Origin of the sequence: Chitinophaga skermanii, assembly GCF_003259335.1 — a bacterium.
GTDB classification, from domain to species: domain Bacteria; phylum Bacteroidota; class Bacteroidia; order Chitinophagales; family Chitinophagaceae; genus Chitinophaga; species Chitinophaga skermanii.
Genome location: NZ_QLLL01000004.1, coordinates 246375 through 361717, shown reverse-complemented (window position 1 = coordinate 361717; position 115343 = coordinate 246375). Strand labels below are relative to the sequence as shown.

95 protein-coding genes and 2 tRNA genes (2 of these 97 cut by a window edge) are annotated in these 115343 nt (G+C 42.4%); 53 read left to right on the top strand and 44 right to left on the bottom strand.

Translation table 11 applies throughout. The annotated features are described in order from the left end of the window. From LX64_RS12175 to LX64_RS12135, 9 genes are all read right to left on the bottom strand, one after another. Positions 1-467: the 5' portion of an MFS transporter gene (locus tag LX64_RS12175; RefSeq protein ID WP_111597925.1), read on the bottom strand. The gene continues 862 nt to the left of window position 1, outside the view; 467 of the gene's 1329 nt are visible here — the first part of the coding sequence; its start codon is at positions 465-467; its stop codon lies off the left edge, out of view. Positions 468-488: 21 nt separating this feature from the next. Then, the gene (gene uxaC, locus LX64_RS12170; protein WP_111598151.1) at positions 489-1895 is read right to left on the bottom strand and encodes a glucuronate isomerase; all 1407 of its coding nucleotides are present in this window, start codon (positions 1893-1895) and stop codon (positions 489-491) included. A 67-nt stretch (positions 1896-1962) separates the two neighbouring features. After that, positions 1963-3480 (bottom strand): tagaturonate reductase, encoded by a 1518-nt coding sequence (locus LX64_RS12165; protein ID WP_111597924.1) that lies wholly within the window; start codon positions 3478-3480, stop codon positions 1963-1965. A 25-nt stretch (positions 3481-3505) separates the two neighbouring features. Next, entirely contained in the window at positions 3506-4540 is a 1035-nt protein-coding gene (locus LX64_RS12160; protein ID WP_211324799.1) for a pectinesterase family protein, read from the bottom strand. Further along, positions 4537-6441, bottom strand: coding sequence for a glycoside hydrolase family 88 protein (locus LX64_RS12155; RefSeq protein ID WP_111597923.1), 1905 nt, complete (start codon positions 6439-6441; stop codon positions 4537-4539). The genes LX64_RS12160 and LX64_RS12155 overlap by 4 nt, the downstream gene beginning before the upstream one ends. A 3-nt stretch (positions 6442-6444) precedes the next feature. Then, the gene (locus tag LX64_RS12150) at positions 6445-8088 is read right to left on the bottom strand and encodes a glycoside hydrolase family 28 protein (RefSeq protein WP_211324798.1); all 1644 of its coding nucleotides are present in this window, start codon (positions 8086-8088) and stop codon (positions 6445-6447) included. Positions 8089-8184: 96 nt separating this feature from the next. Further along, the gene (locus tag LX64_RS12145; protein WP_111597921.1) at positions 8185-9525 is read right to left on the bottom strand and encodes a pectate lyase; all 1341 of its coding nucleotides are present in this window, start codon (positions 9523-9525) and stop codon (positions 8185-8187) included. 25 nt (positions 9526-9550) lie between these two features. Next, positions 9551-11326, bottom strand: coding sequence for a RagB/SusD family nutrient uptake outer membrane protein (locus LX64_RS12140; RefSeq protein ID WP_211324797.1), 1776 nt, complete (start codon positions 11324-11326; stop codon positions 9551-9553). Positions 11327-11347: 21 nt separating this feature from the next. Next, positions 11348-14581 (bottom strand): SusC/RagA family TonB-linked outer membrane protein, encoded by a 3234-nt coding sequence (locus LX64_RS12135; RefSeq protein ID WP_111597920.1) that lies wholly within the window; start codon positions 14579-14581, stop codon positions 11348-11350. A gap of 347 nt (positions 14582-14928) precedes the next feature. On the opposite strand from LX64_RS12135, the gene LX64_RS12130 reads away from it, so the two are divergent. Beyond that, positions 14929-15963 (top strand): LacI family DNA-binding transcriptional regulator, encoded by a 1035-nt coding sequence (locus LX64_RS12130; RefSeq protein ID WP_111597919.1) that lies wholly within the window; start codon positions 14929-14931, stop codon positions 15961-15963. Positions 15964-15969: 6 nt separating this feature from the next. On the opposite strand, the gene LX64_RS12125 is transcribed toward LX64_RS12130, so the two are convergent. Next, positions 15970-16374 carry a DUF2255 family protein gene (locus LX64_RS12125; protein ID WP_158538604.1) on the bottom strand — a complete coding sequence of 135 codons (405 nt, stop codon included), beginning with the start codon at positions 16372-16374 and terminating at the stop codon, positions 15970-15972. Between the two features lie 370 nt (positions 16375-16744). Here LX64_RS12125 and LX64_RS12120 point away from each other — a divergent pair, with 370 nt between their 5' ends. Continuing rightward, complete coding sequence (locus LX64_RS12120) at positions 16745-17167, top strand: hypothetical protein (RefSeq protein WP_148707291.1); 423 nt, start codon at positions 16745-16747, stop codon at positions 17165-17167. A gap of 1208 nt (positions 17168-18375) precedes the next feature. Next, on the top strand, positions 18376-18813 hold the full coding sequence (locus tag LX64_RS12115) for a MarR family winged helix-turn-helix transcriptional regulator (RefSeq protein ID WP_111597916.1): 438 nt from the start codon (positions 18376-18378) through the stop codon (positions 18811-18813). A gap of 218 nt (positions 18814-19031) precedes the next feature. On the opposite strand, the gene LX64_RS12110 is transcribed toward LX64_RS12115, so the two are convergent. The 4 genes from LX64_RS12110 to LX64_RS12095 form a co-directional block, all read right to left on the bottom strand. Further along, positions 19032-19883, bottom strand: a complete 852-nt coding sequence (locus LX64_RS12110) for an AraC family transcriptional regulator (RefSeq protein ID WP_245952638.1) — start codon at positions 19881-19883, stop codon at positions 19032-19034. Between the two features lie 101 nt (positions 19884-19984). Continuing rightward, positions 19985-21214 carry a proline dehydrogenase family protein gene (locus LX64_RS12105; protein WP_111597914.1) on the bottom strand — a complete coding sequence of 410 codons (1230 nt, stop codon included), beginning with the start codon at positions 21212-21214 and terminating at the stop codon, positions 19985-19987. Between the two features lie 304 nt (positions 21215-21518). Further along, complete coding sequence (locus LX64_RS12100; RefSeq protein WP_111597913.1) at positions 21519-23204, bottom strand: M64 family metallopeptidase; 1686 nt, start codon at positions 23202-23204, stop codon at positions 21519-21521. Then, positions 23191-23709, bottom strand: coding sequence for a hypothetical protein (locus LX64_RS12095; protein ID WP_148707290.1), 519 nt, complete (start codon positions 23707-23709; stop codon positions 23191-23193). The genes LX64_RS12100 and LX64_RS12095 overlap by 14 nt, the downstream gene beginning before the upstream one ends. A gap of 379 nt (positions 23710-24088) precedes the next feature. On the opposite strand from LX64_RS12095, the gene LX64_RS12090 reads away from it, so the two are divergent. The 3 genes from LX64_RS12090 to LX64_RS12080 all read left to right on the top strand — a co-directional run bounded on the left by LX64_RS12090 (position 24089) and on the right by LX64_RS12080 (position 26051). Beyond that, the gene (locus tag LX64_RS12090; protein WP_111597911.1) at positions 24089-24523 is read left to right on the top strand and encodes a MarR family winged helix-turn-helix transcriptional regulator; all 435 of its coding nucleotides are present in this window, start codon (positions 24089-24091) and stop codon (positions 24521-24523) included. Positions 24524-24533: 10 nt separating this feature from the next. Further along, entirely contained in the window at positions 24534-24959 is a 426-nt protein-coding gene (locus LX64_RS12085) for an organic hydroperoxide resistance protein (RefSeq protein WP_211324796.1), read from the top strand. A gap of 93 nt (positions 24960-25052) precedes the next feature. After that, positions 25053-26051, top strand: coding sequence for an NADP-dependent oxidoreductase (locus LX64_RS12080; RefSeq protein ID WP_111597910.1), 999 nt, complete (start codon positions 25053-25055; stop codon positions 26049-26051). A 247-nt stretch (positions 26052-26298) separates the two neighbouring features. On the opposite strand, the gene LX64_RS12075 is transcribed toward LX64_RS12080, so the two are convergent. The 6 genes from LX64_RS12075 to LX64_RS12050 are packed head-to-tail and all read right to left on the bottom strand — an operon-like array spanning position 26299 to position 28938. Further along, positions 26299-26676, bottom strand: coding sequence for a VOC family protein (locus LX64_RS12075; protein ID WP_111597909.1), 378 nt, complete (start codon positions 26674-26676; stop codon positions 26299-26301). A 35-nt stretch (positions 26677-26711) separates the two neighbouring features. Continuing rightward, positions 26712-27581 (bottom strand): pirin family protein, encoded by an 870-nt coding sequence (locus tag LX64_RS12070; RefSeq protein ID WP_111597908.1) that lies wholly within the window; start codon positions 27579-27581, stop codon positions 26712-26714. 20 nt (positions 27582-27601) lie between these two features. Then, entirely contained in the window at positions 27602-27841 is a 240-nt protein-coding gene (locus tag LX64_RS12065) for a (4Fe-4S)-binding protein (RefSeq protein WP_111597907.1), read from the bottom strand. Next, the gene (locus LX64_RS12060) at positions 27831-28229 is read right to left on the bottom strand and encodes an OsmC family protein (protein WP_111597906.1); all 399 of its coding nucleotides are present in this window, start codon (positions 28227-28229) and stop codon (positions 27831-27833) included. The genes LX64_RS12065 and LX64_RS12060 overlap by 11 nt, the downstream gene beginning before the upstream one ends. Beyond that, positions 28226-28594 (bottom strand): hypothetical protein, encoded by a 369-nt coding sequence (locus LX64_RS12055; RefSeq protein ID WP_111597905.1) that lies wholly within the window; start codon positions 28592-28594, stop codon positions 28226-28228. The genes LX64_RS12060 and LX64_RS12055 overlap by 4 nt, the downstream gene beginning before the upstream one ends. Positions 28595-28638: 44 nt before the next feature. Continuing rightward, positions 28639-28938 carry a GNAT family N-acetyltransferase gene (locus tag LX64_RS12050; RefSeq protein ID WP_111597904.1) on the bottom strand — a complete coding sequence of 100 codons (300 nt, stop codon included), beginning with the start codon at positions 28936-28938 and terminating at the stop codon, positions 28639-28641. A gap of 290 nt (positions 28939-29228) precedes the next feature. Here LX64_RS12050 and bioA point away from each other — a divergent pair, with 290 nt between their 5' ends. The 4 genes from bioA (at position 29229) to LX64_RS12025 (ending at position 32849) form a co-directional block, all read left to right on the top strand. Further along, positions 29229-30521 carry an adenosylmethionine--8-amino-7-oxononanoate transaminase gene (gene bioA, locus LX64_RS12040; RefSeq protein ID WP_111597902.1) on the top strand — a complete coding sequence of 431 codons (1293 nt, stop codon included), beginning with the start codon at positions 29229-29231 and terminating at the stop codon, positions 30519-30521. Between the two features lie 69 nt (positions 30522-30590). Continuing rightward, a complete protein-coding gene (locus LX64_RS12035; RefSeq protein ID WP_111597901.1) occupies positions 30591-31679 on the top strand; it encodes an ABC transporter permease in 1089 nt (362 codons plus the stop codon). A 79-nt stretch (positions 31680-31758) separates the two neighbouring features. Beyond that, positions 31759-32289: an SRPBCC family protein gene (locus tag LX64_RS12030; protein WP_111597900.1), complete on the top strand. Its 531-nt coding sequence runs from the start codon at positions 31759-31761 to the stop codon at positions 32287-32289. A gap of 2 nt (positions 32290-32291) precedes the next feature. Beyond that, the gene (locus LX64_RS12025) at positions 32292-32849 is read left to right on the top strand and encodes an SRPBCC family protein (RefSeq protein WP_111597899.1); all 558 of its coding nucleotides are present in this window, start codon (positions 32292-32294) and stop codon (positions 32847-32849) included. A gap of 107 nt (positions 32850-32956) precedes the next feature. On the opposite strand, the gene LX64_RS12020 is transcribed toward LX64_RS12025, so the two are convergent. Beyond that, positions 32957-33931, bottom strand: coding sequence for a hypothetical protein (locus LX64_RS12020; RefSeq protein ID WP_211324795.1), 975 nt, complete (start codon positions 33929-33931; stop codon positions 32957-32959). Between the two features lie 284 nt (positions 33932-34215). Between LX64_RS12020 and LX64_RS12015 the strand changes: the two genes are divergently transcribed. Beyond that, on the top strand, positions 34216-34572 hold the full coding sequence (locus LX64_RS12015) for a hypothetical protein (protein WP_111597898.1): 357 nt from the start codon (positions 34216-34218) through the stop codon (positions 34570-34572). Between the two features lie 95 nt (positions 34573-34667). Here the strand turns inward: LX64_RS12015 and LX64_RS12010 are convergent, their stop codons facing one another. Together LX64_RS12010 and sppA are read right to left on the bottom strand one after the other, a co-directional pair. Then, entirely contained in the window at positions 34668-35426 is a 759-nt protein-coding gene (locus tag LX64_RS12010) for a hypothetical protein (RefSeq protein ID WP_111597897.1), read from the bottom strand. A 239-nt stretch (positions 35427-35665) separates the two neighbouring features. Further along, positions 35666-37423, bottom strand: coding sequence for a signal peptide peptidase SppA (sppA, locus tag LX64_RS12005; RefSeq protein WP_111597896.1), 1758 nt, complete (start codon positions 37421-37423; stop codon positions 35666-35668). Between the two features lie 142 nt (positions 37424-37565). Here sppA and folK point away from each other — a divergent pair, with 142 nt between their 5' ends. From folK to LX64_RS11990, 3 genes are all read left to right on the top strand, one after another. Next, positions 37566-38057, top strand: coding sequence for a 2-amino-4-hydroxy-6-hydroxymethyldihydropteridine diphosphokinase (gene folK / locus LX64_RS12000; protein ID WP_111597895.1), 492 nt, complete (start codon positions 37566-37568; stop codon positions 38055-38057). Between the two features lie 21 nt (positions 38058-38078). Then, positions 38079-38711 (top strand): deoxynucleoside kinase, encoded by a 633-nt coding sequence (locus tag LX64_RS11995; protein ID WP_111597894.1) that lies wholly within the window; start codon positions 38079-38081, stop codon positions 38709-38711. 113 nt (positions 38712-38824) lie between these two features. Then, positions 38825-39217: a VOC family protein gene (locus LX64_RS11990; RefSeq protein WP_111597893.1), complete on the top strand. Its 393-nt coding sequence runs from the start codon at positions 38825-38827 to the stop codon at positions 39215-39217. 66 nt (positions 39218-39283) lie between these two features. Here the strand turns inward: LX64_RS11990 and LX64_RS11985 are convergent, their stop codons facing one another. Continuing rightward, positions 39284-41782, bottom strand: coding sequence for an MG2 domain-containing protein (locus tag LX64_RS11985; RefSeq protein WP_111597892.1), 2499 nt, complete (start codon positions 41780-41782; stop codon positions 39284-39286). A 228-nt stretch (positions 41783-42010) separates the two neighbouring features. Here LX64_RS11985 and LX64_RS11980 point away from each other — a divergent pair, with 228 nt between their 5' ends. Continuing rightward, entirely contained in the window at positions 42011-43270 is a 1260-nt protein-coding gene (locus LX64_RS11980) for a BaiN/RdsA family NAD(P)/FAD-dependent oxidoreductase (protein WP_111597891.1), read from the top strand. Positions 43271-43356: 86 nt separating this feature from the next. Beyond that, positions 43357-43890 carry a 5' nucleotidase, NT5C type gene (locus LX64_RS11975; RefSeq protein WP_111597890.1) on the top strand — a complete coding sequence of 178 codons (534 nt, stop codon included), beginning with the start codon at positions 43357-43359 and terminating at the stop codon, positions 43888-43890. Between the two features lie 126 nt (positions 43891-44016). Here the strand turns inward: LX64_RS11975 and LX64_RS11970 are convergent, their stop codons facing one another. Further along, the gene (locus tag LX64_RS11970; protein WP_111597889.1) at positions 44017-45597 is read right to left on the bottom strand and encodes an RICIN domain-containing protein; all 1581 of its coding nucleotides are present in this window, start codon (positions 45595-45597) and stop codon (positions 44017-44019) included. A 415-nt stretch (positions 45598-46012) separates the two neighbouring features. Continuing rightward, positions 46013-47212 carry a hypothetical protein gene (locus LX64_RS11965; protein ID WP_111597888.1) on the bottom strand — a complete coding sequence of 400 codons (1200 nt, stop codon included), beginning with the start codon at positions 47210-47212 and terminating at the stop codon, positions 46013-46015. Positions 47213-47607: 395 nt separating this feature from the next. Here LX64_RS11965 and LX64_RS11960 point away from each other — a divergent pair. The 6 genes from LX64_RS11960 (at position 47608) to LX64_RS11935 (ending at position 54609) form a co-directional block, all read left to right on the top strand. After that, positions 47608-47681 (top strand) — tRNA-His (locus LX64_RS11960). 58 nt (positions 47682-47739) lie between these two features. After that, positions 47740-48207, top strand: a complete 468-nt coding sequence (locus LX64_RS11955; RefSeq protein ID WP_111597887.1) for a hypothetical protein — start codon at positions 47740-47742, stop codon at positions 48205-48207. 206 nt (positions 48208-48413) lie between these two features. Continuing rightward, positions 48414-48487 (top strand) — tRNA-His (locus LX64_RS11950). Positions 48488-48669: 182 nt separating this feature from the next. Further along, positions 48670-49224, top strand: coding sequence for a DUF445 domain-containing protein (locus tag LX64_RS11945; RefSeq protein WP_111597886.1), 555 nt, complete (start codon positions 48670-48672; stop codon positions 49222-49224). Positions 49225-49407: 183 nt separating this feature from the next. After that, positions 49408-51960: an outer membrane beta-barrel family protein gene (locus tag LX64_RS11940; protein ID WP_111597885.1), complete on the top strand. Its 2553-nt coding sequence runs from the start codon at positions 49408-49410 to the stop codon at positions 51958-51960. A 180-nt stretch (positions 51961-52140) separates the two neighbouring features. Continuing rightward, on the top strand, positions 52141-54609 hold the full coding sequence (locus tag LX64_RS11935) for a TonB-dependent receptor domain-containing protein (protein ID WP_111597884.1): 2469 nt from the start codon (positions 52141-52143) through the stop codon (positions 54607-54609). 1350 nt (positions 54610-55959) lie between these two features. On the opposite strand, the gene LX64_RS11930 is transcribed toward LX64_RS11935, so the two are convergent. After that, a complete protein-coding gene (locus tag LX64_RS11930; protein ID WP_111597883.1) occupies positions 55960-56616 on the bottom strand; it encodes a protein-L-isoaspartate(D-aspartate) O-methyltransferase in 657 nt (218 codons plus the stop codon). Positions 56617-56814: 198 nt separating this feature from the next. Continuing rightward, positions 56815-57027, bottom strand: a complete 213-nt coding sequence (locus tag LX64_RS11925) for a hypothetical protein (protein ID WP_111597882.1) — start codon at positions 57025-57027, stop codon at positions 56815-56817. A 371-nt stretch (positions 57028-57398) separates the two neighbouring features. Here LX64_RS11925 and LX64_RS11920 point away from each other — a divergent pair, with 371 nt between their 5' ends. Together LX64_RS11920 and LX64_RS11915 are read left to right on the top strand one after the other, a co-directional pair. Beyond that, the gene (locus tag LX64_RS11920) at positions 57399-59120 is read left to right on the top strand and encodes a phospho-sugar mutase (protein WP_111597881.1); all 1722 of its coding nucleotides are present in this window, start codon (positions 57399-57401) and stop codon (positions 59118-59120) included. 78 nt (positions 59121-59198) lie between these two features. Beyond that, a complete protein-coding gene (locus tag LX64_RS11915) occupies positions 59199-60140 on the top strand; it encodes a DUF2279 domain-containing protein (RefSeq protein WP_111597880.1) in 942 nt (313 codons plus the stop codon). Positions 60141-60454: 314 nt separating this feature from the next. Here LX64_RS11915 and LX64_RS11910 read toward each other — a convergent pair whose 3' ends face one another. Then, the gene (locus LX64_RS11910; protein ID WP_148707289.1) at positions 60455-60832 is read right to left on the bottom strand and encodes a hypothetical protein; all 378 of its coding nucleotides are present in this window, start codon (positions 60830-60832) and stop codon (positions 60455-60457) included. Between the two features lie 60 nt (positions 60833-60892). Then, positions 60893-61390, bottom strand: coding sequence for a phosphoribosyltransferase family protein (locus tag LX64_RS11905; RefSeq protein WP_111597878.1), 498 nt, complete (start codon positions 61388-61390; stop codon positions 60893-60895). Positions 61391-61501: 111 nt separating this feature from the next. Between LX64_RS11905 and LX64_RS11900 the strand changes: the two genes are divergently transcribed. From LX64_RS11900 to LX64_RS11890, 3 genes are all read left to right on the top strand, one after another. Next, on the top strand, positions 61502-62815 hold the full coding sequence (locus tag LX64_RS11900; protein WP_245952636.1) for a (Fe-S)-binding protein: 1314 nt from the start codon (positions 61502-61504) through the stop codon (positions 62813-62815). 63 nt (positions 62816-62878) lie between these two features. Beyond that, positions 62879-63658: a (Fe-S)-binding protein gene (locus LX64_RS11895; RefSeq protein WP_111597876.1), complete on the top strand. Its 780-nt coding sequence runs from the start codon at positions 62879-62881 to the stop codon at positions 63656-63658. A 23-nt stretch (positions 63659-63681) separates the two neighbouring features. Continuing rightward, positions 63682-64194, top strand: a complete 513-nt coding sequence (locus LX64_RS11890) for a hypothetical protein (RefSeq protein ID WP_111597875.1) — start codon at positions 63682-63684, stop codon at positions 64192-64194. Positions 64195-64535: 341 nt separating this feature from the next. Here the strand turns inward: LX64_RS11890 and LX64_RS11885 are convergent, their stop codons facing one another. Then, complete coding sequence (locus LX64_RS11885; RefSeq protein WP_111597874.1) at positions 64536-66968, bottom strand: TonB-dependent receptor domain-containing protein; 2433 nt, start codon at positions 66966-66968, stop codon at positions 64536-64538. 214 nt (positions 66969-67182) lie between these two features. Between LX64_RS11885 and miaB the strand changes: the two genes are divergently transcribed. From miaB to LX64_RS11845, 8 genes are all read left to right on the top strand, one after another. Continuing rightward, a complete protein-coding gene (gene miaB / locus LX64_RS11880; protein WP_111597873.1) occupies positions 67183-68604 on the top strand; it encodes a tRNA (N6-isopentenyl adenosine(37)-C2)-methylthiotransferase MiaB in 1422 nt (473 codons plus the stop codon). 84 nt (positions 68605-68688) lie between these two features. Then, the gene (locus LX64_RS11875) at positions 68689-69927 is read left to right on the top strand and encodes a sigma-54 interaction domain-containing protein (RefSeq protein WP_111598146.1); all 1239 of its coding nucleotides are present in this window, start codon (positions 68689-68691) and stop codon (positions 69925-69927) included. A gap of 79 nt (positions 69928-70006) precedes the next feature. Then, positions 70007-70522 (top strand): LptE family protein, encoded by a 516-nt coding sequence (locus LX64_RS11870; protein ID WP_158538603.1) that lies wholly within the window; start codon positions 70007-70009, stop codon positions 70520-70522. A 23-nt stretch (positions 70523-70545) separates the two neighbouring features. Then, complete coding sequence (locus LX64_RS11865; protein WP_111597871.1) at positions 70546-72192, top strand: hypothetical protein; 1647 nt, start codon at positions 70546-70548, stop codon at positions 72190-72192. 13 nt (positions 72193-72205) lie between these two features. Continuing rightward, a complete protein-coding gene (secG, locus tag LX64_RS11860; RefSeq protein WP_111597870.1) occupies positions 72206-72571 on the top strand; it encodes a preprotein translocase subunit SecG in 366 nt (121 codons plus the stop codon). Positions 72572-72728: 157 nt separating this feature from the next. Continuing rightward, positions 72729-73781 carry an endolytic transglycosylase MltG gene (mltG, locus tag LX64_RS11855; RefSeq protein WP_111597869.1) on the top strand — a complete coding sequence of 351 codons (1053 nt, stop codon included), beginning with the start codon at positions 72729-72731 and terminating at the stop codon, positions 73779-73781. A 115-nt stretch (positions 73782-73896) separates the two neighbouring features. Continuing rightward, positions 73897-74871: a YihY/virulence factor BrkB family protein gene (locus LX64_RS11850; RefSeq protein ID WP_111597868.1), complete on the top strand. Its 975-nt coding sequence runs from the start codon at positions 73897-73899 to the stop codon at positions 74869-74871. Between the two features lie 137 nt (positions 74872-75008). Next, a complete protein-coding gene (locus tag LX64_RS11845; protein WP_245952634.1) occupies positions 75009-75620 on the top strand; it encodes a thioredoxin family protein in 612 nt (203 codons plus the stop codon). Between the two features lie 103 nt (positions 75621-75723). Here LX64_RS11845 and LX64_RS11840 read toward each other — a convergent pair whose 3' ends face one another. Then, the gene (locus LX64_RS11840) at positions 75724-78216 is read right to left on the bottom strand and encodes a M14 metallopeptidase family protein (RefSeq protein WP_111598144.1); all 2493 of its coding nucleotides are present in this window, start codon (positions 78214-78216) and stop codon (positions 75724-75726) included. Positions 78217-78416: 200 nt separating this feature from the next. Between LX64_RS11840 and ggt the strand changes: the two genes are divergently transcribed. From ggt to LX64_RS11810, 6 genes are all read left to right on the top strand, one after another. After that, complete coding sequence (gene ggt, locus LX64_RS11835; RefSeq protein WP_111597867.1) at positions 78417-80117, top strand: gamma-glutamyltransferase; 1701 nt, start codon at positions 78417-78419, stop codon at positions 80115-80117. A gap of 36 nt (positions 80118-80153) precedes the next feature. Beyond that, positions 80154-80684 carry a DUF1572 family protein gene (locus tag LX64_RS11830; protein WP_111597866.1) on the top strand — a complete coding sequence of 177 codons (531 nt, stop codon included), beginning with the start codon at positions 80154-80156 and terminating at the stop codon, positions 80682-80684. After that, the gene (locus LX64_RS11825) at positions 80681-81103 is read left to right on the top strand and encodes a hypothetical protein (RefSeq protein ID WP_111597865.1); all 423 of its coding nucleotides are present in this window, start codon (positions 80681-80683) and stop codon (positions 81101-81103) included. Before LX64_RS11830 ends, LX64_RS11825 begins: the two co-directional genes overlap by 4 nt. Next, positions 81103-82170 carry an aminotransferase class I/II-fold pyridoxal phosphate-dependent enzyme gene (locus tag LX64_RS11820; protein ID WP_111597864.1) on the top strand — a complete coding sequence of 356 codons (1068 nt, stop codon included), beginning with the start codon at positions 81103-81105 and terminating at the stop codon, positions 82168-82170. The genes LX64_RS11825 and LX64_RS11820 overlap by 1 nt, the downstream gene beginning before the upstream one ends. A 2-nt stretch (positions 82171-82172) precedes the next feature. Continuing rightward, on the top strand, positions 82173-83021 hold the full coding sequence (locus LX64_RS11815) for a TraB/GumN family protein (RefSeq protein WP_111597863.1): 849 nt from the start codon (positions 82173-82175) through the stop codon (positions 83019-83021). A gap of 287 nt (positions 83022-83308) precedes the next feature. Then, positions 83309-88177, top strand: coding sequence for a translocation/assembly module TamB domain-containing protein (locus LX64_RS11810; RefSeq protein WP_111597862.1), 4869 nt, complete (start codon positions 83309-83311; stop codon positions 88175-88177). Between the two features lie 132 nt (positions 88178-88309). On the opposite strand, the gene LX64_RS11805 is transcribed toward LX64_RS11810, so the two are convergent. Next, positions 88310-89080: a helix-turn-helix domain-containing protein gene (locus LX64_RS11805; RefSeq protein WP_148707288.1), complete on the bottom strand. Its 771-nt coding sequence runs from the start codon at positions 89078-89080 to the stop codon at positions 88310-88312. Positions 89081-89243: 163 nt separating this feature from the next. Here LX64_RS11805 and LX64_RS11800 point away from each other — a divergent pair, with 163 nt between their 5' ends. Further along, positions 89244-90017 (top strand): alpha/beta hydrolase, encoded by a 774-nt coding sequence (locus LX64_RS11800; protein WP_111597860.1) that lies wholly within the window; start codon positions 89244-89246, stop codon positions 90015-90017. Between the two features lie 5 nt (positions 90018-90022). Here the strand turns inward: LX64_RS11800 and LX64_RS11795 are convergent, their stop codons facing one another. Both LX64_RS11795 and LX64_RS11790 read right to left on the bottom strand, forming a co-directional pair. Then, positions 90023-90601 carry a hypothetical protein gene (locus tag LX64_RS11795; RefSeq protein WP_111597859.1) on the bottom strand — a complete coding sequence of 193 codons (579 nt, stop codon included), beginning with the start codon at positions 90599-90601 and terminating at the stop codon, positions 90023-90025. A 145-nt stretch (positions 90602-90746) separates the two neighbouring features. After that, complete coding sequence (locus LX64_RS11790) at positions 90747-93977, bottom strand: TonB-dependent receptor (protein ID WP_111597858.1); 3231 nt, start codon at positions 93975-93977, stop codon at positions 90747-90749. A 395-nt stretch (positions 93978-94372) separates the two neighbouring features. Here LX64_RS11790 and LX64_RS11785 point away from each other — a divergent pair, with 395 nt between their 5' ends. The 8 genes from LX64_RS11785 to LX64_RS11750 all read left to right on the top strand — a co-directional run bounded on the left by LX64_RS11785 (position 94373) and on the right by LX64_RS11750 (position 102078). Further along, positions 94373-95575: a bifunctional 3,4-dihydroxy-2-butanone-4-phosphate synthase/GTP cyclohydrolase II gene (locus LX64_RS11785; RefSeq protein ID WP_111597857.1), complete on the top strand. Its 1203-nt coding sequence runs from the start codon at positions 94373-94375 to the stop codon at positions 95573-95575. A gap of 262 nt (positions 95576-95837) precedes the next feature. Further along, on the top strand, positions 95838-96263 hold the full coding sequence (locus tag LX64_RS11780) for a YciI family protein (RefSeq protein WP_111597856.1): 426 nt from the start codon (positions 95838-95840) through the stop codon (positions 96261-96263). Positions 96264-96650: 387 nt separating this feature from the next. Beyond that, the gene (locus tag LX64_RS11775) at positions 96651-97361 is read left to right on the top strand and encodes an alpha/beta hydrolase-fold protein (RefSeq protein WP_111597855.1); all 711 of its coding nucleotides are present in this window, start codon (positions 96651-96653) and stop codon (positions 97359-97361) included. A gap of 27 nt (positions 97362-97388) precedes the next feature. Further along, a complete protein-coding gene (locus LX64_RS11770; protein ID WP_111597854.1) occupies positions 97389-98348 on the top strand; it encodes an ATP-grasp domain-containing protein in 960 nt (319 codons plus the stop codon). A gap of 54 nt (positions 98349-98402) precedes the next feature. Next, a complete protein-coding gene (locus LX64_RS11765) occupies positions 98403-99506 on the top strand; it encodes a carboxylate-amine ligase (RefSeq protein ID WP_111597853.1) in 1104 nt (367 codons plus the stop codon). A gap of 81 nt (positions 99507-99587) precedes the next feature. Then, positions 99588-100424 carry a type 1 glutamine amidotransferase gene (locus LX64_RS11760; protein ID WP_111597852.1) on the top strand — a complete coding sequence of 279 codons (837 nt, stop codon included), beginning with the start codon at positions 99588-99590 and terminating at the stop codon, positions 100422-100424. A 52-nt stretch (positions 100425-100476) separates the two neighbouring features. Further along, a complete protein-coding gene (locus LX64_RS11755; protein ID WP_111597851.1) occupies positions 100477-101685 on the top strand; it encodes a hypothetical protein in 1209 nt (402 codons plus the stop codon). 6 nt (positions 101686-101691) lie between these two features. Next, positions 101692-102078 (top strand): RidA family protein, encoded by a 387-nt coding sequence (locus tag LX64_RS11750; protein ID WP_111597850.1) that lies wholly within the window; start codon positions 101692-101694, stop codon positions 102076-102078. Positions 102079-102153: 75 nt separating this feature from the next. Here LX64_RS11750 and LX64_RS11745 read toward each other — a convergent pair whose 3' ends face one another. The 6 genes from LX64_RS11745 to LX64_RS11720 form a co-directional block, all read right to left on the bottom strand. After that, complete coding sequence (locus LX64_RS11745) at positions 102154-102462, bottom strand: rhodanese-like domain-containing protein (RefSeq protein WP_111597849.1); 309 nt, start codon at positions 102460-102462, stop codon at positions 102154-102156. Between the two features lie 47 nt (positions 102463-102509). Continuing rightward, the gene (locus LX64_RS11740) at positions 102510-103304 is read right to left on the bottom strand and encodes a PASTA domain-containing protein (RefSeq protein ID WP_111597848.1); all 795 of its coding nucleotides are present in this window, start codon (positions 103302-103304) and stop codon (positions 102510-102512) included. Positions 103305-103359: 55 nt separating this feature from the next. Then, positions 103360-104352, bottom strand: a complete 993-nt coding sequence (locus LX64_RS11735; protein ID WP_111597847.1) for a D-alanine--D-alanine ligase — start codon at positions 104350-104352, stop codon at positions 103360-103362. A gap of 357 nt (positions 104353-104709) precedes the next feature. After that, positions 104710-105141 (bottom strand): Cif family virulence factor, encoded by a 432-nt coding sequence (locus tag LX64_RS11730; RefSeq protein ID WP_111597846.1) that lies wholly within the window; start codon positions 105139-105141, stop codon positions 104710-104712. A gap of 96 nt (positions 105142-105237) precedes the next feature. Continuing rightward, the gene (locus LX64_RS11725) at positions 105238-105585 is read right to left on the bottom strand and encodes a 4Fe-4S dicluster domain-containing protein (protein ID WP_111597845.1); all 348 of its coding nucleotides are present in this window, start codon (positions 105583-105585) and stop codon (positions 105238-105240) included. A 188-nt stretch (positions 105586-105773) separates the two neighbouring features. Then, complete coding sequence (locus LX64_RS11720) at positions 105774-106121, bottom strand: 4Fe-4S dicluster domain-containing protein (RefSeq protein ID WP_111597844.1); 348 nt, start codon at positions 106119-106121, stop codon at positions 105774-105776. A gap of 211 nt (positions 106122-106332) precedes the next feature. Here LX64_RS11720 and LX64_RS11715 point away from each other — a divergent pair, with 211 nt between their 5' ends. Beyond that, positions 106333-107373 carry an acyl-CoA reductase gene (locus LX64_RS11715; protein WP_111597843.1) on the top strand — a complete coding sequence of 347 codons (1041 nt, stop codon included), beginning with the start codon at positions 106333-106335 and terminating at the stop codon, positions 107371-107373. A 226-nt stretch (positions 107374-107599) separates the two neighbouring features. Beyond that, on the top strand, positions 107600-109144 hold the full coding sequence (locus LX64_RS11710; protein WP_111597842.1) for a trypsin-like peptidase domain-containing protein: 1545 nt from the start codon (positions 107600-107602) through the stop codon (positions 109142-109144). 187 nt (positions 109145-109331) lie between these two features. Here LX64_RS11710 and LX64_RS11705 read toward each other — a convergent pair whose 3' ends face one another. The 3 genes from LX64_RS11705 to proS all read right to left on the bottom strand — a co-directional run bounded on the left by LX64_RS11705 (position 109332) and on the right by proS (position 114672). Next, positions 109332-110093 carry a LytR/AlgR family response regulator transcription factor gene (locus LX64_RS11705; protein ID WP_111597841.1) on the bottom strand — a complete coding sequence of 254 codons (762 nt, stop codon included), beginning with the start codon at positions 110091-110093 and terminating at the stop codon, positions 109332-109334. Then, on the bottom strand, positions 110090-113032 hold the full coding sequence (locus LX64_RS11700) for a sensor histidine kinase (protein WP_111597840.1): 2943 nt from the start codon (positions 113030-113032) through the stop codon (positions 110090-110092). Before LX64_RS11700 ends, LX64_RS11705 begins: the two co-directional genes overlap by 4 nt. A 164-nt stretch (positions 113033-113196) precedes the next feature. Next, entirely contained in the window at positions 113197-114672 is a 1476-nt protein-coding gene (gene proS, locus LX64_RS11695; protein ID WP_111597839.1) for a proline--tRNA ligase, read from the bottom strand. A gap of 320 nt (positions 114673-114992) precedes the next feature. On the opposite strand from proS, the gene LX64_RS11690 reads away from it, so the two are divergent. Further along, positions 114993-115343, top strand: partial view of a hypothetical protein gene (locus tag LX64_RS11690; protein ID WP_111597838.1) — the 5' end (the start) only. The gene runs 675 nt beyond the window's last position; 351 of the gene's 1026 nt are visible here — the first part of the coding sequence; the start codon lies at positions 114993-114995; its stop codon lies beyond the right edge, outside the window.

Below are 115343 nucleotides of genomic sequence, written 5' to 3'. Positions count from 1 at the left end.
TTGAATATACCTGTTGCCAAGGCACGCTCGCGTTTAGGGAACCATTCCGCTACCGATTTAATCGCTGCCGGGAAGTTACCCGCTTCGCCCAAACCCAATGCACTACGCGCTATACCAAAGCCAAAGGTCGATTTTGCGGCAGCATGAAATATGGCTGCTATACTCCAAATCGTTACGCTGAGAATATACCCCACTTTCGTACCTATCTTCTCTATATATTTTCCAAACACTAAGAAGCCCGCTGCATAAGCCAATTGGAATGCCATGATGATTTTACTGTAATCCATCTCCGTCCAACCAAACTCTTTGGTTAACTCTGGCTTTAAGAACCCAATAATTTGTCGATCCAAGTAGTTGATGGTGGTCGCAAAGAACAACAAGGCCACCACGGTATAACGGTATTTGCCAATCGCCTGGTGTACAGGTGGCACTTCTTTCGGTGGAAGGGTGTCGACTGTTTTATTCATAACATGGAATTTTTAAGATGGCTACTTCGGCCAGTTGAAATATTGGTTGGCATTATTATAGCAAATGTCTTGTATCACTTGTCCTACCCATTTCTCGTCGTTGGGCAACTCGCCATTCTCTATTTCTTCGCCGAATAGGTTACATAAAAGGCGGCGGAAATATTCGTGGCGTGGGTACGATAAAAAGCTGCGGGAATCGGTGAGCATGCCAACGGAACGACTTAATAATCCCATGTTCGACAGGGCATTAATTTGTTTCGTCATGCCATCTTTCTGATCTAAGAACCACCAAGCGGCACCGTATTGTATTTTCCCTGCACTGCTACCATCATTGAAATTCCCGATCATGGTAGCCATTAACTCGTTGTCGGCAGGATTCAAGTTATACAAAATAGTTTTAGCTAGTTTATTATTCCTATCTAACTTATCTAAAAACTTGGCAAGTGCCGCTGCTTGGGTGAAATCGCCGATAGAATCCCAGCCGGTATCGGCACCTAGTTGTTGCATCATGCGCGAATTGTTATTGCGCAATGCCCCGAGGTGAAATTGTTGTACCCAGCCTTTTTCCCAGTTCCATTCCGCAAACTGGTACAACATGGCGGATTGGAATTTCAGTTGCTCGTTTACATCCAGTGTTTTGAAGGCACGTAACTTTTGGAAGATTGTTGCTATTTCTTGTTCCGTATAATCGGCCGCGTAAATTTGTTCAAGACCATGGTCGGATACAGAGCAGTTTTGTGCGGCGAAATAATCGTGTCGTTGCTTCAGCGCGTCGAGATAGGTTTGGAAGGAAGTGATATGTATGCCCGAAGCTGCTTCCAACTTCGTTACATAATCATTAAATACGTTCACATTTGCCACGTTCATGGCTTTATCGGGCCTGAAAGCGGGCAATACTTTTATCTCGAAACCGGATGCCTTTATTTGTTGATGTTCTTGCAAGGTATCTACCGGGTCGTCTGTTGTACACACAATCTTCACGTTCATTTTGCGTAGTAGGTTGCGTACACTGTAATCGCCGGTTTGTAATAAGTTCGTACAATGATCGTAGATGTTGCGGGCGGAAGATGCGTGTAAAATGTCTTCTACGCCAAAGTAACGTTGCAATTCCAAGTGTGTCCAATGATACAGTGGGTTGCGTAATGTATACGGTACTGTTTCCGCCCATTTCTCGAACTTCGCAAAATCGGGTTGTGCACCGGTGCAAAAGCTTTCATCTACGCCGTTTGTACGCATTGCTCTCCACTTGTAATGATCGCCGTATAACCATACCTGCGTAAGGTTCTCGAAACGCACATCGTTCGCGATTTGTGCCGGTGGCAAATGACAGTGATAATCGATAATAGGCATTTGCTTCGCATAATCGTGGTACAAGATCTGCGCAGTGCGATTGTGTAAAAGGAAGTGCTCGTCTAAAAACTTTTTCATGATCTGATATATGGTTAAGGCGATAACAGGAACGCATACACGCAACTGCTACCCCTACTAAAACAATTTAAACTTTATGGGCATGCCCTAATTGCTCGATGGCATGTACAACCCCATCTTGCAGAATCACCAATACATGCTGTAATACTGCTTCGCTGAATCCTGGGAGTACACTTAAGTCTTCATCCCACAACGCCGTGTTCGACAATACTTCATGAACAAGCGCGGCTGGTGTAAAGCCTTGCCATGCGCGGTAGAAGTAATCGGCAGCATCGTCGTTAATGGTGTAATCGTACCCGTTGTAATGGCCTGTAAACTGTTCTGCCGATTTCTTTGTAGGCTGCATGAATACTAAGTACGCCGCGAAGCCAAGTGCCATGGTTTGCGGCGGGCATTCAAATTGTTCATAGTGTTTCAACAGAATAGGTACGCAACGCATGCGTAATTTGGAAGTGTATTGCATACTGATGTTTAACCAGTAATGCTCGATATGCGGGTTGCGGAAACGGTCGAGTACTTTCTCACCGAATACATGCGCGGTAGCTAATGTAATATCGTGGGGAATACTGGGTGCGATTTCTTCCATCATGAGATGATGAATAAACCCAGCCACAGCAGGGTTTTCCATGGCCGACTTAACAGTTTGTTCGCCTGCTAAAAAAGCCAATGCGCAACTGAGTGTATGTGTACCGTTCAGTAAGCGAAGCTTTAATTCGCGGTGTTGCTGAATATTAGGGGTTACAATAACGCCCTCATCTACTGTGGCAAATGATAATATCTTCGCGATGTGTTCATCTCCTTCAATAGCCCATAAGCGGTAGTGTTCCGTCATGGTGATAAGACTATCTTTATATCCCCAATCTGTTTGCATAGCAGCTGCTTGTTCGCTCGATGGACGCCCCGGTACAATACGATCTACCAAGCTATTGCAGAAATGATTGTGTTGTTCTAACCATTCGATAAAGTCGGCCTGTAACCCGTTTAAATGTGCTAGCTCGAGTACAATCGATTCTAATATTTTTCCATTACCCGGCAACAACTCTGTAGGTACAATGACCATACCGCTGGCAGGGCTGCCGTTAAAGGCTTTGAAACGTTCATACAGAAATGCCAATAACTTACCGGGGAACGATACAGGTGGGTGCCTCCGGATATCGTCGTTCACCAGTTGAATGCCTACTTCCGTGGTATTCGAAATAATGATTTGCAATTGTTGATTATGCGCGCATTCGAGCACAGAAGGCCAATCTTGTTGCGCTTCAATTACCCGGCTTACGGATGCGTTGATGATATTTTCGTGTACAGGCCGGCCGTCTTCAATACCTCGTACACATAAGGTGTATAGGCCGTCTTGGTTTTCGAAGGCCGTGGCATCATTGCCTTGCGTGGTGCTTTTCACCATAACAATACGCCCATTAAACACACCTTGCTTGTTAGCTTTGTCGATAAAATACCCTGGTAAAGCACGCAAAAGCACACCTGTACCAAATTGCAATACTTTTTCTGGCAACTCCAATAAATCCTCCGCAGGCGCCGACATTTGCGCCGATTGGATGTTCTTCAATGTATAACGTGACAAAATCATACCCTTATGCCAATTTTAAACAGTCTTAAAGTTTTATGTTACCCGGTTTCCACTGCTGTTGAAATACCCAGTTGATATCGATACGATCCGCTTGGGGTGTACCTTTTGCAGTATTCAAATTATTTTTATGCCATGCATAATCGCCACCTGTACGATGACAATCATAGTAATAAATCCTTCTTCCCCACTGCAACACATTCGAAGTAGGCACGAGGTAAATATCCTCATCGGCCATGTTTTCATCGAACGTGCAATACAGTAAATAGAACTGTGCATCGCGGTGATAACGTCCCAACTTGAACTGGTTGTACCCTTTGAAGGTGCAATGCTTCAATACCGTTTTCGCATCTTCAAACCCGCTTCCATCGTGCCAAATAGCCGCTGTTCCACTGGTAGCTACAAACGTGCAACCTTCTGCCATAGCTATACCACGTGGGCAATAAAAATCTACCCCGCCTTCCATTACACAATCTTTGAAATAAAACATGCCGGTAACAGTTTGCCAAGGACTTACCGTATCGCCGCCATAGGCAATAAAGTGGCAACGGTAAGCTTGTAACCGCGTACCGTTCATGGTGCGCAAAGCCATTTGGTGACTGCCTTTTGTGATTTTCTTCTTAGGTGAGATAGAATCCTTTGGGCAATCGAGTACAACATCGTTGGGATAATCTTTGCCGTAGGTGTTACGAATGGTGAGGTTGATAAGTGTAATATCATTCCCATCAATATTCATCGTAGCTACACCCCAATCATCATTATGCAAGCAGCGCCAATAATCGCGGGCTATTGCTTGGGTGATGATTGTTTTATCCATGCTTTCTCCTTGTAGAATAATGTTGTGCTTCTCTATGTATACTTTCTCCGTATAAATGCCATTCTTAATAAGAATCGTTCTGGGGGTACCCGACGAATCGCTCAAACTGTTAATAGCAGCTTGAATGGAGGTGAAGTGTCCCTTTCCATCTTTCGATACTACAATAGGCCGCGTGGCCATAGCCAGGGCTGAATTAGCAACCAGCAAACAAAGCATGATATGTAATTGATAGATCAATAATTTCATTTCCCCTTCGTTTGTGCGATCAACCATTGTACGAAATCTTCGGCCGGCTTGTAATTATTCAACTCCTGTGGCAGTTTTCGTCCGTCTACATACTCGTTGTATAACCATGGGTCGCCTACGGCTACTACGGTGCCTTTGCCATACTTTGCCATAGCCATCATGGTGATACCATCTTTTACCAATAAAGGCGTAGCGCCTTGGGTAGTAGTAATGCTGGCTACTTCTTTCATATACAAAGTAGTTTGTTGCTGAAAGATGGCATGTTGTGCAGGCACTGAAATAGCGCCCATTTCGAATTGCTTACCTGTAACCCGGTTGTGCGAGTCTTCGTTGAAATGCAGGCCAAACCTTTCCGCAAGTGCATTGAAATGTTTGAACTCCATGTTACCGACATCATTACCAAGCAGTACCAGTACGCCTCCGGCTTTCACCCACTTGGCAATAACATCGGCTTCTACGGTATTTATCAATTCGGGGGAATTGGACTCTTTTGCATTGTCGGGGTCCACGATGATGTAGATATCACTATGTTGCAAATTCTTACTGGTAGGCTTTGTTTTGAGTGTTTGGATACGCGCGCCATACCGTTGGAAGATATCGCCTAATTGGCTAAACCCGCCGTTTGATTGTTGCTCCCAAGTGTAGTGGATTTGTTGGCCACTGGCGCTGTCTATTTCGTGGTTATAGAAATAATCGAGTGTAACAGTGGGTGTTGGCTTATTTTGGGTATGAAGCCAGTTGATTTCATTTGCAGCTTGGATGAAAGCGCCCATACCTTTTGCATCGTTCACTACCACTTTTTCACCCATATAATAATCGTAACTACCATCGCGGTAAGGTGTTCCACCTAAACCCGATACGGCAACTGTTCCGTGCCAGTCGTAATACCCTTCCCCGTTCTTCTGCACAAAATTCTTCACCAGCTCCACGTAGGCCTTCTCCCCTATGGCGCGGTATTTCACAGGCAACACACCTAAGCGGGTACCTTTCAAAAAGGTATAAATGAACATGGCACTAGCAGAAGATTCAAAGTAATTGCGGGCTTCACCGGGTTTATCCAAGATATTGTACCACAATAAGGAAGTAGCATGTTGATGTTTCGCAATAGTAGTAGCATACCTGTTGAGGATGGCAACCAAAGCAGGGCGTTTCGGGTGGTTGGCAGGGAAGTTTTCTAATACATCTACCAAAGCCATACCGTACCAACCCATTGCGCGCGCCCATACATGAGGACTTTTCCCTGTTTGGGGGTTCGACCATTTCTGTTCACGAGATTCATCGTACCCGTGGTACATGAGTCCTGTTTTTTGATCGATCGAGAAACGTTCCATCAGTTCGAACTGGCGAGCAATATCGTTATAGCAACTATCGGGTCCGAAATACTTGGTGTAAGCAGTATAAAAAGGCTCGCCCATGTACAGACCATCGAGCCACATTTGGTAAGGGTAAATCTTTTTGTGCCAGAAGCCGCCTGCTTTTGTGCGGGGCTGTTCTTGCAATTGTTGCCGTAATTGCTGTGCTGCCAATAAGTATTTCTTCTTGCCTGTTACTTCATACAAAGTAAGCAAAAGGCCACCGGGCATGGTATTATCAATATTGTAATCCTTCAGTTTGTAAGTACGGATATTCCCTTTTTCGTCGATGAAGAAATCCATACTCTTTTGTATATACGCGAAGTACTTGCCATCGCCTGTTTGCCGCCATACTCCCTCGATGCCACGAAGCATCACGGTTTGTTCATATGTCCATTTAGCAGGCTTACCAGGCGATGAAACAAGCGAATCCGGCCATATATGCATAGCAGTTTCAGCCATGGCTTTGCCATAGTTTACCTCTTGTGCAAATGTGGGCGTAATACCGAGGATAGTTCCACACAGTAATAATGTCTGTAAAGCGCGCATAAGTTATTGTTGCGTGAAGCTAGCTGTTGTAGCACCTTCTTCGAAAATGACTACTTGTTGTGCTTTGCTAGCATCCGTTTTTACTAATTGAATTCCTTTTGTTAATGCTCCCGATACTTTTACCAATGCCGGTACATTTGCCGGGTATTGTAAGCGTTCAATTTTCACGTTCTTACTGTCTACAATATGACTAACCGGGTTGCCTGCGGGAATAATGAGATTAATATTTGATATATCAATATTCTCCGCCGCTGTAATGTCGATACCTGCGTTAGCTTTGATAATAGTGTTTTTAATACGAATATCTTTGATACTCATTTCCGGTAAGCCGCGTACAAAAATTGCTTTTGCGGCACCGTCGCACACCACGTTTTGAATATCGAAGTGTTGGAATTGAGGAGTGGCTTCTGTTACTGGGTAAGTTACAACAGTAGGTTTCTCACGCTTTTCACCTGTAAGCGGAATAGGATCTACAGCAGCGTAGTACATATCGAACAAGATCGCTTCCCCTACAATATCTTTCATGTTTACATTATTCACGTAAATATGCTCCACAATACCACCACGACCCCGGGTTGTTTTGAAACGTAAACCAATGTCGGTACCAATGAAAGTGCAATTGTTCACGTAAATATGCTTTGCCCCACCGCTCATTTCACTGCCTACTACGAAGCCGCCATGTGCATGGTACACGGTGCAATTGTTGATATAGATGTATTGTGAAGGCATGCCCCTTTTACGACCGGCTTCATCGCGGCCCGATTTAATACAGATGCCATCGTCGCCCACATCAAACGTGCTATTATCGAGCTGTACACGCGAGCAGGATTCGAGGTCGATCCCATCCCCGTTCTGCGCGTACCACGGGTTTTTAACGTAAATATTCCGAATAGTTACATCTTCGCACATCAAAGGGTGCAAGCACCAAGCAGGTGAATTTTGGAACGTAATGCCTTCTAATAAAATGCGTTTACAACCTGTGAACACAAGTAAATTTGGACGCAGGAAATCTTTAACACTGTTGTAGTACTCGGCATTACGATCGGGTTGAATGAACCCCGGGTTTTTCTCTTGTGCACCTTTGCGTGATTTACCGGTTGGGTACCATGTTTTTTCATCAATCGATAACACACCACCACCGGCAACCAAGCGTTTCCATTGAGAAGAGGTTAGTTTATCCTTCTTCACCATGCGCCAAGCATCACCATTACCGTCAATAATACCGTAGCCTGTAATTGCGATATTCGTGGCATTATCGGCTGATATAGGCGATTGATTACGCATTTGTTCTACACCTTCCCAGTTAGCTTTTATTAAAGGGTATTGATCGAAATCGGCTGTAAACTGTAACAAGGCATTTCTTTGCAAATGCAAATTCACATTCGACTGTAACACTATAGGGCCTGTTGCCCATAAACCTTCAGGAATAACCACTACACCACCGCCGCGTTTAGAGCAGGCAGCAATGGCCGCATTAATTGCTTTTGTATTCAATTCTACGCCACCAGCTACAGCACCGTAGTTGGTAATGCGTAGGGTATCTTTTCTAAAAGAAGTGCTCGCCACTTTGGGCAATTGTTGGGCGTTTGCTGCCATGCTACCCAGCAAGCAAGCCACTAATAATCTGTATCGAATAAGTCCTTTCATAAGCGTGCGCATCAACAATTGTAATGAGTTATTTTATCTATTCAAATCGATTCGTTTACTTTTTTTACGCAATCGTTGCCGAAAACGTTTGCAAGGCTATGCTTGCTGTAGTAAACTTTCTACATATATTTCAATATTCGTGTACTGCGGGTGTAAATGGTGCCCGGCAGCGTCGTTGGGATTGTGTTTATCTAGGTGATGAGCATCTTCCCAATCATCGGGCATACCATCGTTGTCGCTATCTTTCAAAGGCGGTAAACTTTTCAATAAAGGCCAACCTCCTGCTTCTGTTTGCGAATCGATGATCCCGTTTTGTTCTTTACCCAGTTTCGGGTTGTTGTTACGTACTTCCTGCACAATCCTGGTATCGATTACATCACGTTTGTAACTGGCGCCTACCAGTTGCAATACTTGTTCGTACGCATCAGTTGCACTTTCGGCAGGAATGCTCGTAATAGGGAAAGGTAAAGTTGCTTTCGCAGCCTCTTTATCGGCGCAATGCACACCACCTGCCCAGTTGTTGTTGGTAATAGCCGGGAAACCGTCGACATAATTCCCTACAATAAAGAATTTGCCATACGGCGTATCGGCAGGGTTTACAATACGGTTGGCTACGCTTTTGCGTGTAGCGGGGCCCGCTTTGTAGTAGTTATTCACGATGTTACAATTTCCTCCTTCTCCTCCATAAGCACTATTGAAGCCCCAATTGTACAACACGTTATTGCGAAAATCTACCAACTCTTTGATCGTATCGTGTGTATACCGGGCACCACAAAAGCGCGGGTTTCTACTGGTATTATGGGCCAATAAATTGTGGTGGAAGCTCACGCTTTGTCCTCCCCAAATACCACCATACCCATGTTCACCTTTATGATGTACAGAATGCCGTAAGCTTTCGGCAATAATGCACCATTGGAGCGTAAAATGCTTGTTATCATAAAAGGAAGCACATTCATCCGTAGCCCAAGTCATGGAACAATGATCGATAATAATATTCTCGCGGCGAATGGCATTAATAGCATCATCTTCTTGTTTTGTTTCATCGCCTAAGCGGAAACGCAAGTAGCGGAGTATTACATTATTGGATTGGATCGACACCGTGTAATCCCTAATGCAAATACCATCGCCGGGAGCAGATTGCCCAGCGATGGTAAGGTTGCCTGAAGTGATTTTTAATGGTGACTTGAGTTGAATCGTTCCTGATACCGCGAATACTACGATTCTTGGGTATTTCTCCATCACGGCAGCACGTAAACTTCCTGCACCGCTGTCGTTGAGGTTTGTTACAACGATTACTTTTCCATGCCTGCCGCCTGTGGTATATTTCCCTGCACCTTCAGCCGTTGGAAAAGCCAAGGCGGGTGTTACCGTTTGTTGAACTTGTTGGGCACCGGCACAACTATAGCACGCGAGTAATATCAAAACGTATTTCTTCATCAATCCCTCCACTAGTTTAATATCCTTAGTTATGACCGTAATCTTGCGTCAATATTTTATTGGCGTCTAATACCGATTGTGGTATTGGTAACAATTCGCTCTTATTCGGCGTAAATGATTCAGCAAAATAAGTGACGAGCGTGGTGTTAATCGCCGTACCTATCCATGCTACACTCGTATAACCAGAAGGTGCAGATGTACTAGGTTTGTAATATGAATTCGACCAAATTAGTTCTGTGCTATTATTCTTGAAATACATATTCGCTGGGTAAGTATTCCATGGTGCTTTCTTAGCAGCCATATCAGCTAATGTTTGTTTCGTTTCATTCAACTTCGTAGCCAGTAAATTCCAGCGAATCAAATCATATTTACGGTGTCCTTCCCCACCCAATTCCAAACTTCTTTCTTTCACCACGAAAGCAAAGAAATCTTGGTAAGCAGTAGGTACAGTAACGGGGTCGGTATTGTTACCAAAAGCACGCTTACGTACTTCTTTCACAGCCGCAATGGCATTCGCAGTAGGACCACTATTAAGTTCGTTTTCTGCTTCAGCATACATTAACAACACATCTGAGAACCGAATAAGCGGCCAGTTCAAACCGAAGTATTGTGCTACAGATGAAATGCTTACTGGGTTCGACATCCAATCGCGGCGGAACTTACCATCCACCATTTGTTGTAATGGGCGTGCCTTGAAAGTACCGTTCGTATTAAATTCATACGGTGCACACATTACATCTCTACGTGTATCTAACGAATCGAAGCTGTAGAAGTAAGTTGGCAATACCGTTAAAGCTGCATTACCCGTGCTACCCCAACGAGGGCCGTTGTAATAACCTAGCTTGCTATCACCTGCCGCGCTAGAACCACCGGCCATACCAACTTCCCAAATAATTTCACCATACGTATCTACACGTCGTGCACACACGAAATCTTTGAAAACTGATTGATAGCTTGGGTTCAAATTATGGTCACCACGGCGATTCATAATGATTTCGCATTCGTCGCGGGCAATTTTGTAGTACGTTAAGTAATCTGCTTTGCGTTCCATTTGACGAGATTTACGCAAGGCATATCCACCACGATACAAAGCAATTCTCGCACGTAAGGCGCGTGCTGCACCTTGGGTAATACGTTCATCTTTTGTAGATGTTTGCGTACGCCATGGTAATAAATCGGCCGCAACAGCTAAATCAGCAATCAAGCGGTTATAGATGGTATCGCGGTCGGTTTTGTTTTTATATAAATCTGTTTCTAAGAAAGCAGGTTCGAAATGAGCCGGTAAATCGCCCCAGTTGCGCAATAGTTCTAAGTAATATTGCGCTCTTAGCGTTAAGGCTTCCCCGTGTAAACGACGCAATTCTTTCTTGTCGTTTTCTGTACCATTCGTGTATAAATTCATCTTCGGGATGTAATAGATACACATGTTGGCTCTTTCGATACCGTTGTACAATTGTGCAAACGGTGCTGCTAATTGCGTGTTATTAGCATTGGCGCGGTAGTGCGCAATATCCCTACGTTCGTTATCGGGGTACGGCGTACCACCTTGTCCCATCATTTCGTCGTTATCGTACGGGTAATACATACTTACACGAATACCATAGGCTTGGTCGCCCGTTAGATCGGCATAAGCACCTAATACAGCTTTTGTAGCATTGGGTACGTTATCGAATACGAAACTGGGATCGAAGGAAGAAACAGGTGTTACTTCCAAGTATTTATTACAAGAAGAGGTAAGCATTAAGTAACCCGCTAAACAAAGGGCCACCGGCTTGTATATTTTTCGCATGAAATTTTTCATAACTGTTCGTTCGTTTAGCGATTAAAGAGATAAGTTAACACCGAGTAAGAATGTACGGCTGCGCGGATAAGCACTATAATCAACACCTTGCGTAACCGGGTTGCTTCTACGGGCATTCACTTCTGGATCGTAGCCACTATAACCGGTAATTACACCTAGGTTATTCGCCGTGAAGTAGAAGCGTGCTGTTTGAATACGCAATACATTCAGGAGGTGTTTGGGTAATGTATAACCCAACGTCACGTTGTTCACACGGATGAATGAACCATCTTCAATCGCCCAAGAATGTGCTACGAACGAGTTACCGCTGGTACTTGCACTCCAAATAGTAGCGTTCTTATTAATTTCTGCTAAGCGCGCAGGATCTTTTACAACGTTACCGTTTTCGTCGATGTTCTTCCAACGACCATTCATAATCGCTAACATATTGGCATTCGGTGTATAGCCGTTCGTGAATTCCAATTTGTTGGCATTGTACACATCGTTGCCACCTTGGAAGTTTAAGAACACACTTAAATCGAAGTTTTTGTATGTGAATTGTTGGTTCAAACCACCAAAGTATTTCGGGGTAGTATTACCTATAATGGTACGGTCTTTATCATTTACAATTCCGTCGCCATCCAAGTCTTTGAATTTCACCACGCCTGGGTATGGTGTTACTGAAGTAACGGAGCTGTTGTCTGGAACACCTTTCTTCAAGGTGTATTTTTCAGTAGCTGGGTCGTAATCGAAATCATCGAGAGTATACCAGCCGTCTGTTCGTTGTCCCCATATAGTACCTACCGGTTGACCAACTTGTACTAGGAAGTCGGCAGGACTGTTATTCAATGCCCAGCCCGAATTTTCTAAGTAGAATGTTTGGCGGTTACCGAGGCTTTCTACGCGGTTTTTATTGAAAGAGATGTTGAAGTTTACATTCCAAGAGAAATCTTTCTTTGCAATAGGTACGGCGTTGATTTGGAGTTCCACTCCGCGGTTAGAAGTCTTACCTACATTTTGCATTTGTTTTGTGTATCCTACCGGCGAAGGAATAGGCACAGACACTAACAAGTTATCGGTTTCATTTTTATAGTAATCGGCGCTTACTTGTAAGCGGTTGTTGAGGATACTTACATCAAACCCGATATTGCGAGAAAGTGTAGATTCCCACACGAGATCTTTATTTGCTAAGCCCGTAGTTTGATAAGCAGGAATGATTTGTTCGTTCAAACTATACTGCGCTAAAGCATTGTATTGCATGAGATACATAAAATCGCTGATCCTGTTGTTACCCGCTTTACCGAAGCTACCCCGAATCTTCAAGTCGTTAATACGTGTAGATAATGGTTTGAAGAACTCTTCATTCGATACCCTCCAAGCTAACGACCCTGATGGGAAGTAGCCCCAACGTAAGCCATCGGCAAACTTAGAAGAACCATCGGAACGCATGGTAAAGCTTAACAAGTAACGGTCGGCATAACTGTAGTTCAACCGTCCGAAGAAAGAAGCCAATTTCGCTTGTACTTCACTTGTAACGGGGCGAGGTTGCGTAACACCAACAGGCGGTGTACCTAATCCCATATTGGCGAGTGCATATTCAGCATTTACACCTAATGGGAAATAGCGCGTTTCGATGATATTGGTAACGATTTTGGTTTGATAGATTTCTTGACCGAGTAATACGCTCCAACTGTTCTTATCATTGAAACCACCTTTGTACTTCGCGTTACTGAACGTGAGTACGTTAGATAAGTTAATGGTAGAACGCTTTTGGTTTTGGATAGAAGCCAGTGGCATAGAGGCACTGTTTTGCTTCGAGTTGTTGGTAATGGTATCGTCGAAAGATCGGAGTTCGGTGGTGAAATAGTCGTACCCAAACGTGCTACGGAACGAAGCGAACTTGGCGAGTTGCAGGTCGGCATAGCCGCTGATGTTGATGAGATTTTGGATATTACGACGATATTCTGCGGCATTCAGCAAAATGGGATTGATGAGTGCCAAGCTGTTGGAGTTGGTTTCTAAAGCGTATTCAGCATCGTAATCTGTTAAGCCTTCGCCCACACCTAGTACCGGTTTGTACTTAATACTATGACGTAAGCGGTTGGTAGCACTAGAACCATCGGCAGAAGTACCTGCACCACTTACCTTGGTATTATTGTAACGCGTGTTGAAACCAATCTTGAGGGCTTTGCTAAAATTATGATCGAACTTGAAGGATACTAACTTACGATCCATATCGGACCCTTGCATAATACCATCTTCTTTATTCGATGTTAAACTTAGGTTGTACGTAGTATTGCTGCTACCGCCGCTTAAGCTGATATTATGTGTTTGCATGGCCGCTGTTCTTCCGAACATTTCATCTTGCCAATCAACAAATGGCACATCCTTGTATACGCTAAGGGTATCCCAAGTGGAGCCATAATGCCCTGCGAAGGCGGTAGAATCGGTGCTGTTACCCCTGCTTCTTTCGTATTGATATGTAATAAAGTCGTAGGGACGCATAACCGCTAATTTATTGGCGAGTTTACGAACGCCGTAGAAGCCGCTGTATGAAAGTGTTGGCTTTTTACCGGCGGTACCGCTTTTTGTAGTGATAATTACAACACCATTTGCACCACGCGCACCATAGATCGCTGTTGTAGAAGCATCCTTTAATACGTCGATCGATGCAATATCTTGGGGAGAGATAGCGGATAAACCGTTTTCCACTTGGATACCGTCGATAATGTATAAAGGAGCATTATCTTGCGTAATAGAACCACCCCCGCGAACGCGGATCGTTACATCGGCATTAGGCGAACCTTCGTTCCCGGTGATTTGTACACCGGCGAGGCGACCTGTAAGTGCTTGCGCAGCGGAGTTAATGGGAATATCTTTTAATTGTTTGGCATTTACCGAGGAAACGGAACCGGTAAGATCTTTACGTTTCATGGTTTGATAACCTACTACCACCACATCGTTGAGGGAAGAGATATCATCTTCGAGCACAACATCAACTTTGTTGTTGGTACCGAGTTTCACCTCTTGATTTCTGAACCCCATAAAGCGGAACACCAAAGTTGGGTTGCTAACATTGGCGGGGATGCTGATGGAGTAAACGCCCGACTCATTTGATACGGCAAATGTTTGCGTTCCTTTCACGAGAACGGAAACGCCGATGAGGGATTCGTTTGAGGATTTCGCCGTAATTTTCCCGCTAACAACACGGTTTTGCGCCCGAGCAGCAAAGCTCAGTAGCAGGGTAAATACGAGCGTGGAATAAAATAGTTTCATACGTGGTTTGAATTATAACAATGTATAGTTTGGTTGATATCAGTTTTCGTTTTGTCGTTGCTTCTTACTTATAGAAAATCTTGATCACATTTTTGTATCACGCTGGAATTTGTTTTGATGTATTACATCACGCTATCTTTTAACAAGTCTACACACTTCATTTTATAAATAAAAAGAAAGGAAAGGATTTATTTGCGCAATCGTTCCCGACATCGTTACCATAGCGCCGGGCTTCATTTTTGCCAGGTAGGAACGGGCGTTATTGGTGGAAGATGATGCATTCATGTGATGCTTTGTAAGAAGGAATTATATATCTTGTACACCAAGTTCCACTGATATTACTTGTTATGAAATTTGAAGTTGTTACCATTAAAGATATCGCCAAAGCGCTTAACCTATCCACCAGTACAGTTTCGCGGGCATTAAGAGGGAGTTATGAAATATCACCTGAAACAAAGAAACTTGTATTGGAGTATGCCGAGCGTATGAACTACCGCCCGAATCCTATTGCGCTAAGTTTGAAGGAACAGCGCAGTAGAGCCATCGGTGTTGTAGTATCTGAAATTGCCAATAACTTCTTCTCACAAGCCATTGCCGGTATAGAATCTATTGCGTACAACCGTGGTTACCATGTTATCATCACTCAAAGCCACGAATCCAAAGAACGCGAACTTGTCAATATTCAACACCTGGTATCCCGCTCCGTAGATGGATTACTTATTTCTTTATCCAGTGAAACAAGTGATCTCAGTTATTTACAGCAACTGTACGAGAAAGGATTCCCTGTAGTGTTATTCGATAGAATATCCAATCAAATTGATACGCATAAAGTCACCGCCGATAATTACATGGGGGCATTTCATGCAACCGAGCATTTGATATACCAAGGTTTCAAAAGAATTGCGCACATTACCAGCTCCACCCATTTATCTATCACCCGCGAACGATTACAAGGGTATAAAGATGCGCTAGCAAAGCATCATATTGCCGTGAATGAAAACTTGATTAAATATTGCAACCATGGTGGTATGATGATCGATGAGGTAGAAGTTGCTGTTGAAGATCTTTTCCGGCCCAAGATAAAGCCCGATGCTATATTTACGGCGGGCGACCGGTTGAGTACAATTTGTTTGGGAATTATTAAGCAGAAACAAGGAGCTATTCGCAAAGCGGGGTTCATTGGCTTCACGAATACGAATCTAGCCGATTTATTTTCACCTCCTGTAAGCGTTGTTCGTCAACCTGCCTTCGAGATAGGTCAAAGTGCAACAGAGCTATTAACGAGTATGATAGAGAGTAAACGCCCGGTTACCACCTTCGAAACGAAGGTGCTTCCAACCAATTTAATCATCCGGGAATCGTCGTTACAACAACAAGATTAATATTCATTAAGGCGCATCGATTTTGATGGGTAAGAATTCCAGTGTAGTTTTTTCGCGGGCGGCATCGGTGATCCCGTTAGCGTAAAATGAGTTTTCGCCGTAATCGTATTTCGAGAGGTAGGCGTTGCTAACAGCTTGTTGGATTTTATCGGCATCTGGCGGTATAAACCCGGCCACTTGAATAATATCGTCACCGCACCGGATAGCCCCCATAGGATCAGTAAGAAACTCGGTATACCACCCCAGCGGCGCTTGGCCCCACGACCGTGCAAATACGCGGTTATTGACTACTACCATCCACACTTCTACGAATTTCTGCCGGTTTCTACCGGCACGCACCCCGATGAGGGTATGTTTTTCAATATATTTAAGAATATGGTATGGAAAGGGGTACGAACGATAATTGGTCATACAAACATGCTTATATCTAAAAGTAATGCAAAAACGGGAACTAGTGGAACCAAAATGTATGTTGTGGGTAAAATGCATGGCTGGAGATGTTGTAAAACTTACACAATCCTTTATAGTACAGCGTTTATAATTTTTTTTAAAAAGTTATGGGAATGATCGAATTAAATACTTCAAATAGAGCGAGATAGTTGTAGCAGAAAAATGTAATAAGAATAATATAATTGGCTACAGTGTTGATTATGGGCCAGAATTTAAAAAAAGATAGGAATCTTAGAACCTTCTATGGGTTTAGGACGTTTATTATTTTATTAAAGTTCGTGAGGAAAAAGTTTTTGCGAGCCGTTGAGCAATAAATTTAATGATTCGAGATATGCAAGGCAATATTAATCCCGTTAAGCAAAGCATGCTACATGAATTTTTAGACACATTGAGCCCCGAACAAGGAGAATTATTGGAATTGGCCATTAAAGACAAGACACAGTATGATTCGTTCTTCGAGGAATTGTCGATTCATAAGAGCATTCAGCCGCCTGTACAAAAGGTAGCGCACACCATTATTGTACCCTTGACGATTGTGGACGATAAGAAGGCGGTTGTAGAAGAAACGGAAGCAGCCGAGGATGAGTTTACTACTTGGAAGAACAAGGTGTACGCATTTGTTTCGGTAATTACGATTACTGGGATATGCGTAGCATCTGTGTTTTTCTTCTCTTCGATGCACCGTAAACAAACTTTTGCAAAACAAAAACCCCCCACTGTACAAACAGCCACTGTTAGTAGTAACAACGATTAGTACTGCTTACAAATGTTTATAAACTGCATGAAGCTTGGTTGAACTGCTTTATGCAGTTTTTTTTATACCTGGCCCCTCTTATATCTAATAAAAAGTAAATTAATTTTTTGATAATTACACCGCATCAAATCCCCTACAGTGGCCCATCTAAAAAAAAATCTTATTTTTTTTTCTCAAAACATAATCCTTTTATAATAAGAACGATGTTGATGTATTCGAGTAATCCATCTCATTCAAACGGTTTAAATTAGGTTAGACGTAATGTAGGGCCTATACTCTTATAGGCCCATATTTTACATGTGAAAGAGGTAACCAGGTGGAATACGGTAAGTTCTTTTAAAAATTAGACTGTTTAATAGCATGATGTGATGGAAAAGAATTTGGTATACTTAAACGTGTAATACATTTTTGAAATCGCACTCATAACTAATAGTAAAGTCGGCCATGCTTTTCCAAGCATAGCCCCTATTTACTACAAAATATTCACCGTAAGGTCAAAAGCAAACCATTTACAACATTCGGTAAATCGAATCCAAGGTATGTAGAAATCCCTCCGGAAATGTTTTTACCATATTCTATCGAAAACCTATTTGAACAAGCTTTAGTCATGATTCAATTATCAATGGAGTTTGTAATCATTTACAAATCTGGAAACACTAAATGAAAGTTTAGTCGTTTTCGATGCGGGAATATTCATGGCGACATCTATCCAGGTATCGCCGCTTTTTTCTAGCTAAACAAAATGCTGAAAAAATATTTCGCAAATCAACAAGGATTAAATTAGGTTAATGATTTAATAGCGCAAGAAGCTTGCATTCGTTGCAGGCTTAATTAAAAAGCACAAAATTTTTTCTATCAATAATTCCTTTTTATAATGGTGGTTGAAATAGCCGTACCGATCCCGGTACGGCTCCATTATTTTTACCCAACACGGAAACTTTGATACATCAAATAGTTTCGATCGTACAACCTTCCAGCCTACATTTCAGCCGTTCAACCTACCAAATACCAGGCAATACTTCATTTAGGCCAAACGGACTAGAAGGATTGGAATTTTTTAACATCTGCTCCCAAACACAATACAGCAAAGGATTACAAGCAACCAATCGGCTAAAATACACGGCTGCACAGTGTTATTTAGTGTTGCTTTGGTAGATTTCAGGCTTGTAATTTTTATTTATCAATTATATTTGTGTCAAATATTTTTTATGGCAATCGAGAAAACTAGCGACATTTTATTTAACACAATTGACATATCAATAAAAAAGTACCGTCAATTGGTTCAACAATCTTTAGTCGAAAACGATGTGGATGTAACAATTGATCAGTGGATGGTTTTGAGTGCTTTCAATGAAACACCGGACGCAACACAACAGCAGATCGCCAACACTATCAACAAAGATTATGCGTCTGTAACCCGCATGATTGAATTGCTTGTACAAAAGAAATTATTAAAACGTACCACGCACAATCAAGACAGAAGAAGGTTCAATCTCTCCATTACTCCCCAAGCTACCACGCTCTTAAAAAATTTACAACCTATTATGAAAGCGAATAGAAAAACCGCTCTCAAAGGTTTGAAAAACAACGAGATCGATCAATTAAACGACTTATTGAATAAGATCATTGCGAACTGCGAAGCGTAGTCGCCCAACCTAGAAAAAGATTTTTTTAGCGGTTTATCGAAAGGTTAACCGCTTTTTTATTTGCAGTAAGTTTAATTCCAATTACCCCAAGCGCAGTGCATTAAATAAGTACTAGAACCCTTCGAATGTGCGCAACGAGCTTCACATAGCAATATACATGATCAGCTAATGATCATAACCTCCACTATAAGTAATAGTATTTTCTGTATTTATGATACTTATTTCGTTTTAAAAGAGCGTATGTATTCGCTGGGAGAGAGACCGGTTGTTTTTTTGAAGACACGGTTGAAGTTAATAGCGCTGTTGAAACCCATGGCGTAAGCAATGCCGGCGATACTTGTGAATTCACCGTTGATGATTTTCTTACAAGCCTCGTTGATGCGGATTTCGTTGAGGAAAGCCATATAGGTTTTGCGCGTATGCTTCTTGAAGTATTTACAAAAGGCATGCGGCGTTATATGGGCAACGGCGGCAATTTGTTTGAGGGTAATATTCTCGTTATAATGATCCATCGTGTACTGATAGATGTCGTTCATGCGAATTCCTTCGGAATCGGTAAAGGAATATTTCGAGAAACCTGTAGAAAGGCTCTTCCACTCTTTCACGTCTTTGGAGAAGTATTGCAAGAGCTGGAAGAAGTTGATAAGACGCTCGAAGCCGGAACCGGCACTTACCTTCATAACTAAAGGAGCCAATTGTGCTTGCAACTTTGTATCTATCACCTGTAAACCGCTATGAGTTCGGTCTAAGAACTTCTTGATATGCTCCATTTCTTGCAAATGCAATAGGTTCTTTAAGATCCTATCGTGGTCGAAGAATATGTGAACAGCATGGGCATTGTCTTTCTTGTTGTTGGCAAAATGACTGGGGTCCGATTTAAAAATATGTGGTTGGTTAGCCCCCATTATATAAATATTACCAGGCTCAAATGGCTGCGTGTAATTGCCGGCAATAAGGGTACCGCTACCTTTGATTATTAAGGTAACTTGCATTTCCTTATGGCGATGCAGGTAATTATAGAAGTTCGGCAGGCGATCTTCTTCTACAACTACGGAATCATCCGTAGACATTGGCACAGTAAATTGAATGACTTTCACTAACTAATATTAATCAATAAAACTCAAATTTTCCAAATGAGGGACAATTTTTGTTAAGTTTTAGCTAAAAAATGTTAGTTGCTGTGGCTAGCGGCTGCTTTTCTTCTTTGTAATTCTTTCTTGATTAAACCCAATTCGCGCGAAGTTTCGCCAGCAACAGCGCTGTTTTCCCGGGCACGGCGCATCAAATAAGGCACTACATCTTGCAAAGGACCATAAGGCAAATATTTGCTGGCATTGCAGCCTGCTTTGGCCAAATTGAAGGTCATATGATCGCTCATACCATACAATTGGCTAAAATGTACGTGTTTATGTTGGAGTTCAACAGGACTGTTTTGTACCATTTCTACCGCTTGCAGGGCACTTTGTTCATTGTGCGAGGCAATAATTAAAGCAATTTGTTCTATATGTTGCAGTCCGAACGCAATAGCAGCGTCGAAATCTTTGTCACTCGCCGCTTTATTGGGTTGAATGGGTGATGGGTAATTGAAAGTAATTGCACGGGCACGTTCCTTTTCCATATAGGCCCCGCGAACGATTTTACCGGCGAGGATAAAATTATGCTGTTGTGCGTATTGGAAATTTTGTTGGAAAAATGCGAGCCTATCGTGGCGGTACATTTGGTAGGTATTGTACACAATGGATGTTTGTGTATTGAATTGCGCCATCATCATAAGGGTGAGGGCATCGATTGGGTTCTGAATCCAAGACTCTTCAGCATCTACTAGCACGCCCACTCCTTTGGTATGAGCATGCGCACATATTTTATGCATACGTGCGATTACGCGCTCCCATTCTTGCTTTTCTTCGGTGTTTAATATGTTTGTATCTATTTGCGTTGTGGGGTAAAATTGAACGTGATCGTTCAACTTTTCTAATAACGCAAAGCGTGCGAAACCAGTAATTTTAATCCCAATAAAGGGTATATTCCTTTTCGATGCGCCGTAATCCAATATGCGCAAAAACTCGTTCGTAGTCCGTTCAAAGTCTTCATCACTCTCCTTTCCTTCTGCCCCGTAATCAAGAATAACTTGCACATTGTATTGATCCAACGTATTCACCACTTTCCCTACTTCACTTAACGTTTCACCCCCTACAAACTGTTCGAAAATCGTTTGCTTAATGATCGACTTCACCGGTAAATGCCATTTCAATGCCCAAGGTGTAAGGCGTGTACCTAGGTTAACAAGCCATGGTTTGCCCATCATACTAAATAAAAAATTGGCTTTCTGTAAGGCTTTATCGTGTTTATAAGCAAATGCGTCTTCCGTGTTTGAAAACAATACCTTTGGTTGCGTTGGCATAGTGTGCGTTTATGCGCACAAAAATGATATTCACTTTTCAATACGCCAAATGAACAACAATAACGGTTAACACATGGACAATTTCTGCACATCATTCCTATCAAACCCAACGTCAGCCAGTATTTACAAGGAACATTATATAAAACAAAACTCCCGGCTCTTACGAGCGCGGGAGTTGCATAGTGGGCGTTTTGGTGTATGAAAAATTCGCTTGTCAATCTTTCTGCGTCAAACTTAGGCAGGATTGCGGAATTAAACATCAACCAAACAATAATGGTTTATGAAAGAATAATTAATGTTTGTTTTATAATGCCATCAACTTTGTTGTTTCGGATTCGTTGCCGATGAATAATGTCATGTAATACACACCGGGTGGTTGATTCGCCAAATCGAATGTATAGGTGGAGGATTGGGATGTTTTACCCAAATCGCGTTTCAACACTTGCTGACCATTAGCATTCGTTATGGTAATATATACATTCAAGTTTGTTTCACTGGCGTAATTAATATTATAACGGCGAGCTAATGCATCTTGATACACCTTGTAAGATAAGCTCGATAAAGCTTTTTGTAAACGAATGGCATCGCTGCTAACAATGTTACTACCACGTTTTACAGATACTTTGTAATATGAAACAGGCAGTTGAATATCGCTATCAATAAATGTATATCGATTTAACCCGGGCTGACTTTGTAACGTATTCACCGTTTTAAAATTAATACCGTCTATGCTACGCGCTATAAAGAATTGCTCATCTCCATTAACCTCTGGCACTGCCCAGGAAATATACCCCACATTGTTTTTAATTTCACCTGCAAGATCCGCTACAGCTAGCATCCCGGTGGATTTAGTAACCGTCCATGTTACATTCTTCACATAGCCCACCGCCGGCAAATAGGATTTAGACAAACCTGTGCTATCAATCACGCTCGCTTTCACTGTATTGGTACCGTTTACAAATGTAGCGTAAGGAATACTAACACTAGCACCCGTTGCAAAAGGCGTGGTACTATTGTTTAAATACCACTTCACTTTAATTGTATTATTCGAGGTTTGTAAATGCGTTACGCTAAATGATGTGGCGCCTGTACCTACCAATGTAAAGGATGTACTGGTTGGCAAATAGCTATCAATCATATTCACAAGCGAGTGGAATTTACTCACGAAAGCTTCTGTACAAACCGAGCAGAAAGCATACCCCAAATACTGCATCTTGCACGATTGGTGTGGCCTATACCAAGTTGCTTGCGCGCCTGATGTTCCATAAGCATAAACACCCGTGCCGTTTATGCCAATCCAGTTTTTCCACTTCACCGTGGTTGGACTGCTTGTTTGGGTCATATTTGCTTTTTCAGCAGCATAACCTGCCCCTGCCCAATATTCGTCGGCTAATGCACCGAAAGAGTGACCAATTTCGTGAATCGCAATTTCAGCAGATGATGCATGCGTTGTAGCAGTAGCATACGTACCTCCTGCACCACCGTAGTAAGTAGAATTGGCGAGTACAAAGCCTTGATTATATTGAGGTAAATTGGCACTTAATACGTTGGTAATAGGTGTTAAACTACTTTGGTATACAAGCCTATGGATACCACCATAATCGAACGTACTGGAGAAATAAGTAGTGGGATTCGCTACGGGTTGACCACCAGAAGAAGATTCGTCGGATGCCGTACCGGGATGTTTCGTGCCAGAATTGGTAGAAGGTACTTTTACGACGTAGGTATTAAAAAATGTTTTGTAGTTCGAGAACGGGACGGTGTTCATCAAAGCAGTGTTGACAGTAGTAGCATTGGTTACAAAATTGGTCAATTCTGCCGACGTGTATCCATCGCTTACGAATACAAGGTTAATCCGTTTGTTACGAGGACCATTATATTGTAACGAGTCGATCGGAAATGTTTGTGCTTGCGCCTCTACACACATTAGCAAACACACGGGAACAAAAACGCGCAACAAACCATTCAAGAACGATTTAGAGTTGTGCATAATAAATGGTTTTTAATTGTTGTGATTGAAGGTTGGGAATTTTGATCATTAAATATTTAACATCGCTATTGTATTGAAACCTAGCTGTGAACTCTCCTTCTTTTTGGTGGATCGTGATTTTGGCGAGGGCCCCGCTTTCATCATCGGCGGGATATTCGCGTACAATTTGCAACGGGTTTTCTACTTTATTGTATTGCGTACCGTATTTACCGGTTACCTCGCAATACAAGTAATTAGGTTCAATAGATGGTACTTGTGCTAACATGTTAGGATTCAGTTCACCATCAGCAAAGAACTTGTTTGTCAACTTGAAATCGTATTGTTGCCGGGTGCTATCGTACGTAACCCGGTACGTAAGGAATACAATCTTATTGATGGCTTCCCCGTTTTTATTGAGCGCAAGTTTCTCCGTAGGCTTACGCAACCCTTTACTTTGTTGGGTTTTACATTGCGTGCCCACGATGGCCAACAAACATATGCAAGGCAACAGCCTACTCATATTCATACATGCTCCGATTTAGATAGGTTGACGATTATAATACGAATTTAATGAATCACGCTGAAGTTATATATACTATTATTGTTCAGTGTTTAGCTTCTTTTGGTATTTTCTTAGATGTTGGCCTGTATTGGATTGAGAAGAAAGGATAGCTTGAAATGAAGACAGGAATAGCATTAATTTCAATACAACCTATCAAATTATCTACTATACTGACTTTCAAAGCCTAAAATCCTTAAAATGCTATCCTGTATAAAGCTTTAAATAATTTTCCCTCCAAATTCCCCACTGAGTAAGTATTTCAAGATCGAAGTATCATAAGATTAAAAATAAATTTGGATTTCAATTGTGCGCAATCTAATTTTGTGTTATCAAATTAATCACAATGAGTCAACTTAAACTAGAAGAACAGCTTTGCTTCCCGCTTTATGCATTATCTAGGAAGGTTATTACATATTATACCCCCCTCCTGGAAAAGCTCGACCTCACATACCCACAATATCTTGTGATGCTAGTACTTTGGCAAGAACCTTCTTTATCCGTAAAAGAACTCGGTGAACGTTTGTACCTCGACAGCGGTACGCTTTCTCCCCTACTGAAACGTCTCGAAGCGAAAAAATTTATCAGCCGCAAACGAAACGAATCAGACGAAAGAATTGTTATCATTTCTTTACTACCAGGAGGAGAAGCATTGAAAAGCGAGGCAGCATCCATTCCGCTGGCAATGCAGTGCAGCTTGGATCTTTCTAATGAAGATATTAGCTCATTGCGTTCCCATCTCTACCAAATAATCCATAAAATTATTCCTCCAAACAAATAAATCATATAGCATGATCACACCATTATACACAGCCCATGCAACAGCAACGGGCGGAAGAAACGGGCATGTCACTTCTAGCGACGGCGTATTGAATCTTGACGTAAAAATGCCAAAAGAACTTGGCGGCTCCGGCGGCGCTTACACAAACCCCGAGCAGCTATTTGCCGCAGGCTATTCAGCATGTTTCGATTCTGCTTTAAATCTCGTGATTCGTACCGAAAAACTACAAACCGGCACCACCACCGTAGAAGCCGAAGTAAGCATCGGCAAAACAGAAGCCGGCGGTTTTGGATTAGCTGTAAAATTAAACGTAACCATTCCAGGTGTAACACAAGAACAAGCCGATGATTTGGTGAAAAAAGCTCACCAAGTTTGCCCTTATTCTAATGCTACCCGCAATAATATCGACGTGAAATTAAGCGCTAGTATTGCATAATTATTTCATAACCAACGCCAACTTTGTTAACCGGTACATGTTATTACATTGTTCCTCTATTGTCCCCCTGCCTGTTTATTAAATTTAGAAATCATGAAAGCAAAACAAATAGTTTTAGCAGAACGTCCGAAAGGCTTACCAACAGCAGCTACATTTAGATTTGAAGATATAGAAACGCCTGCATTACAAGATGGCGAAGTGTTACTCGATCCACTTTACATTTCCGTGGATCCATATATGCGCGGCCGTATGAACGACGCGAAATCATACGCTCCTCCTTACCCACTCGATGCTCCTATTGTTGGTGGCATTGTAGCGAAAGTATTGGAAAGCAAAGCCGCGGATTTAACAGCGGGCGATACCGTAGTAGGTTACCTTCCATGGAAAACCAAAATCGCTATCAGCGCCACAGAAGTGCGTAAAGTAGATGTAAATGGTATTCCACCAAGTTATTACCTCGGAGTTTTGGGTATGCCCGGGCTTACCGCATATTTCGGTTTAGTAGATATTGGCAACCCCAAACCTGGTGAAACTGTAGTGGTTTCTGGTGCTGCCGGTGCCGTAGGTATTGTTGTTGGCCAAATCGCGAAAATTAAAGGTGCTAGGGTTATTGGCATAGCGGGTTCGGACGATAAAGTGGCGCTATTGAAAGAGAAATATGGCTACGATGAAGTTATTAACTATAAAACCACTGAAGATATGAAAGCTGCCATTGCAGCGGCTGCTCCAGATGGTGTAGATGTTTATTTCGATAACGTTGGTGGTGATATTACAGATGCCGTGGTAGCGAATTTGAATTTCTTCGCTCGTATTGCTCTTTGTGGTCAAATTGCCCTATATAACAATACAAAGGTAGAAACCGGCCCACGTATTCTACCCACTATCCTCACAAGAAAAGCACTTATCAAAGGTTTTATCATCGGCGATTACGCCCCTCGTTTTGGAGAAGCGATGCAAGCTTTGGGTTCTTGGGTAAAAGAAGGTAAACTACAATACACCGAAACAATCGTCGATGGTTTCGATCAATTACCGGAAGCTTTCCTCGGCCTTTTCTCTGGACAGAACCAAGGTAAAATGCTCGTAAAAGCTTAATTGACTTGTCAATAATTGTTATATAAAAAAAGGTCGCCTTATTCAGACGACCTTTTTTATATAATAAGTTAAATACCAAGTATCCTTTTCATGGTTATTATACGCAACATAATTAAAAACATACTTACCATCTCGGGAAGTGTTGAGACACTCACAATTTAAGGTTCATCTATCCAAGGCTTCCTTAAATAATTACATTCCTCATTCATTTTCATTCATCCATTTAAGTGCAAAAAAAGCACTGCTCTTACACCATTCGTTTCAACCATTCCGGCGAATGTTCAGTAGGCATATTTAACGCAATTCTATTTCCATCGGGATCTATAACCACAACTTGTTTCATTGCCAAATGAGCGTCTACAGGCCCTTCAAAGAAAGTCCCCGTTTCGCGTAAATGCGCCATCACTTGATCTATATCATTCACTAAAAAAGAAAGAGAGAATTGCTGCGGGTAATGTGTACTTATGTTTAAATCAAGCCCTGGCTTTCCGCTATCAAACACTTTTAATTGTGCTTGGTTAACGTGTATATTCAATCCCAGTACTTGTTCATAGAAATCTTTTGCAGCTGAAGGATTAGCCGAGTGTATTTCAACTTCGTGTAATATAGGGTGGAAGGGTTTCATCTCTACAAATGTAGAGATAAAATCGTCCCTTCTTATTAATCTTCTATTAAAATACCCATCTTCCCTATTTGATAATCACGCATCGCTTCTAAGATCGCGGTTTCAGTGTTCATCACGTAAGGGCCATGAGCGACTACTTTTTCGTTGATAGGTGCTCCACTGGCAATAAATAATTGGGCATCTGTTTTCGCTTTGATGTGAATACCATCACCATCTTCGTTATATACAATTGTAAACCAGCCACCAATTTCATCATCACCCGGCAAAGCTAATAGGCCCGACAAAACGTAAACAAATGCATGATGAGAAGTAGGAATCGGCAACACGGTATCTGTCCCAGCTTTACAATCCACCATAAAGGTATTCATCGGGGTAAATGTTTTTATCTTCCCCTTCGTTCCCCATAACTCGCCACTCACAATGCGCGCCGTTAACAAACCATCTTGGCTTGTAACAACGGGCGTTTCTTCGGCTGTTAAAGGTTGATAGGAAGGTTGATCCATTTTATGAGCAGCCGGTGTATTGACCCAAAGTTGTATCATTTCTTGCCTACCTCCCCGCTCATGAATATCAGCAGGTGGACGTTCACTATGAATAATACCCATGCCTGCATGCAGCCATTGGGTTCCTCCTTCATACACAACATGATTATTACCACGACTATCACGGTGATGCACCCCTCCCTTGTAAATAAAGGTAACAGGTGAAAAACCTCTATGCGGGTGCGGTGGCGCTCCTGCATGGCGCAGAATGGCATGCTCATCAATGGTTACATACAAATGATGCAACAACAAAAACGGGTCGATTCTATCTTGTTTCGCTGTTGGAAATCCTTGCCATACAGGTGTTCCATCTAAATCTTTCAATTCGGCCTGTACCAGTGCTTTGATGCTTCTTACTCCCATATTTGTTGTTTTTGTTTGAATTAGCTGCCCGTTGTTGGCTTCTTATCTGCATTCATGTAGTACGATAACGCTCCAGAAGGACATTGCTTCACTTGCGCAATAATTTCGTTCGTAGTGGCGCCATCCGTTTTAATCCAAGGGCGTTCTTTCGGTTGAAATACGCTTGGTAAACCTCTTGCGCATATGCCGGTATGCTGGCATAATGTAGGTTTCCAGACAACAGTGACCTCGCCGTTGCTGTATTCAATTTTAGCTTCCATTGACCTCTAATTTTGTAATAATCTTATTGCTTCCCTCCAACGCTTTATGCACAGGACATGCATTTGCAATATCAAGCATACGTTGGGTTTGTTCAGGTGTTAAATCACCTTTTACTGTAATATTAACAGTGAAGACCGGCTTTATGTTGACCGTTGCCGTTCTTTCCACAACTGCTTCCAAGCCATGGATTTGCCAACCTTTACGGTTGAGATACATTTTCAACGTGGCTACGGTGCAAGCACCCAAAGTTGCGCAAAGCAACTCCATGGATGCAGGACCAAGATCTTTTCCGCCATAATTAACGGGTTCGTCTAATAATAATTCATGTTGGCGCATCACGGCTTTCATTTCGAAATCCTCTGCACCTAACGTTACTGTTGCTATCATGAGTTTAATAAAGAGCTTTTAAAGTTTCTGAACTCTACACGTAATTCATTGAACAGGCGGTTGAAGGTATCCATGTCATCCACCATTTTCTTATGTAAAATACTAATCTCATTGTCATCTGCCGTTTTTTCACTCATAATTTTATCAGCTTTCACCACCCATGCCAATTGGTCGTTGATAACTTCTTTCTGACGAATTAATTGATTCTGCAGGTGATCAACCGTTTTTCTTTGTTCTTCTGTTTTTGCATCATTCACTAAAACAGTCAATTCTTGGTTCATTGATTTTGTTTCGTGCTCTGATTGCAAAAGATTTTGTTTCCATTCTTGGTGCAACTTGTGTGCGTCGTTGAAATTAACGGTCATGACTATACGTTTTTATAAGATAAAATATTAACTAAATGTTGTGTTTAAATACGAATGCCGTGGGCCAGTAATCTTTTCCATTCAGGATGTTTACGAAGATAGCTGGCAACATATGGACATAGTGGCACGAGTTTCAATTTCCGTTCGTCGATAATTTGTAGTACTTTCTCTACCATGTGTGCGGCTACACCTTGACCTTCTAACGAAACGGGTACTTCCGTATGCGTAAGAAACATCCTTTCACCCGACATCATGTATTCAATTTTCGCTATTTGCCCGTTTACCTTCATTTCGAATTGATGTGCCAATTCATTATCGGTTACGGGAATTTGTTTTATATCCATAATATAAGATTTTTTCGCGGGAAAAAATGCAGGGTTAAAATGAAGATAGAACGAATTTGCGTGACGATTAAGCTTAACACAAAATTACGAAAATAGTTGCAACGAAAGCCTGCAAGCCGCTACAGTAGCCATAGCGGCGGATATTAATAAAATGAACATTTGTAGTATCATGGCGCATTTGACTATATACGTAGCCAATGAATTGGGATAAAATGCACAATTGATAACAGAAAATATACATGAGCACAATCATATCTTGCTGTATATCAAAATCCCCTATATTTGAAACCATGAAAAAGACATTAAGCGAACGCGACCAGGCAGTTATATGGCATCCTTATACGCAAATGCAGACCGCTCCTGCGCCTATTGGCATTGTTCGGGGTGAAGGTGCTTTGTTGTTTGATGAAGAGGAGAATGCTTACATTGATGCTACGTCGAGTTGGTGGGTGAATATTCACGGGCATGCTCATCCGCATATTGCAGAGAAATTGGCAGAACAAGCACGCACCTTGCAACATTGCATTTTTGCTGGCTATACCCACGAACCGGCTGTACAACTCGCAGAACGCTTATTGCCTATACTACCGGGCAAACAACAAAAATTGTTTTATTCCGACAATGGTTCCACAGCTGTTGAAGTGGCTATGAAAATGGCCATTCAATATTGGCATAACTTGGGTTCTCCAAGGAAGAAAATCATCGCCTTCAAAAATGCCTACCACGGCGATACATTTGGTGCCATGAGTATTAGCGCTCGCAGTGTTTTTACCCATGCATTCGAAGAATTCTTGTTCGATGTACACTTTATCGACACACCTACGCATCAAAATATCCAAGCACTTAAAGATGAAATTACCAGCCTAGCACCAGAAACAATTGCTTTTATTTTTGAACCATTGGTACAAGGTGCCGGCGGTATGTTAATGTACAGCGCTTCCCTCATGGATCAATTGTTGGCACATTGTAAAGAAGAAGGTATGTTATTAATTGCCGACGAGATTATGACTGGCTTCGGAAGAACCGGTCGCAATTTCGCTTGCCAATATTTCAATACCGCCCCCGATATCATGTGTTTATCGAAAGGGTTAACAGGTGGCGCGATTGCTTTGGGGGTAACTACTTGCTCCGATAATATTTACAATGCCTTCCTCTCCGATAGCTCTTTAAAAACATTGTTCCATGGGCATTCTTATACAGCTAACTCGCTTGCTTGTGCTGTAGCATTGGCAAGTTTAGACATATTCTTGGATGAAAAGTGTTTTGAAAACAGGGTGCGCATTCATCAAAAACACCTTCAATTTAAAACCTTCTTATCGCAATGCAACGAGGTGAAGAACGTACGTATTCAAGGTACTATTCTCGCTTTTGAAGTGGTCAGTAGCGGGGAAGACACCTATACCAACAACCTAGCTAAGTATCTCCATCAATACTTTAAGAAAAAACGTATCATGTTACGCCCATTGGGCAATACGCTGTATATTTTACCTCCTTATTGCATCACCAACGAGCAGCTCGACACAGTTTACCAAGGCATCCGGGATTTGCTTTCCTTAGTGGCGCAAGGCGAACTACAAGCCTAATCTTTAAATTTTAATTATGTAAATGGCCAAAACAGTAGTAGTTTTACGCCGTTTTTCAAAATTTTAGATATGGCAGAACAGTATAGCCAATGGAGAGCCATGATGGCCATTATGAAAGCCAGCATCAGGGCAATATTCAGAAGCCCGAGCGCTGTGGTATTCAGCTTGGCCTTTCCGTTGGTATTTATCTTGGTATTTGGATTTTTAGGTGGAAAAGGCAGTAGCATTCGTGTAGGCGTAGATCACGCTTCCAATACCGGCAACCCAGTTTATTACGGTTTGCTTAAGAATCCCGCCATCAAACTTGTAGAAGATAAACCTGCCGCCGATATGGAGGCCGAGTTAAAAAAAGGGAATTTAGCAGCCATTATCAATATTCAAGCACCTGCGAACGAACGTATCCAAGTGAACGTTCGCACTAGTACTGCTTCCGGTCAAACTTTCGGACCATTCATGAATGTGCTGAATGAAACCATCAACCGCATTGATCTTGACTTGCACCCTCGCCCTTCAGCAGCAGAGGTGAAAACAACAACAATTGAAGGTCGAAAATATAAAACCATCGATTTTATCTTACCCGGCCAGCTGGGTTTCTCATTAATGAGCGCAGCCGTTTTCGGTACCGCTTTTCTATTCTTTAGTTTACGACAAACATTAGTGTTAAAGCGTTTCTTTGCAACACCTATTCACCGCGCTTATATCATTTTAGGTGAAGCGCTCAGCCGCTTAACATTTCAACTGTTTGGCTCTGTTATTATTATTGGTATTGGCTATTTCGGTTTCGGATTCACCTTGATCCATGGCTTTACAACTTTCTTGGAAATGTTGTTATTGTCGGTTATCGGGTTGATTGTATTTATGGGTTTTGGTTTCGTGGTGAGTGGCATTGCGAAGAATGAAAGTACCATCCCACCATTCGCCAACATCATTACCCTGCCTCAATTCCTCTTAGCAGGCACCTTCTTCCCTATCGACAACTTCCCTACCTGGTTGCAACCTATCTGCCGTATTATGCCGCTTACGCACTTAAATGATGCTATGCGACAAGTGGCTTTCGAAGGCTTACATATTTGGAATGTAGGCCCCCAATTACTCGTACTAGCTATTTGGGCGGTAGTGGTGTACGCTGTAGCCGTAAAGGTATTCCGTTGGGAATAGTTTAATTGCACATTTTTCAGTAACTTATAGTAACCTGTACCTCCGTGTAGCACTTGGTTTACCCAGTAAAAACTACATCATGCAAGCATTATATATTTTGTTAGGGGCCGTTTTATTAATCATTCTAGGCCTGGTGATCTTTTCCCTCTTTTTACCTTCTTTAATCAGGGTGGAGCGCTCACGTACCATCAAAGCTCCTATAGAAACACTGTTCGAGCAAGTGAATGATCTTAAAAATTGGCCAACATGGTCGCCATGGTTCGGTTTAGATCCTAATATGCAAACCACGTTCGGCGAAAAAACGAGCGGTGCCGGGGCTTTCTACCGCTGGCATAGCCAACAAAAGCATGTTGGTAGCGGCTCAGTTACCATCAACGAATCCAGGCCCTATGAACTCATTACCTGCGATATCCACTTCGAAGGCCGAGGTATCAATAAAAGCACTTTCCGCTTCGAACCCGGTACGCCCGGCGTAAAAATAACCTGGACATTCGAAATGAATACAGGCTTACATCCTATTAAAAAGCTGTTCGGCCGGTTAATGGATAAATACGTAGGACCAGATTTCGAGAAAGGACTACGCAAAATTGAAACGATTACAACTACATAAACATGCGATTGATTAAATTATTTATCGTTAGCGTATTGATCTTCTGCATCTTGGGATTCCTTCTTTCCTTGATGCTGCCGTCAAATGCCAGCTCGGAACGTTCGGGCAGTATTAACGCGCCAACGAGCACCGTGTACGAGCAAATTTCCAATTTTAAGAACTGGCACAATTGGAATCCTTGGAGTCCCGGCTATAACGATAAAAGCGGCTTAACGCTTAAATCTATGTCAACACCAAGCCATGGCGTAGGCGCTACATTTACTTACGTAAACACCAGTAACCAAGAAGAAGGCACCGTAAAAATCTTGGAATCAGATCCTGCTACAGGTATCAAATACGAAGTAACCTTTCAAGGTATGAAACCCATGATCGGCACTATCCAAATTAAACCTACCACCGGCGATGCCAACGGTACCGCCATCCGCTGGGTATTAGAAACCAATGTAGGTATGATGCCTTGGTGGAAGGTTCGGGGTTTCGTGATGGACAGGTTATACGGCCCCTACATCGAACAAGGGCTAAACCACCTAAGCACCGTGTGCGAAACAGGATCAAAATAAACCGTCTTTTTATATACAAGCAAAAGCCGCCTCTACCCGGTAGAGACGGCTTTTTGTTTTTGATGGCTTGCCAATTTGGGGTTAACTCTTTCTATACCTAGAATGAATTATAAGTTACTCAGCGCATCAATTTCACTTTGAATAGCACTTTCTGTAGAAGGCGCTAATACAAGTGTTTCTTGTTGGTTGGCACTGATGGTAATATCTTTTTTCGCTAAGAAGAATTGACCGTTTTTAATGCTGAAAGAGATCAACCTACCTTCTACACCAATAGGCATTGAATTGTCGTAACTCTTTGCGCCGTTCGGGCCATCAGGATAATAGAACTGGGCCACCACATTGCTACCCTTTGCACAGAAATACACGTACGTTTCACCTGTATTGGCTCTAAAAGAAGCTAACGTACCAGGGTTATTTTGCAACGCAACACGCACCGTGGTTTTAGGATTGCTGTAGCTGTAGAATACATCACAGTTAATCCATCCCAAGCTGCCGAAATTAAAGATGAAATTGCCCTCACTTTTCTTAACTTCTAAATTCACACCTTGTCTTCTCACCGGTTGATCCCAACCAAATTGTAACGCATCCCTACCCGCTAAAGTGTCTTCTCTACCTATCCAAATTTGTGTAAAATCGGCATCTTTCGCAGGTACTTTAAATTCTACCAACTCCGCTAATCGCCTATCAGCATCCACTCCATTTACTTTTGCATCAAAGAAGAAAGAACCTTGAGATACTAAGGGCAGACCCGAAATATGGTTTGTATTTACACCCGCACGAACTAAGCTCGAACGGTTCATCATTTCCATTACTTCTACAGTAATACTACCGGTGGCCGGCCGGCCATCCACTGTAAATGCTCCTTGTGGAATGGTAAGTTTTGTGCCGCTTTGAAGAGAAAGTGTTTGAGGTAAACTGCTAACGTTGAAGGTAAATTTTTGTGTAGCAGGACTATATTTTTCGATAAATGCTTTTGTAGATTGTACGGTAGATATAGGCGTTACTGTATCGTTCTTTTTACATGAAAAAAACATAGTAGCAGTAAGCGCAAAACCTGTAGCAAATAATAAAGCGTTTTTCATAAAAATAAATTTAAGTAATGCCTACTCTATTCTTTTTTGGCTTTTCGGCGTGCGCCAGTAGATGATTCGTAAGTATATCAGCACAGCTAAAAAGTTGTTACCCCCTTTCTTTAAAAATTTTCCTAAAAACCACTTAAACCCGCTACAGTAGCGATAAGAAATTTCCCAATATGCATGTAAAAGTCTATTTATGGGTATTTAACATGTAATAACATGTACTTAACAAAGCCCAACAACGTTTCTCATTAATTTACTGCATCGTTTTTCCTCAAAATCTCCTGTTTATGGCTAGCACAAAACACCAATCTCCTTTCCCCCATGTCGATAACGGCGTAGAAAATGAAGCAGCATTGAATAAAATGATCGACGCTTATGATAGTATTATGATGACGATACAATCTTTCGATCCCTTTAGCGGGTCGCAGGTACTCTGTAACGTATTAAATGATCATATCAAATCAATGTCCGATGCCATCGAATACCACAATCGCTTAGCTGCTGAAATGGAAAGAAGTATGGAAGCTCTAGCCGATGGCTTAAGAAGATTAAGGTTAACAGCGCAAGACATTGTTAATAATACCAATAACCAAGTGATCCGGCTCTCGTCTAAGTCCTATGGAGATGAAGATTCGGAACAATAAAAAAACGGGCTCTACCAAGTAAAGCCCGTTTGCTATTTCTTAAACGAAGAATCTATTGTGAGTGGCTTGGATAATTTTATCCAAAACACTTTGTACTATTTATCCTTTATCGAAATCTTAATATAATCAATGGTTTCCTCGTAACCGTTTGCCTCATTCACACGCTTCCTTTCCGCTACCAGTGTTGCATCATCCAACCAACGAAATTCATCAGTTCCCCAATCCTTCAATATCTTATGATCCACCTTGGTATATTCACCATTCCCTTTCCTTTCCAAAAACATAAAACCATTATCTACAAATGCAGCCACTAAATCATACGATGATGTAATAATAAATTGCTTATTCGGTGAAACATTCGGGTTGTAATAAATCTCTTGCTTCTTACCCGTTTTTAAGTCTACTAAATATCCATCCGACCATTCATAAAACGAACCTAACACATACACTTGGTTAGCTTCTTTCAAAATGCCTTGGAGCTGGTAATGCGCATAATCGTCATTATCAGACTTGTTGTTTACAAACGTAGCTATTTTACCATTTTCGGCTTTTACAAACAATGTATCGCCATGCCTATAAGATATATCATGACCAACTTTTGCAAACATCCTAATTTCGCTGGTATCTACCGCAATACTATCTGCTCCTTTGAATTCACTTTCCGTGGCAGGTGATATGTACCACACTTTCCCATTCACATGAAGGGTATCAAGATCACTTTGGGCAGTAGCAGCGGGTTGAACCTGGGTTGAACTATCTGCAGTTACAACAGTAGAATCTGCAGTGTTAGTTGGTTGCGTTCCATTACACGCCTGTAACAAAGCAATGATGGCTAGGTATCGTAATTGTTTCATATAAGGGTTCTTCTAAGTTGTAAAAATAACATTTTAACCTGTAGGGTGGATATGTATGCTTGGATATAGAACTGTTTTATCTGCTACATGGGTAACGTATGAATAAAACCCACGTGCATCGATATCTTCACCCTGTTTGCTAAAACGGCCAGTGAGTATACGAACTACTTCAATTGTTTACATAAAAAAACCGGGATCGATTGCCATCCCGGTTCTTCAAATATTATTATTACATCACTTTATTGAATCGTAAAGTCGTAAGGCAAGCGTGCTTGTACTTCACCTTTCATGGCTTGCAAGCTTTTTAATTGCTTGTAAATCGCGTAGTTCGTACCCAATTCCTTCGCAATAATCGACTCGCTTAGCTGCGCATTACCCAATGTTTTCATATACTTCGATAATGGGTTTTTCAATTCTGGGTATTGCTCTACACGGTAACCCGGCAAATTGGCCAATTTAGCCGCATGTTTTAACGCATCTTCAATACCGCCAAGTTGATCTACTAAACCTATTCTTTTGGCTTCTGTACCGCTCCAAACGCGTCCTTGTGCAATGCTATCAACTACAGCGCCTGCAAGCTTCCGGCCCGCTACAACACGACTTTTAAATGTGCTATAAATGGAATCTACCGAAGATTGCATGAGACGTTTCTCGTTTTCCGTTAACGGGCGGGTTACAGAACCCATATCTGCATATTGTGCCGTTTTAACACCGTCGAACGTTACGCCGAGTTTGTTATTGAAGAATCCTTGCATGTTCGGTAATACGGCAAATACCCCGATCGAGCCGGTAAGCGTATTAGGTTCCGCGAAAATGGCATCTGCATTACAAGCAATGTAATACCCGCCGCTCGCTGCATAATCACCCATCGACACTACCACCGGTTTCTTTTTCTTCGTTAATTCTATTTCTCTCCAAATCACTTCAGACGCCAAAGCGCTACCACCACCACTATTCACACGGAAAACCACGGCCTTAATATTATCGTCGTTGCGTACATCACGGATGATTTTTATGTAATCCTCGCTGGCAATGGATACGTTTTCTTCATCGGTACCACCTTTAATATCGCCACTTGCAAATACCAAGGCAACGCCCGCATCTTTATAGTTGTAAGGCAACACATCGGCTGCATGGTACTTACCAAGACTAATAAAGTTCACGTCTTCATTACCTCCTAAACCAATGGATTTCTTAATCAAATCCATTACTTGGTCGTTATATTGCAACCCATCTACTAATTTATACGTAACAGCGTCTTGCGGGAAGTTAATAGCACCATTTTGCGCGTAACTGTGCAATGTAGCAGAATCCAATTTGCGGGCTTCTGCAATACCTTTCAAATAATGTCCATACAGCTCATTTAAGAAAGCGGTCGTTTGAACACGGTTAGCGTCGGTCATTTTAGTTTCACGTAATGGCTCCGTTGCACTTTTGAACTTACCATCGTAAAAGATTTGAGGCTCTACCTCTAGTTTCTGCAAGGCGTTTTTCAAATAGAAAACGGTCATATTGAAACCATTAAACTCCACCCCTCCTTGCGGGTTTAGGAACACTTTATCGGCCACAGATGCTACATAATAGCCTTGTTGCGACATGGTTTCTGCGTAGGCATATATAAATTTCTTGCTTTTTTTGAAGTCGATCAACGCATTCCTAATCTCTTCCGTGCTGGCAAAGCCGTTGGCGCTGCTGGAAGTTTTCAGGTATATACCTTTGATGTTGCCATCTTGGGCAGCATAACGGATCATGCTTACTACGTCGTAAAGACCAGGTTCCTCAGGCGCTTCATTTGTAAAAGAAGCGAATGGGCGTAAATTGGCTTGTTCCCTAAAATTGTCGGAAAGATCTACCACGAGCACCCCGTTAGGCGAAATAACCGTTGCCTTGGTTGTAAAGGCCTTACCTATTAAGCTGAACATGAAAATGACGCCCAAGAACGTAAAAACGATCATGGCTAATAGGGAGGCGAAAAAGATTTTGAGGAAGCTTCGCATATATCATTTAAATTTTAAAAAACAATGCCACCGGGCATTTGAGCTGTTTATCAATGGGTTTTATAACCAAAAGTAGGGGTTCCTTCCTTTTAAATATTTTCAAAAATAAGGAATATGGCTACTTTTGGGCTGTTAAAAATACATGAATACTTCGATAATACTTATAGGTGGCAATTTAGGAAACCGCGTTGAACATTTACAACAAGCGCGGGAATTAATTCATGCCAAAGCCGGCGAAATTACCGCCCAATCGGCTTTGTACGAAACTGCGCCCTGGGGAAATGTGCAACAACCCGATTACTTAAACCAAGCTTTACAAATAACTACTTCGCTCGACCCGGCCGCATTATTAGCCGTTACCTCGAGCATCGAGCAAGAAATAGGCCGTGTTCGCCAAGAAAAATGGGGAGCACGGGTAATCGATATCGATATTATTTTCTTTAACAACGTGGTGATACAATCCCCACAACTCGAACTCCCCCACCCTCGTATGCATTTACGGCGGTTTGTATTGGTACCCATGGCCGACATCGTGCCTTCCTACCAACACCCCCTACTACATAAAAGCGTAGCGGAGTTATTACACGAATGCCCCGACCATCTGCCGGTGCATACATTTGTTCCAGTTCAATAAAGGCAAGCGATTTATAGAAACATGCGTTACCCGTTCATAACGATAGAAGGCAACATCGGCGCCGGTAAAACCACTTTGGCTACCAAACTCGCCGATCATTTTAAAGCAAAACTAATTTTAGAGGAATTTGCCGATAACCCGTTCTTGCCAAAGTTCTATGCAAGTCCAGATCAATACGCGTTCCCACTCGAACTATTCTTTATGGCCGAACGCTATAAACAACTCAAGGAAATGCTCTCCATGCAAGAGCTATTCTCGCCCATGGTTATTTCCGATTACCTATTCATCAAAAGCCTCCTCTTTGCCAAGGTAACCCTCGCTGAAGATGAATACAACCTCTACCAAAAACTGTTCGAGATCATCAACCCGCAACTCAAACAACCCGATTTACTCGTGTTCCTCAATGCGCCGGTCGACCTCCTACAAGCCAATATCAAAAAACGAAACCGCTCCTACGAACAAAATATTGCCGATGAATACCTGCAAAATGTACACGACATGTACATGCAATACATCAAGCAACACCCCGTTCGTACCCTCATGATCGATTCCACTAAAATCGATTTTGTGAAAAATGAAGCCGATTTCCAATTAATCGTAGCAGCTTTAGAGAAAGAATACGAACCCGGGATTCACTACTTACAAATCCCCTAACAATAAACCTTTCGAATTTTTTTATAACATAGGATGCATACTTATAACGCATCCTATTTTTTTGACCGTAAGAAATCATCTACCTTGTAAGTCGACAAAAAAGTAACGTCAACATGATCAAATTCAAGTACACGATCCTTTACGTAGCCGACGTAGAAAAATCGGTTACATTTTATGAAAACGCGTTCGCTTGCACACGCACATTTGTAACGCCCGACAATGATTACGGAGAACTCCTTACCGGCGAAACAACCCTGTCTTTTGCTTCCAAAACACTTGCTGCCAGCAATTTGAAAGATGGTTTCCAAGCTGCTTCCCTGGCAGAAAAACCTTTCGGGATTGAAATCGGTTTTATTACCGACGATGTAGAGAAACTAGTGGCCGATGCCATAAAACATGGCGCCACTTTGTACCAAGCTCCCCTCGTAAAACCTTGGGGCCAAACAGTGGCTTATGTTCGCGACCTCGACGGTTTCTTGGTAGAAATTTGTACGGAAATGAAATAATCACGTCCGCACATAAAAAAAGAGCGCCCGGTAAGAGCGCTCTTTTTTTATGAAAAGTTGTACCGTTTACCACAAGAGGTATTCAATACGACCAATATTTCCCGTTGCATCCATCCCTTCAACAATAATCTTGAATTGCTTCGAAAAATCGTTGTTAAAGAACTTGATGGTACCTTGATTTGTTTTAGGATCAACCGCCAGATACGGGTTCCAATACAAGGTAGTACGGTTATCTGGTAACTCGTGCTCCGGTATTTTCAAACCATAGTTAGGCGAATAGAATTCCTTCACAATGTTATAACCTGCTACACGAATAGTGGGTAAACCTTGCGGAGCTTCTGATTTACTTCTTGGTTCAGAACCATTCCTTAAATATACAGCAATAGCACCCCCGGCACCGCCACCTGGCGCTCCCATAAATGGAGGCCGCAATACTTTCACTAAGGCAATATCTTGTACCGAAAGATTCGCTAACATTTGTACATCACCCTGCATTTCGTTCAAAAAGAGGGCAACACTTTGACCACGCCATGTAATTTTCGGGTTGTTAATATCGCCGGTAATTTGAAGACCAGCCACTCGAGATTGCAAGTATTGGAATACGTTCATGGCGATCGGGTCTTCTTCCACGAAATCAAATGTATAGGCATTCGTAGAAGTAAACATACCGCGTACATATTTCTCCTCTCTTTCTTCCGTTGCAGTTTTCTTCTTTGTTTGTACCTCGAAGGTTTTTAATTGAATGGTTTTACTATTCAATCGCTTATTAATAATGTTCGATTGATTAACGGTGGCTAAATAACGTTGTAAGGTGTCTTTATTCACGGTAACCAATGCCCTTACCGGGAAAGGTGATAAGAAGTCGCCCTTACTATCGTAGAAGTGTTGATCAAATCTTACTTCTACGGTACGGTTTAATTTATCGTTTTTCTGGCCACGGTAGTAGATAACGGCCGTATCTCTAAATAGCATGTTATCCGAAATAAAGTTCCCCTTATCGTCGGTATTCACAGATGAAATACTTTGTGCCGAATCTTTGGGTACAGTTATAATCAAGTTCACAGCACCATTTACCAATGGTAATCTACCACCATTCGTAAAGGCCGAGCCTTTGATTTGGATACCTTGTTCGTAAGGAAACTTATTAATAGTAGTATCATTATCAATTACTTGTTTCCAAGTGTACCTGCGCCAGCCGTTGGTCATCATCACCAAATCCAAAGCCTTCAAGGTATTGGCCGTGGTGTCTTTAAAGTAATAAGCTGGGTTATGTACATATCCTTTGATATCCGACGTAAGCAAAGTATTCGAAATAATGTTATTCATGTAAGGATTCATGGTTACTTGCTCAGCATCTGTAATCGATACAGAATAAGACCCCACGGTGCCTTTCGGTACCTCGAATGTTAATATGTTCTGCTCGCGGGGATTAATATGAATTTCTTTCTCTTCAATCTTAAACTGTAACAAGTCGTTATTCTGTACAAATACTAAACGCTCTGCTAAAGGCTCCCCTTTCTTCGTTAAAACCGTTAAACCTACAATGCCCGATGGCAAGTCTTTCGTAGGTATGAACCCCGAAATGCGCCCTTCCGAAGCATTCAGCGTAGCTTTATACACCACTTGGTTTTGCATCTCCGCCACTAACAAGTAATCTGTATTAGCTTCCGCATTCTCTGGGAAGCTCGTTAAATAGAATATCCTGTTCTGGCGATTAAACACTTGTAATACTGCGCCGGTAGTTACGGCCGCCGGTAATGCAAATTGCTTGGCAACTCCTTTCTCCGATTTTGCGGATGCCGTATAGCTTTCGCCGGCTACCGGGGTAAATTCAAATACACCCATCCCATCATGCACAACGTTCAAAGTAGCTACGGTTTTACCCTTGCTATCTTTCACTTCACCTGTTACACCCACAGGGAAGCCATTCCCATCAATGGCTTTAAATGCAACGTTCGTTTTAACGTTGGTAATAAGGTTCCCACTCTCAGGGAAGAACTGCACAGCAAATTGATCAGGGTTCTCGGTGGTGGCTGTTGTTTTAGCAGGTTGAGCCGGTTTTGCGCCCGGTTTTGCAGCTGCCGTAGCCCCAGGTTTATCGTTCGGGTTGAAGATTTCAATGTTTCTATAGAAGTGGAAGGCTGAATCGTAGTTCAACATCCAACTGGTATATGCATTTACTTGGTAAATACCTGGTTTCATGTCGGTCGGCAAATCGAAGTTACCCGGCGAAGTACCACCTTCAGCATACAACTTCTTCTTTTGCACGATTTTACCATCGCGGTCACGTAACTCTACATACAAGGTACGGGCATCTACTGCAGGGGTACCCTGCAACGTAAGATAACCTTTGAACCAAATGGTTTCACCGGCGGCATAATATTCCTTATCAAAGTGCAAATACACTTTCTCTTGCGGGTTGCGGGTATTGTATTTCACGATGGCCGTTAATAGCTCATCCGACCAATCCAAAACCGGCGTAAAGGCCAATGCCGAAGCAATGGTTACGACGATCACACTCAGATAGGCGGCTATTTTAAATGGCCTTTTTCTTGCTTTTGGCATGGTATACGGCGTGGGTTTAAAAATGCGTACTTCGATTCTTTATAGCGCGTTAAATATACATGAATTCGTATAACTCTCCTACCGCGAAAAGCCTGTTGGCATTTTTTTTAAGACGCTTTTAAGAAATTTATCGACGGGTACGCTTGTTAGGTTCTTTTGTTGTTGCATGCTTTTGTAGGAATTGTTCCTATTTTTGCGCTTTAAATCTACTGAATTATTAGCTTTTTTATGGGGAATGATAAGAAATTGAACGGGCATCCTAAGAAATTAATTGTAATCGGCGGCGGTGCAGCCGGTTTCTTTTGCGCCGTAAATGCAGCCAGGCTCAACCCCAACCTGCAAGTAACCATTCTCGAAAAAACAAGCAAACTGCTTTCCAAAGTAAAGGTCTCAGGCGGCGGTAGATGCAATGTTACACATCACCTCGACAGTATAACGGAAATGGCTAAACGTTACCCACGCGGCCAACAGTTCCTTAAAAAAGCCTTCCACCACTTTTTTGTAAAAGATACCATCCAATGGTTCACAGATCGCCAAGTAAAACTGAAAGCCGAACCAGATGGTCGTATGTTCCCCGTTACCGATAGCTCGCAAACCATTATCGATTGCCTGCTCAACGAAGCCAGTACTTACCAAGTACGGGTCAACGTTAACACCAGTGTTGAAGCCCTCCGCAAACTGGAAAATGGTCAATGGGAATTACAACTACAAAACAATCAAACACTCCGTTGCGATTATCTCTGTGTTGCCGCCGGTGGCTATGCCACGGCCGATAAATTCGGGTACCTCGCCAAAATCGGCCACACCATTAGCTCACCCGTACCCTCCTTATTCACGTTCAATATGCCGAAAAACCCCATTACAGCACTGATGGGCGTATCGGTACCCAATGCACAAGTGAAAATTGTAGGTACGAAGTTGCAAGAAAATGGTCCCTTACTCATCACTCACTGGGGCATGAGTGGCCCTGTTATCTTACGTTTATCCGCTTGGGGCGCACGTTTACTGCAAGAGAAAAACTACGATTTCACGGCTATTGTAAACTGGCTACCTGGTAGTAATGAAAACGCCCTCCGCGAAGAGTGGCCTGCATTACGACAAAAGCTCTCTTCCCAAAAAATATATAATAAATCGCCCTTCGGTCTTCCATCACGCCTATGGCACTTCTTATTACAAGAAGCAGGCATCGCCGAAGAAACACGCTGGGCCGAAGTACCTGGTAAAGAACAAAACAAACTGATGAAGCTACTTACCTCCATGGAATGCCCTGTAAAAGGAAAAACAACGTTCAAGGAAGAGTTTGTTACTTGTGGAGGAATAGATCTACAAGAAGTCGATAGCAACACGTTCGAAAGTAAACTACATAACAACTTATTCTTCGCCGGCGAAATACTAGATATTGATGGTATTACCGGTGGATTCAATTTCCAAAACGCATGGACTTCCGGTTATATATCCGCGCAAACCATTGCTGGAAGAGCGGTGTAAAAGCTTAACAAATTCCGGGTTGTATTCCTTTTAAAATCAGCGTAACTTAGTTTACTCTATTTTAAAACGGAAATATTTTTAATATCATGGATTACATTCCCTCTATTGCCATCGACATGGACGAAACAATTGCCGACCCAATCTCCAAAGCCCGCGCTTGGTATTACCGCGATTACGGCGTAGCATTCACCGACGATCAAATGCATGGCAAACACTTTGGCGAAGTAGTGCCACCGGAACACAAAGCCATCATTACACAATATCTCAATACACCCGGCTTCTTCCGCGACCTCGATATTTTCGCCGATGCACAACGCGTAATTGAAGAACTGAACAAGAAATACCGTGTATTCATTGTATCTGCCGCTATGGAATTCCCCAATTCCTTACTCGATAAAGTACAATGGCTACAAGAGTTCTTCCCTTACTTAACTTGGCGCCAATACTGCCTCTGTGGCGATAAAAGCGTGGTACAAACCGATTATATGATCGACGACCTCACGCGCAATTTCGTTCACTTCAAAGGCAAACCGTTCCTCTACCATGGGCACCATAACGTACACGCCGAAGGCTACGAACGCGTAATGAACTGGGAAGATGTTGCCAATAAACTACTATAGAAATTATATCATAACTAGAAAAGCGGCTGCCCATCTATAACTGGTACAGCCGCTTTTTATTTTAGTCATGAACACGCCATTGATGTTAGATCGTGACGGGAATTAGTCTATCCTACACCATACATCCTACTGCTCTAAATACCATTGCTGGTTATCGCCACCATTCGAAGGCCATTGTATAATTCTTGCGCCTGTTCCCCAAGGATATTCTACATCTAGCAATAGGCCACTTTTCTTATTCTTTATTTGATAAATCTGCCTATTACTTGCGTCGTACCCAATAAAAGTAATTTCCCATTTCTGGTTGTCGCCATTGTTATACCCGTATTGCGTCATAGGCGTTCCTGCTGTTAATGATGAATAAGGGTTGTCAATTACAAGGCCACTCTGTGCATTGGAGATGATATAATAGGTTTGACCATTCGGCAAAAGCTGGATATTCCCCAATGTCCATTTCCTAGTATTTGCACTGGTATTGGTATATTGAACCAATGTATCGCCCCAACCCGTACCATCATTCTTAGGAGATACAATTTGACTAGAATTTACGGATACCAACTTAAATGTACCGGCAGGTGCATTGTTAAAGTAAGGCAATACATTACTAAGCGCTTGTAAGGCCCTTGGCAAGCTTGTTTGAGCTGCTACGAAGTGCAATGTATCGGAAAGCTTTTGTAATGAATTACAAAAGGTTCTTAGCCCGGTTTCACTCATTTTATTCAACAAGTTGGCATTCGTAGAAGTATAAAAAGGAACGTTAAGCGTTGCCCCGGCAACATTCGTACAATTGTTATTGAACACATTTTTACGTAAACTGTCTACAACGGCTATCAATTGTTGTAAACGGTATGGAGGAGCCGCATAAGTAGGTGCCCAATAATAGCTGGCAACTAAATAAGAAAGTGAAGGCGGTATGTCATCATCGGTAGCCGAGTAGTTGGCTGTCTTATTCCAAAACTTAAATATTTTACACACGCTTAATACCTTGTTACCCGCCACCGTAGTAACAGGGAATTTTGTATTGAAAGAATTCACAAATCCCGGGGAAGCAGTTTCGTTCCAAGTGGCAGGGTCTTCTACTGCATTATCAGAATTTCTGCCCCATGCCATTTCTGAACACAAGTTAGCAGGAAGACAAGCTGGATTGTGTGGCACGTTTAACTGGTTGAATGAACCAATATCCATATGGTATACCAGGTTGCTGCCATCAGGAAAGGTAGTGTCTGCTTTGATAGCCACTACAGGGTCTTTCATCTCAAACTGGTAAGTAGAATTAGCCGTATTCGGAAACACCAGTTGCAACCACTGCTTCACTTGCTCCTTAAAAGTATAAGCAGAAATAGTGGCTGCTATACCATTGTTAATTTTGAATAAGAGGTTAAGATCTAAATCCGACCCCTCATCTCCCCTACTACTTCTTACCGGCGTATTCGAGCCATAACCGCCCACTACCAAGAAGTTAAAATGAGAAAACGTTTTACCACTGAAGGCCGCAGCCAGCCTTGTTTTTAACCGTGCAGTATCCTTCACCATTTTGGTACGCTGGGCAAACAACACAATACTGTCTTGCTTGTTGCTGGTGATGAAATTCGTATAGCGTTCAAAGTAAGGCTCCAATTGGGCCGATATTTGGGCAAATAAGGTGTTGGTGGAAAATATCCCGCCAACCATTAATAGTACAACGTACAATGTGAACTTTTTTTTCATGTTACAAAAGGGTTAAAAAAGTGAACGCATAGCAAGCGCCTTCGCTCACTCAAGTGAGAGTGATATGTGAATCAAAAAAAATAGTAAGGCTTCGTGTATGCTGGCAGGGCATAAACGAAATTGGTCATGTAGGGCTGTGAAAATTGGGCTAATCTATGTGCTGAGTATAGGTATAATAAGTGTTAAGGGTTATAAATACAATGTTGTGGTATAACCATTCTAAATTAATTGTAGGCACTGTAATTTTTATGCAGTTGTTTTAAGTAAGGAGCAAAAAATATTTATAAAAGTCACTTTTACATCTTACATAGGTAGCGTCATCATCAATAAGCGAAACAGGTCAGTAGCACGCATGCACACAAAAAAAGGCCACAGCATAATGGTGCAGCCTTTTACTATAAAACAACGTGAAAATTTAATCTTTTAATTTGTTCAAGTAGTACGAAAGTTTAAACAACAACTCGTCTTGTAAACCAGAACGAAGTTTCGCTTCTTCATCTGTAATACCCAACCTGCGCAAACGCTGGTAGTAAACATACGAACCTCCAACAAGCTCTAAGCATTCTTGGATTTTAACTTTCACTTCTTCTTCTTTAGAACGTTTCTCGAATTCTTTCTTCGATAAAATCTTCTCTACAAAATAGAACGCGTCTTTTTCTTCTACCCACTTATTACCTTCTTTATGTTGAGGTTTGTAGATTTCTAAATAACACTCTTCTAATTTCAAGATTTGACCGAATTCAGTTTTCAAGTCGATCACCATCGGTTTTTCACCCGCTTTACCAGCCAGGCGCTTTTTAATACTCGCACTTATCTCAGCACCAATTTCACCACAACTCATAAGTATTTGGTTGAGTTGTGAGAATTCCAATGCAATCGTAATACGTGTTAAACGCGTACCTGTTTTTACTTTACCAAATAAGCTCGGAGAAGTACGATCATCGAATACAATGTCTTCTACTTGTAATTTCGTAATTGTACGGTAATGCGGTGTATACCCTTCTTCTGCCGGTGTTAAACGCTTGTTAGCAGGACGAGCAGATTGTTGGCGACGGATGAATTGAACGAAGTCGTCTACGAAAATGAAATGTTGTTTTTTCAACTTTTCATAGATATCATTCGTAGCATAATCTTTCATCTTCGACATCAATACTACATCTTCCCAACTATTATGCTTTTGTGCACGGCGAAGCTCGTCGAGCACTTCTTGGGCGTCCATGTTTCTACGGTACAATACTTCACCGATTAAGAATACAGCGTATTCGTGTACCGGTAAACCCAATTCAGGCAATACATCATAAGGGCTACGCTTTTGATCGCGGGCCGCCGATAATTGTTCTGCATCCGACATAACAGGTGCTAATAAATATTTGCGCGCAGCAGAACGAAGTTTCTTGCTTACGTAATCGATTAATTGGTCGTTTACACTAGCGTGGTGTACGAAATCGTGTAAGATTTGTACAAAACGCTTAGAAGCTGGTAACCCAAACTGCGACAGAATATCGTTTTCCAGTTCCAGGACATCGCCCCCGCTATTTTTCTCAGACTTAGCCTGTTGAATAGCGCCTTGACTACGGTGATAATACTCCTGGAGTTTCAATTTAAGCTGATCCATATATGATTTTATTACAACAAAATTTTAATTAGGTCCAATCTATTGTCATCAATGGGTTGCCTCTAAAACATAGCAGTTAAGCCGGGATATAGCTTATTGCATGTTGGCATGTACCCGGATTCGCGGGTTAGTACGCGCGCCGTGGTTTACAATGAGTTAATAAATAGTAATTGGATTGAGTTTAATGGGAAGTCATGCAAATATAACCCTTTTTTCGGCCAAGAAAAGCCACAGATGGCGTTTTTATCCCATGCATATAATTCGTTTTATGTACTGAAATGGTTCTGAAAAGCGTGGAAATTGTTCGCCTCGAAAAAAATTCAAGTATTTTTTTAAAAATAATTTGGAAATGAAAAATCAATTCCCTTATCTTTGCACACCCAAACGGGAAAATGGTGGTCGTAGCTCAGTTGGTTAGAGCATCAGATTGTGGTTCTGAGGGTCGAGGGTTCGAAACCCTTCGATCACCCAAAAAGTAAGAAAGGCGGTTCGAATAGAATCGCCTTTTTTTGTTATTTGCACTTGTTATGAAAAAATATGCATTAGCACGTTTCATCCTCAGTGGTCAACTCGGCGACCTGCAACCCGGCCAACCTTTTAACTCGAGAAAAGGTCAGTGGGCCCCTGCATTCGAAGTATATGAAAACGGTCAAACCAAAACATATAAAGGCAAGCACGCCGGCTTTATTGTAAACGTGCATGTAGATGATCAGAAAAACATCACTACTATTGTGTTGCACTTAGATGAATTGTTGAAGAAACAAAAAATTAAACTGCACGATAAAAAACGGAACATCGCCAATATGCGTATAGATCAAATGGTAGACTTCCTCGATACACATCAAAAAGCTTGGCATTTTAAAACCGTGTTAGATAAAATAATTGTCATTGTTGTAGAAGATGTGCATGTTGAATTAACTTTTTCATTCTACCCGCAAGAAAAAACACCGGCATTCGGACACATCGAAGCAAAGCATTTTGTGCCAACAACTTAACACACAAAATCCTTTCAAACCCAATACAGCAAAGCCTTTCAATAAAACTCTTATTACACGCTCCGCTTGAAAAGCAAGCCCATAAAGCATCTTAGAATATCAAGGCTTCACCACTTTCTTTGATATTTTTTTTAAAATCATGCAAAAATATTTGGAAGTGAAGAAGCATTTCTCTTATCTTTGCACTCCGCAAATGACGGTACACGGTGGTCGTAGCTCAGTTGGTTAGAGCATCAGATTGTGGTTCTGAGGGTCGAGGGTTCGAAACCCTTCGATCACCCTACAAAGCGCTAAGTTTTACTTGGCGCTTTTTTATTTTCTACCTATTTACTTTGCAATAAATCTATTTCCATAACAGCTACATCAGCACTTTCCCTATCCCCCTAAAAATCAACTGTTGCAGCCATATTTTCATCAATTTATCTTTTCTTTGCAATTCAATTAACACTAAAGATTTTTCTCATGGTATACCTCATCCCGGTACTCGGCGCTTTCATTGGATTCATTAGCATCTATATCAGCATAAAGCTGGTCTTTAAACGCGTATTACCAGGTCAACAGCAACGTATCGCCCAAGAAGCCGGCGCTTACGTAGCGAACAAGGTATTCTCATTCGACGATATCAAGTCTAAATTGAACGATCCCGCGCAAATCAAAGCGCTTATTCCCCTCGTAGAAACACATATCGATCATTTCTTACGTGTGAAACTACCGGCGAAAATGCCCGTTATTAGCATGTTCATCGGCGATAGCATCGTGAATCAAATGAAAGCTACCCTCGTGGAAGAGCTCGACAACTTATTCCCTCAACTCATCAACCAATACCTCGGCAAACTCGAAGGCGAATTAAACGTACAGCAACTCGTGACCGGTAAAATCGCCGCTATCTCCATTCCCGAAATGGAAACTGCCGTTTACAACAAAATGGGTAGCGCGTTTAACCGCTTATATTTTTTGGGTGCCGGTATCGGTTTACTCATCGGTTTGCTCCAATTGCTTATTGCGCTTAGCTTCTAGCCGATTTTGCTAGAAGTGTGTTAACTACTGTTAATACCTTTGGGCATGCCATTTACGGAGTTCGTCGCTCAAAATGTCCCTTTCATCAAATACCGAGTTTCGACATATTAATTGATTATACTTTTGATACCTGGAAAAAAGGAAATCTAAATCTAAAGTCAAGTCCGAAACTCAAATTTGATAATGAAACAGTGCTACGCGATTCTCGCATTTATATTAGCTTGGCAAATCAATGCTTTTGCACAAAATCCAGCCGGTGCCCCTCCCGGCGGCGCTCCCCGAGGCAATATGCCTAAAGGTGCAGGCGCTCCCCAAATCGGCCGCATTTACGGTAAATTGATCGATGCAACAACAAAACAACCTGTAGAATATGCTTCTGTAGCGATTTTAAGACAACGTGACTCCAGCCTCGTTACTGGTATGCTCACGAAGTCGAATGGCGATTTCAATTTCGAAAACATGCCATTCGGTCCGTTATTAGTACGTATTAACTTCATGGGGTATAAAACCATCTTCAAGAAAGTAACCGTTGCTCCACAAGCTATGGATCAAGATCTCGGCAACATTCGTATCGAGCCGAATTCTAAAACCTTGAACGCTGTGGAAGTAACCGGTCAGAAAAGTGCTTTCCAGATGGGTATCGATAAAAAGGTATTCAACGTAGATAGAAACCTCACCAGCGTGGGGGGTACTGCTACCGATATCTTGAAAAACGTACCGGCTGTAAACGTCGATATCGACGGTAACGTTAAAGTACGGAACGCTTCTCCTACTATTTTCGTCGACGGTAAACCGTCTACCCTCACCCTCGATCAAATTCCTGCCGACGCTATCGAAAGCGTGGAATTGATCACCAACCCATCTGCTAAATACGATGCAGAAGGTATGAGCGGTATCTTAAACATCGTGTTGAAGAAAAATAAGAAAGCAGGTATCAACGGTATGATCCAAGGTGGTATTGCAACAGGCGAAAAATACAACGCCAGCGGTAACATCAACGTTCGCCAAGATAAATTAAACGTATTTGCAAACTATAGCTTGAACGCGAACCGTAACTGGGGTAATGGTACTACCAACACCCAATTCTTCGATCAAAAAGGAGATATCAGTTCGTTCCAAGATCAATACAGTGATCAAGTATCCCGCGGTAAATTCCAATTCGGTCGCTTCGGGTTAGATTACTACTTAGATAACCGTAACACGTTATCGATCTCTCAAAACATTGTAGGCGGTAGCTTCAAGAACTACGAAGATCTGAAAACCGTTTCTTCCGACGCTACCCATGCTCCTACGGCTACTTCACTCCGCAACTCGGTAAGTGAATTCGGTTTCAATAACTACACCACGCAAGTAGGTTGGAAACACTTGTTCGCTAAACCTAATAAAGAATGGACGGCCGATTTCAGCTGGAACAAAAGCAACAACCACCGCGATGGTAACTATAATACCGACTTTACCACGGTGTCGGGCCAAGACCGCCCTTCTACCCTTCAATACCAAAACACGAAAGGTAGCAGCACATTCAGCACCTTGCAAACCGATTTCGTGAACCCAATAGGTAAAAACGGTAAGTTTGAAACAGGTTTAAAAGCCACTTATAGAGATTACTCCAGTAACTACAGCGTATTCGATCACGATGCCGCGAAAGGTATTGATACCTTCAACACACGTTTATCGAACGATTATAAATACAACGAGCAAGTATATGCAGGTTATGTAAACTACTCTAACACAGCGGGCAACTTCGGTTACCAATTAGGTTTAAGAGCAGAACAATACGTGTATGCAGGTGAAAGTGCGGGTGTGAAATACAAACCAACACGCGCTGTACCGGGCCTTTTCCCTAGCGTGTATTTATCGCAGAAATTGAAAAATGAACAAGAACTACAATTGAACTATTCTCGCCGTGTAAACAGGCCGAATTTCTTCCAATTGATTCCTTACCGCGATTTCACCGATCCATACAACCAACGCGAAGGTAACCCTAACTTGAAACCGGAATATACCAACAGCTTAGAGTTCTCTTACGCAAAAACTTGGAAGAACCACAACTTCTTAGCATCGATCTACTTCCGTAATACGAACAACTTGATCTCTACGTACACCGAGCCAATTGCAGGTGATACCATGTTAACAAGATTCGTGAACGCAAATAGAAACAACTCTTACGGTGCGGAATTAACCGTGAAAAACCAAGTAATTAAAGGATGGGATATCACTACAAACGTGAACTTGTTCCAAACAGATTTAACCATCGATAACGATAAAGAAAAAGCAACGAACAGTGGCTTTAGCTGGTTAGCGAAAATTAACTCTGAAGTGAAATTACCTTGGGGCTTAACCTTCCAACAAAACTTCCAATACCAAGCAGATGCTATTGCATTACCTGCCGGTGGTGGCCGTGGCGGCGGAGGCGGCGGCGGTGGATTTATGATGATCCCAACTTCTTCGCAAGGTAAAGTAAAAGGCTTCAATACATTGGATCTCGCCATCAAAAAAGACTTCTTGAAAAGCAAAGCATTATCTGTAACGCTTACTTGGCAAGACGTGTACGATTCTCGTAGATTCGGTATGGACCTTGCGACTAGTTCGTACTCACAATTGGCTTACCGCAAACGTGAGTCTGAAATCTTACGCTTAAACGTAAGCTACCGCTTTGGTAAATTCGACTCTCAAATCTTCAAACGTAAGAATACGAAAGCCGATAACAACATGGGCGACATGCAAAGTTTTTAGATATTAAGTTAACGATCAATCCTCGAAAGGGTCTCTACAACGTAGAGGCCCTTTTTTTATGTTTGGCAACACGGTACTGCCGCCCATCACAATCCCCTATAATATTCAGCCTGCCGCACTACTTTTACCTCGATTCAATTCTATCAACCAGTCCAGTTTAGGCGAACGCAGAGCTAACCTATGATGAAATATTTTGTATGCACATTATTGATGTGCAGTCTATTTTCCTTTCCATTACACGCGCAACAACCCACGAAAATTAGCGGCAAAGTAGTGGACGCAATTTCCAAACAAGGCGTAGAATTCGCTTCTGTTGTGGTTTTACGTGCAATCGATTCCAGCTTGGTAAACGGCGTGTATACCGATGCCAAAGGCTTGTTCTCTTATAGCAACCTGCCCTTCGGCAAATACATAGTACGCGTAACTTTCATGGGATACGAGAAGTTGGAAAAAGGGTTTGAATTGACGGCCCAACATGCCGTAACGGTTTTGCCAACTTTACAACTTCATACCGCCGGTACCAATTTGAAAGCCGTAGAAATTAAAACCGAAAAACCGGCTTTCAGCATGCAAATCGATCGCCAAGTATTCGATGCCGGCAGCATTATTACCGCCGAAGGTGGCACCGGTACCGATGTATTGAAAGGCATTCCCAGCGTAGATGTAGATATCGATAACAACGTTACCCTCCGCGGTAAATCCATTTCTGTATACATCGATGGTAAACCCTCTCCTTTTGGCGACCCGAAAACGGCCCTAGAAATGATACCTGCCGAAACGATCGATCGTATTGAAGTGATTTCGAACCCATCTTCAAAATTCGAAGCACAAGGTGGTGGAGGTATTATTAATATCGTGTTGAAGAAAGATCGCGCCATGGGGTATAACGTAATGATGACCGGCGGAATAGATACACGTGGCCAAATGAATGCAGGCTTTAATGGGAACTTGCGCTTACGTAAATTGAATTTCTTTGGTAGTTTGAATGGTAGATACGGCGACCAAATAGGTTCGGGCTTAAGCAAACGGAAGAATATGTTTGGCGACACGACTTACTTCAATCAAAGCAACGAAAACAAAAACATTTCCCGCGGGCAAAATGGCAAATTTGGGTTTGATTATTATGCTGATAATTATAACACCATTTCTATTTCCACGGGCTTCAGCAATAACTACAATAGCAACGTAGATTCCATTTACTTAAACTATTTAAACAACCTACACGAGCAAACCAAATACAGCAGGCGTAAAAATGCCAGTGAAAGTAACGGTCGCAATTTCAATACCAGCATTAACTATAAACGCACCTTTGAACGAGCGAATGAAGAACTAACGGCGCATGTAACGTATGCTACGTATAATAGTCATAGCAACAGCAATTACAACACCCGCACCTTTGTACAACCCAACGATGTACAACAAAAACCCAACGTGCGACAAAACTTCGGCCGTGGGCATAATTACAACTGGGATTTCCAAACCGACTATACCCGTCCAATAGGCACTAAAGGCAAGTTAGAAGCAGGTGTAAAAGCCAACGTACGGGAGAATGAAAACGACTACATCGCGCTTAACTTCAACAACACTACCCAAGTATTCGATACCTCTATAACCTTATCGAACAGCTACCAGTATAAAGAGAAAGTGTTTGCAGGTTACTTCAACTATGCCAACACCTTAGGTCGTGTGGGTTACCAAGTAGGTTTACGTGCAGAACAAGCCACCTTAGATGGTTATTCCTTCACAAAAGACACGAGCGTGAACAACCGCTTCACCAACTTCTTCCCTAGCTTGTATTTAAAGTACGATTTGCGCAACAACCAGAACTTAGTGTTTAACTATGCTACAAGAACTGATCGCCCGAATTTCGACCAGCTCTTACCTTATTTAAACGACTCCGATCCGCAGAACTTACGTACAGGGAACCCAGCATTACAACCAGCCTTTACGCATAAACTAGAAGGTAACTACACCGTGTATTACCCTAAATCGAATAACTTCTTTACAACGGGTGTATACTATAGTCGTACCGAAGACGTGATAGAACGTGTAAGCATCATCGATACGAAATCTGGCATTACCACTACCTCTCCACAAAACGTAGCCACGAATCAAAACTTAGGCTACACGGCGAGCTATAAAATGCGCTTGTTCAAGTGGTGGACCCATACAACCACTATTAGTGCAGAATATGCGAACATGCAAGGTCGTAACGACAGTACCAACTATGCGAATGAAAACTTGGGAGCGAGCATTAACATCAATAGCAACTTCCGTTTACCCAAGAAATTCAGCATCCAGTTAACCGGCCAATACCGCACCCCCCGGTTAATGGCCCAAGGCACCTTCCGTGCGAACAATGGCATGGATTTAGGCATCCGCAAAGACATGTTAAAGAACAATCGCTTAGTACTTTCCTTGAACATCAGCGATATCTTTTTCACCCGCAACTACCGCTCCTACTATGAAACCCCCACTTTCACACAGGAGTACGATCGCCGCAGAAGTACCCGTACTATCCGCCTCAACGTACGATACCGCTTTGGTAAAATCGATCCGAACCTCTTCCGCCGCAAAAAACAAACCCAAGTAGAAGAGAAAGAAGAAGAACAACCACCCCGCACAACCGGCCGCGAACAAGGCCTCTAAAATAAAAAGCAAAAAAGCTGCCTCGCAAGAGCAGCTTTTTTTGTTATCATCAAACAGTTTTCGCCGAAGCCGCTTTTCTCTATCCCAAAACTACACCCCCTCACTGCACCTAAAAAACACCGTGCCTATATGTGCCGCTTTATGCCGGAATATGCCGGTTTATGCCGCTTTCCCTCAGAAGTCGCACAGCATGAACACCATATGCGCCACCTCGTTCACCCAAATATTCACCGCAGTGAGTTTATCTCAATCCAGTACTACATTTCAGCCGATCTACTGCACTATTTATGTGAAATATAATATCTCCCAATGTTCTTCTAATGTTATTCCAATGGTAACCCCCAGTGTTTTCAATATGGGAGATATATTTGGGATATATTTGGGATATATTTGGGATGTACTTCGGTAGTATTTCCCAATACCCCTCAAAGCACCCAAAGGGAAATGAGTGAAATGCAAAAGCCGTTTAAAGGCATTTCAAAGGCAGGTCCAAGTCTTTCAAAGGGTCGTCAAAGGCTTTTCAAAGGGTTTTCAAAGGCTCGTTAAAGGCAAATCAAAGGGAAGTCAAAGGCTCACCCAATTATTCCCCGCAGTACCCAAAGCAGGTTAAAAATCACCATTCAATTGACTTCCAAGATATTAAGCTATTCACCGCAGTAAGCACCAAATTACCCCCCAATGTTTACGGGCATCTGCAAAGTTTTCTCCGACTCTTTACCGACTTTTACCGACACACCCCCAGTATTGACGCGGGTCGCTCCGACATTTTCCAAGCCTTTTGTCGACAAAAACCTTATCAAACCCCGTATTTTACTTGCATGAAGTAAGCCTTTAGTCGACTATTTCCAATCCCTCCAACATCCTTTGCCTAAACTTTTAGGGACGTTAGGACCTAAAAGTTTCCCAATCCCTCCAACATCCCATTCAAACCTCCATCACCCCAAACCCTCAAATATCCCACCTCCAAAACCATTAGGTCCTAACGCCCCTAAAGGTTTTGCCCCAACCTCCCTAACCCCCAATCAAAACCAGCACCATACAAACAACAACAAACCCACCCAACAAAACAGGCACCACAAAGAACGAACGCCCTTCACCACAGTAGCACCGAAGCCTAATCAACATCCCGATAAAACGCCGACGCAGTCTTTCGGCGTTTTTCCTCCTTTCTTTGGTTACTTTCTTTGGAGAAGCAAAGAAAGTAACAATTAGGATGTAAGATAAATAGACATAACCGCCGCCCCACCAGGAAACAAAAAAGGCTACCTCAAAACGAGATAACCTTTGTAAAAAATATCTTTATTGTATTCACCTACAGCCCCACGTATTCACCTACCGCAAGGCAACTTATTACATCTTCTTCCCCGCTAACATCGGCACAAAAGAAAAATCATCAAATATTTCAGTAGAAAAATCTTCATCCCCCAGCTTCGTAATCCGCATCATCCGTTGCACATCACCTTCCCCAACAGGAATCACCATCTTCCCCCCTACCTTCAACTGTTGCAACAACTTCGCCGGTAAGCTAGGCGCTGCAGCAGTAACAATCACTTTATCAAACGGAGCGTAAGTAGGCAAGCCTTCATATCCATCGCCATAGAAGAAGCGAATATTCCTGTATTTATTTTTGAAAACGAAATTCTTATTAGCGTCGAAGAGTTTTTTCTGGCGTTCGATCGTGTAAACATTCGCTTTTAATTCGGCAAGTACGCAGGCTTGGTAAGCGCTACCCGTGCCTATTTCAAGTATTTTTTCCATAGGTCGTACTTCCAATAATTGCGATTGGTACGCCACTGTATAAGGCTGGGAAATCGTTTGGCCTTCCCCGATAGGGAATGCACGATCTTCGTAAGCAATACCTTCAAAAGCTGTATCTAAGAAGAAATGACGAGGAATATTATTGATAGCTGTCAATACATTTTCATCCGTGATGCCTTTACTCCTAATCGTATCTACGAGTTGCTTACGTAATCCTTTCTGTTTATAATCATCAATATAAGACCGCATGGCCGCAAAAATAACTTGTTTTTACAAATCCGTTCTTGTAAAATTTTTATAGGAGGGGAAGTGTAACGGGAGGAAGCATAGAGGGGGTTAAAATAATAACGCTGGATCTAAAGAGTATTTAAGATCCAGCGTTTGACCATGTATTTGCAAAACATACACGTAAAGTTTAAGTGTTAGGGATAAACACGCCACAGCATGTTATGATTTGCTCACTTTTGTTGCTTTAATCTCAACAACTTGGTGTACATACACTAAACCTTTCCAATCTTGTTTTGCACTATCAGGCCAGATGTGGGCGTTAACGGCTTGTTGTTCAATTGTGGTCACAGGGGCATCAACTACATTACCTTTTTTACAACTTACGGCTAACATGGTAGCAACTACGGCTACGAAAATTTTCATCTTTTTCATGGGATTATTTGTTTTTTTCAAAAAACTTATTTATTATTGCAACACGGTGTGTAGAATCCATTCTACTTCCTTGGTGCGCCGCAAAGATACACACATTTCTTAATATAGCCCAAAATTTTCATGCTTATTTTTCATTTTACGTACAACTACGTGAGGCTCAACGTGTTGGTATGTGAAATTTTTTTTCGTGTATGACGAAAAAGGCCAATTATTGATATAACAACAATTATTTGGCGGAAAATTTGCTGTATTCCAGCCCCAGAACAAGGGCCGAATTATCCCCGTTATGAAGTTCTTCTTTTGTTCTACCCTTTTTTTATCGTTACTTTACAATCCCAATTTTAACAAAGTTGTTTGTAAATAAAGACATTATGGACGCAAACATTCAAAGCAAAGTAGAAGGCTGGTTACAAAGCCCATTCGACGCGGAAACGATTGCCGCAGTAAAACAATTACAATCAGGCTCGCCCGACGAACTGGCAGACGCATTCTACCGTAACCTCGAATTTGGAACAGGAGGATTGAGAGGCATTATGGGTGTAGGTACCAACCGTATGAATAAATATACTGTAGGTATGGCTACACAAGGATTTGCAAACTACTTAAAACAAAGCTTCACCGGCGAAATTAAAATGGCCATCGCGCATGATAGCCGTAACAACAGCCGCTTCTTTGCCGAAGTAGCTGCCAACGTTATGGCCGCCAATGGTATCAAAGTTTTCTTATTCGAAAGCTTACGCCCAACACCAGAATTATCTTTCACTATCCGTCACCTACAAGCCCAAGCAGGTATTGTATGTACCGCATCGCATAACCCGAAAGAATACAACGGTTATAAAGCATATTGGAACGACGGTGCACAACTCGTTTCACCACACGATAAAAACGTGATCCGCGAAGTAGAGAAAATCGCGTCGATCGACGAAGTAAAATGGAATGGCGGTGAGCATAACATTACAATTATCGGTAAAGAAGTAGATGAAGCATACTTGCAAGAGTTGCAATCTCTTTCTATTAACCCGGGTATAAATAAAGAGCAACACGACCTTAAAATCGTGTACACCCCAATTCACGGTACCGGTATTATGTTGGTACCCGAAATTTTGAAACGTTATGGTTTCAACAACGTTCACATCGTTGCTGCACAAGCGAACCCTGATGGTAACTTCCCTACCGTAGTATATCCTAACCCGGAAGAGTCGGAAGCGATGAGCATGGGTTTACAACAAGCAAAAGAATTGGATGCCGATATTTTACTCGGTACCGATCCCGATGCCGATCGTGTAGGCATTGCCGTTAAAAACTTAGAAGGTGAATGGATTTTATTGAACGGTAACCAAACCGCTGCTTTATTATTCAACTATATCATCGAACAACGTAAAGCAAAAGGCTTAGCACAACCGAATGATTTCGTTTGTAAAACAGTTGTAACCTCTGAATTAATTGATGTTTTCGCAGCAGCGCATAACATTAAATGCTATAACGTATTAACAGGTTTCAAATGGATCGCTTCGTTGATTCACCAATTAGAAGGTAAAGAAAACTTTATCTGCGGTGGTGAAGAATCGTACGGTTACATGATTGGTAACAATGTGCGTGATAAAGATGCCGTATCATCTGTTGCAATGATCTGTGAAATGGCTGCTTTTGCAAAACACAGCGGCAAATCATTGTTCGAGCAATTGATTGATGTATATACGAAATATGGTTTCTTTAAAGAACACCTCATTTCTATTACACGCAAAGGCATGAAAGGCGCAGAAGAAATTGCTGCTATGATGCAAGGTTATAGAAGCAATCCACCTAGCACCATCAATGGCGCTAAAGTGGTGAAACTCTACGACTATCAAACCCAAAAAATCACCGACCTCGAAACCGGTGCTACTACTACCATTGATCTACCGGTATCGAACGTTTTACAATTCGTATTGGCCGATGGTAGTAAAATATCTGCCCGTCCTTCCGGAACAGAACCAAAAATCAAATTCTACTTCAGTGTACAAGCGCCATTGCCTAGCAAAGCCGATTTCCACACCGTGGAAAATGCGCTTGATGCTAAAATCAAAGGCATTATCACTGATATGAAGTTATAATACCGGCTTGCATAAAGCTGCATACCGAAACCGGCAGTAAAAGCCGGTTTCGGTATTTTTACATCCGAACCCTACTACATGCCGAAACGGACCATCCTCATATTACTCCTATTGATTGGCCAACTGGGATTTGCCCAGCAAAAATTGTCTTTCACCACTATTCCCGATACCACCGTTAACAGCCGCGTATGGATACTAACCGGCACCACTGCCGTAGCCGCCACCGGTAGCCTTATAGCCCTCAACCAATTCTGGTATAAAGACTATGCCCGTACAAATTTTCACTTCTTCAACGATGGTAAAGAATGGTTGCAAATGGATAAAATTGGCCATACTTACACCGCCTATTTCACCGCCAAATACAGCCGCGAACTATGGCGCTGGACGGGCCTTCCCAAGAAAAAACAAATTTGGTATGGCGCCGCCAGTAGCCTTGCTTACCAATCGGTGATAGAAGTATTAGACGGGTTTAGCACCGAATGGGGATTCTCCTGGTACGATATGGGTGCCAATGTACTCGGCACCGGTATGATGGTAGCGCAAGAGTTAGCTTGGGATGAACAACGGTTTCACTTAAAGTTCTCTTACCATAAAGAAGATTATGGCAACGACCCAGTTGTACAAACACGTACGAACGACATCTTCGGCACACGCTTCCCAGAAAGGATGTTGAAGGATTACAATGGTCAAACTTACTGGCTATCGGCTAATATATTTTCTTTCTCTAAAAACACGTCGCTTCCTAAATGGCTGATGCTTTCCGTTGGCTATAGTGCTAAGAATATGTATGGTGGTGATGATAATACTTGGACGGATGCGAATGGTGTGTATCATGACTATAACAATGTTCCTCGCATACGACAATTCTACTTATCGCCTGATATTGATTTAACGAAAATTCCTACGCGGAAGAAAGGTTTGAAGGTATTGTTTCAAGTGTTGAATATGGTGAAGATACCGGCGCCTACGTTAGAGTTGAATTCGCAAGGGAGGTTACGGGGGTATTGGATGTATTTTTAACCTGCGGTGCGCTAAATTCTTTTTTTTGTTGGTGGTGTACAGGTATTTTCTTTAAGGTTTATTGTGCTTGTATTTCGTCGCTCCAGGGCCGCTCCAAAGGCCCCGTATTGTGTTTCGGAATGTGGTTCTGCGGGCCTCTTGCAAGGATGTTGCTTTTGGGGGGCGTATTGAGGGTTGGGGAGCTATTGTGGTTGGGTGCGGCGGTGTTCCGCATAACCAAGTTTCCTCAACACAATACTGATAGGGGGAAATGCGGGTTTGTGGTTTGTGGTTTGTTTTTTTTCTTTGGGGGGGATTTAATTGGAGGATTGATTTTAAAAGCAAAAATAAATATTCTTCTTTGTCTTAATTGCTACATCGAACATCTTTACTAGTTGTGCTACAATTTCCAATTCTCTTCCTACGAATCTTTCTTTAGCAAAATATAGGCGTTCAGAGATTTGTTGTTTTACTTCGGGGTTTATGATGTAGCCGCCGTTGCCTTCGCTGAGTTGGCTGCCGCTTTCTTCGTTGATGATGTGAAGGATGTGAGAGCGGTTTGTGATGAGGTGTATGTCTTCTTGGGTTAACCAATAGGCGTTGGGGGAGTTCTCTTTTAAATTCTCTCTGCACCAATCCGTTACTTCGTAGAAGCTGAGGAATTCTTCGTCGATATGCTCAAGGGGTACGAATATCGGATACAAGGTGGCCATATGCATGGTATTAAAAAGGACGGATGGCTCCGTCCTTTCTTATGTGTTTTCGAGTATTGTTTACACTAAATATGCTGATAAAATCTCTTCGCCTTCTGTGTCTACCATCACCATTTCTTGAGGGGTGGTGGCGAGGGAGTAACCTACATAGTCGACACTTAAGGGGAACGACTTATGTTTTCTATCTACCAATACGGCGGTTTGAATTTTACGGGGTAAGTTGTTCAAGAAGGGTTTCAAGGCGTATAACATGGTACGACCAGAATTGGCAACATCATCAACTACAACAATTACCTTACCGGTGAAATCTGCTTGTTCAGAGATGGTTACCGTGGCGGGATTTACTTTATCGAGTTGAATTTCCACGACTTGTACTTTAACCGGGGAAATTTTTTCGAGGTGCGCAGCAATCTTGCGGGCAATGATGGAACCACGGTCCCAAATACCGGCAAGGGTAATTTCTTGCTCGTCGCTATTGTGCTCGTATATTTCGTACGCAATACGCGTGATCTTTTGTTCGATAACGTCTTGCGTGAGTATGACTTTCTTATTTTCCATATCCTAGATTGAAATCGCAGGTGTAAAAATACATAAAATGTTGCGCGATTCGCACGCTGTTAGCAGATTATACATTAAATTGAAGCGTCAAACTGGAAGGATATGCAAATAATGCAACAAATTTTTTTCGTAATAGCTTTTGCTGTTGCGGTTTACCTATTCTCGAAGAAGGCGATGCAGATTCGACGCAATATTTTATTGGGTCGTGATGTTAGCCTCAATGATCACCCAAACGAACGTTGGAAAAACTTATTATTATTGGCTTTTGGCCAGAAAAAAATGTTTCGTAACCCATTAGTAGGCGTTTTACACTTTATTGTTTACGCCGGCTTTATTATCATCAACATCGAAGTACTGGAAATTGTACTCGATGGTATCTTGGGTCACCACCGTTTATTTGCGCCCCTATTGGGTAGCTTGTATGGATGGCTGATCGGGATCTTCGAAATATTGGCCGTGGGTGTTACCATTGGCTGTGCTATTTTCTTAGCACGTAGAAACATCGTGAAAATTAAACGCTTCGCCAGCAAAGATTTAAATGGCTGGCCACGTTCCGATGCCAACTACATTTTGATCACTGAAATAGTGTTGATGTTGTTGTTCTTAACGATGAACGCAGCCTACCTCGTGTTACAAGCACGCGGTGAAGCACATTATACACCCGTAGACAACTTCTGGGTAAGCGGGTACTTAACACCTTTATTCGATGGTATGAGTAGCAGCAGCTTGATGGCTATCGAGCGTACGGCTTGGTGGTTACACATCTTGGGTATTTTTGCTTTCCTCAACTACCTCCCGTATTCTAAACACTTACACATTTTGCTGGCTTTCCCGAATGCTTACTACGCTCGCCTAGAGCCTAAAGGCAAAATGGATAACATGCCGGATATTCAACGCGAAGTATTATACGCGATGCAACCCGAGTTAGCAGCAGAAGCGCCTCAATCGGACGTGATGCCTAAGTTTGGTGCGAAAGATATTGATGATTTATCGTGGAAGAACTTGTTAGATGCCTATGCTTGTACGGAATGTGGTAGGTGTTCTGCCGCTTGTCCTGCTACGCAAACAGGTAAATTATTGAGCCCACGTACTATCATGATGAAAACCCGCGACCGTGCAGAGGCTGTGGGTAAAGAATTGAATAAGAAAGTCGATTTCAAAGAGGATGGCAAAACATTGTTGTACGATTACATCACGGAAGAAGAACTGCGTGCTTGTACTACTTGTAATGCGTGTGTGCAAGAATGCCCTGTGAGTATCAGCCCATTGGATATTATTCTCCAATTACGCCGCCACCTCATCATGGAAGCCTCTTCTGCCCCGGCAGAATGGACGAACATGTTCAGCAATATCGAAAACAACATGGCACCATGGAAGATGTCGCCGGATGACCGCGACAAATGGGCGACTGAGCTGAATGGGTAAACACATCTCCCCCATTCACACCAAAACAAACAACATCTATCATCTATAATAAAACGAAAGGCAATGCAAGTAAAATCAATGGCAGAATTTGTAGCAAGCGGCGATACTCCCGATATTCTCTTCTGGGTAGGTTGTGCCGGTAGCTTCGATCAACGCGCGCAAAAGATTACGAAAGCCTTTGCAACCATCTTGGATAAAGTAGGACTAAAATTCGCCATCCTCGGGAAAGAAGAAGGCTGCACGGGCGACCCTGCACGTAGAGCAGGTAACGAGTTCCTCTTCCAAATGATGGCCTATAACAATATTCAAATCCTTAACGCATATAACGTTCAAAAGATCGTTACCACTTGTCCGCACTGCTTCAACACCTTGAAAAACGAGTATCCCGAGTTAGGCGGCACCTACGAGGTGATCCACCACACCCAACTCCTCCAACAGCTCATCGACCAAGGCAAGATTAAAATGAAGGAAGGCGGCACCTTCAAAGGGAAAAAGATCACTTACCACGACTCCTGCTACCTTGGCCGCGCCAATGAAGTGTATGAAGCGCCTAGGCAAGTGCTCGAAATCCTCGATGCCGAGCTCGTGGAAATGAAACGTTGCAGAAGTAAAGGCTTATGTTGCGGTGCCGGTGGCGCCCAAATGTTCAAGGAGGAAGAGAAAGGTACGACCCGTATTAACACCGAACGCGGCAAAGAAGCCGTAGAAACCGGTGCCGAAGTAGTAGCCATGAACTGCCCTTTCTGCATGACCATGCTCACCGACGGCGTAAAAGAAAACGGAGCAGAAGACCACGTGAAAGTGCTGGATATTGCCGAGATTATCGCAAACAGCATGCAATAAGCTTTATTTCGTAATTTTGCCGTATGGACACAAACGTACTCGATATATTACCAAAAGACTTCGCACCCAGTTCAAGGGTGTGGATTTACCAAGCTAATCGTCCATTCTTTGAAAAAGAGGCGATTGAAATCAACGAACAACTCGACCAATTCGTGCAACAATGGAACGCACACGGCGAAGGCGTAAAAGGCTGGGGACAATTATTGTTCAACCAAGTAATCGTCTTAATTGCCGATGAAACCCATACTGTTGTAAGCGGTTGCAGCACCGACAGCTCTGTTCGCATTATTAAAAGCATCGAAAAGCAATATAATGTAAACATGTTCGATCGGTTGTTGCTCGGTTTTATTGTGAAAGAAAAGGTACAGTTGTTGCCTTTGGCGCAAGTAAACTACGCGCTGGAGAAAGGTTACATCACAGAAGATACATTGTATTTGAATAATACAGTGTTGACGTTAGGGGATTTGAAGGAAAATTGGTTGATACCGGTTAAGCAGAGTTGGTTGAAAGCGAAGATTACTTCTTTACAAGGGTAGGTATTACTATAAAGTTTTTTTTTACAAAGGTTATCTCGATTGGAGGTAACCTTTTTTGTTTTCCAGGTGGGGCGGCGGTTTTGCCTGTTTATACTACATCCTATTTGTTACTTTCTTTGCTTCTCCAAAGAAAGTAACCAAAGAAAGGAGGAAAAACGCCGAAAGACTGCGTCGGCGTTTTATCGGGATGTTGATTAGGCTTCGGTGCTACTGTGGTGAAGGGCGTTCGTTCTTTGGGGGGGCCTGTTGTGTTGTTTTTTTTTGGGGGTAGGAAGCTTATTGGGAATAAAAAAGGGCGCTATGGCGCCCTTTTTTATTCAGTTATGTTGGTTTTACTTTATTTAGAAGTACATCATCATCATGTTTGGACGGCGGTTCATGTCCATTTTTTGTTTTTCTAGGAGGTTTTTGCCGCCTTTTAGGATGGTCCAGGTGAATTGGAGGGTGATGTTTTGGTTTTGGGTGTAGTTATAGGAGTTTACTTTGAAGTTCGGGCCGTAGAATTCGCTGCGGGTACGGTTTTTACCCCATGGGTCGGAAACGGTGAGTGTTACGCGGCCTTGGTTGCGGAAGAACTGGTAGGTACCCGAATAGGTGCCGGTAATGAAGGAGGTGCTATTTCCTTGGGGGGTGGCACTTACATTGTAGCCCATATTTGCATTAACGGATAGTTTGCGGTTGATTTTATAACCGGCGAAAATGCTGCTGTTCGAGCTGGTTCCATCACGGAGTACTTGTTGTTGGAATACTTGGTTGTGATAGAAGAAACGGGTGAATGATTGGCCAAAACCGAAGTTGATGCCCTTTTTGCCGTAATAAGAAGCATTGATGCTAAAGCCGAGGCTACTATTGTTGTCAACGTTCTTGTAGGTGGTTTCGTAATGGGTGTCGTCTACCAACTCGCGGAATGATTGAATGATATCTGTTGTTTTGCTATAATCCAAATTGGCGTACCAGTTGAGTGATTTTTTGAAACCACTGTAGCCTACGCTATAACTATTCGAGTTAGAGGGTAGCAAATCGGGGTTACCATAGCGCACATTCAGTGGGTCGGTTAAATCCCGGAAAGGATTGAGTTGCGGGATGCTTGGGCGGTTGATGCGTTTATTAACGTTAGCATATATTCTGTGAATACCTTTTGTGTAGGTAAGCATCGCGTTCGGGAAGAAGTTCGTGTATTGGCGTTCTAACGCAATATCGTTTGTGGTGAACTTAATGTCGAAGTTAGTATGTTCTACACGGCCACCGGCGCCCAAGGTTAAGTCTTTCGTGATCTTCTTCCTGAAACCCAAGTAACCGCCACTCACCAATTGGTGGAAATCATAGGCATTGCTGAGGGTTGGATTGTTTTCGAATTGATTGTTTTCCCACGTAGCATAACCGAAGTTATTATTCGTGGTTAATAAATCGGCTTGTACACCTGTTTCTATAAACCATTTCTTGATGATCTTTCCATCGCTCTCATAACGTAAATACGTACCATAGGCATTGCTGCGGTTGTGGGTGTTGTTCAGTACAATTTGAGAATCTTGTGGTGCATTGTGTGCGTAATCGAAGTACTTTTCGTTGAAGCGCATGTCGTTGTCGGAGATATTGGGTTCTGCATTCAAGCCGAAACGAATTTCTCCATCTTTAATGCCACGGGTCGTTAATTCGCCGCTCAACTGTACACGGTTGCTAAGGAAATCTACGTTGTTGTGGCGCTCACGGGCGTTCAAGTCTTGTTTACCCGTATACGTTTTATAGAGATAATCGGTGCGATCGTCGTTCTTATTGAAGTTCCAAATAGAGAAGAAGTTAAGACTCGTTTTCTTAGAGAAAGTATAATCGAAACTCAGGCGCGCCATTTGTGTCAACCTGTTGGAGCGCCCTTCGGAGTTTTGATCAATAAAGGTAGTATCCTGTAAATAGTTCGCCGTGTTAGAGCGAGCATCATTATATACTGTTTGATAACCGATGCTATAGTTCAAGCTCAACATCAATTTCGATCCACGGTAACTTACATACGCATTTGCACGGTAGTTATTTCTTGATCCAATGGCTAAGTTCGACCAGCCATTCAAGCCCACGTTCCTCCCCTTCTTAATTACGATATTGATTATAGCATCACCATCGGCACTATACTTGGCACTAGGTTCGGTAATTACTTCAATTCTTTCGATAAAGTCGCCTGGAATTGATTGTAATAAATCGGCGATCGCGGAAGCAGATTGGTCGGATGGACGGCCATCGATCATTACTTTTACGTTTTTACCACGTACCGTTATTTTACCATTAGCATCTACTGATACAAGCGGGAGATTGCGGAGTACATCTACGGCATTTGCCCCAGCCCCGATAATAGATTCGCCCACGTTGTAGACCGTCATACCCGTTTTAAACTCAACCAAAGGTTTTTCTGCATATACGACGAACTCTTCGAGCATTTTGGCATCTTGTTTCAGTACAATATCTCCCAAATTAAAAGAAGGTCGGTCGTTACGCACCCTAATACTATCGATCACGCGGGTACCAAATCCCAGCAAGTTAATTTTTACACGGTAGGTGCCATTCTCCAAACCGGTAATTAAGAAATTCCCATCGGGTTGCGATTGAGTACCCTTTACTAGGGAGCCGGAGTGCATATTAAATACGCCTACGCTTACAAAAGGCAATGGTTTCCTCGTGGAATCTAAAACAGTGCCCCCAATGGCGCCAGGGGCCGACGACTGTTGCGCATTCACAATAAGGCAACTAAACAAATAGCAGGTTAGAATAGCGATAAAACGGTGCATATGATTTTGGTTATGTCTACTTACGAATTATTCGTAAATTAACTAAACTTTTAGTATTAATTCAAAGAAAGTTTCTGTTAATTATATCCTAAATACCTTCTATTACCCTGCTAGTAAGGGTTTCATGTAGACGGATTTTTCCATCTTTTTTCGCTGTCATTCTGTCATTTTTCCCTTGAATTATGTATTTTTGCAGTCCTTAAATCTGAATGGAATGCTGGAAACAGTCAATAAAGTGCACGACGAAAGCCGTCAAGGTGAAGCTTACGCTCCTGCGGCAGAACAAGATATGACCCTTGCGAAGAAGTTTTATATTGAAAGCTATGGCTGCCAGATGAACTTCAACGATAGTGAAATTGTGGCTTCCATCCTTCAACAAGAAGGTTATGGTGCTACGCGTAATTTTGAAGAAGCTGATTTAGTTCTCTTAAATACTTGCTCGATCCGTGAAAAAGCGGAGCAAACTGTACGTAAACGCTTAACGGAGTTCCGTAAGTTCAAACGCGACAAACCCGGTTTGCTGGTGGGCGTGCTTGGTTGTATGGCCGAACGTTTAAAATCTAAATTCCTCGATGAAGAGAAATTAGTGGACATGGTAGTAGGCCCCGATGCTTACCGTACCTTGCCTGCTCTCATCAGCGAAGCAGAAACCGGTCAAAAATCTATCAACGTATTATTAAGCCGCGAAGAAACATATGCCGATATCAGCCCTGTTCGTTTAGACAGCAACGGTATCACGGCCTTTGTTTCCATCATGCGTGGTTGTAACAATATGTGTTCGTTCTGCGTAGTACCTTTTACCCGTGGCCGCGAACGCAGCCGCGACCCGCTTTCTATCGAAGCGGAAGCAAGAGATTTGTTCGAAAGAGGTTACCGTGAAGTAACATTACTAGGCCAGAACGTTGACTCTTACTACTACGTAAACGACGACAATACGGAAACCATCAACTTCGCGAACTTATTAGAGCGCGTAGCCTTGATTAGCCCGTTATTACGTGTTCGCTTCAGTACTTCTCACCCGAAAGACATTACGGACGAAGTATTACATACCATGGCGAAACACGAGAACATTTGTAAATACATTCACTTACCGGTACAAAGCGGTAGCACACGTATTTTACAATTGATGAACCGTACTTATACAAGAGAATGGTACATCAAGAAAGTAGAACGTATCCGCGAGATTTTGCCGGAATGTGCTTTGTCGACCGATATTATTGTGGGTTTCTGCACGGAAACGGAAGAAGATCACAAAGACTCCATGGATATGATGGAGTTTGCGCGTTACGATTTAGCGTATATGTTTGCTTACTCTGAACGCCCGGGTACCTTGGCTGCGCGCCGTTACCAGGACGATATTCCTGAGGATGTAAAGAAAAGAAGGTTGACAGAAATCGTTACCATTCACCGTGTGCATTCGTTAGAAGCCATGCAACGTGATGTGGGTAAAACTTTGAAGGTGTTGATCGAAGGAGAATCGAAACGTTCGAAAGATGATTTGTTTGGAAGAACGGATCAAAACAAGGTGGTAGTTTTCCCAAGAGAGAACTACGCGAAAGGTCAATACGTTATGGTAAAAGTACACGATTGTACTGCGGGCACTTTATTGGGCACAGCAGTAGAATTTTTAGGATAGTAGCGTTTGCGGGTGATTAGCCCGCAAATGTTTTTTATAAAGAATTGGGTAACCCGGCCATCATCAGCATTAAAAGCATTCGCCATGGATAATATTCAAAGCATTAAAAATAGGTTTGGCATTATTGGCAATTCGGCAGCATTAAACTACGCGTTAACCGTTGCCGCCCAAGTAGCAAACACCGACTTAACCGTGTTAATTAACGGGGAAAGTGGTGTAGGTAAAGAAGTTTTCTCTCAAATTATTCATACACTTAGCGCCCGCAAACACAACCCTTTCATAGCAGTGAACTGTGGCGCCATCCCGGAAGGCACGATTGACTCGGAATTATTCGGCCACGAAAAAGGATCGTTTACAGGAGCCGTAGATAGCCGTAAAGGTTATTTTGAAACGGTGAATGGCGGTACAATTTTCTTGGATGAAATTGGTGAGATGCCATTAGGCACGCAAGCCCGTTTATTGCGCGTATTGGAAACCGGTGAATACATCCGTGTAGGTTCTTCCAAAGTGCAGAAAACAGACGTGCGTGTAATTACGGCTACGAACCGCGATTTATTGGATCATACGCAGAATGGGAAATTCCGGGAGGATCTATATTACCGTTTAAATACCGTTCCTATTAGGGTGCCGGCTTTACGGGATCGTAAAGAAGATATTCCTTTATTGTTTAGGAAGTTTTGCGTGGATTTTGCAGAACGCTATAAAACAACCAGCATCCAGTTGGATGATGAAGCACGCGATATTTTAGTGAACTACCCTTGGAGAGGTAATGTGCGTGAATTGAAAAACATGGCAGAACAAATCTCCGTGTTGGCGACCGACAAACATGTAACAGCAGAGGAATTGCGCAAATTCTTACCAGAGCAAATGTCGACCAACCAATTACCGGTATTAGCCAGTGGTGGTAAATCTTCATCCAACGATTTCAACAGCGAAAGAGATATTCTTTATAAACTCTTCTTCGACATGAAGAAGGATGTAACGGAATTGAAGAAGATGTTCTTCGACATCTTGCAGAACCCGTCTATTGCGCACTCGCCTGCTTACCAGGATGCCGATGTATTGCATAATTATAGTTCGGCAGATGTAAATACTTCCACCGCTATCACACCGGCGCAACCGATCTTGATCTCTAATAACAACGACAAAATTGCTCACCACGAAGAAGTGGAAGAAACGTTATCGATTGCTGATAAAGAAAAGGAACTGATCGTAAAAGCCTTGAAAAAGCATAAAGGTAAACGGAAAGATGCGGCCTTGGAATTAGGCATCTCTGAAAGAACTTTATACCGTAAATTGAAGGAGTATAACATTAACGACTAGTTGCCAACTTACTTATAAGAGAAAATATATTACAAAATATTTTATGTTTAATAAATATCAGTTTACATTTACAGTTCCTATGGCCAAATTATTGGGAATAGTGCCGGTAGCACTGTTGTTTGGAATGCTTAGCGGATGTACGATTAAATACACAGCCAATGGTGCGAGTATCGATCCAGAAGCGAAAACCGTGAATGTACATTTTATTGAAAACAGGGCGCCGAACAATAACCCCACACTTGGCCAGAAGTTAACAGAAGGGTTGCGTCAAAAGATTTTAGCGCAAACGAAGTTGACACAAACAAATGAAGCTAGGGCGGATTATGATTTCAAGGGCACGATCACGGGGTATTCATTCTCCAACGCTGCTGTTACGCAGATTGATAAACCTGCAACAGCCCGTTTAACAGTAACTGTGAACATTACCTTTACGAAACGTATCGGCGACAAGAAAGGATTCCAACAACAATCTTTCACCCGTTCAGCCGACTTCGACGCGCAAAAAACGCCAAGTGAAGTAGAAGATGGGTTGTTAAGAACAATTATCCCGCAACTTGTAGACGATATTTTCAACCGCGCCTATGCTAATTGGTAGAAATATTTTAATATTTTAGCAATATGACCGCGAACAGGATCGTTCAACATATTTTTAAACAAGACTTGCAACAAGTACCCTTAGTGGAACTGGAGCAACTTGTGGCAGCACACCCTTACTTTGCCGCTGCCCGCTTGTTACTTGCGCACAAAATTTTCGCGGAAGAACAGAATATGCATGATACGGCGTTGAAAGAAGCACAATTGTACAGCGCTAATACCCATCACTTCTACCAGTTTATTACGAAAGAAGAGCATGAGCAAGACGAGGACATTACCGTTCCGTTAGCGCAAACAACCGAAGAATTAACGCCTACGCCTGTTGAGGATACCATTCCGGCCATCAAAATTCAAACAGACGATGATGAATGGGATGATGAAGTAGACATGCCGCAAAGCGAAGTTACCTTTGTTAAACCGGAAGAACTTATCATACCGGCATTCCCGCAAGTCACCTCCAACTTCCACGAAGAAGAAGATGATGACGACGATCACCCGGCGGATTTATATATAGAGGATGAAGTGTTGGTAGATGTACATGCATCACCGGAAGAAAAATCGGTTGACTGGCAGGAAGAGGATTTAGATCATTTTGTTATTGAAGATAATGATGATGAATGGGAAGAACCGGCAAGTTTAGGGCTTACCGCCAATACCCATGAAACGGATATTGCTGATGCCGATGTAGAAAAACCGCTTATCGCCTACGCCATTCATCAAGAAGAAGTACCCGCCGCTACCCAACAAGTGGAAGAAGTACAACCGCTGATCGTAATCGCTGATAACGACGATGAACCGGAACCAGCTGTTATGGTGGCACCGCTAGTTGCCTTCGCCGAAACCGATGCGGAACATATTGAAGAAGAAAAACCAAGTATAGAAATAGCCGATAACGACGATGTGTTGGAGCAACCTGCTGCCGTAGCCATTCCTAGTGAATTTAACGAAGCAGATGCAGAAATTGAAGCAACGGAAGATGACATCGTTATCAGCCCGGCAACGAACGAGCCAGTGGAAACGACCCTCCATGAGCAAGAGAGTGAGCAGCAAGTAGCAACAAACATGGAAGAGCAAGCAGCAGCAACAACCGAATTACCGCAAGAGATTCTTGCCGTAGGCACACACACCGACGAAATAACCGCAGGAGAACCAAGTACCTTGCAGAGCAATATTAACGGTATCTTTATCACCGAAGATGGCCCGATCAAGATCAAGCCATTCGAACCGGAAGAAATTACCGACGATACCTTGTTATTCCAACCACTTTACACGGAAGATTACTTCGCGTATAAGAAGTTACAAAACCCGGCAGAAGCTGAGATGATGAACCAACTCAGGCAAGCCGAAATGAAGAGCTTCACGGATTGGTTGAGAAAGATAAAAGACGATTTTTCTGGTAAAACCTCGAAGGATTGGTACCAACAACAATTGCACCGCCTTTATGAAGATGAAACACCAGAAGTATCGGAACGCGTAGAAAAAATGGCCATCGACTCTATTACCTTGCAAGACGACATCGTAACAGAGACATTAGCCGAAATTTGGGCAGCGCAAAAACAGTATAAAAAAGCAATTTTAATCTATCAAAAATTAAGTTTGCTTTATCCCGACAAAAATCTTTATTTTGCGCAAAAGATAAAAGAACTCGAATTACAAACCAGGCAATTATAAATAGTAACGATTTATGTTAATTTTATTTGGAATACTTATCGTGTTAGCTTGCGTACTTTTAGCCGTTTTCGTACTTGTACAAAACCCTAAAGGTGGTGGCTTAAGCGGTTCATTCGGTGGTATTGGAACACAAGTGATTGGTGTACGTCAAACAACAGATGTACTTGAAAAAGGTACTTGGATTTTGGCTACTATCATCGCTGTATTGTGCTTAACTTCTTCCATTTTCATTGGTAAAGGCGGTCAAACCGGTGCTACGCAAGATAAATCTATCTTCGAGAAAAATGCAGGTAAAGCAGCGCCAGTTTCTGCTCCAGCACAAGCACCTCAACCACCAGCAGGTAATACAGTTACTTTACCAGCTGATTCAGGTAAATAATCAATTTCATTGATATACTTTTTTAAAGGCCTCGTCTCTATTCTATAGGGACGAGGCTTTTTCTTGAGCAGCCAACAACGCATTACAACCATATCTTGTTGGAGTCAATCGCTCCTTGTAAATTTGTTCCTAGCCTTACGCTCCTATTTCAATCAACATGAGTAAAAAACAAAGCAAAACCAAACAAAACAGCACGGTGAAACGCATCATCGTGGCCGTATGTTGTTTATTAGCAGGCGTTGCCGTGTACTTGGCTTACCAAGTATTTGGTCCTACTGCCCGCCCCTATGGCGATCAAAAGTATTTTTACATTCACACCGGCAGCACCTACAACGATGTATTGAAAGGTTTGCAGGCCGATGGCTTTGTAAAACACCCGAAGGTATTCGACTTGGTTGCCAACCAATTGGATTATCCTTCACACGTAAAAGCCGGTAGATACGAGATCAAAAAAGGCATGAGTAATTTCGAAATTGCCCGTATGTTACGCAACGGTCGCCAATCGCCCGTTCGCCTCGTTATCAATAAACTGCGCACCAAAAACGATTTCATTAAACTAGTAGATAAAAACCTGGAAGCGGATTCCGTTTCGCTCAGGGCCCTTTTAAACGATAACGTATACCTCCGCCAGTTTGGCCTGGATACGCAAACCGTGATGTGCGGTATTATGCCGAACACCTACGAGTTCTTCTGGAATACCAGCGCATCCAAAGCGTTCGAAAAGATTGAAGCAGAATACAAAGAATTCTGGACACCAGAACGCATTGCCAAAGCTACCGCGCAAGGTCTTACCCCGAATAAAGTAATTATCCTTGCTTCCATCGTGGAAGAGGAAACGAATAAGAACGACGAGAAATCGACCATCGCCAGTGTATACCTGAACCGTTTACGCAAAAACTGGCGTTTAGGAGCCGATCCAACCGTGAAATTTGCCATTGGCGACTTTACCCTTCGTCGTATCTATAACGTACACACGCAATACGAATCGCCGTACAACACGTACCGTGTATTTGGCTTGCCTCCCGGCCCTATTTGTACACCTAGTATAGCCTCTATCGAAGCGGTATTAAACCCGGTAGTAAGCGATTACATGTTTTTCTGTGCAAGGGCCGATTTCTCGGGTTACCACGCATTTGCGGTAACACCTGCAGAACATGAAGCCAATGCTAAAGCATACCGCGATGCATTAAGCGCCCGCAACATTAAATAAACCCGAACGTATTTTGCATAAAAGCATCCCGGGAATTCAACCGGGATGCTTTTATTTTTTGATATATTTTGATAATATCACGTAACCCTTATTTTTACATCTCTACAAGCCTGCTATGATTAATATTGAACGTACAGTAAGAACATCAAGACCCTTCAGGCGAATCGTCGACAAATCGAAAAGCTGGATATTACCCGGCTTCGAAGGCGCCGTGCTATACGACGTAGTGAAATTCTTCTTGCAAGAAATCAAAACAAGAAGTCTTACCGACCGTGCAGCCGCTATTTCCTTCAATTTCTTGTTGGCCATTCCGCCGTTTTTTATCTTCTTGTTCACGCTCGTTCCTTTTATTCCATTACAGAACATAGAGCCTACTTTATACGACTTAGCCAAAAGTCTTACCCCCAACTACTCTAGCTACCTCGTTGTACGTGAAATGATCCACGATTTCCTCTATACCCATAGGAATGGCTTGTTATCCATCGCGTTTTTGATCGGTTTCTATTATTCGTCTAATGGCGTAATGGGTATACTCCGTTCTTTTGAAAAGATGCTACCCGGGTTCAAGAAAAGAACATGGTGGCAAAACAGGCTAACCGCTTTCAAACTAACCTCCTTATTAGTGTTGTTAGTATTGATTACCTTGATTTTAACAATTACCCAAGGTTCTATCTTAACATGGATCTTGGAAAAACTACATATCACCGATAACATTACCCGCGTTATGATTGGTGCCGTTCGCTGGGCTATCATCGTAGCGTTATTCTTCTTTATCATCTCCTTTATTTACCGCTTCGGCCCTGCTACCACGAAGAAATGGAAATACATTACACCGGGTGCCGTAGTAGCCGCTGTATCGATGATTGTTGTTACATTGGGGTTCTCATTTTACGTAACCAACTTCGGTAATTACAATAAGATATATGGTTCCATTGGTACCATTTTAGTACTTATGTTATACATCTATTTAAACTCGTTTATTTTGCTGATTGGGTTTGAATTAAACACGAGTATTGGTGCTTTGAAAGAAATTGCACGTGCCCGGGCACTCGAAGCCTCGTTGCAGGAGACAGAAAATAATGTTAAATAATAAGGAAAGAAAAAGGGAAGTCGTTGATTATTACCACACTAAACGACCGCTTATAACGTGATAGTCCAACTACCCGCGAAGGCTATCATATTATCGTTTTTTTTCTGTACATTCAGAGTAACATAAATCCATACACTATGAAAAGAACCATTTTATCACTTACATGCGCAGCTTTTCTTGCCATGGCATTTACACCTGCCATGGAGGATTGGGCGCTCGAGATTGGTTCTCCAGCACCTAAGACCGACATTAAAATGAAGGATGTTAGTGGGAAGGACATTAGCCTTGCCGATGCGAAACGTAGTAACGGCTTATTGGTCATGTTTTCCGCGAACACTTGTCCTTATGTCATCCGCAACCAAAGCCGCACCAAGGAAATTTGTCAATACGCCTTGCAAAACAACATTGGCGTAGTGTTAGTCAATTCCAATGAAGATCAACGCGGGGCCAACGATTCTTTTGAAGCCATGAAAGCGTATGCTTCCAAGGAGCAATACACATGGTATTACGTGGTGGATAAGAACTCAGAGCTGGCCGATGCATTTGCGGCCGATCGTACACCTGAATGTTTCTTGTTCGACAAAAACCTAAAACTCGTATATAAAGGCGCTATAGATGATCATCCAGGTAATGCCAGTGAAGTAAAGGATAAATTCCTTAAAAATGCTATCAACGCTGCTTTACAGGGAAAATCCGTTACGCCTAATAGCACAGCTTCAATTGGTTGTAACATCAAACGTAAAATGTAATTCGTTTCATCCTCACCAATATCTATTTGCAGAAAAATGAAGTTTGTTTAAACAAGAAAGGCTCCCCGTTTGGAGAGCCTTTCTTTATGTTTTGAAGGTGCAATTATTGTCCTACCATGAATACAGCATTGCTTAACATGAGTTTGCCGCTTTCCCAGAAGCTTCTGAAAATTGGGTTATCGGCGAAGAATACCACTTCACCATTCCCCATCTCGCGAACGCCCATTAATAAACCGTCTTTCAACCTAGCTTTTAAATCAACTCCTACGAAACCACTCAAATAATTATCCTTTTTAATTGTACCAACATTCCAACCGCTTGGTAAGAATTCGTACAATTTATCCGTTTGTTTGAGGGTAAAATAGGTGTTACCATAGCCGAAAGCCAAAGGATGCGTATTATCTAAGTTTACTTTGTAAATAGCGCCTGGTACGTAGCTTTTCACGCTTTCACGTTCACGGTCTTCGTAAGACTTCAACGATTCGTATGGATTTTCTTTTTCTTTCTTCTCTTCCTCTTTCTTCAATTTAAAGCCCCAATCGCCACCGGCCATTTGTGCTGCAGCATCTTCAATAGCAACAATCTTACCGCCGCCATTCACCCAATCCTTCACAAATTCACCGCCTTTATCATTAAGGAAGCTATAATAACCATCTACTAATATCAACACATCCAACTGGCGCAACGTAGTGCTGTTCACATCGTTAGCGTTGAGGATGGTAATAGGATAATCGAGTTGTTGATCGAAATAATGCCATACTTCACCAAAGCCTAAAGAGGAAATACCACTACCCGATACCAAGCCTACTTTAGGTTGTTTGATGAAACGAATTTTACCGGAACCAAAGTCAGCGCCTTTATCTACCATGCCGGAAGCAATGGGATCCAAGTCTACTTTCATTTTAGCGGCAATGGCTTTTACTTGGCCATCGAAATCACCAAAATCGGTATTACCGCTACGCGTAATAATAAGCGTACCGGCAGGATATTGACGGTTATTAGCCGAGAAAGCGATTTCACTATAACGCACTTTGAAACCTTTATTCAATAAAGCGGCGAGGAACTTTACATCTTCTACACTATTCCAAGGAGCAAGGTAGGCGTAGTTAGTAGCGCTTGCGCTAGTCGCTGCAGCTTTCGCGGGTGGTTCTGCATTAGCAGGATTGATAGACGCTTTAACAGCATAAGATTGTATACCGTATGCATAAGGTAAAGCCCATGCCGTAATATCGTAAGTTACGGAATCCGTTAAACGAGAAGTTGGTTCGAATAACACGGATAACATGGTGCTATGTGGTTGGTAAGCATTGATTACAATGTCTTCCTTCTCGATGGTGAAGTTCTCTGTTTTATTAGTAAAGTAGTTGAACCCGTTTGCAGCAGAAACATTGGCACCATAACCGAATTCGATATTATTGTTCTTCAACAATTTCGCCAAGCTGGCCAACCTTTCGCGGTTACCTTGTTCTTTGATAACGTATGTTTTATAAGGAGAAGCCGGATTGCTTTTCGCGTTTTTATAGAACGCTTGGAACTGTTCTACCACTTTCGCAGCATGCGCCGAGGTGGCTTCTACGGTAGATAAGCCCGTTGTATAGTGATGTGCAATACGTTCGGTTAGTGTTAAAGTATCCCCATCACGTTTCAGCACAGCTAAACCAGCCGATCCGCTACCACCCTGCTCGTACGTCATACCAATGGCGCCATTGTATAATGGGTAAGTATCGCCATAGCTAGGGTAGAATAAATCGAATTGTTCACGGGTAAAGTACAACCAACCTTTCGCATCGAAGTATTTGGCGTTGTTCTTACCGATAGTAGTTTGAAACTCGCGTTGCCATGGCGTAATTACATCATGGAAAGGTTCTGCTGCCGGTGCGAAGTAATAGGGGTTATCGATGCCTTGTTCGTGGAAATCGACGTGAATTTGTGGTAACCATTGATTATATAGCGCTACGCGCTGTTGTGATTCTACTTGTGATTGCCAAGCCCAATCGCGGTTAAGATCGAAGTAATAGTGGTTCGGTCTACCACCTGGCCAAGGTTCGCGGTGTTCGCGCGAGAAGCGCGTGGCATCGTATTGCTTTCCTACATTGGCATTGTAGAAATTGACGTAGCGTTCGCGGCCATCCGGATTCAAACAAGGATCAATAATAACAACTGTATTCTTTAACCATTCTGCAGAAGATGGTTGGAGCAATTGGTACAAGGTTTTCATGGATGCTTCTGTCGACACCGATTCGTTACCATGCACGTTATAGCTTAACCAAACAATAGCCGGCTGTTGCGGGTTACCGCTGCCTTGCGTCAATTTTAAGTTATTCGTACGAATATCTTCCAGCTTGCTGAAGTTCTCCGGGGAGCTAATCATGGCTACAATAAGCGGCCTATTTTCGTAAGTTGTACCGTACTGTAAGATCTTTACATTCGGCGCTGTAGCAGCTACCTTTTCAAAATAAGCCAGCACTTTATAATGTGGCGTAAAGCGCGCACCCAGTTCGTATCCGAGGAATTGTGCAGGTGAAGGTACACTAGATGTTTGCGCGTGGGCAAACAAGCATAGGCATGTAAGAATAGTTAATAAAAATGAACGCATATCTGGCATTTAAAAAATCCTCTTAAAGATAATCATTAAAATGTTTGGACGCGGTTGAAGTTGACCAACGGTGAATTGAGGGGAAATTCGCTGTTAAAAGGAGACAAAGGCGTATATTTATTGCGAATAAGGAAAAGCAAATTACAGCACGTGTAGTCACCAACGTTAGGCTACCTAAAAACGATTCAAAACTCTACATCATGCGCAACAAGATCTCAGCATTTGCCATATGCATGTTGATTGTCGGCACCACGTTTGCACAACACCGCATCAATCCCTATCAATATTCCATTCAAAAGGAGAAAGCCAATTTACAAGCAACCGTTGTTAGTGCCCACCCACTCGCCAGCGAAGTAGGTACCATGATAATGGAACAAGGTGGTAACGCTGTAGATGCGGCGATTGCTACCCAGTTAGCATTAGCGGTAGTATACCCACAAGCCGGCAACCTTGGTGGTGGCGGTTTTTTGGTAGCACATTTTAAGAATGGCAGTTCAATTAGTGTAGATTATAGAGAAACGGCTCCAGGGAAAGCATCGCGCGATATGTATTTGGATGAACATGGGAATGCCATTACCCTTAAAAGCATACAAGGACATTTAGCAGCGGGTGTACCCGGTACCCCGGCAGGGTTATTTGCGGTGATGCCCCATGCGAAGCTACCTTTCTCTAAATTGATTGCACCAGCTATTGCTTTAGCAGAAAAAGGTTTTGCCATTACAGCTACGGAAGCGCGTGACTTGAATTCCATTCAAGAAAATGTAAAGCGATTGAGCACGCAGCCTACAGCGTTTGTAAAAGATACGCCCTGGAAAGCAGGCGACACACTGGTTCAAAAGGACTTAGCCCGTACCTTGAAATTAATGCGCGATAAAGGTGTGAAAGGTTTTTATGAAGGGGAAACAGCGAACAAAATAGTGGCTGAAATGAAACGTGGCAATGGGATTATGACTTTAGACGATTTGAAGCATTATAAAGCCAAAAGCCGCACCCCCATCAGCTTTCAATACAAAGATTACCAAGTCATTACCATGCCCCTACCCAGTTCTGGTGGCATCATTTTACAACAAATGATGGAGATGATTGCAAAATACCCAGTAGCACAATATGGCCATAATTCCCCGCAAGCAGTACAACTGATGACGGAGATTGAGCGCCGTGCTTACGCCGATAGGGCCGAGTTCTTAGGCGATGCGGATTTTGTAAAAGTACCCGTGAAAACGCTGGTAAGTACTGCCTACTTACAAACAAGAATGCAAGACTACAACCCGCAACAAGCCTCCGTTAGTACGAACATCAAAGCAGGTAACATCCTTCCTCAAAAAGAAGAAACAACCCATTTAAACGTGGTAGATAAAGAAGGTAATGCTGTAGCTGTAACCACTACGCTGAACGGCAGTTATGGTAGCTATGTAGTAGTAGGTGGCGCAGGCTTTTTGTTGAATAACGAAATGGACGATTTCTCTGTAAAACCCGGTACTGCTAATATGTACGGCTTGGTAGGCAACGAACAAAATGCCATACAACCCGGTAAACGCATGCTCAGTTGTATGACCCCTACCATTGTACTAAAAAATAACCAAACATACGTTGTTACCGGTACACCCGGTGGCTCTACGATTATAACATCTGTATTCCAAACTCTCTTGAATGTATTGGAATTCGGCCTTACACCCGGTGAAGCAGTAAATGCGCCTAAATTCCACCATCAATGGTTTCCCGACGTGATTTACGCGGAACAAGGCTTTCCCCAAGCTACCATTGAAGCTTTGGAAAAGATGGGCTATAAGTTTGTTATGCGTAAAGGCATTGGTAGAACAGAATTAGTAGTGATAGATAAAGATGGTCGTAAAACAGCCGTTGGCGATCACCGTGGCGACGATAGCGTAGCAGGATACTAAACCATAACAATCGATATAACATAAATAACGGAAACCATGGACGCAGGAAAATTGTATTTAGACAGCTTAAAGAATCGTTTACAAGGCTTTAAAACATCGGCTGAAAAAACGATGGCTAAGCTTACTACGGAACAACTACACTGGCAAACAGCCAGCGAGCCTAACAACATTTACATTATTGTGAAGCACATGAGTGGCAATATGTTGTCGCGGTTCACAGATTTTTTAACCACTGACGGAGAAAAACCTTGGCGCAAAAGAGATGATGAATTCGTAGACGATCCAGGGGTAGAACTCCCGGCTATTTTGGAGATGTGGGAAAAAGGATGGGCTAGTTTCTTTGCGGCAATCGACGCTGTACAGCCGGAAGATTTAGGCAAAACCATTTACATCCGTAACGAGGCGCATACCGTGATGGATGCTTTAAACAGGCAAGGATTACACCATGCATCACACGTGGGACAAATCCTCTACATCGGTAAAATATTGCTGGCTGGGGATTGGGAAAGTTTAAGCATCCCGAAAGGCAAATCCGATCAATTCAACGCAGAAAAATTCTCGAAATGATAAAATTTAAAATGGTCGCTGCAGTAGCAGCGGCCTTGGTTTTCACCGCTTGCAGCAGCAATACCGATACCCTTTTGAAAAACAAAAAATGGCGTGTATACGATGTGCAAGTACCTGCCAATACCCCTTTCAATAACACACAAATTACCCAAGCGAAAGACTTGAAAAGTGGCTATTACAGCAACGTGTATTACCAATTCCTCGATAATAACGTGTTCATTGCTACGGTAGATAATGTGCCAGATACCGGGCATTACGAAATTATTAGTAATGGCAAGGTGATTTCCATTACACCACCGAAAAGTGAGAACCGATCTGTAGAACATTTAGTGAGCGTTGAAAAATTGAGTGAACAGGAATTTGATATGAAAGTAAAAACTGATGAATTTTATTTTATCCTAAAGACAAAGCGTGAATAATGCTACAAACCCATGAAACTCCGGGCCGCAACACCACGGCTGGTGCGAACGATAAGCAATATCTCTTCTTCTCGGGATTTGCATATCTCGGGATGCACCGCGATCAGTTGTTTTTGCAATACCTGGTAGAAGGCTTAGGTAAATACGGTAGCCTCTACCCTTCCTCCCGCATAGCCAACGTACAATTGCATTTGTATGATGAAATAGAACACGCACTATGTGGCATGTTGTATCAACAAGCAGCCGCTTGCTTTAGCAGTGGCTATTTAGCCTCGCAAGCGGCTATTGCCTTTGCCCATACCAAGGGGCAGGTACTTTATGCACCCGGCACCCACCCATCTTTGCAACAAACACCTATTTTACCAAGTAGTGCCAATTTTGGCGACTGGCTCCAAACGGAGGTCGATAAAATCAATGCCGAACCTGGTACATCATATGTGATAGTTGCCGACACCGTAAGCCCGCTAACAGCTACGATCAACGATTTTAGTGCCTTGGCGAATGTGCAGCAAAAAACATGGGTATTGCTCGACGATTCTCATGGTTTTGGCTTATTGGGAGAAAATGGAGAAGGGATCATTTCACAATTACCCCTGAATGATCATATACAATACTTAGTAGCAGCCTCTTTAAGCAAGGCTTACAGTGCAGAAGGTGGCGTAGTGGCCGGTCCTGCTGCTGCTATTGCCGCTATCAAGCGACTGCCGCACTTCTCGGCATCCACACCCATGATGCCTGCGAATGCGTACGCATTTTTACAAGCGATGCCTTTGTATAACCAAGCTAGGAAAAGGTTACGGGAGAATTGTGCAGCTTTTGCGGCACAAATAAATTCTTTACAAAATATTCGGTTTAACCCACTTTTATCCATATTTTTGCTAAACGATTTAGCAAATGCTACACCCGTTTATGATTATTTGTTAGAACATGATGTGTTGATTTCATCATTTTCATACCCCAGTCCTGACAGCCCCAAAATCAACCGTGCCGTTATATCGGCCGTCCACGAGGCAAATGATTTAGCATTGCTTTCACGCTTGCTCTTACAGTATTATCAATCTATGTAACCATGAAAAAGACAGGTTTTCTATTCTTCGTTCTATGTTGGCTGGGCATTTCTGCCCACGCTCAATCGCTTTGTTGGAAAATAACCGGCAACGGCCTTCAACAACCCAGTTACCTTTTCGGTACCATTCACATTATTTGCCCAGGTGACTACAAGTTAAATCCAAGTGCCTCTAAAGCTTTCAGTGAAACGAAATCGTTGTACTTAGAAGTGGACCTGAATGATCCGCTGCTCACCCAAAAGATGCAACCTTACATGCTATTTCAAGGAGATACTACCATCCGTTCATTCCTTAGCGATACCGAGTTTAACAAAGTGAGCAGTTATATGACGCAAAACTTCCACTTGGATGAGCAAGTGCTCTTACGCTTGAAGCCTTTTACACTGGTTTCTTTGTTGTATCCAACCATCGCGGCCTGCACAACGCCCATGATGTACGACATGGAATTCAATAAGATGGCCCTCACGCAAAAGAAACCCATTAAAGGTTTGGAAAGTATCGAGTACCAATTCAGCGCATTATTGTCGGTAAGTGATAGCATTCAATGTAATTACATTGTTGAAACCATTAACGACTTGCCTAAGCAACAAGCCATGTTCAACAAATTATTATCGGCCTATAAAAAAGCCGATTTGGATGCCTTATATAACATAGCCATTGAAACGCCTGAAATGAAAGGATATGAAGATATATTGGTGTACCAGCGCAATAGGAACTGGATTCCAGTGATTAAAACGGCTGCTGCTAAAAAAAGTACGTTCTTTGCCATGGGTGCCCTGCACCTCGCGGGTAATGATGGTGTAATTGCCTTGTTGAAAAAAGAAGGTTATACTGTGACGCCCGTGATGTAAAAAAAAGTATTTTTACATTCCTATAACTGCCTTGCTAGCGGATTTCACCGGTTAGCAAGGCAGTGTTTTTTATAGAAATCGTATTTGGTGTGAAGTTTGTCGAGATAATAAACGTCTAACTACTCAATAAGCTGGATAAATAGTGGAAAATTCTAGCCGAATTACAGCCCTACAATCCATGCTTTCAGCGATTTTCAATTATTTTTGCGCATAAAAAAATCAGTCGACTGAGAAAGCTCCGAAAAATATTATACTATACGTTCCTAAGTTTGTTAGGCCTGTTGCTGATGATCAGCATTTTGGTGAACATCCCAGCGGTGCAGAATTTCCTAGTGAAACAAGCCACCAACAAGCTTTCTAAAGTATTGCAAACGAAAGTAGAGATCAAGAATGTGAACTTCCGGCTCTTCAATAGTATGCAATTACAAGGTACTTATATTGAAGATCGACACCAAGATACCCTCCTTTATGCCGGTAACTTACAAGTACGCATCACCGATTGGTTCTTCTTTGTTGATAAACCAGAACTGAAATTCATAGGGCTGCAAGATGCTACCATCAATATCATTCGCCCCAAACACGATTCCCTCTGGAATTACCAGTTCATTATCGATGCCTTTGCCACCCCCTCTTCAACACCACAAAAACAACAACAAGCCAGCATTTCTATCGACCTCAAGAAAATCGACCTCCGCAGGGTAAAGATTAACTATGTCGACGGCTGGATCGGGCAAGATATGTACGTGGCAGCTAAACGCATTTACCTCGATGCAGAACGGCTCGATCTTAAAAACCACGATATTCTCATTAATGATATAGACTTAGACGCGCCTTCGTTCATCGTAAATACCTACGAAGCCACGCGCCCTAAACGAGCTAAACCCGCTGAAGCTGATATTCCTGCTGCCATTGTTAAAGCGATCGATACAACCGGTAAGGTGATTCCTCTCCGCTGGAACGATGCCCAATGGAAAATGGTGGTTAAGTCTCTCCGTATTAAAAATGGTCTTTTAGGCGTAGATAGCTACCGCGATAGTACACCGCCTACACCTGGCGAATTCGACCCTACACACATTCGTTTCGCCGAAATCAACCTCACACTATCTAATAGCCACCTTGTAAAAGATAGTATCTTCTCGGATCTCCAAATGAGTACGAAAGAACGTAGTGGCTTCGAAGTGAAGAAATTGACTTGTAAATTCAAGATGTCGCCTGTAGAAATGGAGTTCTCAGACCTCGATCTCGTGACCAATAATTCCCATATCGGCAATTATTACACGATGCAATACAACGACCTAGAAGATATGAATGAATACGTGGACCTCGTGACCATGCGCGCCAATTTCAAAAACAGCACCATCGCCAGTGATGACATTGCCTTTTTTGCACCGCCCTTAAGCACCTGGAAAACGGAAATCAAAGTGAATGGTAAAGTCAATGGACCTGTGAGCAACCTCAGTGGCGACTCATTAGCTTTAAGCGGCGGTACGGCTACGCAGTTAAAAGGACAGGTGGAAATGCGTGGTTTACCCAATATCTACCAAACCTTTATCAGCTTCGATGCGAACGAGTTAGTGACGAATGGCCGTGACGTGATCCAATTCTTTCCTACCCTGCAACATATTGAACCCGTTCAGCTAAACCTCTTAACCCGCATAGCATTCCAAGGGAGTTTCACGGGGTTCATTAATGACTTTGTAGCGTACGGTAAGTTCCAAACGAACTTGGGCAACCTCAATTCGGATATCAACTTCAAGCTTAGTAGCGATGTGCCGGTGTATTCGGGTAACTTGGTAACCAATAACTTCAACATTGGTGCCTTACTCGGCAATAGCAACTTCTCTACCCTTACCATGAACGCCAAAGTAAATGGCGCCGGCTTCAACTTCCAAACGTTGAAAGCAGCCGTTGATGGTGATGTGCAAGCCGTAACCATAAAAGACTACACCTATCAAAATATTAAAACGAAAGGCGAGCTAAACCGTAAGTTCTTTAACGGTTCGTTGAACGTGTCCGATCCTAATTTGGATATGGACTTCGCCGGTACGATTGACTTCAATAACGACTTACCCATTTTCAAATTTGATTCCGAGATTCGGAATTGCGACTTGAAAGCCCTACATTTTACGGGCGATAGCATTACTTTGAAAGCCAAGGCGTATTTAAACTTTGCCGGTAACAGTATCGACAACTTCGATGGTTTGGCAAGATTATACGATGTATCGGTATTTAAAAACAATAGCCGTATTGAGTTCGACTCATTGAAGGTAAGTACCCATTTAGACGATAACAATATTAAAACACTAGAAATCAAAGGCAGCGAACTCGACGGTTACGTGAAAGGGAACTACAGCTTCATGGAATTACCGAACGCATTCCGCCTTTTCCTCAATAAATACTACCCTAGCTACTTCCCTACAGCGCCTACGACGAATATTCCGCAGGATTTCAGCTATGCCTTCCAATTTGGGCAAGTAGATAAGCTCATCCGCGCCTTTGTACCACAAGTTGATGGGTTTAATGATACCCGCGTTTCCGGAGCTTTGAATACCACCACGGGCGATGTTCAATTGAATGCTGTAGTGCCTTACGGAAAATATGATGTAATGGGCGTGCGCGATTTAGTGATTAAGGGGAAAGGAGATTTTAATAAAATTAATGTGAGTGCCGCTATTGGGCAAGTGGTGCATAAAGACAGTGCTATTTTCTACAATCCTTTAATTGTAGCTAGTTCCAGTAAAGATACTTCTTATGTTAAATTGGATTTAAAAGCAGAAGATACCACTTCGCTCGACGGGTTTTATGCCCGCTTAATTACGGTGAAAGACGGGGTAAAAGTGAACTTCTTGAACTCGACCTTTACTGTGAACGATAAGCAATGGCGTATGATGGCCGGTAATGAAATATACTGGAGCCGCGACTTCTTGACGGTACACAACCTTCAAATGAGTAGGAACGACCAAAACATTACTGTATCTACCAACGAATTCAATCCCGACGAAGAACGGTTTATCATCAGCGTGAAAAATGTGAACTTGGCCGATGTAATTCCATTCCAATTAACGAATACCCGTGTAGAAGGTATTGCTAATGGCAACATCAACATAAATAACCCGCTAACCAACTTAACCGTAGATGCTAACATGACGGCCAGCGAATTCCGCTACGCCAACGATTCGTTAGGCGTGGTGAAGCTTAGCGGTGGTTATAACCATAGTACAGGTCTCATCAATTACAAAGTGATCTCCGAAAACCAATTGGCCAATTTTCTAGCAGAAGGCATCGTAGGTATCGGCAAAGACAATCAATTGTCGACCACTTTGGATTTGAATAATGCTTCCATCTCCTTACTACAACGCTTTGTAGACCCCTTCGTTAGCCAGCTAACCGGCCGGGCGAGTGGTAAAGTGGTGATTTCTGGTACCACAGCCATGCCTTCCATTCGAACATCGAACCTGCATTTAGATAGTGTTGGCGTGAAGGTGAATTACTTGAATACCTACTACAAGATTCCGCGCCTTAACATCAATGCCGATGATAACTTGGTCGAATTTGGCGCGTTTACCCTATTGGATAAATATGGCAACAAAGCCAACGGTAATGGCTTCATTAGCCATGATCATTTTGATAAATTGAACTTCGAGTTCGACATCACCTCTAACCAATTCCTTTTCCTTAACACAAGCGCAGCTGATAACGATTTGTATTATGGTGATGTATTAGCCAGTGCGAAAGTTTACTTCACAGGCCCGCTCAATAACTTACAATTACGCGTTATTGCGCGCCCGTTGAAGAATACACATATGTACTTACCGATTTCTGATAGTAAAAACATTGGTAAATACGAGTTTATACGATTCAAAACATATGGTAAAGAGGAGAAGCAAGAAAGAAGTCGTAAGAATGATGTGAAATTGAACATGCGCTTAGACATTGCTGCTAACCCGGATGCCCAAATCGATGTAATCATGGACCAATCGACGGGTGACGTAATTTCGGCGAATGGTACCGGTAACTTGCAGATATTGGTGAACCTCGATGGCGACTTTAGCATGTTTGGTAACTATGTAATTAACCAAGGATCGTACAACTTTACCTTGATGAATTTGTCGAGCTGGAAGTTTGCCATTGAAAAGAACTCTACGATTACTTGGAATGGTGATCCAACAGAAGCCAAAATCAATATTACAGCGAAATATTCTTTGCCGAAGGTGAGTTTATACAACTTAACAACGGCCAATACTTCCCAAGAGATCGACAACTTAGCGCGTCGTTCCGAGAGGGTAGACATCTTATTGAACTTAAGTGGCGATTTGATGAAACCCAATATCGCGTACAAGATCGATTTACCGGAAGTGGGTACCGTATCGTACGAAAGCTCCGTGTTTGCGAAACTGCGCGAGATCAACCAAGATCAAAACCAGGCTTTGTACCAGATTTATGGCCTCTTAGTATCGCAACAATTCTTACCCGTAGATGCTAACAGTGGCGGTGGTGCCAATATTGGTATTACAGGTAAAAACAGCGTTGGCCAAGCCTTATCTGCCCAAGCCTCGGCGATTTTGAATAACCTTTCCAGCCAGTTATTTAAGAATAGTGGGATTGGTTTCACCGTGAATTACAGCGCCTATAACGTTGGCAACCAAACCGATGGTTCCTTCGATCGGAACTTGGTAAGTGGCGGTATCAATAGTAACCTATTTAATAACCGTGTTCGCCTATATGTAGGTGGTGATTACGATTGGGGTAAAGTATCGGCAACTGCCAGCTCGAACCGTTTTGCGGGCGATTTTAGGGTAGAATACCTCTTAACTACCGACGGCCGCGTAAGGGTGAATGCCTTTAGTAAATCTGATTACGACGTATATAGTTTGAACAACCGTACGAAAGGCGGTGTGGGTATCTCCTACGTACGCGATTATAACCGCTTTATCGAACTCTTCACCAAAGTAAGGGCACCCCGCCGCGAAGATTCCGTTCAGCAGCCCGCCCAGTTTATGAGCCCAGTACCTCCTCCTCCAGCCGACAGTATGCCTCCGGCGCCACCAGCAAAGGATTCCAGTAATGGAAAGCCACCGGTTGCTAAGAAGGAAGAGCCTGTTAACATGGCTACTGGTGCTAATCCAAGACCTTTTATTCGGTTTAAGAAGCATTAATTAGCTAGCAGCAAGATCTTGTAAGTGAAATGATATAGTCTTATCGATTATGCAATAAGTAACTAGTACCTATAACATCTTATGGTTATGGCTATTAGCAGGCCCATAATTCATAGAAGGTATCATGCCCCCTTATTCCTTCTCCTTAAAGTAAATAGAAGGTACCTGCCCTGTAAAAGCTTTAAAATCTTTTATGAAATGTGCTTGGTCGAAATACCCCAATTCATAAGCCAAGCCGGTAAGTGGCTTCGATTTATCGTATTGCTGTAAGGCCAATTTGAACCGGGTGGTATTAGCAAATTGTTTGGCGGTAGTACCTACCACTTTGCGGAACCGTTTCTCGAAAGCATCGGTGCTGATATGGAGACGCTGCGCAAGCGAACTGAGCTTTACCAAACCTTTTTGGACAATAATAGTATCCATAGCGGCTTGTACCAATGGGTCGATGGCCGGTTGGTGTAAGAGACCTAATAAGAAATGATCCATAATGGCTACCCTTTGTTCATTATTAGGCTGTAGGGCTAGTTGCTCTTGGGTATCGAGTAGCCATGCGAGGGGTAGTAGATCGTCGAGGTTGGTATGTTGATTGGCGAGCAGGTGTATAGGCAATTTGAAGAAAGCGCTGGCGCCGCCATTTTTAAAGGAAACGAGGAAATTATGGGTACCTTGATTGTAGTGAATGAATTTAGAGGATTTGCTGAGCCCGGCAATCGTAAATGGCTGCAAGGGAGATGGCACACCATCCTTTATAAGTGCAACACTTCCCTGCCAGCGAAACGACAGCGTTAAATGGGTAGCAGGGAGCAAGGTATTATCAAACCCCGGTTCGCTTGTAACCAAGAGATAGGCTTGCACAAAAGGTTGCAAAGCGGGGTGAGGCAGGTATGATTGAAAAATAGCCACTGTTAAATTTACTGTTTTTTTGCGGGCGCTTGTATATGTAACCTCCTGCCAATGAAAAGAATGGAGAATCCTCGCATAAATACCCTATTTTAGGAATGAACCATGGTATTGCATTTGAGGTTTATGCAATAAGGCTACATTGTACATACCCTAATTTTAACTTATGGAGCAAGGCATCACTTTCAAACAAGAATCATTCTCTCAATTCTCCGTTTTCTTACAACGCGAAGTAAAGTTCGATGTATACATCCCGCAAGGCAACTATACACGGCAAACCTTATTGCTCTTGAATGATGGGCAAGATCTCGCGCAATTAAACTACGGGCAACTATTACAACAATACCTCTCCCAACCGCAAGCCTCCGGCTTGTGGACGGTAGCTATTCATGCCCAAGAACGCATCCACGAATACGGTACCGCCCGCTTTATGGATGTACATGGTCGTGGTAGCCGGGCCGATTTATATACCCGCTTTATAGTAAAAGAACTGCTACCCTTCCTCCAACAATTCTATCACCAAAAGTGGGACGAAAAAGCCTTTGCAGGGTTCTCCCTTGGTGGTTTAAGTGCCTTGGATATTGTGTGGAATAATCCCCAAATATTCTCGAAAGCCGGGGTATTCTCAGGTTCTTTATGGTGGCGTAGCATGGAAAATGGCGATGATTGCCGGATTATGCATAAACAAATTACCCGTGATGCACGCCGCGAACAATTGCAATTCTTCTTTGAATGCGGCGACCAAGAAGAAACGGCCGATCGGAATACCAATGGCATTATAGACGCTGTAGAAGATACACAAGACCTTGTAAACGTTTTACGTAAAAAAGGCTACGATAACGCGCAAGCCCTTCATTTTGAAGTAGTGAAGAATGGGAAACACGATTACGCCACTTGGGCCAGTGTAATGCCTGGGTTCTTGGGTTGGTTAACGAAATAACTTGCCTAATAAGATAGCATCCCACGCAGCTCTCTTGTGGCTGTTGCAAGCTGATCTTTCAAGGCATACCCGTGCTTACTTACTTCTATGCCCGCTTTAATTACGGCATTAAATAAATCGTAGTATTTCTCTTTGTTTTGCTTTTCATCGACTTGTAACAATAATTGCTGCATGCCCCAGAAGTTACTAACTGCTGCACTAAACATCCCAGCATTAGCTGCAAATGCAGGGTAATCTAAGGTAACAAACATATGCACCCTATTCAATTCTTCGTTTACAACCATATGGCGGGCATAACATTCCACTAATGGCAATTGTAACTCTGCATCAATTAAATTAGAGGTTACACTATGTGTATGCTGAATCTTAGATACTAATAAGTAAATAGCCTCATTAGCCCTAATAGCATCCTTAATACCCTCCCGCTTAATAGTTTCCTCCTTTTCATCCAGTTCATCCTGCCGCCTCTTCTCTTGTAACTTTCTCTCCTTTCTTGATTGCAATGGAATTACTATTACAGTTCCTAATAACGAAATGATCGCAATCACTAAGGGCATAATAGTAGTTACAAACTGCTGGTTCATAAGATAAAATTGCGGTGATATAAATGAAATGATACAATGAATATATATACGTAAATCTAGTAAGAAACAGTGGGCCAAATAAGGCACAAAAAAAACGGCCCTACTTTTCAGTAGAGCCGTTTTTCTTATATCGGTCAACCAACGATTATTGGTTGAAAGTGTATTTGATACCTATTTGACCTCTCCAACGAGATGTGAAGTTGTTAATATAGTAAGCTTTGTAATCGCCGTCGATATTGTTCAACTGTGCAGTTTTGTTGAATTGGTAAGCAGTTACACCACCAGATTTCGTGATTGTTAATGGTGTAGCTACGTTGTTAGAAATGAAGTAAGTACGACCCCATTCTTTGTTCAACATGTTACCCACGTTCAATACGTCGAAAGTTAATTGGATTTTGTGACCTTTTACGATTGGTAAATCTTGTACGAATTTGAAGTCAAACACGTGTTCGAATGGTGTTCTTGCAGCGTATTTGCTAGCAGCTTCACCACGGTGTTTAGACAAGTATTTATCGTTAGAGATATAATCTTCCCAATCTTGTTTTTGTTGTGCTGCTGTAACTGTTACTTGACCACCAGATACGATATCAATGAAGTTCATAGCTTGTACTTGTGCTTTCGTACCAATGAAAACGAGGTCATTGTTACCGTTAGTACCAGTATCATCACCGGTAGGATCGTTAGCACCAGAGTTGAAGTATACCCAAGAGTACGGAGTACCAGATTGACCATTGTAGAACAATGTTACGCCAGTAGCCCAACCTTTATTTTTACCGTAACGGAAAGTTTTGCTCACCACACCTACAACGCGGCTACCCATGCGGTATTTAGAGTAACCATATTCTGGGTTGTTTAAGCCCAAAGTGTTTGGAGAGAAACGGTAGTTAGAAGAAGCAGTTGAAGATGTACCGTCGTTCAATGCTTTAGATTCACCGTAAGAGTAACCTACTTTCGCGAATAAACCGTTTTTAGTAGTTTTAGTGAATTCTGTAGATAAGTTATAAGCGTAACCTTTGTTTGTATTTTTCAACACGATTACTTGGTCGTAATCAGTTGAGTTCACTTTCCACATTGGGCGAGGACCATCACCTAAGTCGATCGTTTTGTCACCATCTTTTACGATGTTGATGTTTTCCCAAGTTGTATTGTTAAGTGTTTTAGAGTAGTTCGCTTCGATTGTACCGATGATACCCCAAGGCAATTGTTGATCAACTGCGATGTTGCTTTTCCAAGCTTGTGGGAATTTAAAATTCTTATCAGTTAAGTTAACGTTGTTTTTCAACGGAGTAACTGAACCACCACCAGGCAATGCTAAGATTTCATCCAATGTCCATTGGTTATTAGGATCTGGTCTGAAAGTGAAGCTAGCAGGTGTAGAACGTAAGTTTACGCTAGAATATAAGCTACCGTTGTTGTTGTATTGGTTAGAGATCCATACGAAAGGCACACGACCTGTAAAGATACCGGTACCACCACGTAATTGAGTTTTACCATCTTTAAATACATCGTAGTTGAAGCCAATTCTTGGAGCGAACATCAACCTAGTTTTAGGCAATGTAGCAGTTGAGTAACCTGCGAAAGCTGGGTTTTTATCAAATGCTTCGTTCACGATAGGATCTGTGTTGATGACAGGGATGTCTACACGTAAACCACCTGTTACACGGAGGTTAGATAAGATGTCCCATTCGTCTTGAACATAAAAACCTAATTGCATCGCGTTGAACTTGATACCTTCTCTCAAGTTACGGTCTGCTGTCGTATAAGTAACTTGGTATGCACTTGGTTTAGCATTGTTAACGAAGTCTGCCAATGAAGCGTACGTATAGTTACCGAAGTTATTTTGGATAAAGTCGTTCTGAATGTTGTAGAACTCGTTGTTTGTACCAAAAGTGATGGTGTGTGCACCACGGTAAAGTGTTAAGTTATCCGTGATGGTCCAGATTTTTTGGTTCAATTTGTTTACTTGAGAAGAGTTATCAGCACCGATCGTTAACGTAGAACCGCCAGCGTCGTTAATTCTGATATAAGGGAATGGATCACCTAAGTATTTTCTTCTGTCTTGTGTAATGTTGAAACCGATTCTCAATTCATTCGACATTCTTGGAGAGAATGAAGAGTTCAACTCGATTGTAGTGTTGTTCGAAGTTGAAGGGAATGAATAGAATGAGTTGTTATAGATAGCGCCAGAACGGCTTCTTGAACCAAGAATGTTACTAGCGTCCATCAAACTATGACGAACTGTTAATTTGTGAACTGCGTTAATGTTCCAGTCAACTCTCGCCAAGAAGTTAGTAGATGGTTTTTCTTTTTCAAGATCAGTATAGCTACCAGCATCGTAGTTGTAACGGCTTTTCAAGATATCTGATACTTGTTGTAAAGTTGTTGTAGACCAAGCAGAACCACCTGTGCTAGGATCAGCAGGGTTGAAATCAACTGGGCTTACTTGTTTACCTCTCTCGTAGTTCAAGAAGAAGAACAATTTATTTTTAATGATCGGACCGCCTACAGTAGCACCAAAAATTTTGTTATTGAAGTTACCGTATTTACCGCCGCTCTGAGATTTACCAACTAAATCTTGGTTTTGGTACAAACCGTACAAAGAACCTTGGAATTTGTTAGTACCGCTTTTGGTAATAGCGTTGATACCACCACCGGTGAAACCACCTTGTTTGATATCATAAGGGTTTTGAACTACTTGAATCTGATCAATAGCTTCGATAGAGATCGGGTTACCACCAGATTGACCACCATTTGTACCAGAACTAGACAAACCAAATACATCGGAAGTGTTAGCACCATCGATCGCGAATTGGTTGTACTTGTTGCTCTGACCACCGAAAGAAATACCCATCGGAGAACCATCAGAACCATTGCTGTAAGTACTAGCTTGCATGCTCAAACGAGCAAAATCTTGAACACTACGTGTTACAGTTGGCAAGTTGTCGATTTGGTTACGAGAAATGTTCGTTGAAGTACCATTCCTGTTCGGGTTAATCAAACCATTACGTTGACCAGTGATGTTCACTTCAGTCAATGTTTTAGTGTCTTCACCTAAAGTTGCATCTAATTTGAACGCAGAACCCAATTTCAATTGAATGTCATTGTAAGTTTGCGCAGTGTAACCTACATAGGTCACTTCTACTTTGTACGGACCACCGGCACGCATGTTCGGGATCGTGTAACGACCTTCCAATTGTGTAGTTGTACCGTAAACAGTTCCAGATGGAACGTGTGTTGCTTTAACCGTGGCGCCGAATAAACCTTCGCCTTTTGAATCTTTGATAACGCCCTGCATACTACTGGTCGTCACCTGGGCAAAGGTGGTAACAACCCCCATCATAAGTAGGAAAGTGATAAGTAGTTTTTTAAATCCCATAACAACAGATTTGATTTGTGCCGCAAAGTTGCGAATTAAACTTGGTAAATGCCTAAATAAAAATTAACAAATCGTTAACTGTTTATTTTTTTACATTCCTATGTTAAATTTTTTAACAACTAGTTTGATTTAACTGTTATTGCCTATTTTTTGTTTAACCATTAATCAAAGAATTTCGCAATTTTCAAATTGTTTATGGAAAATATATGTATATAATTGTTCTGTAAGTAATTGTATAGAGGTGAATTGAAGTCACCTTGCAGTGGCTTGCCCGGCGTGACTTTCATATCACCCTCTTTTAATATTTATGTCATTTTAACAGTACCCCTCCTCTCATTTTAATGAACTAACATAATAATCCCGTAACTTTGCGAATCAATTTATAGGAGAATTTTATGTTGGATAGTATAGCATCTGCAATAGAAGATATAAAAAACGGGAAACTGGTTATAGTAGTGGATGATGAAGACCGCGAAAATGAGGGAGACTTTATTACTGCCGCACGTAATGTTACACCAGAGATTATCAACTTTATGAGTACCCATGGCCGCGGGCTAATCTGTGCGCCACTCAGCGAAGAACGTTGTGAAGAATTGGGCCTCGATTTGATGGTTCGTGATAATACCGCCCTACACCAAACACCTTTCACAGTTTCAGTAGATCTACTCGGCCATGGTTGCACCACCGGTATTTCTGCACACGATAGGGCCAAAACGGTCCAAGCTTTGATTTCAAAAGATACTAAACCCGAAGACCTCGGTAAACCCGGCCACATCTTCCCGCTAAAAGCGAGAAAAGGTGGTGTTCTCCGTCGCTCTGGTCATACCGAAGCTACGATCGACCTTGCTCGTTTAGCAGGTTTCGAAGCGGCTGGTGTATTAGTGGAAATCATGAATGAAGATGGTTCAATGGCTCGTTTGCCAGAACTACGCGAAATTGCCGCTAAGTTCGACTTGAAACTTATCTCCATTAAAGATTTGATCGAATACCGCTTGGCTACAGAATCTTTAATTGAAGAGGAAGTACGCGTACAAATGCCTACCAAGCACGGTAATTTCGAACTTATCGCCTTTAAACAAAAGAACTCCGGTGAAACCCACATGGCGTTGAAAAAAGGCGAATGGGACAAAGACGAACCTGTATTACTCCGCGTTCACTCTTCCTGCTTTACCGGCGATATCCTTCACTCGCTCCGTTGCGATTGTGGTGAACAATTAACGGCTGCTATGGAAATGGTGGAGAAAGAAGGGAAAGGACTTATATTGTATATGAACCAAGAAGGCCGTGGTATTGGCTTGCTCAATAAACTACATGCCTACAAATTACAAGAAGAAGGTAAAGACACTGTAGAAGCAAACCTAGAACTTGGTTTTCAAATGGACGAACGCGATTACGGTGTGGGTGCACAAATCTTGCGTCACCTCGGTATTTCTAAAATCCGCCTCATCACCAACAACCCGCGTAAACGCGCCGGCTTAAGTGGTTACGGTTTGGAAATTGTTGAGAACGTAGGAATCGAAATCTCGCCCAACCCGCACAACGAGCGTTACCTACAAACGAAACGTGATAAACTTGGTCACGAAATCTTGAAAGGATAATTACACCTTGTCATATATTTGAACCGGCTGGGCACCATGCTTAGCCGGTTTTTTAATCCCTTTCCTCCCACCAAGCTTGGCTAGCACAACAACCTGCCCCCAAGTTCTATCTCACCGGTTTAGAAACCGTAGCACAACGTGTTCAACTCGTTCAACAAGCCATCGCCGATGCCGGCATCGAACTGTGGTAAGCATCATTCAATGATTTTTTACAATTTCACCTCTCCTATCCCAGGTAGTTTTGTGGTATAAATTAAACTTTATGCAACCTGGTACCCGCTTACAAGTCGTCCTTACTGCACTGCTTATCGTAGGGCTAACTGTTTTCATTCCTTCCACATCAAAAGCACAACAAAACACCATGAAAGAATATGTTTTACTGGTTCGATTGAACCCCGAAAAGCTAACAAAACAAAACATCGACAGCATCCACGCCGGTTGGGACCGCGTACTGGCTGAATGGAAAGCCGGGCATCACTACCTTACCGGCTCTCCTGTGGTAGCCGAAGGGCTTGTTATCCAAAACACTTCCGCTCCTGCCGAAAAAGGCGCCATTTACAGTGATGGGTTACGAATTATCAGCATCATCCACCTTGCTGCACTCAACGAGGAAGAAGCTGTACGATTGGCAAGGATGGCCCCGATCTTAGCTTTCGGTGGTAACATCGAAATCAGAACAAAACCTTAATAACCAAGTACTAATAGGATAACTGCTGTTAAAAGCGGCATTATACGCCGGGTATATCCAACATATACCCGGAATATATCCAATACATTGGAATAACATTGAACTAACATTAGAAGACCATTAGACGAACATTAGAAGATATTATAAACGGCATTGACCGACCTTATAAACCACACTACTTCAATCATTTATAAAAAATTATCATACTGCAAGCCCATTTCCCTTCTTTAACGTAGTCGATAACTTCAACGAAGCACCATATTACCATTAAAAACACCACTAAAACAGTGTATATATTCTTTATAAACGGTTGATAAAATGCGGGATATGTCGCACTAAAAAATTATATTTGGATAGATACCCTCATTATCCTATTAAACGGCTTCTATGTTTATTGAAAACTATAGCAAGTGGCACTCTAACCACTTGGGCAGGCACTTCGAAATGTTGAAGTTTGGCGCCCAAGGTTATCCTGTTATTTTGTTCCCGACTTCCCTTGGCAGATATTACGAAAGCAAAGACCGTGGCTTAATTGAAAGTGCGCGTTGGTTTGTTGAACAAGGCAAAATCCAGTTGTATTGTGTTGACAGTATTGATGCCGACAGCTGGTATAATCGCCATATTCCAGCCGCCAAGCGTGCTTATAACCATGCTTGTTACGACGATCTTTTGTTCAATGATATTCTACCTCGTATTCAATCCGAAACCGGTTACGAACGCATTGCCGTTGCCGGTTGTAGTTTCGGTGGCTACCATGCCTCCAATTTTGCTTTCAAACACCCGGAAAATGTATCGTACCTATTCTCGATGAGTGGTACTTTCGATATTAAACCACGGGTCGACGATCACTACGACGATAATGTATACTTCAACAATCCCATCGATTACATGCCCGACAACGAGCATCCTGATTTATGGAGAATGGGTATTATACTCGGCGTAGCGGAAGAAGACATTAGTCGTGGCCAAAATGAATATATGAGTCGTGTGCTAGATGCTAAAAACATCGCACATTGGTTAGACATTCGTCCTCAAACCCGCCACGATTGGCCTGTTTGGAAGGAGATGTTTCCACACTACTTATCACTTATCAAGTAAGCAACCAAACCATATCCAACGTTATCCATGAAAAAAATCGGTATCCTATTCGGCATGGAAAACAGCTTTCCAACGGCACTCATCCAACGTATCAACAGCATGAACAAAGGATGCTTAGCCGAAGCCGTACATATTAGCCAAGTGTTGCAAGGCATGCAAAACGATTACCACGTAATTGTTGATCGCATTTCGCATGATGTTCCGTTTTACCGTGCCTATCTCAAAACCGCCGCCTTAGCCGGCACAGCGGTGCTGAACAACCCATTTTGGAACAGCGCCGACGAAAAGTTCTTCAATAATTCACTCGCGCATCACCTTCATATACCTGTTCCTAAAACCGCGCTCCTACCTTCTTTCCAACGGCCACCCGATACGGGGCCTACCTCTTTTAGGAACCTGTCGTACCCGATGGATTGGCAAGAAATTTTCAACTATACAGGCTTTCCCGCCTACTTGAAACCCTTTTCTGGGGGCGGCTGGAAACATGTATACCGTATTGAAACGGAAAACCAATTCTTCGAAACATACGGGCAAACGCATCAACTCGTGATGATGCTACAGGAAGAAATCCTGTTCGATGCCTACTTCCGTTGCTATGTAATTGGCGGCAAACAAGTGCATACCATGCACTACGATCCTCGCTTGCCTCATGCCGAACGCTACCATGCACACTACGATGTAGATAAACGTTTACTGAAAACCGTGGCCCAATATGCCGTTACATTAAACGAATATTTAGGCTACGATGTCAATTCCGTGGAATTTGCTGTGAAAGACGGCATTCCTTACGCCATCGACTTTTGCAACCCCGTTCCCGACGCCGACTTACAAAGCGTGGGCGCCAGCAATTTCGAATGGATCGTAAACACAACAGCCGAATTTGCTATAGAAAAAGCATTGGTACATGCACCCGGAAAAGACAACCTCACTTGGGGTAAATACATGCAACATGCCGTTTTACAACAACCCTTACGCGGCGAAATATAAATATGTTGCTAAACCGATTTTTTAGCGTATTAAATGGCATAACTTAGCAGTATAATGGACTTCAAGAACTTAACGCTCGGGATAGAAGAAGAGTATATGATAATGGACCCTCAAACGAGGGAACTCCGTTCGCACGAGCAGAAAATAGTAGAACATGCCCATCGCCTGATTAATGATAAGGTGAAGGCTGAAATGCACCAAGCAGTTGTGGAAGTGGGCACACAAGTGTGCCGTAGTATTGATGAAGCGCATGAAGATATTGCCTCTTTACGTAGAACCATCTCCAATATTGCCGGCGAATTAGGGTTTACCATCGGCGCTGCCGGTACACACCCTTTTTCGAAATGGGAAAAGCAATTGATCACCGATCACCCTCGCTATTACGAGATTGTGAATGAAATGCAAGATGCCGCCCGTTCTAACCTGATCTTCGGTTTGCACGTGCACGTTGGCATGGAAAACCGTGATATTGCCTTACATATTGCTAATTCTGTTCGTTATTTCTTACCCCATATTTTTGCTTTAAGTACCAATAGTCCTTTTTGGGAAGGTAGGAACACGGGCTTCAAATCGTTCAGAACGAAAGTATTCGATAAGTTTCCCCGCACCGGGATTCCCGATTACTTCGCTAGCATAGAAGAATACGACAATTACATTAAGTTGTTGGTGAAAACCAATTGTATCGATAATGCGAAGAAAGTGTGGTGGGACCTCCGCGTACATCCTTTCTTCAATACGGTGGAATTCCGTATTTGCGACGTGCCATTAACCGTGCAAGAAACGATTACATTCGCGGCTTTATTCCAAGCCGTTAGTGCGAAAATTTACAAGCTGCGCATGCAGAACCTCAACTTCATTATTTACAACCGCTCGCTGGTTAATGAAAACAAATGGCGTGCTTCGAGGTATGGTATTGATGGTAACTTGATCGACTTTGGTAAAGAAATTGAAGTGAACACCCGTTCATTGATTTACGAGTTACTGAACTTTATTGATGATGTGGTAGATGAATTGGGTATCCGTAGTACGATCGATTACACGCATAAGATCTTAGAAAATGGTACCGGTGCCGACCAGCAATTGAAGGTATTTGAAGAAACGCAGCAATTAGAAGCAGTAGTAGATTTTATACAAGCGAAATTTTTAGAAGGAATATAACGCGCTACCAGCGCGTACCTAGCAACAGGAAGCGAGAAATTTGCTTCCCATCTCCCGGCAACAATTCGTAACTTTGCAGCTATGAGCGGCACTAAGAAACTTTGGAAAATTGCTATTTTGGATATGTACGAAGGCGTACCGAATGAAGGTATGCGTTGTATCAGGGAGATATTGCATGCCTTTGCTGCGCAACAGGAAGTGGATATGCAACTGGATGAGTTTGAGGTTCGTCAACAATTGCAAATGGCCGATACCAGTTACGATGTGTACATTTCCACCGGGGGCCCTGGTAGCCCTGTTGAAAGTGAGGGCAGCGAATGGGAGCGACGCTATTTTGGGTTGATGAACGAGTTGATGCAATGGAATGAAACGCATACCCAAAAGAAGTATATTTTTCTTATCTGCCACTCTTACCAAATCTTTTGCAGGCATTTTGAACTAGGGAATGTATGTAAGCGCAGGTCACCTGCTTTTGGCGTATTCCCCGTGCATCCTACAACAGCAGGCAATACCGAGCCGGTGTTCGGTTCCCTACCCGATCCATTTTATATTGTAGATAGCCGTAACTGGCAAGTAATTGAACTAAATACGCAGCGTCTTGCTGCCATGGGAGCGGAAGTATTGGCGATTGAGAAAGAAAGGCCGCATGTTCCTTTAGAACGAGCTACGATGGCTATTCGCTTCAATGAATACACCGTAGGAACACAGTTTCACCCGGAAGCAGATGCGAACGGTATGCTTAAATACTTATTACAACCCGCTAAGAAGGAAAACGTAGTGCGTGATCATGGGGAAGAGAAATACACGAGCATGTTAGAACAGCTCGACGATCCAGATAAAATCATGTTAACGCACGACAAACTACTACCCGCGTTTCTCAATATTGCCTTGGCAAATAACCGCCTTGTACCTGCTTGATTTGGCTATATAATTGCTAATGAAAGAGTAGTATCCCTTAAAAACGCAGACCATGATCCCGGCCACCCGATCGACATATAATCAAAACTTTACAAAAGAAGCCTACGACGCTTTTTTGCGCACGATTTGGCAAGAAAACGGCTTAACACCCGTGTTCCGCATCGCGGAAACCCCGGTGTTCATTCCTGCCGACTTAACCGGTAAAATGATACAAGCCGGCGAAGAAATCATTAACGTTATACAACGCGCCGATTTCAAAGCTATCACAGAAAATGCCATCCCGGATCAATTGCGTGTGCCGAATGAGAACGAGCACCCGCATTGTTTAGTCGTGGATTTTGCCGTGTGCAAAAACGCTGCCGGCGAGCTTGTTCCACAACTTATAGAGTTACAAGGATTCCCTTCCTTGTTTGCCTTTCAAGACACCATGGCCAGCGCCTTCAAGCAACACTTCCATATCCCGGACCATGTAAATAACTTCTTCCATGGTTACGATACAGACACGTATTACGCCTTGTTGAAACGCATCATCGTGGCGAATGAAAACCCGGAAAATGTAGTATTGTTAGAAGTAAGACCAAAGGCACAGAAAACATATATCGACTTTCACATTACCGCTCAAAAACTGGGCATCAAAATATTGTGTATTTCCGATTTGAAGCATGAAGGTAGGCAGTTGTATTACGAAGAAGGAGATGTAAGAATCCCAATTCACCGTATATACAACCGCGTTATATTCGACGATCTTCAGCAACAGAAAGACAGCTTACCGGGCCTCATTAACATATTCCAAGAATACGACGTTACTTGGGTGCCTCACCCGAATTGGTTTTATAGGATTAGCAAGTACACCATGCCGTTTATACATAGCGATTATGTACCCAAAACATGGTTCTTACACGAGCTGCCTGTAATACCTACCGACTTGGAAAACTACGTGTTAAAACCCCTCTTCTCCTTCGCGGGACAAGGCGTAAAAATAGACGTACAAGCAGCAGACATTGAAGCCATTGAAGACCCGGAGAATTGGATTCTACAAAAGAAAGTACAATACGCACCAGTAGTGGAAACACCTACAGGCCCAGCAATTGCAGAAATACGCTTAATGTATTTCTGGGAAGATGGAGCAGAGCGCCCTACCCTTGTACACAACTTAGCAAGGATTAGTAAGGGTAAAATGATAGGCGTAAGTTTCAATGACGATATTAGTTGGGTAGGCGGTAGTTGTAGTTTTTTCGAAACGCATCAACAACCTAAATAAAACAACATGACACGCACCAATTTTTCTTCCGGCGCCATTTGGGAGAACCACGTAGGCTACTCGCGCGCAGTACGCATTGGCAACACGATAGAATTATCGGGTACTGTAGCAGCCGATGGCGAGCACGTAGTGGGTGAAAATGATCCTTACGAACAAACGAAATTCATTATCGCTAAAATAGAAGCTACTTTAATAAAGGCAGGCGCTACATTGCACGATGTGGTAAGAACGAGAATGTTTGTAACGGATATTTCGAAATGGGAAGAAATTGGCCGCGCACATGGTGAATTCTTTGCGGGCATTAAGCCGGTGACCACCATGGTAGAAGTAAAGGCCTTGATCGACCCTCGTTACTTAGTAGAAATTGAAGCAACAGCTGTTATCGGTGGATAATAGAGAAGATATGTATAGAAAAGAAAAAGGCTAGGAAATTTCCTAGCCTTTTTTCTTGTTATTGTAATGGGTGCATTATTGGCCATATTTTTCTTGCCAATGCAACATTCCACCTACTAAGTTTTTAACGTTTGTGAAGCCCATTGTTTCGAGCACCATAGCAGCTTGACCGCTACGGTTGCCGCTTCTGCAATACACGATCACTTCTTGATCTTGTAAGCCTTCAATAGCATCGATTTGCATAGAACGGATATCACCGAGTGGTAACAAAGTACCGCCTATGTTGAACTCTGCGTGTTCATGTGGCTCTCTTACATCTACGATGTTCAATTGCTCACCGGCATCGATGCGTTGTTTTAAATCTTCTGCTGTAATATTTTCCATGTGTTGATTTTTAATGAGAATACAAAAATAAGGGAATTAAATGGTTGCTAGTTTTCGCTTGAATCTACCTCCGGTGCTGTTGATGAAATCCATACATCTACGCTCATACCGGCACGAATCATATTCGGGTCGCCGATGGCGTTTTTAGTGGATGGAGATTGGCGGATGATAAAAGCGTTGGCGGTATCACTCACAGACCCTTCGAATAATACGGTACCGAGGTTTAAGTTGCTACCGGCTAAGAGGGCTTTTGCTTCTACGAAAGTGAGGCCGATTAAGGCAGGCACTGGGTTTTCGTAGTTACCTGGGCCGCTACTAAGTATAAGCGTAATGGCGCTACCTTCTGGTACCATAGCACCTGCTTTGATAGGCTTCCCATTCAGCATTTGTTTGAGAACGGAGTTGGTAGCGATATCGGGTTTGTAAATGGTATCACCTACATTGAGTCGACGGCTGTGTAAGGTCATTTCTGCGCTACGGAAAGTTAAGCCTTCCAGCTCTGGCATTGCCACCATTGGTGGTTCTACCTTATTGATAGTAAGATAGATGGTACGATTCACCTTTACCACTTCGCCACGGCTTGGGGCTTGTTCCCATACCGTTAATGGCGGAATGGTATCGATAAAGATAGAGTCACGTACTTCTACCTCGAAACCCATTTTTTCGAGTGCTTCTGTCGCCTCTTTAATATTCTTACCGCGCACATCGGGTACGGTGATAGATTCACCGTGACGCGTAAGGAACCCCAACGAGCCAAAGAAAATTAACGCTAGCACTACCGCTAAAGCAATGGCAGCGAGTAAGTTTACGACAAAGGATCTTTTTGTAATGAAATCAAACACTTGTTTCTGTTTTAATAACCCGGCCTTTTGTAGGCAGGGTGCTATATTCTAAAAATTACTTACGCAAACATTCTTCGATGAGTGCCCCGTAGAAAGTGGTTAAATCGCCACCGGCAGCGCGCACTTGTTGCGGAATGATGCTGGTTTCGGATTGACCGGGTGTGGTATTGGCTTCCAAAAAGTACAACTTATTCGCGGCTTCATTCCAAATAAAATCGATACGCACCACGCCTTTGCAATTCAACGCTTTGTAAATCTGTGCAATAGCTGCTTGTGCTGTAGCGGTTGTTGGCGCAGGAATTTCCGCAGGAGTAACCTCTTTCGTTAAGCCAGGCGTATATTTTGCTTCAAAATCGAAGAACTCTCTTGTAAATATCACTTCTGTAATTGGCAATACAATTACTTCACCGTTACTGGTATAGGCGCCGCAAGTAAATTCACGGCCAACGATAAACTCTTCGATCAATACTTGTTTATCTTCTTTGAAGGCTTTTTCGATAGCAGCCGGCAATTCGCTCGCTTCTTTTACTTTCGACATGCCAATGCTCGATCCACCTTCAGCGGGCTTCACAAATAAAGGCAGGGTCAAGTCCTGCAAAATAGATGCCACATCATAAGGCTGATCGCGGAATACATGGGCCGACTTAGCTACCTGCATGCTTGTTCCCAAGGTAGCCACGATTTTATTGCAATAGCTTTTATTGAATGTAAGTGCAGACGCTACAAGGCCACAACAAGTAATGGGTATGTTCAGCATTTCGAAATAACCTTGTAATAAGCCATCTTCGCCGGGTGTACCGTGGATGGTCATGTATACTGCTTCGAACGTAATTTTTTGGCCATCGATCGTCAAAGAGAAATCATTCTTATCAATTTCCACTGCGTTCCCGGCTGCCGTGGTGTATGTCCAACCTTCTTTGGTGATAATCACCTTATACACGTTGTACTTATTCTTGTCTAAGTTGTTGTAAATAGTTTCGGCACTTTTGAGAGATACAACATATTCTCCGGAATAGCCACCAGCAACGAGCGCAATGTTTTTCTTCATATTGATAATAGTAAAAGGCAAAAATAAAGAGCCCGAATTTAAAAAAGATATATCAAACCGTTAAATGAAAAAATAATTTGTAATATTCTTTTCATTGGCGCACAAAAAACCGCGGCAACGAATGGGTCGTTACCGCGGTAAAAAAGTAAAAGCCTTTGACGACCCTTTGAATACCCTTTGAAAATCGGCCAAAACCCTTGAAAACACTAGGGGGAGCCTTTGAAAGACTTTGACTTGCCTTTGAAAAGCCTTTAACAACCCTTTGAAATGCCTTTAAGGAGCCTTTGAAAAACTTAGCCTACACTTTGGGGAGCCTTTTAACTGCCTTTTCAAGAGATGTAGGCACTACTACCCTCCTCATGTGCCCGTATCGAGCACAAACTTCCATTCGCCCCGGGTATTCTTTTTCCAAATAGAGCAATAAGTACCCGTAATGGTGGTGTCTTTCAATACAAATTTGTAGGTGCCGTAGGTATAGCCTAATTCGCCGGAGGCGGCCGCATCTACATACAACGGTTCCCAGGTGAGCGTTTGACCAGAATCATTCGTTTTGGTAAGTAAGGCAACAGCAGCTAGCCCGGTAAAGGGAAGTCTACCGGGGCGTAATAGCGTGCCTTGGGAGCTGTCGATGTAAGAAAGAAAGGCTGTTTTATGCCCTTTTTCCTTCGACAACGCCGAGAAACTGCTATCAGCCGAGCGAATGGCTTGTTTCGTGGCGATTAAATCGGGTGATTGCTGGCAGGAAGCAATCAGGGTGATAGTGAGTAATAGTGGTACGTAGTTGTTCATACACTTTAATTGAGGTTATGTATCAAAACTACCGGGAAATAGAAAACCCCGTGCTTCCATCTTGCACGGGGCATCCAAAATATTGCATGAAGCGGGTTATCCGTGTAGGAATACCTTTTTCGCAATGAGCTCGGAAACGGTTTCCATATACACATCGTCGCTTACACAGCTATCTACTGGGCATACGGCTGCGCATTGGGGCTCTTCATGAAAGCCTTGGCATTCTGTACACTTGCTAGGTACGATGTAGTAAACGTTGTTGGAAAGTGGGGCTTGCCGTTCATCGGCATCCCAGGATTGACCGTTTAGTAAGGTAGTGGTACCATGTAAATGCGTACCATCGGCCAAGGCCCACGTTACACCGCCTTCATAAATGGCGCTGTTTGGGCATTCGGAAATGCATGCATTGCAGGAAATGCATTCGTCGTTAATTTTTAAAGCCATGGGTTAATGAGTTATATTAAAACCATTGGAAATATCATAACGAAGGTAAGAAAGGGTATATAGAAACTGGTAATAAAAATTGGTTATACGGTATAACCACAGTATCGGTATAAAAAAACGCCCGGTGTAGTACCAGGCGTTTCTTTTGAACCGCTTGTGGCGGCATAATATTTTGTTATGACGGATAACTAAAAGTGCATTTTATCCTTCTTAGCGATCAATTCATCTACTGTTTCTTGGTACATTTCGTCCGGTACGCAGCAGTCAACTGGACATACAGCAGCGCATTGTGGTTCCTCATGGAAACCTTGGCACTCTGTACATTTATTTGGAACGATGTAGTAAGTATCTACGCTAATAGGCGTATTACGTTGGTCGGCATCCATTGTAGAGCCATCCATTAAAACGAAAGCACCCTTAACAGTTGTACCATCAGCAATAGCCCATTCTACACCACCTTCGTAAATCGCGTTATTCGGACATTCGGGTTCACAAGCACCGCAGTTAATACATTCGTCGGTTATCTTAATTGCCATGAGTTTAACTTATTTAATTTTTGTAGTAAAGCCAATATTTCAGCGACAAAAATAGCCTTTCTTCCATTTAAAAACATGAATTTTTTTTATGTAATACGAACAAGGCGCGTGATAAACTTTTTGTTTAGCCTTGAAGCCATTAATTTTGCGCTATAACTGGCAGCAAGTAATATCACTTGCTAATTTACACGAATAATTTATTTAACATTCAATGAATATAGCGCAAAAAGTAGCGGCACTGGTTCGTTTAGGTAAGTATTTAGGGGCAAACGGGGAAGAAAGCGGTGAATCGAAAGCAGATGCATGGGAGTTGAATGCCTGGCAAGCAGCGAAACGCAAGGCGTACAATATCAATGGTTGGTTTACGGAGGAGTTCATTGACTTGTCTGTAAACAACATTTGCCGGTATTTCTTGCAAGAAGAAGCTTTACAAACTTGGTTGTTGATGTATCCTCAATTGGGTAGCCCGGCAGTACAGCAAACGGTAGGCATTGTGGCGGCAGGTAATATTCCGCTGGTTGGGTTCCACGACTGGATGTGCGGTTTCCTGAGCGGCCATAAAGTACGTATTAAGCTATCTAGCAAAGACGAAACGCTTATGCGCCATATTATCGAGAAAATTGCGGAATGGTACCCCGAAGCAGCCGAATTAACCAGCATCGAGGAAATCTTGAAAGGATGTGATGCTTACATCGCTACCGGCAGTAATAACTCCGCCCGCTATTTCGAGTACTATTTTTCTAAATACCCGCATATCATTCGTCGTAACCGTACTTCTGCCGCTATCCTTACCGGCGAAGAAACGGAAGAGGAATTGAACTTCCTCGCCGACGATATTATGATTTACTTCGGCTTGGGATGTAGAAACGTAACCAAAGTGTTTGTACCACAAGGCTATAACTTCGAGCCATTGTTGAAAGCATTGGGTAAATACAGCTACTTAGCCGACCATCATAAGTACAAAAACAACTACGATTACCACTTGGCGTTGTTCTTATTGAACCACGACTATTATATGAGCAACAGCAACATTCTTTTGCACGAGCACGAGTCGTTGTTCTCGCCATTAAGCGTGTTAAACTATGCCTTCTACGAAGATGCAGCAGCATTAACCGTTGAATTACAACAGCATCCCGATTTACAATGCCTTGTAGCGAGGAATGTAACGCCTTTTGGCCATGCACAACAACCATCGTTAACCGATTATGCTGATGGTGTAGATACGATGCATTTCTTGCAAGCGCTTTCATAACATTTTGTCTGAAAATATTGTTACAATGACAGGCTGCCTACTAAAAATGGCAGCCTTTTTTATGCCTATTTTTATACTACTTTAACGAATTATATAATAATCTGTTAAAGTGTTTGCTACCGCGGTACATCATTAAACGGAGTCTTTAAATTTGAATCAAAGAGCATAGAATTTGATGAGTATAGGAAGAATTGTAATTAATGTTTTTTAAATACCCAGGTAAAATATGAGATTCAAGCAAGTAATGACAACCATCTTAATTTCGGGCGTTACAGCGTTTGCCTCAGTGTTTGTTTACAGCAAGTATATGGCACCACGCACGCCTGGGGTTTACCAGAATGGTTCCGACGCAATCCCGGTTAACTACACCAGTTACATCCCGAATGCTATGAACGGCGATAGTAATAACGCCACTTTCGACTTTACATATGCATCCAAGGTAGCAGTACCGGGTGTGGTACATATTAAAACACTTACCAACGCGCGCAAGGTGTCGAATAACCTGCAACAGCAACGTCAACGTTCCTGGTTCGACGAGTTATTCGGCGACGAGGAACAAGACTACAACGGCGGTGGCCGTAGGCAGTATGTAATTCCTGGTCAACGTGCATCTGGTTCGGGCGTGTTGATATCGAACGATGGGTATATCGTTACTAACAACCACGTGGTTGACAATGCCGATACGATCCGCGTTACATTAAATGATAATAAAACTTACGGTGCAAAGGTGATTGGTACCGATCCGTATACCGACTTAGCCGTTATTAAGGTAGAAGCCAAAGGCTTGCCGTACTTATTGTATGGTAATTCCGATGATGTGCAGGTTGGCCAGTGGGTATTGGCCGTAGGTTATCCTTTGAACTTAGAAACAACGGTAACAGCCGGTATTGTGAGTGCAAAAGGACGCAACATTGGTATTAACCGTGTAGGTACAAGCAACATCAGCCCTATTGAGTCGTTCATTCAAACGGATGCGGCGGTGAACCAGGGTAATAGTGGTGGCGCATTGATTAATACATCGGGCGAATTAGTGGGTATAAACTCTGCCATCGCTTCGCCAACAGGCTCTTACGCCGGTTATTCTTATGCAATACCCGTAAACCTTGTTAGGAAAGTGGTAGATGATATTATGAAGTATGGCAATGTGCAGCGTGCTTTCTTGGGGTTAACTTATATTGACCCTGCGAGATTGAATGATGCACAATTAAGCGAATTAAACATCACCCGTGAAACAAACGGTGTATCTGTACAAGACGTTACAGCGAACGGTGCAGCTGCCAATGCTGGTTTACGCAAAGGAGATGTTTTAACGAAAATAAACGGGGTAACCACCCCTACGGGTTCGGCGATGAACGAGCAACTAGCACGTTACAAACCGGGCGATAAAGTAAGTATTACCTACCTCCGTGGCAACAAAGAATACACAGCGAATGCCGTGTTGAAGAACCGCGAAGGCACAACGGATATTGTAAAAGATTATGTGATTGATCGTTTAGGCGCTGATTTATACACCGTTCCTGCCCGCCAGGCGCAACAAGTGGGCTTAAACGGGGGTGTATTGGTGAGTAAGATCAGTTCAGGTATCTTAAGAAACCAGACGTCGATGCGTCCAGGGTTTATTATCCTGAAAGCGAATTCGAAACAAATTAATACAATTGAAGAGTTACAATCGGCCTTACAGCCGGGTGGTAAAGTGAGATTAGAAGGTATTTATGCGAATGGTGGTAATAGTGTTTATTACTACGATATTAATACCAATCAAGGTAATTAATCATAGGTTTTCATATAGGTTTTATAGGTTAGGATGGAGCGCCTCGGTTTACGATATACCGGGGCGTTCTTGATTTTGGGAGGGCATGAAGTTAGTAGGGATATAAATACAGAAGAGCTATTTCAACCAAGGTCACTTGGTTAAAATAGTTCGTCGCGTTTTACTAGTTAAGAATGTAAGCGGAGCTTTATAAGTTGATTACACCTTTCAGTTGTGTAAAGAATTCGTCTTTCTTACGGGAAGAGATAGGAATATTTTTCTGATCGCTCATTACCACGGCAGTGCCGAGCCCCTTAATAATCTTCACGATATGGTGAATATTGATAAGGAAGGATTTGTGTACACGGTAGAATCCTTTGTCGGACAGCATTTCTTCATACTCTTTCAAAGATTTTGAAATGAGGTGAGAAACGTTGTTGATCAATTGAATTTTGGTGTAAGAGTCGAAGGCTTCACAATAAATAATGTCTTTCAGGTCTATCACATTATACCCGTCATTTACCGGGATAACGATCTTCGAGAATGCATTGTCGTTGTTCTTCACATAATCTTTCAAGATTGAAGCAAGTTCGTTGAGGCGACCTTTTTTGCTTTTCTTCACTTTTTCCAATGCGTCTTCCACCTCGCTAACCTTAATTGGTTTAAGCAAGTAATCTAGGGCTGCAAACTTAATAGCTTGCAGGGCATATTCCTGGAATGCGGTGATGAAAATTACTTCAAAGTTTAAGATGGGGAACATTTCCAATAATTGAAAACCGTTATGCGGGGGCATTTCAATATCCAGGAACAATACATCGATAGGGTTGTTCTTGATCATCTCTGCGGCTTCATGGATATTCTGTGCTTCGCCAATCACCTTTACATCCTTGCAGTAATTTTCTAAAATGTTTCGCAGGATATGTATGTTGCGGACCTCATCGTCAACAATGGCAGCTTTAATAATACTCATAACATCTTTACAATGGGAATTAGGATTTCAACTAAGGTACCTTCCTTATTACTGAATCCAGAGTTAAATTTATCAATTATTTCCAACTTTCCAACACTTCCATTAAAAGATTTTATAATCTGCAATCTTTCTTTAATAACACTTAAGGCTGTTGATTCATGTTTCATTAATTTACCTGATTTAATGCTATTAGAGCGTTCCCAACCAATACCATCGTCATCCACAGTACAATACAACAAATCTTCTTTCATCCATAAACGCACCAATAAGTTGCCATTCCCATTTTTAGGCGCTAAGCCGTGCTTAATCGCATTTTCTAAAATTGGTTGAATAAGCATCGGCGGAATATACACGGTATGTTCCTTGAGTGCCGGTTCTATTTCGAAGTGATATACGAAGGAACTTGCGAAACGTATTTTCTCCAGTTCCAAGTAACGGGTGAGAAATGCAATCTCATCATCTAATGAAAGATACGATTTTCTCGAATTATTCAACATTTGACGCATTAAGGTAGCAAAATCGGCCAAAAAATTCAAGGCTTGTTTTTCTTCTTTCTCCAAGATCAAATGCTGCACCGAGTTCAAGCTGTTGAAGATGAAATGCGGGTTCATTTGATTGGTTAAAGCTTTGGCCTCCAATTCTGCTATCCGGCGGTTATATTCTGTTTTTCTTTTTTCTGAAGCTTTGATTTTGCTGATTACGAACCGCAAAGCCAATGTTATCACCAATAAACCAAGTACGAACAATATACCCCTCGCCCACCATTCTTGGTACCATTGTGGTTGAATACTAATGGATAAGGTAATGGGCTCTCCCCAATTACTCTTAAATTTCCGGGCACGAATCAGCAACTGGTAATGCCCTGGTTGCAAGTTCGGGTACGGAATGATATTCGACATGGTGGTTACCCAACCACGGGCAGTGTCATTCGAGAAATTATATTGGTATTCTACTAAATCCGGCTGGTCGAAGGCTATTGCACCAAATTCTACCTCGAACGAGCCTTTTCTTTCAAAGAGGTGTTCGAAGGAGTTATCGGTAATGTAATACGTGCTATCGCCGTAGCGGATGGCGTTTAAGTAGATTTTCGGCGGAATGGAGTCTACCGGGATGTTATCCTCGTTGAAGTAACATAATCCATTAGAAGTGGCAATAAACAGGGTATCGCCCGATTTACACAGGTTCCGAACGTCGTCGGAGTTAAGCCCATCGTTAGAAGTAATGTTGCCAATATGTTCCATGGTGTTCGTGTTCAATACGGAAACACCTTTATTGGTGGCTACATACAAGCGGTTGCCGCCATCGTAGTACAATTGTTGGCAAATATCGCTCGTTAGGTTGTCGCGGGTAGTAAACTGCTTGATTACTTTCCGGTTTTCCATCACGCAAATACCATTGTCACTCGTTCCTATCCATAATTTGCCGTTAACCAGTTTCAAGTCCTTTATGCTATGCCGTAAGAGGCTATCATTATCTTTTAAGCTTACAAATGGTTCGTTTTCCTTACCGATATACAACCCGTTATTCGTACCTACATAATAAGCGCTATCACCTAAAGAAGCCAAGGAAGTGATTAAGATATCGGCCGGTGCTATTTCCTGGGTATTTGCCGGTAAGGTAATAATACGGTTATAGGTGGCAATCCTTATTTTCCCGGTTGTGCTTACGTCGATATCACGTACTGCGCGTATAGATTGTAATAGGCGAATTTTTTGGGAGAGCAAGTCGAAAGAATACACAGCATTGTCGGTATTAATCAGTACATCCGACTTGTTTGCTGCGGGAATCATATTCAGCACACTATTTCGACCGCCTGTAGAATCCAAACTAAGTTGACGTGTATTACCTCGATTATCCATCGTGGTTAAAATACCTGCATTTTGGCCGATTAATAGTAAATCTGATACTTTACCATTTTTGAACACACTGAATACAGAATGTGAGTAAAGACCATTTGTATTATCTAGGTAGCTGAAATAGAAGTTCTTATTTGGAATATAATATACACCATCACCATAAGTGGTTATCCAGATGTTACCATCGCGGTCGCTTAGGATTGAAGTTACATAATGATTTTCAAGTAGTTTACTAATTCTTGTTTCACCTTTGAAGTAATTGCGAATGACGTATAGCGCTCTTTGTGTTCCAATCCAAAGGTTATCTCGATCAATACAAACACTGCTTATTTCATCGCGAATGCCCATGTCGCGACCACGGAGGAAGGGAGTAATCGCTTTCGCGTTATAGGTGTATAAGTCGTTACCAAGAATAAGAACAGGATGTGACTTTACTCGATTTGAAAACTCACGATCCATATTACCATAATAGGCATGTACACTTACTTCGGGCGACCTTTCATTGAGTTCGAGTAAGCTAGATAAAGGGAAATATTGTTGTAAGGGTTTAAACAAGGTATCCATCTTCAACCAGTAGAACAAGTCAACCACCCCTAACCTATCATCATGTACTGTTTTGCGCCCGTTATAGCGACTAACCTTGTTTGCAGAAGTATGAAACCATGTCATTTTCGACTTTTCTTCGAAAGCGTATAACATGTGGAATCCGCGGCTATCGTATACTAACGACGAGTCGTTGTTTTCGTTATGAATATAATTGTTGCTATAGAAAGAAAGTTTGCCACTGTAGGTAAAGAACCACACGCGGTTTTTAGAGTCGGCAGCTAGTTTAATGACTTCATTATCTGGCAGGCCGTCTTTTTTTGCGTAGTTACGGAATCGTTTCCCATCGAAGCGGCTAACGCCTGTGGGAGTGGCGAACCATATAAAGCCATCCATATCTTGTACAACGGCATTTACAGTGGCATTGGTTAAACCATCTTTTACATTGTAATTACGTATGAGAAGACCTTGCCCCTTCGCGGTGCGGGTTAAAAGGCATGAAGCGAGCAGCACAAATGCTATGTAACGAAGTGCGGGCATTAGGCTAATATAATTCTTTACTAGCAAATTACGTATGTTAAGCTAAATGAATTTTTACAAGAAATCGTAAAGATAACAGAAGCAGGTATAGTTTGGGTTAAATTTTGGCGTGCGGATAAAAAAATCCCGGTAATGCGTGCATTACCGGGATGAGTGTAATATGCTTAGTATGCTCTTGCGAACAAAACGCGTTCTTTGGAAGGCTTACCTGTTAAGATACATTTTCCTTCTTCTTGCGGGTTGTTCAAAGGAATACAACGGATGGTAGCCTTTGTGAGCTCCTTGATTTTTTCTTCTGTTTCGGCGGTACCGTCCCAATGAGCAGCTACGAAACCGGCTTTTCCATCGAGAATAGCTTGGAATTCTTCGAAGGTATCGGCTTTTGTGATGCTGGCTTGTTGGAATTCTTTGGCCTTGTTAAACATGCTTGTTTGGATATCATCAAGCAAATCAATGATTTGACCGCTCAAGTTATCTAATGATAAGCTTTCTTTTGTTTTCTTATCACGACGGGCAACTTCTGCCACGTTGTTTTCCAAGTCGCGTGCACCAAGTGCAATACGCACTGGAACACCTTGCAATTCGTACTCCGCAAACTTCCATCCTGGACGGGCATTGTCGTTATCATCGTATTTCACGCGGATACCGGCTTTTTTCAACTCGTCCATAATAACTTGTACGCGGGCATCTAAGGCAGCTTTTTGTTCTTCACCTTTATAGATAGGAACAATAACAACTTGCAAAGGCGCGATTTTCGGAGGTAATACCAATCCTTCATCATCACTGTGTGCCATAATTAAAGCACCGATCAAACGAGTAGAAACGCCCCAGCTGGTAGCCCAAACGTATTCGAGTTTGTTTTCTTTGTTAGAGAACTTCACATCGAAAGCCTTGGCAAAATTTTGACCTAAGAAGTGAGAAGTACCTGCTTGTAACGCTTTACCATCTTGCATTAATGCTTCGATACAGTAAGTATCTACCGCACCGGCGAAACGTTCAGAAGGCGATTTAACACCTTTTACAACCGGCACAGCCATGAAGTTTTCAGCGAAATCGGCGTATACATCCAGCATTTGCACGGTTTCTGCAATCGCTTCTTCAGCCGTAGCGTGGGCGGTATGCCCTTCTTGCCACAAGAATTCCGCCGTACGTAAGAATAAGCGGGTTCTCATTTCCCAACGAACAACGTTAGCCCATTGGTTGATGAGAAGTGGTAAGTCGCGGTGAGATTTAATCCAATCTCTATATGTGTTCCAAATAATCGTTTCAGACGTAGGGCGAACGATTAATTCTTCTTCCAATTTAGCTTCAGGATCTACGACTACGCCACCGCCGTTAGGATCGTTCATCAAACGGTGGTGAGTTACTACGGCACATTCTTTCGCGAAGCCGTCAACGTGTTCGGCTTCTTTACTTAAAAAGCTTTTGGGTATGAATAAGGGGAAATAAGCGTTCTGGTGACCGGTTTCTTTGAATTTTCTGTCTAATACGTCGCGCATGTTTTCCCACAGCGCAAAGCCATACGGTTTGATGACCATGCAACCACGAACGGCTGAATAATCGGCCAAACCACCTTTTAGCACGAGGTCGTTGTACCATTTCGCATAATCTTGCGAACGAGCTGTAATTTCTTTACTCATAAAATTAAGAATGCTTTTTCCGTTTACACCAAATAAACAAGTTCGACATAGGGTTTTAGCAAGGGTTTAACAATTGATCGAACCACTCATCCAAAACATTGTCATACTACCATCAAATGCCTAAACACTGCATGGAAAATTCATTTAATTGGTGTAATTTTTGTTATATATTTAAACAGGAAAGTGAAAGGAAATTGACCGAAGAAAACTGCTTTACACTTTACTGGTGTGCGAAGATAATAAAAGCCCTTTGCCGTTAGCAATTTTCAACGAAAATTTTCGTTTATTTTTCGTAAATTTACACTATAAATTAAATGCAGATGAAACCTATACTTTACGGGGCAGGTGCGTTACTGATTTTACTCAGCAGTTGCTCGTCTTCCCAGAAAACAGCGAAAACTACAGATGATGTATACTATTCGCCTGGTCAGTCTAAGAAGGCTTATGCTGCGAGTAAACAGTCTAAACCTGATGACAGCGAAACGGCGAAGTATGTTACTTACGACGACGATGGAAATGCCTCGTATGTAAATGGTAATGGTGACGATGGCGATTATTCTCGCCGTATTAACCGTTTCCGCAACGACTATAACGGTAGCTACTGGGATGGTTATAATGCCGGTTATGCTAGTGGATGGTCGAATGGCTCATTTGGCAACTGGGGATGGGGT

Excerpts from the sequence above, each read along its gene's own strand:
- LX64_RS11830 (WP_111597866.1), top strand. The coding sequence starts at position 80,154 with ATGGACGCAGGAAAATTGTATTTAGACAGCTTAAAGAATCGTTTACAA.
- LX64_RS11905 (WP_111597878.1), bottom strand. The coding sequence starts at position 61,390 with ATGGAAAATAAGAAAGTCATACTCACGCAAGACGTTATCGAACAAAAG.
- LX64_RS11755 (WP_111597851.1), top strand. The coding sequence starts at position 100,477 with ATGATCCCGGCCACCCGATCGACATATAATCAAAACTTTACAAAAGAA.
- LX64_RS11815 (WP_111597863.1), top strand. The coding sequence starts at position 82,173 with ATGAAAAAGACAGGTTTTCTATTCTTCGTTCTATGTTGGCTGGGCATT.
- LX64_RS12105 (WP_111597914.1), bottom strand. The coding sequence starts at position 21,214 with ATGCCAACGCAACCAAAGGTATTGTTTTCAAACACGGAAGACGCATTT.
- uxaC (WP_111598151.1), bottom strand. The coding sequence starts at position 1,895 with ATGAAAAAGTTTTTAGACGAGCACTTCCTTTTACACAATCGCACTGCG.
- LX64_RS11775 (WP_111597855.1), top strand. The coding sequence starts at position 96,651 with ATGTTTATTGAAAACTATAGCAAGTGGCACTCTAACCACTTGGGCAGG.
- LX64_RS11975 (WP_111597890.1), top strand. The coding sequence starts at position 43,357 with ATGGATTACATTCCCTCTATTGCCATCGACATGGACGAAACAATTGCC.
- LX64_RS12010 (WP_111597897.1), bottom strand. The coding sequence starts at position 35,426 with ATGAAACAATTACGATACCTAGCCATCATTGCTTTGTTACAGGCGTGT.
- LX64_RS12035 (WP_111597901.1), top strand. The coding sequence starts at position 30,591 with ATGGCAGAACAGTATAGCCAATGGAGAGCCATGATGGCCATTATGAAA.
- LX64_RS11870 (WP_158538603.1), top strand. The coding sequence starts at position 70,007 with ATGGCCAAATTATTGGGAATAGTGCCGGTAGCACTGTTGTTTGGAATG.
- LX64_RS11725 (WP_111597845.1), bottom strand. The coding sequence starts at position 105,585 with ATGGCTTTAAAAATTAACGACGAATGCATTTCCTGCAATGCATGCATT.
- LX64_RS11955 (WP_111597887.1), top strand. The coding sequence starts at position 47,740 with ATGAAAAAATATGCATTAGCACGTTTCATCCTCAGTGGTCAACTCGGC.
- LX64_RS12025 (WP_111597899.1), top strand. The coding sequence starts at position 32,292 with ATGCGATTGATTAAATTATTTATCGTTAGCGTATTGATCTTCTGCATC.
- LX64_RS11945 (WP_111597886.1), top strand. The coding sequence starts at position 48,670 with ATGGTATACCTCATCCCGGTACTCGGCGCTTTCATTGGATTCATTAGC.
- LX64_RS11970 (WP_111597889.1), bottom strand. The coding sequence starts at position 45,597 with ATGAAAAAAAAGTTCACATTGTACGTTGTACTATTAATGGTTGGCGGG.
- LX64_RS12110 (WP_245952638.1), bottom strand. The coding sequence starts at position 19,883 with ATGTCTACGGATGATTCCGTAGTTGTAGAAGAAGATCGCCTGCCGAAC.
- LX64_RS11935 (WP_111597884.1), top strand. The coding sequence starts at position 52,141 with ATGATGAAATATTTTGTATGCACATTATTGATGTGCAGTCTATTTTCC.
- LX64_RS12150 (WP_211324798.1), bottom strand. The coding sequence starts at position 8,088 with ATGAAAGGACTTATTCGATACAGATTATTAGTGGCTTGCTTGCTGGGT.
- sppA (WP_111597896.1), bottom strand. The coding sequence starts at position 37,423 with ATGCGAAGCTTCCTCAAAATCTTTTTCGCCTCCCTATTAGCCATGATC.
- LX64_RS11770 (WP_111597854.1), top strand. The coding sequence starts at position 97,389 with ATGAAAAAAATCGGTATCCTATTCGGCATGGAAAACAGCTTTCCAACG.
- LX64_RS12130 (WP_111597919.1), top strand. The coding sequence starts at position 14,929 with ATGAAATTTGAAGTTGTTACCATTAAAGATATCGCCAAAGCGCTTAAC.
- LX64_RS11930 (WP_111597883.1), bottom strand. The coding sequence starts at position 56,616 with ATGCGGTCTTATATTGATGATTATAAACAGAAAGGATTACGTAAGCAA.
- LX64_RS11710 (WP_111597842.1), top strand. The coding sequence starts at position 107,600 with ATGAGATTCAAGCAAGTAATGACAACCATCTTAATTTCGGGCGTTACA.
- LX64_RS11730 (WP_111597846.1), bottom strand. The coding sequence starts at position 105,141 with ATGAACAACTACGTACCACTATTACTCACTATCACCCTGATTGCTTCC.
- miaB (WP_111597873.1), top strand. The coding sequence starts at position 67,183 with ATGCTGGAAACAGTCAATAAAGTGCACGACGAAAGCCGTCAAGGTGAA.
- LX64_RS11840 (WP_111598144.1), bottom strand. The coding sequence starts at position 78,216 with ATGCGTTCATTTTTATTAACTATTCTTACATGCCTATGCTTGTTTGCC.
- LX64_RS11795 (WP_111597859.1), bottom strand. The coding sequence starts at position 90,601 with ATGAACCAGCAGTTTGTAACTACTATTATGCCCTTAGTGATTGCGATC.
- LX64_RS11765 (WP_111597853.1), top strand. The coding sequence starts at position 98,403 with ATGGACTTCAAGAACTTAACGCTCGGGATAGAAGAAGAGTATATGATA.
- LX64_RS12055 (WP_111597905.1), bottom strand. The coding sequence starts at position 28,594 with ATGACCGTTAATTTCAACGACGCACACAAGTTGCACCAAGAATGGAAA.
- LX64_RS11995 (WP_111597894.1), top strand. The coding sequence starts at position 38,079 with ATGCGTTACCCGTTCATAACGATAGAAGGCAACATCGGCGCCGGTAAA.
- LX64_RS12080 (WP_111597910.1), top strand. The coding sequence starts at position 25,053 with ATGAAAGCAAAACAAATAGTTTTAGCAGAACGTCCGAAAGGCTTACCA.
- LX64_RS12090 (WP_111597911.1), top strand. The coding sequence starts at position 24,089 with ATGAGTCAACTTAAACTAGAAGAACAGCTTTGCTTCCCGCTTTATGCA.
- LX64_RS12125 (WP_158538604.1), bottom strand. The coding sequence starts at position 16,374 with ATGACCAATTATCGTTCGTACCCCTTTCCATACCATATTCTTAAATAT.
- LX64_RS11865 (WP_111597871.1), top strand. The coding sequence starts at position 70,546 with ATGACCGCGAACAGGATCGTTCAACATATTTTTAAACAAGACTTGCAA.
- LX64_RS11915 (WP_111597880.1), top strand. The coding sequence starts at position 59,199 with ATGCCGAAACGGACCATCCTCATATTACTCCTATTGATTGGCCAACTG.
- LX64_RS11990 (WP_111597893.1), top strand. The coding sequence starts at position 38,825 with ATGATCAAATTCAAGTACACGATCCTTTACGTAGCCGACGTAGAAAAA.
- LX64_RS12135 (WP_111597920.1), bottom strand. The coding sequence starts at position 14,581 with ATGAAACTATTTTATTCCACGCTCGTATTTACCCTGCTACTGAGCTTT.
- secG (WP_111597870.1), top strand. The coding sequence starts at position 72,206 with ATGTTAATTTTATTTGGAATACTTATCGTGTTAGCTTGCGTACTTTTA.
- LX64_RS12075 (WP_111597909.1), bottom strand. The coding sequence starts at position 26,676 with ATGAAACCCTTCCACCCTATATTACACGAAGTTGAAATACACTCGGCT.
- folK (WP_111597895.1), top strand. The coding sequence starts at position 37,566 with ATGAATACTTCGATAATACTTATAGGTGGCAATTTAGGAAACCGCGTT.
- LX64_RS11750 (WP_111597850.1), top strand. The coding sequence starts at position 101,692 with ATGACACGCACCAATTTTTCTTCCGGCGCCATTTGGGAGAACCACGTA.
- LX64_RS12155 (WP_111597923.1), bottom strand. The coding sequence starts at position 6,441 with ATGCGCGCTTTACAGACATTATTACTGTGTGGAACTATCCTCGGTATT.
- LX64_RS12100 (WP_111597913.1), bottom strand. The coding sequence starts at position 23,204 with ATGCACAACTCTAAATCGTTCTTGAATGGTTTGTTGCGCGTTTTTGTT.
- LX64_RS12095 (WP_148707290.1), bottom strand. The coding sequence starts at position 23,709 with ATGAATATGAGTAGGCTGTTGCCTTGCATATGTTTGTTGGCCATCGTG.
- LX64_RS11845 (WP_245952634.1), top strand. The coding sequence starts at position 75,009 with ATGAAAAGAACCATTTTATCACTTACATGCGCAGCTTTTCTTGCCATG.
- LX64_RS11820 (WP_111597864.1), top strand. The coding sequence starts at position 81,103 with ATGCTACAAACCCATGAAACTCCGGGCCGCAACACCACGGCTGGTGCG.
- LX64_RS11825 (WP_111597865.1), top strand. The coding sequence starts at position 80,681 with ATGATAAAATTTAAAATGGTCGCTGCAGTAGCAGCGGCCTTGGTTTTC.
- LX64_RS11700 (WP_111597840.1), bottom strand. The coding sequence starts at position 113,032 with ATGCCCGCACTTCGTTACATAGCATTTGTGCTGCTCGCTTCATGCCTT.
- LX64_RS11925 (WP_111597882.1), bottom strand. The coding sequence starts at position 57,027 with ATGAAAAAGATGAAAATTTTCGTAGCCGTAGTTGCTACCATGTTAGCC.
- LX64_RS12145 (WP_111597921.1), bottom strand. The coding sequence starts at position 9,525 with ATGAAGAAATACGTTTTGATATTACTCGCGTGCTATAGTTGTGCCGGT.
- LX64_RS12015 (WP_111597898.1), top strand. The coding sequence starts at position 34,216 with ATGGCTAGCACAAAACACCAATCTCCTTTCCCCCATGTCGATAACGGC.
- LX64_RS11900 (WP_245952636.1), top strand. The coding sequence starts at position 61,502 with ATGCAACAAATTTTTTTCGTAATAGCTTTTGCTGTTGCGGTTTACCTA.
- LX64_RS11800 (WP_111597860.1), top strand. The coding sequence starts at position 89,244 with ATGGAGCAAGGCATCACTTTCAAACAAGAATCATTCTCTCAATTCTCC.
- LX64_RS12115 (WP_111597916.1), top strand. The coding sequence starts at position 18,376 with ATGGCAATCGAGAAAACTAGCGACATTTTATTTAACACAATTGACATA.
- proS (WP_111597839.1), bottom strand. The coding sequence starts at position 114,672 with ATGAGTAAAGAAATTACAGCTCGTTCGCAAGATTATGCGAAATGGTAC.
- LX64_RS12070 (WP_111597908.1), bottom strand. The coding sequence starts at position 27,581 with ATGGGAGTAAGAAGCATCAAAGCACTGGTACAGGCCGAATTGAAAGAT.
- LX64_RS11780 (WP_111597856.1), top strand. The coding sequence starts at position 95,838 with ATGCAACCTGGTACCCGCTTACAAGTCGTCCTTACTGCACTGCTTATC.
- LX64_RS11705 (WP_111597841.1), bottom strand. The coding sequence starts at position 110,093 with ATGAGTATTATTAAAGCTGCCATTGTTGACGATGAGGTCCGCAACATA.
- LX64_RS11785 (WP_111597857.1), top strand. The coding sequence starts at position 94,373 with ATGTTGGATAGTATAGCATCTGCAATAGAAGATATAAAAAACGGGAAA.
- LX64_RS11885 (WP_111597874.1), bottom strand. The coding sequence starts at position 66,968 with ATGCACCGTTTTATCGCTATTCTAACCTGCTATTTGTTTAGTTGCCTT.
- LX64_RS11735 (WP_111597847.1), bottom strand. The coding sequence starts at position 104,352 with ATGAAGAAAAACATTGCGCTCGTTGCTGGTGGCTATTCCGGAGAATAT.
- LX64_RS11890 (WP_111597875.1), top strand. The coding sequence starts at position 63,682 with ATGGACACAAACGTACTCGATATATTACCAAAAGACTTCGCACCCAGT.
- LX64_RS11720 (WP_111597844.1), bottom strand. The coding sequence starts at position 106,121 with ATGGCAATTAAGATAACCGACGAATGTATTAACTGCGGTGCTTGTGAA.
- LX64_RS12120 (WP_148707291.1), top strand. The coding sequence starts at position 16,745 with ATGCAAGGCAATATTAATCCCGTTAAGCAAAGCATGCTACATGAATTT.
- LX64_RS11875 (WP_111598146.1), top strand. The coding sequence starts at position 68,689 with ATGGATAATATTCAAAGCATTAAAAATAGGTTTGGCATTATTGGCAAT.
- mltG (WP_111597869.1), top strand. The coding sequence starts at position 72,729 with ATGAGTAAAAAACAAAGCAAAACCAAACAAAACAGCACGGTGAAACGC.
- LX64_RS11810 (WP_111597862.1), top strand. The coding sequence starts at position 83,309 with ATGATCAGCATTTTGGTGAACATCCCAGCGGTGCAGAATTTCCTAGTG.
- LX64_RS11985 (WP_111597892.1), bottom strand. The coding sequence starts at position 41,782 with ATGCCAAAAGCAAGAAAAAGGCCATTTAAAATAGCCGCCTATCTGAGT.
- LX64_RS11760 (WP_111597852.1), top strand. The coding sequence starts at position 99,588 with ATGAGCGGCACTAAGAAACTTTGGAAAATTGCTATTTTGGATATGTAC.
- LX64_RS11715 (WP_111597843.1), top strand. The coding sequence starts at position 106,333 with ATGAATATAGCGCAAAAAGTAGCGGCACTGGTTCGTTTAGGTAAGTAT.
- LX64_RS12165 (WP_111597924.1), bottom strand. The coding sequence starts at position 3,480 with ATGATTTTGTCACGTTATACATTGAAGAACATCCAATCGGCGCAAATG.
- LX64_RS12020 (WP_211324795.1), bottom strand. The coding sequence starts at position 33,931 with ATGAAAAACGCTTTATTATTTGCTACAGGTTTTGCGCTTACTGCTACT.
- LX64_RS12085 (WP_211324796.1), top strand. The coding sequence starts at position 24,534 with ATGATCACACCATTATACACAGCCCATGCAACAGCAACGGGCGGAAGA.
- LX64_RS12030 (WP_111597900.1), top strand. The coding sequence starts at position 31,759 with ATGCAAGCATTATATATTTTGTTAGGGGCCGTTTTATTAATCATTCTA.
- LX64_RS11895 (WP_111597876.1), top strand. The coding sequence starts at position 62,879 with ATGCAAGTAAAATCAATGGCAGAATTTGTAGCAAGCGGCGATACTCCC.
- LX64_RS11980 (WP_111597891.1), top strand. The coding sequence starts at position 42,011 with ATGGGGAATGATAAGAAATTGAACGGGCATCCTAAGAAATTAATTGTA.
- LX64_RS12050 (WP_111597904.1), bottom strand. The coding sequence starts at position 28,938 with ATGGATATAAAACAAATTCCCGTAACCGATAATGAATTGGCACATCAA.
- LX64_RS12065 (WP_111597907.1), bottom strand. The coding sequence starts at position 27,841 with ATGGAAGCTAAAATTGAATACAGCAACGGCGAGGTCACTGTTGTCTGG.
- LX64_RS12160 (WP_211324799.1), bottom strand. The coding sequence starts at position 4,540 with ATGAAATTATTGATCTATCAATTACATATCATGCTTTGTTTGCTGGTT.
- bioA (WP_111597902.1), top strand. The coding sequence starts at position 29,229 with ATGAAAAAGACATTAAGCGAACGCGACCAGGCAGTTATATGGCATCCT.
- LX64_RS12060 (WP_111597906.1), bottom strand. The coding sequence starts at position 28,229 with ATGATAGCAACAGTAACGTTAGGTGCAGAGGATTTCGAAATGAAAGCC.
- LX64_RS11920 (WP_111597881.1), top strand. The coding sequence starts at position 57,399 with ATGGACGCAAACATTCAAAGCAAAGTAGAAGGCTGGTTACAAAGCCCA.
- LX64_RS11910 (WP_148707289.1), bottom strand. The coding sequence starts at position 60,832 with ATGGCCACCTTGTATCCGATATTCGTACCCCTTGAGCATATCGACGAA.
- LX64_RS12140 (WP_211324797.1), bottom strand. The coding sequence starts at position 11,326 with ATGAAAAATTTCATGCGAAAAATATACAAGCCGGTGGCCCTTTGTTTA.
- ggt (WP_111597867.1), top strand. The coding sequence starts at position 78,417 with ATGCGCAACAAGATCTCAGCATTTGCCATATGCATGTTGATTGTCGGC.
- LX64_RS11940 (WP_111597885.1), top strand. The coding sequence starts at position 49,408 with ATGAAACAGTGCTACGCGATTCTCGCATTTATATTAGCTTGGCAAATC.
- LX64_RS11745 (WP_111597849.1), bottom strand. The coding sequence starts at position 102,462 with ATGGAAAATATTACAGCAGAAGATTTAAAACAACGCATCGATGCCGGT.
- LX64_RS11790 (WP_111597858.1), bottom strand. The coding sequence starts at position 93,977 with ATGGGATTTAAAAAACTACTTATCACTTTCCTACTTATGATGGGGGTT.
- LX64_RS11965 (WP_111597888.1), bottom strand. The coding sequence starts at position 47,212 with ATGGATCAGCTTAAATTGAAACTCCAGGAGTATTATCACCGTAGTCAA.
- LX64_RS11850 (WP_111597868.1), top strand. The coding sequence starts at position 73,897 with ATGATTAATATTGAACGTACAGTAAGAACATCAAGACCCTTCAGGCGA.